Annotated in this window: 75 protein-coding genes (1 of these 75 cut by a window edge); 37 read left to right on the forward strand and 38 right to left on the reverse strand. The window is 49.2% G+C overall.

Going from position 1 to position 89136, the window contains the following annotated elements; translation table 11 throughout:
- Both Q320_RS0106750 and Q320_RS0106755 read right to left on the reverse strand, forming a co-directional pair.
- Positions 1–444, reverse strand: partial view of a 2OG-Fe(II) oxygenase gene (locus tag Q320_RS0106750; RefSeq protein WP_027468374.1) — the 5' portion only. The gene continues 153 nt to the left of window position 1, outside the view; 444 of the gene's 597 nt are visible here — the first part of the coding sequence; it begins with the start codon at positions 442–444; its stop codon lies off the left edge, out of view.
- Positions 441–2438 (reverse strand): site-specific recombinase, encoded by a 1998-nt coding sequence (locus Q320_RS0106755; RefSeq protein ID WP_027468375.1) that lies wholly within the window; start codon positions 2436–2438, stop codon positions 441–443. Before Q320_RS0106755 ends, Q320_RS0106750 begins: the two co-directional genes overlap by 4 nt.
- A 307-nt stretch (positions 2439–2745) precedes the next feature.
- Here Q320_RS0106755 and Q320_RS0106760 point away from each other — a divergent pair, with 307 nt between their 5' ends.
- From Q320_RS0106760 to Q320_RS0106770, 3 genes are all read left to right on the forward strand, one after another.
- Complete coding sequence (locus Q320_RS0106760; protein ID WP_027468376.1) at positions 2746–3441, forward strand: glutathione S-transferase C-terminal domain-containing protein; 696 nt, start codon at positions 2746–2748, stop codon at positions 3439–3441.
- Between the two features lie 234 nt (positions 3442–3675).
- Positions 3676–6489: a M16 family metallopeptidase gene (locus Q320_RS0106765; RefSeq protein WP_027468377.1), complete on the forward strand. Its 2814-nt coding sequence runs from the start codon at positions 3676–3678 to the stop codon at positions 6487–6489.
- 188 nt (positions 6490–6677) lie between these two features.
- Positions 6678–7121: a hypothetical protein gene (locus Q320_RS0106770; RefSeq protein ID WP_156939007.1), complete on the forward strand. Its 444-nt coding sequence runs from the start codon at positions 6678–6680 to the stop codon at positions 7119–7121.
- A gap of 185 nt (positions 7122–7306) precedes the next feature.
- Here the strand turns inward: Q320_RS0106770 and Q320_RS18835 are convergent, their stop codons facing one another.
- A complete protein-coding gene (locus tag Q320_RS18835; protein ID WP_035852874.1) occupies positions 7307–7576 on the reverse strand; it encodes a YkgJ family cysteine cluster protein in 270 nt (89 codons plus the stop codon).
- Between the two features lie 191 nt (positions 7577–7767).
- On the opposite strand from Q320_RS18835, the gene Q320_RS20685 reads away from it, so the two are divergent.
- The gene (locus tag Q320_RS20685) at positions 7768–8805 is read left to right on the forward strand and encodes a sensor domain-containing diguanylate cyclase (protein ID WP_051534542.1); all 1038 of its coding nucleotides are present in this window, start codon (positions 7768–7770) and stop codon (positions 8803–8805) included.
- Positions 8806–8941: 136 nt separating this feature from the next.
- Here Q320_RS20685 and Q320_RS0106790 read toward each other — a convergent pair whose 3' ends face one another.
- Positions 8942–12784, reverse strand: coding sequence for a phospholipid carrier-dependent glycosyltransferase (locus Q320_RS0106790; protein WP_027468381.1), 3843 nt, complete (start codon positions 12782–12784; stop codon positions 8942–8944).
- Positions 12785–13363: 579 nt separating this feature from the next.
- On the opposite strand from Q320_RS0106790, the gene Q320_RS0106795 reads away from it, so the two are divergent.
- The 5 genes from Q320_RS0106795 to Q320_RS0106815 all read left to right on the forward strand — a co-directional run bounded on the left by Q320_RS0106795 (position 13364) and on the right by Q320_RS0106815 (position 18247).
- On the forward strand, positions 13364–14308 hold the full coding sequence (locus tag Q320_RS0106795; RefSeq protein ID WP_027468382.1) for a glycosyltransferase family 2 protein: 945 nt from the start codon (positions 13364–13366) through the stop codon (positions 14306–14308).
- A 269-nt stretch (positions 14309–14577) separates the two neighbouring features.
- Positions 14578–15009, forward strand: coding sequence for a GtrA family protein (locus Q320_RS0106800; RefSeq protein ID WP_027468383.1), 432 nt, complete (start codon positions 14578–14580; stop codon positions 15007–15009).
- Between the two features lie 22 nt (positions 15010–15031).
- A complete protein-coding gene (locus Q320_RS0106805) occupies positions 15032–15505 on the forward strand; it encodes a GtrA family protein (protein WP_027468384.1) in 474 nt (157 codons plus the stop codon).
- Positions 15495–16478, forward strand: coding sequence for a glycosyltransferase family 2 protein (locus Q320_RS18845; RefSeq protein ID WP_211251190.1), 984 nt, complete (start codon positions 15495–15497; stop codon positions 16476–16478). Before Q320_RS0106805 ends, Q320_RS18845 begins: the two co-directional genes overlap by 11 nt.
- A gap of 5 nt (positions 16479–16483) precedes the next feature.
- Positions 16484–18247, forward strand: a complete 1764-nt coding sequence (locus Q320_RS0106815) for an ArnT family glycosyltransferase (protein ID WP_027468385.1) — start codon at positions 16484–16486, stop codon at positions 18245–18247.
- A 167-nt stretch (positions 18248–18414) separates the two neighbouring features.
- Here Q320_RS0106815 and Q320_RS0106820 read toward each other — a convergent pair whose 3' ends face one another.
- From Q320_RS0106820 to Q320_RS18855, 3 genes are all read right to left on the reverse strand, one after another.
- Positions 18415–18813, reverse strand: coding sequence for a YidB family protein (locus tag Q320_RS0106820; RefSeq protein ID WP_027468386.1), 399 nt, complete (start codon positions 18811–18813; stop codon positions 18415–18417).
- A 159-nt stretch (positions 18814–18972) separates the two neighbouring features.
- Positions 18973–21006, reverse strand: coding sequence for a putative bifunctional diguanylate cyclase/phosphodiesterase (locus Q320_RS18850; protein WP_051534543.1), 2034 nt, complete (start codon positions 21004–21006; stop codon positions 18973–18975).
- A 1-nt stretch (position 21007) separates the two neighbouring features.
- The gene (locus Q320_RS18855; protein ID WP_051534544.1) at positions 21008–21943 is read right to left on the reverse strand and encodes an HDOD domain-containing protein; all 936 of its coding nucleotides are present in this window, start codon (positions 21941–21943) and stop codon (positions 21008–21010) included.
- Between the two features lie 379 nt (positions 21944–22322).
- Here Q320_RS18855 and Q320_RS18860 point away from each other — a divergent pair, with 379 nt between their 5' ends.
- Positions 22323–23066, forward strand: coding sequence for an LOG family protein (locus Q320_RS18860; RefSeq protein ID WP_035852876.1), 744 nt, complete (start codon positions 22323–22325; stop codon positions 23064–23066).
- A 107-nt stretch (positions 23067–23173) separates the two neighbouring features.
- Here the strand turns inward: Q320_RS18860 and Q320_RS21230 are convergent, their stop codons facing one another.
- The 3 genes from Q320_RS21230 to Q320_RS0106850 all read right to left on the reverse strand — a co-directional run bounded on the left by Q320_RS21230 (position 23174) and on the right by Q320_RS0106850 (position 25259).
- Positions 23174–23332: a DUF3309 family protein gene (locus Q320_RS21230; RefSeq protein WP_084282433.1), complete on the reverse strand. Its 159-nt coding sequence runs from the start codon at positions 23330–23332 to the stop codon at positions 23174–23176.
- Positions 23333–23377: 45 nt separating this feature from the next.
- Complete coding sequence (locus Q320_RS0106845) at positions 23378–24223, reverse strand: alpha/beta fold hydrolase (protein WP_027468387.1); 846 nt, start codon at positions 24221–24223, stop codon at positions 23378–23380.
- Between the two features lie 130 nt (positions 24224–24353).
- Positions 24354–25259 (reverse strand): hypothetical protein, encoded by a 906-nt coding sequence (locus Q320_RS0106850; RefSeq protein ID WP_027468388.1) that lies wholly within the window; start codon positions 25257–25259, stop codon positions 24354–24356.
- A gap of 251 nt (positions 25260–25510) precedes the next feature.
- Between Q320_RS0106850 and Q320_RS0106860 the strand changes: the two genes are divergently transcribed.
- The 7 genes from Q320_RS0106860 (at position 25511) to Q320_RS0106890 (ending at position 32641) form a co-directional block, all read left to right on the forward strand.
- Positions 25511–27634 (forward strand): PAS domain-containing hybrid sensor histidine kinase/response regulator, encoded by a 2124-nt coding sequence (locus Q320_RS0106860; RefSeq protein ID WP_051534545.1) that lies wholly within the window; start codon positions 25511–25513, stop codon positions 27632–27634.
- Positions 27631–28494 carry a response regulator gene (locus tag Q320_RS0106865; protein ID WP_027468390.1) on the forward strand — a complete coding sequence of 288 codons (864 nt, stop codon included), beginning with the start codon at positions 27631–27633 and terminating at the stop codon, positions 28492–28494. Before Q320_RS0106860 ends, Q320_RS0106865 begins: the two co-directional genes overlap by 4 nt.
- Positions 28478–29191 (forward strand): Crp/Fnr family transcriptional regulator, encoded by a 714-nt coding sequence (locus Q320_RS0106870; protein WP_035852881.1) that lies wholly within the window; start codon positions 28478–28480, stop codon positions 29189–29191. The genes Q320_RS0106865 and Q320_RS0106870 overlap by 17 nt, the downstream gene beginning before the upstream one ends.
- A 490-nt stretch (positions 29192–29681) precedes the next feature.
- Positions 29682–30062, forward strand: a complete 381-nt coding sequence (locus tag Q320_RS0106875) for a DUF4398 domain-containing protein (protein ID WP_035852882.1) — start codon at positions 29682–29684, stop codon at positions 30060–30062.
- Positions 30063–30142: 80 nt separating this feature from the next.
- A complete protein-coding gene (locus tag Q320_RS0106880; RefSeq protein ID WP_027468393.1) occupies positions 30143–31006 on the forward strand; it encodes an OmpA family protein in 864 nt (287 codons plus the stop codon).
- A gap of 82 nt (positions 31007–31088) precedes the next feature.
- Positions 31089–31391 (forward strand): ElaB/YgaM/YqjD family protein, encoded by a 303-nt coding sequence (locus tag Q320_RS0106885; RefSeq protein ID WP_027468394.1) that lies wholly within the window; start codon positions 31089–31091, stop codon positions 31389–31391.
- 281 nt (positions 31392–31672) lie between these two features.
- Positions 31673–32641 (forward strand): extracellular catalytic domain type 1 short-chain-length polyhydroxyalkanoate depolymerase, encoded by a 969-nt coding sequence (locus tag Q320_RS0106890; RefSeq protein ID WP_211251191.1) that lies wholly within the window; start codon positions 31673–31675, stop codon positions 32639–32641.
- An 87-nt stretch (positions 32642–32728) separates the two neighbouring features.
- Here the strand turns inward: Q320_RS0106890 and Q320_RS0106895 are convergent, their stop codons facing one another.
- On the reverse strand, positions 32729–33241 hold the full coding sequence (locus tag Q320_RS0106895; protein WP_027468396.1) for a hypothetical protein: 513 nt from the start codon (positions 33239–33241) through the stop codon (positions 32729–32731).
- Between the two features lie 37 nt (positions 33242–33278).
- On the opposite strand from Q320_RS0106895, the gene Q320_RS21510 reads away from it, so the two are divergent.
- A complete protein-coding gene (locus Q320_RS21510; protein ID WP_156939008.1) occupies positions 33279–33446 on the forward strand; it encodes a hypothetical protein in 168 nt (55 codons plus the stop codon).
- Between the two features lie 3 nt (positions 33447–33449).
- Entirely contained in the window at positions 33450–33578 is a 129-nt protein-coding gene (locus Q320_RS22120; protein ID WP_281174229.1) for a hypothetical protein, read from the forward strand.
- A 129-nt stretch (positions 33579–33707) separates the two neighbouring features.
- Here the strand turns inward: Q320_RS22120 and Q320_RS0106910 are convergent, their stop codons facing one another.
- A complete protein-coding gene (locus tag Q320_RS0106910; protein WP_051534546.1) occupies positions 33708–34262 on the reverse strand; it encodes a DUF1003 domain-containing protein in 555 nt (184 codons plus the stop codon).
- Positions 34263–34410: 148 nt separating this feature from the next.
- A complete protein-coding gene (locus Q320_RS0106915) occupies positions 34411–35253 on the reverse strand; it encodes a BON domain-containing protein (RefSeq protein ID WP_027468398.1) in 843 nt (280 codons plus the stop codon).
- A gap of 329 nt (positions 35254–35582) precedes the next feature.
- On the opposite strand from Q320_RS0106915, the gene Q320_RS0106920 reads away from it, so the two are divergent.
- Both Q320_RS0106920 and Q320_RS0106925 read left to right on the forward strand, forming a co-directional pair.
- On the forward strand, positions 35583–35792 hold the full coding sequence (locus Q320_RS0106920; protein ID WP_027468399.1) for a CsbD family protein: 210 nt from the start codon (positions 35583–35585) through the stop codon (positions 35790–35792).
- Positions 35793–35865: 73 nt separating this feature from the next.
- On the forward strand, positions 35866–36180 hold the full coding sequence (locus Q320_RS0106925) for a BON domain-containing protein (protein ID WP_027468400.1): 315 nt from the start codon (positions 35866–35868) through the stop codon (positions 36178–36180).
- A gap of 97 nt (positions 36181–36277) precedes the next feature.
- Here the strand turns inward: Q320_RS0106925 and Q320_RS0106930 are convergent, their stop codons facing one another.
- Both Q320_RS0106930 and Q320_RS0106935 read right to left on the reverse strand, forming a co-directional pair.
- Complete coding sequence (locus tag Q320_RS0106930; protein WP_027468401.1) at positions 36278–37582, reverse strand: DUF3999 domain-containing protein; 1305 nt, start codon at positions 37580–37582, stop codon at positions 36278–36280.
- Between the two features lie 2 nt (positions 37583–37584).
- Complete coding sequence (locus tag Q320_RS0106935; protein ID WP_027468402.1) at positions 37585–40359, reverse strand: DUF2339 domain-containing protein; 2775 nt, start codon at positions 40357–40359, stop codon at positions 37585–37587.
- A 232-nt stretch (positions 40360–40591) separates the two neighbouring features.
- On the opposite strand from Q320_RS0106935, the gene Q320_RS21515 reads away from it, so the two are divergent.
- Positions 40592–40921: a hypothetical protein gene (locus Q320_RS21515; RefSeq protein WP_156939009.1), complete on the forward strand. Its 330-nt coding sequence runs from the start codon at positions 40592–40594 to the stop codon at positions 40919–40921.
- Here Q320_RS21515 and Q320_RS0106940 read toward each other — a convergent pair.
- The 3 genes from Q320_RS0106940 to gpmI all read right to left on the reverse strand — a co-directional run bounded on the left by Q320_RS0106940 (position 40879) and on the right by gpmI (position 45486).
- Positions 40879–42327, reverse strand: a complete 1449-nt coding sequence (locus Q320_RS0106940) for a S41 family peptidase (RefSeq protein WP_027468403.1) — start codon at positions 42325–42327, stop codon at positions 40879–40881. The two genes, Q320_RS21515 and Q320_RS0106940, sit on opposite strands and share 43 nt — an antisense overlap.
- Positions 42328–42442: 115 nt before the next feature.
- Positions 42443–43831 (reverse strand): murein hydrolase activator EnvC family protein, encoded by a 1389-nt coding sequence (locus Q320_RS0106945; protein ID WP_156939010.1) that lies wholly within the window; start codon positions 43829–43831, stop codon positions 42443–42445.
- A gap of 122 nt (positions 43832–43953) precedes the next feature.
- Positions 43954–45486: a 2,3-bisphosphoglycerate-independent phosphoglycerate mutase gene (gene gpmI / locus Q320_RS0106950; protein ID WP_027468405.1), complete on the reverse strand. Its 1533-nt coding sequence runs from the start codon at positions 45484–45486 to the stop codon at positions 43954–43956.
- A gap of 195 nt (positions 45487–45681) precedes the next feature.
- Between gpmI and Q320_RS0106955 the strand changes: the two genes are divergently transcribed.
- Positions 45682–45987 (forward strand): ArsR/SmtB family transcription factor, encoded by a 306-nt coding sequence (locus tag Q320_RS0106955; RefSeq protein WP_245590977.1) that lies wholly within the window; start codon positions 45682–45684, stop codon positions 45985–45987.
- A 46-nt stretch (positions 45988–46033) separates the two neighbouring features.
- On the opposite strand, the gene Q320_RS18865 is transcribed toward Q320_RS0106955, so the two are convergent.
- Genes Q320_RS18865 through cutA form a run of 3 tightly spaced genes read right to left on the reverse strand, consistent with a single transcriptional unit; the run spans position 46034 to position 48393 of the window.
- Complete coding sequence (locus tag Q320_RS18865) at positions 46034–46504, reverse strand: TlpA family protein disulfide reductase (protein ID WP_035852890.1); 471 nt, start codon at positions 46502–46504, stop codon at positions 46034–46036.
- Positions 46501–48057 carry a protein-disulfide reductase DsbD gene (gene dsbD, locus Q320_RS18870; protein ID WP_051534548.1) on the reverse strand — a complete coding sequence of 519 codons (1557 nt, stop codon included), beginning with the start codon at positions 48055–48057 and terminating at the stop codon, positions 46501–46503. The genes Q320_RS18865 and dsbD overlap by 4 nt, the downstream gene beginning before the upstream one ends.
- Positions 48058–48393: a divalent-cation tolerance protein CutA gene (gene cutA / locus Q320_RS0106970; RefSeq protein ID WP_027468407.1), complete on the reverse strand. Its 336-nt coding sequence runs from the start codon at positions 48391–48393 to the stop codon at positions 48058–48060.
- On the opposite strand from cutA, the gene Q320_RS0106975 reads away from it, so the two are divergent.
- On the forward strand, positions 48392–48805 hold the full coding sequence (locus Q320_RS0106975) for an FxsA family protein (protein WP_027468408.1): 414 nt from the start codon (positions 48392–48394) through the stop codon (positions 48803–48805). The two genes, cutA and Q320_RS0106975, sit on opposite strands and share 2 nt — an antisense overlap.
- An 18-nt stretch (positions 48806–48823) precedes the next feature.
- Here the strand turns inward: Q320_RS0106975 and Q320_RS0106980 are convergent, their stop codons facing one another.
- The 4 genes from Q320_RS0106980 to Q320_RS0106995 are packed head-to-tail and all read right to left on the reverse strand — an operon-like array spanning position 48824 to position 51242.
- Positions 48824–49117: a DUF167 domain-containing protein gene (locus Q320_RS0106980; RefSeq protein ID WP_027468409.1), complete on the reverse strand. Its 294-nt coding sequence runs from the start codon at positions 49115–49117 to the stop codon at positions 48824–48826.
- Positions 49117–49704: a YggT family protein gene (locus Q320_RS0106985; protein WP_027468410.1), complete on the reverse strand. Its 588-nt coding sequence runs from the start codon at positions 49702–49704 to the stop codon at positions 49117–49119. Before Q320_RS0106985 ends, Q320_RS0106980 begins: the two co-directional genes overlap by 1 nt.
- Positions 49705–49719: 15 nt before the next feature.
- The gene (gene proC, locus Q320_RS0106990; RefSeq protein WP_027468411.1) at positions 49720–50535 is read right to left on the reverse strand and encodes a pyrroline-5-carboxylate reductase; all 816 of its coding nucleotides are present in this window, start codon (positions 50533–50535) and stop codon (positions 49720–49722) included.
- A 2-nt stretch (positions 50536–50537) separates the two neighbouring features.
- Complete coding sequence (locus Q320_RS0106995; protein WP_027468412.1) at positions 50538–51242, reverse strand: YggS family pyridoxal phosphate-dependent enzyme; 705 nt, start codon at positions 51240–51242, stop codon at positions 50538–50540.
- Between the two features lie 196 nt (positions 51243–51438).
- Here Q320_RS0106995 and Q320_RS0107000 point away from each other — a divergent pair, with 196 nt between their 5' ends.
- The 3 genes from Q320_RS0107000 to Q320_RS0107010 all read left to right on the forward strand — a co-directional run bounded on the left by Q320_RS0107000 (position 51439) and on the right by Q320_RS0107010 (position 55934).
- The gene (locus Q320_RS0107000) at positions 51439–52482 is read left to right on the forward strand and encodes a type IV pilus twitching motility protein PilT (protein ID WP_027468413.1); all 1044 of its coding nucleotides are present in this window, start codon (positions 51439–51441) and stop codon (positions 52480–52482) included.
- Between the two features lie 131 nt (positions 52483–52613).
- Positions 52614–53750 carry a PilT/PilU family type 4a pilus ATPase gene (locus Q320_RS0107005; protein WP_027468414.1) on the forward strand — a complete coding sequence of 379 codons (1137 nt, stop codon included), beginning with the start codon at positions 52614–52616 and terminating at the stop codon, positions 53748–53750.
- A gap of 60 nt (positions 53751–53810) precedes the next feature.
- Entirely contained in the window at positions 53811–55934 is a 2124-nt protein-coding gene (locus Q320_RS0107010) for a type IV pilus assembly protein FimV (RefSeq protein ID WP_156939011.1), read from the forward strand.
- Between the two features lie 394 nt (positions 55935–56328).
- On the opposite strand, the gene Q320_RS0107015 is transcribed toward Q320_RS0107010, so the two are convergent.
- Together Q320_RS0107015 and Q320_RS0107025 are read right to left on the reverse strand one after the other, a co-directional pair.
- Positions 56329–58212 (reverse strand): methyl-accepting chemotaxis protein, encoded by a 1884-nt coding sequence (locus tag Q320_RS0107015; protein WP_051534549.1) that lies wholly within the window; start codon positions 58210–58212, stop codon positions 56329–56331.
- 110 nt (positions 58213–58322) lie between these two features.
- Positions 58323–60524 (reverse strand): RelA/SpoT family protein, encoded by a 2202-nt coding sequence (locus Q320_RS0107025; protein WP_027468417.1) that lies wholly within the window; start codon positions 60522–60524, stop codon positions 58323–58325.
- A 92-nt stretch (positions 60525–60616) separates the two neighbouring features.
- On the opposite strand from Q320_RS0107025, the gene Q320_RS0107030 reads away from it, so the two are divergent.
- The gene (locus Q320_RS0107030) at positions 60617–61168 is read left to right on the forward strand and encodes a DUF2062 domain-containing protein (protein ID WP_027468418.1); all 552 of its coding nucleotides are present in this window, start codon (positions 60617–60619) and stop codon (positions 61166–61168) included.
- 338 nt (positions 61169–61506) lie between these two features.
- Here Q320_RS0107030 and Q320_RS0107035 read toward each other — a convergent pair whose 3' ends face one another.
- The 6 genes from Q320_RS0107035 to Q320_RS0107060 all read right to left on the reverse strand — a co-directional run bounded on the left by Q320_RS0107035 (position 61507) and on the right by Q320_RS0107060 (position 75656).
- On the reverse strand, positions 61507–62406 hold the full coding sequence (locus tag Q320_RS0107035; RefSeq protein ID WP_027468419.1) for a diguanylate cyclase: 900 nt from the start codon (positions 62404–62406) through the stop codon (positions 61507–61509).
- On the reverse strand, positions 62403–69626 hold the full coding sequence (locus Q320_RS0107040; RefSeq protein WP_027468420.1) for a response regulator: 7224 nt from the start codon (positions 69624–69626) through the stop codon (positions 62403–62405). Before Q320_RS0107040 ends, Q320_RS0107035 begins: the two co-directional genes overlap by 4 nt.
- Before the next feature lie 34 nt (positions 69627–69660).
- Complete coding sequence (locus Q320_RS0107045; RefSeq protein ID WP_211251192.1) at positions 69661–72864, reverse strand: NAD(P)-binding protein; 3204 nt, start codon at positions 72862–72864, stop codon at positions 69661–69663.
- A gap of 183 nt (positions 72865–73047) precedes the next feature.
- Positions 73048–73932 (reverse strand): ribosome small subunit-dependent GTPase A, encoded by an 885-nt coding sequence (gene rsgA / locus Q320_RS0107050; protein ID WP_027468422.1) that lies wholly within the window; start codon positions 73930–73932, stop codon positions 73048–73050.
- Between the two features lie 78 nt (positions 73933–74010).
- Positions 74011–74328, reverse strand: a complete 318-nt coding sequence (locus tag Q320_RS18875) for a 4a-hydroxytetrahydrobiopterin dehydratase (RefSeq protein ID WP_035852903.1) — start codon at positions 74326–74328, stop codon at positions 74011–74013.
- A 62-nt stretch (positions 74329–74390) separates the two neighbouring features.
- On the reverse strand, positions 74391–75656 hold the full coding sequence (locus Q320_RS0107060; protein ID WP_027468423.1) for a M48 family metallopeptidase: 1266 nt from the start codon (positions 75654–75656) through the stop codon (positions 74391–74393).
- A 37-nt stretch (positions 75657–75693) separates the two neighbouring features.
- Between Q320_RS0107060 and orn the strand changes: the two genes are divergently transcribed.
- The 5 genes from orn to Q320_RS0107090 all read left to right on the forward strand — a co-directional run bounded on the left by orn (position 75694) and on the right by Q320_RS0107090 (position 80112).
- A complete protein-coding gene (gene orn, locus Q320_RS0107065; protein WP_027468424.1) occupies positions 75694–76260 on the forward strand; it encodes an oligoribonuclease in 567 nt (188 codons plus the stop codon).
- A gap of 390 nt (positions 76261–76650) precedes the next feature.
- Positions 76651–77145 (forward strand): CinA family protein, encoded by a 495-nt coding sequence (locus Q320_RS0107075; protein ID WP_027468426.1) that lies wholly within the window; start codon positions 76651–76653, stop codon positions 77143–77145.
- 138 nt (positions 77146–77283) lie between these two features.
- Positions 77284–77889 (forward strand): MFS transporter, encoded by a 606-nt coding sequence (locus Q320_RS0107080; RefSeq protein ID WP_027468427.1) that lies wholly within the window; start codon positions 77284–77286, stop codon positions 77887–77889.
- The gene (gene hslO / locus Q320_RS0107085; RefSeq protein WP_027468428.1) at positions 77886–78773 is read left to right on the forward strand and encodes an Hsp33 family molecular chaperone HslO; all 888 of its coding nucleotides are present in this window, start codon (positions 77886–77888) and stop codon (positions 78771–78773) included. Before Q320_RS0107080 ends, hslO begins: the two co-directional genes overlap by 4 nt.
- Positions 78774–79059: 286 nt before the next feature.
- Positions 79060–80112, forward strand: a complete 1053-nt coding sequence (locus Q320_RS0107090) for a TIGR03790 family protein (RefSeq protein WP_035852905.1) — start codon at positions 79060–79062, stop codon at positions 80110–80112.
- A 60-nt stretch (positions 80113–80172) separates the two neighbouring features.
- On the opposite strand, the gene Q320_RS0107095 is transcribed toward Q320_RS0107090, so the two are convergent.
- Positions 80173–80661, reverse strand: coding sequence for a DUF6882 domain-containing protein (locus Q320_RS0107095; protein WP_211251193.1), 489 nt, complete (start codon positions 80659–80661; stop codon positions 80173–80175).
- Positions 80662–81018: 357 nt separating this feature from the next.
- On the opposite strand from Q320_RS0107095, the gene Q320_RS21710 reads away from it, so the two are divergent.
- Positions 81019–81249 carry a hypothetical protein gene (locus Q320_RS21710; protein WP_169734439.1) on the forward strand — a complete coding sequence of 77 codons (231 nt, stop codon included), beginning with the start codon at positions 81019–81021 and terminating at the stop codon, positions 81247–81249.
- Between the two features lie 314 nt (positions 81250–81563).
- The gene (locus Q320_RS0107100) at positions 81564–82040 is read left to right on the forward strand and encodes a hypothetical protein (protein ID WP_156939012.1); all 477 of its coding nucleotides are present in this window, start codon (positions 81564–81566) and stop codon (positions 82038–82040) included.
- A gap of 53 nt (positions 82041–82093) precedes the next feature.
- On the opposite strand, the gene Q320_RS0107105 is transcribed toward Q320_RS0107100, so the two are convergent.
- On the reverse strand, positions 82094–82498 hold the full coding sequence (locus Q320_RS0107105) for a hypothetical protein (RefSeq protein ID WP_027468432.1): 405 nt from the start codon (positions 82496–82498) through the stop codon (positions 82094–82096).
- Between the two features lie 42 nt (positions 82499–82540).
- Entirely contained in the window at positions 82541–85171 is a 2631-nt protein-coding gene (gene pepN / locus Q320_RS0107110; RefSeq protein WP_027468433.1) for an aminopeptidase N, read from the reverse strand.
- A 246-nt stretch (positions 85172–85417) separates the two neighbouring features.
- Between pepN and Q320_RS0107115 the strand changes: the two genes are divergently transcribed.
- Together Q320_RS0107115 and Q320_RS0107120 are read left to right on the forward strand one after the other, a co-directional pair.
- On the forward strand, positions 85418–87100 hold the full coding sequence (locus Q320_RS0107115) for a nitrite/sulfite reductase (RefSeq protein WP_027468434.1): 1683 nt from the start codon (positions 85418–85420) through the stop codon (positions 87098–87100).
- Entirely contained in the window at positions 87093–87596 is a 504-nt protein-coding gene (locus tag Q320_RS0107120) for a DUF934 domain-containing protein (protein ID WP_027468435.1), read from the forward strand. The genes Q320_RS0107115 and Q320_RS0107120 overlap by 8 nt, the downstream gene beginning before the upstream one ends.
- Positions 87597–87684: 88 nt before the next feature.
- On the opposite strand, the gene Q320_RS21715 is transcribed toward Q320_RS0107120, so the two are convergent.
- Both Q320_RS21715 and Q320_RS21720 read right to left on the reverse strand, forming a co-directional pair.
- Positions 87685–88182, reverse strand: coding sequence for a GNAT family N-acetyltransferase (locus Q320_RS21715; RefSeq protein WP_035852910.1), 498 nt, complete (start codon positions 88180–88182; stop codon positions 87685–87687).
- Positions 88183–88255: 73 nt separating this feature from the next.
- Positions 88256–88693 (reverse strand): hypothetical protein, encoded by a 438-nt coding sequence (locus tag Q320_RS21720; RefSeq protein ID WP_027468437.1) that lies wholly within the window; start codon positions 88691–88693, stop codon positions 88256–88258.
- Positions 88694–89136 lie beyond the last annotated feature (443 nt).

Below are 89136 nucleotides of genomic sequence, written 5' to 3' on the forward strand. Positions count from 1 at the left end.
CAACTGCCCGCCGTCGGCCTCGCCCCAATTGTGATTTAGATATTGCACGATGGTGACGACGCGCGTGTCTTGATCGCGGTGTTGATCTAAATGGCGGCGGTAAAAGCTGCCAATTGGATAGCGCGCAAAATGCCATTCCAGCTCAGCCAAGCCCAGATACAGCTCTCGGTTAAGCAGCTGCTGCAAGTCGCTCATACGCTGATTGGCCGCAGCCATCTCTGCATCATCGTTTTCAACCCACAGCACCGCATCGCCGCGAATCTCTTGGCGCACTTGATGCGCTGCTTCACGCCCTACGCCAGCTGCGACAAATTGCGCTTGCCGCACGCTGGCTAAGTTTTGCAACTCAGCCAGCGCCTCAGCGGGCAGAAAATTAGGCAACACAATCCAGCCAGGGCCCGCTAGCGCATCGGCGATGATTTCGTTGAGTGCGGCAGAACTCATGCGCTTTTGTCCTCGATAGCAACCGTTTTGGGGGCGATAAACAAATCAAGCGGTCTGCTCAGTGCACGGCGCCAGAATTTGCCCCACAGCGGTTGTAACTCGCGCAGATGGCGTTTACGCGAGCGCATCGCGACCCATAGCGCCAAAGTGAAACTAACAAATAAATTGGTCGCTCCTATCATCGCAACGCAAGCTGCGCCCCATGCCACAATCGGCCACGCCAGCGTGAAATCGAAGGCAACGACGGCATAAGCTAGGTTGGCCGCAGAGAAAGTAATGTGGCGTATATCGAGCGGTAGCCCGAGTAGAAAGCCGATGGTGCCGATACTCCCTAGCATAATCCCGAAATAGAAATTACCCGCCAGCGCGCCCAGATTGTGCTCGATATATTGGCCAAGGCGGCGGCTACGGTTTTCACCGAAAATTTTATTCAGTAGCGGCAGTGCGGCAATGCGTTGCGGGATTTGGTTATACAGCGATTTATTATCGTAATAGCCTGAAATCAAACCGGCTAAAAACAGGCAGCAACCCGCAATCGCCGCGTAAAACAGCGCATGGCCAGTAATCGGCTGTAATTCGCTCAGCATTTTGGTGGCCTTGGTGGTGTCGACCACGTGATAGCCCAATTCATACCACCAGAACCATGCAATCCCCAGCGCGACCGGAATCGCCAGCAATACATTACCGATAATGGCGATAAATTGAGTGCGGATGACTTTGACCATCAGGTCGACCAGTTCGCCATAAGTGTCGACTTTTTTGTTTTCAAGCGAAGGGAGTACGGCGGCAATCCGTGCTGCGGTCATCGCCGGCTGCTTGGTGGCCACGGTGAAGTGCAGAATATGAATCAGCATAAAGCCCAGTGCGTAATTCATGCTGAATGCAAAGGCTTCGAGCAGTGGCGGTAAATGCGCTTTGGCCGATAAAATTTTGATCAAAGCCATAAAGCCGACAATCACACCGGCACCTGCGGCCGAGCGGAACATTTGCAGCCATTCGCGGCGCGTTTCCGAAATATAGTGCTCGCCGGTATGGCTGGCGTGCTCGGTGATTTGTAGCGCCAGCAGTTCGGTGTTTTCGGCAAGTACATCGCGAATGCTGTACTTGCGATTTTCGGCTTTAACCAGTTCAAGGAATAAGCCTAATAAAGCGGGAGAATGCTTGGCTTCGGGTGTGGAATCGACCAACTGAAATAGTGTTTTTAGTCGATCAATATGCTGCTTTAAGCGTAATAAATGATAAGTCAGGCTCACTGATGCGCCATTCTTGGCGGCACGTTTCCAGACTTTGGCAATGATGGTTTCGCACTGCTCAAGCAAGACCAGAATATGCAAATGATCTTCATCGGGTGGACGGCGGGCGGTGAGGTCTTCGCGATAGCGCTCGATATAGCTCAATACTTCGGCATTTAAGCGCACAAACGGCGATTCAAATCGTTCAACATCAGGATGATTTAAAACGATTTCTGGCTCAAGGCCAATCGCCGACAATCGGCAAGACAGCACTTGAATCGCTTCCAGCTGTTGCAAGCGAATATGTGTGGGGATTTCAATGGGGTTGAGTTCTTCAATATGTGCTGCTGCACCAACTTCAAACCAAACCTCTTGGGGTATGGCGTTCAACCATATGTAATCATAATGGTTGGGGAATAATACCCCGAATAAATCTTTGAGATATTCAGGCTTAACGGGCGGTGGTAAGAGTTTGGAGCCAATCCGGCGAATGATTGCAGTCGAAATACTCTCATTGGATAAAATGCCGGTATCGGTATAGAGCTGAACTTGGCGAGTAGTGCCCAATAAAGCAAATAATTGTGTGCGCAGCGCAGCGCGATATTCGGGGTGTTGTTCTAGCAAATAGCATAGCGCGCGGGTGTTATTAATAGCGGTAACGGTATCGCTGATTTTACCGGGACGCAGTGCGTCGACTAGTTCTTTGAGGCTAGTGAGTGGATCGCTTTTGGCGTCCATCATGCGGCGTAGAGTGTGTTCCATCTTGGTTTTAATCCATCGTAATCGTCGGAATGAAGGCGCAGCAGCTTGGATCTGACAGGCTGCACGATGAAGCGTTCGATCTACTTTATTACAGTAGCCGTCCGAGTTTGATAGCGCCGATTGTACCTTGCTTTAATTCAAGGCATGAATTCAAGTCAGCGTATTAAGCACAATTTGGCCGAGTTGCACCGTGCGTATTGGCCGCTTTGCACTTCAATCGGCAGCCTTGCAATGGGCTGGGCGCGTACGTGGACGTTGCCAATGTCATCCCCTACAATGGTGCTTTCTGTAAAAGAAAGGTACTGCAATGTTAACGTTACATGGCTTTAGCCCTGCTTTTGGTTTACCCGATGTCAGCCCATTTGTGATTAAAGCGCAGCTTTTACTGAAACTTTCAGGCTTGCCGTTTGAGATGCGCTACAGCGGCCTAAAAGGCGCACCGAATGGCAAATTGCCGTGGCTAGAAGACGGCGCTGCTGTTATTGCTGATTCAACCCGAATTCGTTGGCATCTAGAGCAACAGCATGGTGTTGATTTCTCGGGTGGCTACGACGCTAACGCACTCGCTGTAGCGTGGGCTGTTGAGAAAATGCTCGAAGATCATTGCTATTGGCTTGGCGTGTATGCGCGCTGGGCGGACGATAGCAATTTTTCTAGCAGCACGGTGAAGCTGTTCAGAAAAGTCCCGCTGCCTCTGCGCGGTGTGGTGAGTTGGATGGTGCGGCGGCGATTTAACGCCGCTTTGCACGCGCAAGGTACATCGCGTCTGAGCGATGTTGATCGTGCGCGGCTGGCGCAAGAACTGATGCGTTCAGTGGCCGTCATTTTGGGCGACAAACCTTACTTACTCGGCGACACGCCCTGCGGTGCAGATGCCACCGTCTTCGCCTTCATCGCCACCGCCCTCAGCCCCAATTTCACCTCATCTCTTCGAGACGCTGCCCAAGCGCAGCCGAATCTGGTCGCTTATGTTGCGCGATTGCGGGAGATGTATTTTGCGTGAATGGGTTAGAGCTTAGAAATACTAATGGGTATGTTCACGTATTCTTTAATATTAAAGGCTTATGTGTATATACCTATGTTTTATTTTTTCTTGTTGTTGAGTTGTTATTTTTCGTAAGTCATCGCATTTGAAATGCGTCTTGTAATGCAATCTTCTACTTAAAGTTGAGTAATCCTCAACTTTTATCTTTTTTATATCTGGCATAATGCAGCGTCAAAATGTCTTGAGCCTGTCATGAAAAAAACAATGCTTCTATCTCTTACCTTGCTAATGGCATATCCAGTTTTTGCTGCACCAGAAAAACTGCCCCCGATTCCTCATCTGCATTCCAGTGTGATCCAAGGCCAATTGCCTAATGGTTTGCGCTATTTGATCAAACCGATTGCACCGCAAGCGGGTCAATCTAGCGAAGTGGAGCTGCGCTTGCTGGTCAATAGCGGCTCGCTCAGCGAAGACAAAGATGAGCGTGGTATCGCGCATTTGATCGAACATATGGCATTTCGGCAGACCCAAAATTTCGGTAAAGATGAAATCAAAGCGCTGTATTCCAGCAACGGTATGCGCATGGGCAATGACAGTAATGCCTTTACTGGACATGAAAATACGACGTATTTCTTCAAATTTAAGCGTGAATCTTTAGACCGTGGCCTGCTGCTGATGGCCGATTGGGCCAATGGCAAGATTGTGTTTGACCCCGAAGAGCTGAAAACCGAGCGGCAAGTGGTGATCGATGAGATGAATCTACGTAAAGTCGATACAGTCAATTGGCGTAGTTTTTATTCGGTGTTGATTCCTGATGCGCCGCATCTAGAAAATATGCCGATTGGCTTTGAGGAAAATGTACGTGATTTGTCGCCCGAGCGGATCGAGGCGCTGTATCGCAAGCTGTATCAGCCGCAAAAAATGACTTTGGTGATTGCTGGCGATGTGCCAAAAAACATCGAGCAAACCATCAAAACGCTGTTTGTCAAAGCGCCGATGGGTGATCAAGCTAGCCAATACCCTGCTTTACCTTTAACGCCTAAAGTGCGTAGCTATCGCGGCAATCCATGGCCGCAAGATGAGTTGGCGGTGTCTTGGGGATTCTTGCAACCGCCAATCAGTGATGCACGACAGGTTCAATTACAAAAACTGGCTATGCTGGCTTTGTCGCAACGGCTAAGCAAAATGTCTACCTTGGAAAATGAACCGTTTGCCAATGCGTCGATGGCCGACTGGAGTGGCAGTATCGGCCGCGAGTCATACTTGACCTTATATGCTGCAGTCAGGGAGCAAAATCCAGGTGCCACGCTCACTCAGATGTATCGAGAAATTCGCCGTGCGCGCGAATTTGGCTTAACTGCGGCTGAAGTGACCGAGGCCATCGATATGTACATGTTGGCGATAAAGAATATTCCAGCATCGAATGAAACTTGGGCCAATAGCTTAACGAGTTCGGCCAAAATGGGCGTGCCTGAATTGTATGTCGCTGAGCAGAAATCGATTTTCGATCCGGCAATGATCACGCCGCAAGCGGTGAATGCCGCGCTACAGCAAATCTTAACTACGCCCGATCAGGTCGCCATTTTAATTGGTAAGACCACGACGAAGGCCGCAAATGAGGATTATTACAGCTGGCATGACGATAAATTGAACGCGATGATCGCCGCAGTGGAGACAGAGACTTTGCAAGCGCCGGTCGCCCATGTTGCAAAACCGCTGCTGGCCAAAGAGCCACCGCGTGGCAAGGTCGTACAGACAAAAACAGAAAATGGCGTCACCGTTTGGACGTTGAGCAACGGCGCGCAAGTTTTAGTTCGCCAGCAACGTCAGCCAGACGAGCGCATTGGCATTAATGGACGCTTTGCGGGAGGCGCATTGGCCTTGCCCAAAGAGTGGCGCTTTGTCTCGCAAATCTTGCCCAAGTATATGGCGGCAGCGGGAGCTGGGAATTTGACGGCTGCCGAGATTGGCCAAGCGATTCGTAATGAAGAGCTGCAATTGCAACCGATGTTTGAAACTGCCCAGCATGGTTTTGGCGGTGTCGCTGCAGAGCGCTCTTTGAAACCCTTGATGCAGTTGATTTACCTTGGTCTTGCTGAGCCGCGCAGTGATGACGCAGCCCGAAAAAATACGCCAGATCAAGCGTATGCCGCTTATTGGCCTAACGGCCCCGGCTTTTTGCAAAATCTCTACGGTGCTGCGTGGCCTTATCGGGTTTGGGGCAGTCTGACCGACTTTGAGATTACAACTGAAAAACTCAATGAGCTACGTGACCAGTTGTATGGCAATCCAGCGCAGTTGCGGATCGTTTTAACTGGCGTTGCGGACATGTCGCAGATGAAAGACTTGGTGGAGCGCTATATCGCCAGTATTCCGCCAGCGAGGCCAACGGCAGTGTCCTTGTTACCGACCAAAATTGAACCGAAAGTCCAATCTTTATCGAACACAGTGTTAAGTGAACGTCTGAAAGAGTCGCTAAAGACATTTACGTTTCGTGATGATAAGTATACGGTCTGGAGCGTTGCATTAGATGGTTCAGGGTCGAATACCCAGAATGCCTTCCTGCAAGAAGGCTTAAACGATGTGATTAAACAGCGCTTGTTTACGACATTGCGCGAGCAAGCGGGGGATTCTTATGCCGTGAATAGCGCTGGCGAAATGTCGCCCTACTATGGTCCTACGCTCGATATTAGTTACAGCGTATCGCGTGAAAAATGCGGAGAGGCTTTAGTGCTCACCGCGCAGGAATTAAGAAAACTGAGCCAAAATTCGGTCACCGATGCCGAGTTGAAGTCTATGCATGAGTTGATGCAAAAAGGCTTGGATAATGGCCCGAAATATCCGTTTGGATATGCTTATTCACAAATGTTCCATTGGGTGAATAATAGCGATTTAAGCTGGGTGAATCCAAAGCCAGAGTTGATTTTGACTCGGGCCAATGTTGATGCGGCTGCTAAAAGCTGGTTTGTGCCAGAAAAATGGATCGTCGCAGCGGATGCGTGCAAAACCTTGCCTGATCTGACCGTGCTAGATCGCAAAGTAACGGCGGTAAGTGCCAGCAAATAGTCCGCACTTCTCTAATAAGCCACGGCACTTTAGCATTGCAGTGGCTTATGATTGCTTACAAAGTTCCCGCAAGAATGCGTAAAAATCGTCTTCAATGTTGGTATTATTTGCGCGATGATTTGTCAGAAAAATCACAGAGCATAAAACATTCTACTTTTATGATGTTGGCTTACCGACTGGAGATTGCCATGAAATCCCTACTTAATCTTGTTTTAGGCCTTGCGCTGAGCGCCCCCGCATTGGTGCATGCTGATCCACAAATCCCCGAGCAAATGATGCGTGGCCGTAGCTCGCAATATCAGGATGGATTTCGCGATGGTTTTCGTGAGGCAGTGCAGATGATGAATAACGGCGGCGGTAATATGGGCGGCGGTGGCAACCACTGGGAGCGGGGTATTCGGATTATCTCAGCAGTTTATGGTACGGATCGCGGCGGCTCTTGTGATTTAACTCGTAAATTGGCGCATCAGGCGAATGGCAAAAAAACATTTAACTTTGCGTCAAACGATAGCTGGTGCGGCGATCCTGCCGTGGGTCATGTGAAATACGCCAATATTGTTTTTAGTTGCAATGGCCGTGAGCACTCCGAGTCGATTCGTCAGGAGCGCAGCTCGACTTTGCGTTGTTATTAAGCGCATTGCGTAGTGGCTACTTACTTATTTGGCTTTGAGTTGATATCGAATTCTTAGGCAATATTCAAATTTTAGCTTGATGTATTTGTCTATGCCCTTTTATTTTAAAGGCTTGTGTGGCAATACATCAGTGCTATATCAATACCGATGCTTGGATTGTGCTCGTTTACGCCGATGCAGTTCAATCAAAAAACTTGAGGTGCTGTCATGATCTCAAGCTGCGTCAAATAAAGCATCGCTTCTGTCTTGGAATTACCGCACATCTCAAACGAAGGCTTTAATCCCGCACAAACGGCAGGGCGCTCGGGCTGGCCGAAGATTTTACAGCTGAGTTTTTCATCGAGCTGAATACAGGCGACGCCAGCGGGCTTGCCATTTGGCATGCCAGGTATCGGACTAGAGATGGACGGCGCGGTGCAGCAGGCGGCGCAAAGAGGGCGGCATTGGAAAGTCATGGCGCCGATTTCACCGTATCGTGTGCTTTTGGGCAAGGCATTTCGGCTGGGCGAACGGCTTAATCCGAGGTTTTGCTGTAATCGATTGCGCGCGGCGTGTGCAATTGCTTTATCTTTTCTTTAAAACGACATTCATTGTAAGAAAAACATGCGACAATCGGAAAAGACCCTATCGCTAGTATTGGTAAACTATGCCTACCGACGCCTTGATTTCATTTGAGATACTTGCTGCATTATTCGATATTTCTCCGTCGGGCATTGCCATTGCGGATGAAAAAGGGCGTTATTTGCGGGTGAACGATGCATATTGCCGAATTTTCGGTTTTTGCCGTGAAGAGCTGATTGGCCGCACTTTTGGCATTACTTTGCTGGCGGAAGACAAGGCTTTAGAACCTGAGATTTTGAGGATGGCTTTGGAGCAGGATGAGTCTGCTCCGACGGAATGGCGGGTTCAGCATCAAGATGGTCGAGTGCTGTTTGTGCATTCAGCATTTAAGACGTTTTTTGCGCCTGATGGCAGTGCGCGAATTTTAACGATTTTGAGCGATGTGTCGACGCTGGTTTCCAATTTGCGAGCGATGCAAGAGCATGAAGCTCAGTTGCATAAAGCCAATGAAAGCTTGGAGGCGATAGTCAGCAGCCGCACGGTGCTGCTTGAACAGGCAAATCGTGAATTGGCGCGGCTGGCAACCGAAGATCCATTGGCGGGAATTTATAATCGCCGCGCTTTTGAAGCCGAAGCGGCTAAAGCGATTGCAAGTGCTGATCGTTCAGGTCGCCCGCTCTCGCTGCTGTTTTTGGATATCGATCACTTTAAATCGATTAATGATCGGTTTGGCCATGCGGCGGGTGATGATGTAATCCAGAAAGTAGCCGCATTGAGCAAAGATTTATTACGCAGTAGTGATTTGCTAGCGCGCTGGGGCGGCGAGGAATTTGTGCTGCTCTTGCCGGATACCGCTTTAGCGCAAGCTATTGTGGTGGGCGAAAAAATCCTAGCGGCAGTGCGAAACTGCGCTTTTGAGTCTCCACAGTGTTCAATCACCATTAGCGGCGGTGTGGCTGAGCGCTCATTTGCGCAACCACTCGAATCGCTACTCATTGAGGCCGATCAATTGCTTTATAGGGCCAAGCATGCGGGGCGTAATCGCCTGGTATGGAGCCTCAATACGCAAGATGCGGTCGTGTCCAATGCATCGGTTTCGCGGTTTGTGCAATCGCTGGTTTAGCGAGATTAGCTAATTTTAGTAATGGGTATATTGATGTAGGCTTTTATTTGTAATGCTTAGATGGCAATACCTGTTGTAGTTAGTTGGTTAATAAAAAAACGACCCGAAGGTCGTTTTTTTATTGGGTGAACTACGCTTAGAAATACAAAATCACTGGCCCTTTATTCATAAATTCCAACCAGCCGCGCGGTACGGGTAGGCCGCTGATGGCGGGGAAGTAGGCGATAAACAGCACGAGGGCGACGCTAAATAAGCCCCACGGCAAGTATTGCGCCCATTTGCGATCTGGATTGTAAATTTGCAGACGTTGCAGCCACCACACCAGCGCCAGAATAATAAACGGCACCGATGCAAAGAAATGGTAGATAAACACTAATTTGCGGGGGATCACCGCCCATGGCAGAAATTGCGCCAAGCCTGCGATTAAAATAAAGCCCAGTGCGAGTTTTTGGCTGTCGCTCACATTAAAGCGTTCAACTGTTGCTTTTGATCCGGCCAATACGGCGCGCCAAGCCAGCGCAAAGATAAATGCCAGCGTACCCAAATACCAAGTGATTGGATTACCAAAGGCGCTAATCGTCGAGGCTTTGAGCGGGCCAGCCCATTCGCTGCCGCCGTAATACCACATCGGTTTCACCATCGTCGGCCATTCATACCAGAACGAGCTAAACGGATGCGTGGCTTTCAATTGGCTGTGATAGGCCAACATGCTTGATTGATTGGCAAACATGCCCGATAAACCTTGGCCCGTCGCTTGCATTAACGGGATGTAGGCGGCGGTATAGATCAGCGCCGGAATCACGATAAACGCGACAATCGACACCAATACAGTTTGCGTTACCCACTGCGCATAGCCGCGTTGATCGGGCATGAGCGGGCCTTGTGCTTTGGCGACTTGCGCTTGTCGCCATAGATTCCAGCAATACAGCGCCGCTAAGCCCACTCCGTGGTACAGCACAATCCATTTACTCGCCGCGCCCAGACCAAACATCATGCCGCACAGCAGCAGCGATTTCACATCAGTTTTCCAGCCATTTTGCACTGGCTCGCTTTGCATAAAGCGCAGCATCCAGTACGAGCTGACCAAAATAAAGAACACGCCATAGGTATCAATCGTGGCAATCCGCGTTTGCGTGAAATGCATGAAATCGACGGCCAAGAAAGCGGTGGCCAATAGCGCGAAATTGTCCGAGCGGAACAGGCGGCGTGATAGGCAGAAGAATACCGGCAACATCAAAATACCAAAGGTCACACCCATAAAGCGGAAACCAAACGGGTTCATACCAAATAGCGCAATACCGATACCGATAATGATTTTGCCCAGGGGTGGATGCGTATTTTCGGTCGCGTCGATGCCTTGGTACATTTCCCAAGCACTGTGCGCGTGATACACCTCGTCAAAATACATGCCGTTAAAGGCGGTGGAGGGTGATTCAAATTTGTCTTGCTCATCAAACAGCGCGGCCGCTTCATCGGGGCCGCTGATTTGTTTGACTGGCAACACTTGGCCTTGCGCATCGAGCAGTGCCAGTTCATTCATTTGCAATGAACCGGTGCTTAAGCCCACTTTGAAATAGCGCGCAGCGACATTGGCATCCACTTTGCGCCAGCGGAATTCGGCAAAGCGGTTGTCGACAATAATGCCTTTGCCATCAACCCAAGTCTGCCCATCGTTTGACCAAGCCAGTGCATATTCACCTGTGCCTAAACCATGGTGGTATTGGACTGTAGACACCGTCTGCGTTGAACCCAGGTCATATACTGCCCAGTCTCCAGCGGCGGGTGGATTCCAGAATTTTTGTGGTGACGCAAAATTACCCAGATAAGTAAACGCAGCAATCGAGTACAGCACGCAAATTGTCGCCAGCGCGATCCACGCGTTTTTGCTGACTTTCGCCAGCGGCGTATCGCTAGGGATGAGGTTGGCCGGTTTTGCTGATAATTGTTCTGCGGATAGTGGCGTTGCTGCTGCCGAATCAGGCAAAAGCTGGATATTGCCGCGCAAGAAAATATCGTAGCCCACGCGGAAGGTTTGAATCAGCAAAATGACGTTCGCCAGCGAGCCTATCCACAAAAACACATTGCTGTTTTCAACCAAGGAGCTTTGCAAGCGCGTCATCATATCCAGCGTGATGAGCGTGTTGATAAACGTCGTTAAGCTTGCGCCAATCGCCAGCCACAGCACGCGTTTATCGCGAATCAGCAAGAAGGCGGTAAAGCCAATAAACGCCGCTGGGAATAAATAGCGCTCGTGCATTTTTGGCCCGAGCACGAAAAACAGCAGGTAAATCGCAAACGCACCAAACAGATAGCTCCCGACTTTATGCCCGCCTTGATTGCTTTTGATGATGCCGTAAATCACCGCGCCCAGCGCCGATAAAGTCAGCACCCAAGCCCAAGTGCTTACTTGCAAGCCGATAAATAGTGTTTCATTCGGCAACCAGTTTTGGCCGAGCAGCGCGTACAGGTTAAACGCATTCAAAGTTAGGTAGTTGTAGCTGGCCAGCGTGCCGGCATACAGGCTGAAAATCCAAGTTGGTTCGCGCGAAATGGTAAACGGCAGCGATAGCAAAATGAACGTGCCAATCGCAGCGCCAACAGCTTTCAGTTGCAGCGGAATATCGCGCAATGAGAATAAGGCCACCAAGGCAATCGGCCCGACGAGCAGGGCTTGTGGCTTAAATAACACCGCTACGGCATATAAACTTGCCGCCAAAATCACACGGCGTCGTTCGAGCATCAAGAAGGAGGCCGCCAACACGAGCGTGAAAATGCTATCTACTTGTCCCCAGAAGGCCGAAGTGACAATCGCCAAAGGATTGAGTAACCACAGCAAGGCGGCGAGCAAGGCTAAGGCACGCTCAGTCAGATTATTGCGCGCCAGGCTCAAGAGGAAGATTGCGCCCGCAATATCGGCTAGCATCGCTGGCATTTTCAGCAGCACTAAAAAGCCCGGCGTGCCGTACTGAATGCCAAACCAATTAGAGATCCCGCCAACCAGCCATAACACGGTGATATAGCCCGGTGGATAATCGGCAAAATAGCCGGGCATATAAAAACCGGCAAAGCCACGGCTATACATATCGATGGCCCACGCGCTAAACGTGCCAACGTCTTGCGTGTAACCTGTGACTGAGCCTGCGCCCCAAGCTTTGAGCAAGACCACGAGGGCAATTAAAGCCAGCGCTGGCCAAGTTTGCGCTAGCGGCGTGATGCCATCGGCTATCGCGCCAAAACGTTGATTGAGTGTATTGCGTTGCTTGATGGCAAATGCGGCGAGCAGCAAAAAGCTCAATGTCACGCCAACGGCAAGCGTAGAAACTAGCGCGGAAGAGGCTTTTCCGCTGGGTGTTTCAGCGGCAGGTGCTGGTGGCGGCGAAATAAAGCTAATCACTTTCGCGCCAGCAGCAGGCTCGCTTGGAACCAGCGCAATATCGTCAAACCAAGCGCTGCCCGTGGCTAAACTGCCGTAAAAACCAAGCCGAACTGCAATTTTGATTTCAGTTTGCTCTGGACCAGTTTTTCCCCAAGCGACGATTTCTTGCCAATCACTATCGCCTTTAATGTCGCCAGCAAATTCCATTGCATCAACCACGCTGATGTTTGCGCCGACTTTAGTGTCTGCGGGTATGCCTTGGGTCTTCACCCAGCTGGATACGCGATACCAAGTATCGGGTTTAACTTTGATCGCTTGCGTGAGCTTGCCATCGTCGCCTTGTTGTAGATTGATTTTGAGTGAGGACTTTCCGCTGCGTGCCACGGTTTCATCGCGTGTCGCGGTGCTGGGCGGGTCGCCTTGAGTCCAATGATCGAAAGTCCAGCCGGCTGCGCCGCCTGATGGGCTGGCGTCTTCGGCGCTGGCATTACGCACCAAGGCGGTGTCTGTGGTGGCATGGACACGGCCAGTGATTGCCAGCATCAGCAATAAGATGGCAATACAACACTGCGCCCAGACCGTTCGTACAGATAAATTCGACATGATTGAGTACTCAAGCAACACCTTGGGGAAGTGCGCACTATAGCGGCTCTCAATCCTTACGCCTAGTTCCGTCCAGAGAAACGCCGATCTACATCACAATTCGGGATTGACTGTATGTCGGCGATGTTTCTTACAAACTCAATCTGGCTGCGGCCTAGGCGCAATAGTGCATTGCAGCAACGCTATTGCTATATCAGCAATCGCTAAAGCGTTTATTTGCTTGGATTTGTCGTGTAATTGCATCACTCGTTTTGCAGGGCAACAAGTAAAGCCAATTGCTTTGTGAAATAGCCCATTGGGCGGGGTTTCCAAGCTGAGCTTGATGCTGTAAGGTTGATCCTCATCGGTTTTGTAACCAGACCGACGTGACTACAAAAAAAATTAAAACAACCCCAGCGGTTGGCGGTTGCAGTAGGGCATTGAAAAACGTAGCGAGAAGCTCGAAGGCAAGGCAAAAAATGGCGAAAAACCGCAGTTTACAGTTGTAAATGAGGATTTTGAGCCATTTTTTAACGCAGATTTCGAGGTTCGAAGTAGTTTTTCAGTGTTCTGCTATGAGCGCATGGATGGAGAGAGGAAATGCAACAACGTTTATCAGTGGTAATCCCGTGTTACAACGAAGAAGAAGTGATAGGCGAAACGCTGAAACGCTTGCGTGATTTCCGTGCGATGGTCACCGACATGGATTGCGAATTCATTTTTGTTGATGACGGCAGTAAAGATCGCACGCGTGAATTACTGATGGCGGCGCAAGCAGCGGATCCAGAAATCCGCATCGTCGGCTTTGCGCGCAATTTCGGCCACCAAACTGCTGTGACAGCAGGGATCGACGCGGCGAGCGGCGATGCGGTGGTGTTGATTGACGCCGATTTGCAAGATCCGCCTGAAGTGGTCACTGAAATGATTGCCTTATGGCGTGCGGGTTATCACGTGGTGTACGGTACTCGCGTTGATCGTCCGGGTGAATCGGCATTCAAACTGGTTACGGCGCGTGCTTTCTACCGTGTCCTGAATAAACTCTCTGATGTACCGATTCCGCTCGATACCGGCGATTTCCGTTTGATGGATCGCAAGGTCGTTGATGTGCTCAAAGCGATGCCAGAACGTGATCGATTTATTCGCGGCATGGTGAGCTGGGTGGGTTTCAAACAAGTCGCGCTACCGTACCGCCGCGCCGAGCGCTTTGCCGGTGAGAGCAAATATCCGCTGCGCAAAATGATTCGTTTTGCCACCGACGGCATTATGTCGTTCTCTACCAAACCCCTGCAATTGTCGATTAGCATTGGCTTGTTGTCGTCTTTTATTGCTCTGATGGGGATTATCAATACTTTGTATGTGCGCTTAACGACGCCGGATTGGGTGGCGGGTTGGGCGGAAATCATGGTGGCGATTTTGTTCCTAGGCGGCGTACAGCTGATGTGTATCGGGATTTTGGGCGAATATATTGGCCGGATTTACAACGAAATCAAACGCCGTCCGCTCTACGTGGTGCAAGATAAAATCGGCTTTCCGACGGAAGAATAATTCGATCACGACGGATTATGAAGGGCACGAAAGAAAGGCGAAAAAATCGCTTCAGCTCGATCATTAAACTAGCCTTCTCAGTTAAACCCTCATACCGGCGAAGGCCGGTATCCAGAGCTTGGCTCTAATTGGGCATTGTCGCTGGATTTCGGCCTTCGCTGAAATGACGAAATAAGGTTTATTTGAAGTAACTAGAGCGTTTAAATTTTTTCGTGTTTTTTGTATTTCTTTCGTGCCTTTCGTGATCCCCCGTTTTTAATGGATTTGCCATGCCTCCGATTATCAAAAAATTCCTGACCTTTGCCGCCGTAGGCGTATGCGGCACGGGCATTCAATATTTGGTGTTGTGGTTGGGCGTTGAGCATTTGGCAATGAAAGCGGCCGTAGCATCGGGAATTGGTTACGCATTAGGCTCTGTCGCTAATTATTTGCTGAATTTCTTTGTGACTTTTAAAAGCCATGAGACGCAGCAATCGCACCGTGCCGCAGTCGCCAAGTTTTACACTATCACCGGAATCGGCTGGTGTATCAATACCGGCCTGATGGCGCTCTTTGTTGGTCATTGGCATTGGGGCTATTGGCTCGCGCAATTACTCACGACAGCGATTGGTTTGCTGTGGAATTTTAGCGGTAGCCATTGGTGGGCTTTTCGTCATCCAAAGTCGGCAAGTGCTCTGACGCAATCATCGGCACTGAAGTAATTTATTTAAAGTGAGTCGAATAATGCAGTGGCTGCTTGATTCTTTATATTTCATTAAAGACTCCCATCATGGCGGGGCTAAATTTATTCGTTATGGATTAATTGGTGGTAGTGCTGCAGTACTCGATTTTTCTGTGTTTTTTGTGTGTTTCAAATTGCTGTTGGCTATTTCTTATTCTTCTACAATGATTCCTTTTCATGCAATATCGATTGCCAATACCCTTGGTATTCTTTCGGGGTTTGTGTGGGGTTTTTTTATGCAAAAGAAATGGGCATTTCAAGCTGATGGCCGCACGCAGTCTCAATTTGTATATACAACATTGTTATTGATTTTTAATATCTTGGTTTCCAGTTGGGCGATTTATCCCCTATCAGAAATGTTAAACGGTAATGCTTCGATTGCAAAGTTAGTGATGCAAGTCCTTGTCGTTTTTTGGAATTATTTCATTTACAGTTATTTCATTTTTAAAGCTGCTGGAGTTGTTAATGAAAAATAATAATAATATTTTATCCGCGGTCATTCCTGTTTTTAATGAAGGGCTTATGATTAAACAGAGTGTGCAGCGTGTTGATCGAGTGCTAACAGACTCCGGCATCCCTCATGAAATTATTTTGATTGATGATGGCTCTACAGATCATTCATGGGCAGAAATTCAATCCTGTGTGAACACGATGGCAGGTGTAAAAGCCATTAAGTTGAGCCGGAATTTTGGTAAAGAAAGTGCATTGTGTGCGGGCTTGAACCTAGTTAAAGGCGACTGCTGTGTGTGCCTTGATTCTGATATGCAGCATCCACCCGAAATCATACCGCAAATGTATCAGCTTTGGCTGAATGAAGGTTATGAGGTCGTTGAGGGTGTTAAAAGCAATCGTGGAAAAGAAAGTTTAAGTTACAAATTAAGTGCAGGTCTATTTTATAAGGTATTACAAACGACATCAGGTATTGATTTAAATAATGCTTCTGATTTTCGTTTGTTAGATCGTAATGCTTTAATGGCTTGGCAAGCGATGCCTGAAAAGCAAACATTTTTTCGTGGTATGTCATCTTGGATTGGTTTTCAGCGTACTCAAGTTGAGTTTGAGGTGGCTGAACGAGAAATGGGCACATCAAAATGGTCATTTACTAATTTAGTCAAATTAGCGGTTCAAGGGGTTACTTCATATACTGCTGCGCCACTTTATGCTTCGGCGTTTATGGGCGCTGCACTCTTATTGGCATTTTTTGTTTTACTTTGCCAAACATTTATTATGAAAGCGTTGGGCTACGCTGCGGATGGTTTTACAACAGTGATTGCATTGCAGTTAGTGATTGGCGGAGCACTGATGCTGTCGGTCGGAATTATTGGTATTTATATTGAGAAAATTTACGAAGAAGTTAAAGGTCGGCCACGCTATATCGTGCAGCAGCAATTAGAAAATCCCGTTTTTTATGCGAACACATCGTCAGCTCAAGTTAGTAATAAGGAATAAACAGAATGGCATACTGGAATGATTTTCTATTGGGCTTTTTTTGGTCGATCGTGTTGTTGGTATTAATTTTACAGTTTGCGTATCGTCCCTTGCACGCACGCATTGATTGTAAATTGGTAGAAAAATTTAATGGCTCTTTTGAAGAGAATCAAATTGATGCGCAGCGCTTATTGTTTTATTTAATTTTCTTGTTGGCGGTTGCCGTTCGTATATGGGATTTTGGTGCAATTCCTGCTGGCTTTAATCAAGATGGTGCAATGGCTGCGGTGGATGCAAAAGCATTGGCAGATTATGGTACTGACCGATTCGGGATGAAATTGCCCGCGCATTTTACCGCCTGGGGCTATGGGCAAATGAGTGTGCTGCTGTCATATCTGATGGTGCCATTTATTAAAATTTTTGGTTTGAGTATAATTTCTGCACGAATTCCGGTGCTGATTCTTAGTCTGTGTGGGATGTTGGCCGCGTATGGTTTTGTTAAAAATGGGTTTGGACGGACGACTGCATTAATTGCATTTTTCTTATTGGCGATTAATCCTTGGCATATTATGCAAAGCCGCTGGGCTCTTGATTGTAATATATTTCCACATTTTTTCATTATCGGCTGCTATTTCTTAACTTTACTGCATGTAAAAAGATATTTTTTGTATTTGTCGATGTTGTCTTTTGCTTTGTGTATGTATAGCTATGGTATTGCTTTCCTTACCGTCCCTATTTTCTTGCTAGGCATTGCTATTTATATGTCGCTAAAGAAAATTGTTAGTGTTAAAGAGATGCTATTAAGTGTGCTTACTTATACTTTAGTTGCATTGCCGGTTTTCTTGGTGATGATTATTAATTTTCTTAAATTTCCAACGATTAATACGCCATTTTTTACTATTCCATTTTTTCCAGATAGCGTTCGCTCTGCGGAAATTTTATTTTTTTCACCTCAGTTTGCTACTCAATTAAGTACTAATTTTAATGCTCTGCTCAATACAACTCTATTGCAACGTCCAGACTTGCCGTGGAATGCGATTGATAATTTTGCGACTTTATATTTGTTTTCGATGCCTTTGGTCGCTTTGGGTGTGATTTCGGTTCTTGTCGGTCAGTGCACTATTAAAGATGAAGTGATTGTGGATGCCCCTGCTATTCGATTTGCACGGTTTATTTTGTTAATGGGGGGCTTTATTGCTTTATGGGCTGGGCTCGTGGTTGGCTCGGTCAATGTAAATCGAATTAATATTGCCTATTATTTCTTGATTATATTTTCTGGTATTGGCCTGGCTCAAGTCTATAAATGCTTTAAGCCTGCTTTTGTGGTCACTAGCTTAATTTATTGTGTGTCGTTTATATTATTTTGTAGCCAATATTTTGGTTTATGGTCGCGGGATATTAGTGTGTATTTTTTCGATGGGATGGGCAAGGCACTGCAACAGGCGGCCAAAATTGATACCCCGAAATATTACATCACGATCAATAGTCAGTTTGAAGGGGCAAAGGCAACGAGTGAGATTTTGACGATGTTCCATCATCAGATTGATGCGAAATATTTTCAAGGTGACGCGCTTCATTCGCCCTCTGCAGCAACGGTTTCGGCCAATAAATACCAGAAGTCTTATGCTGAGCGCTATGTGTATATCGATCCAAAACAAGTGACGATTAATCCACAAGAGGCGGCGGTTTATATTGTGGCAGAGAGCGAGCTGAAATATTTTGATCCGCAGTTTTTCAATATTACGCCGTATCAAGGGTTTTCATTGGTGGTACAAAAAAGTTTGAATTGATTTTGAGTGATTTTTTTGTCGTGCACTATGCACCGAATATAAAAAGCCTCATTCTCTAGCTAAAGAGAATGAGGCTTTTTATTGCTGCTTCAATTGATCTAGCTTAGAAGTTTTAAGCTAGGTATTGCCGTCTAGCCTTTTAAATTTAAGGGCTAGATCGAAATACATCATGAAAATAGTTTGCCTTTCAATAGACCCATTGCTGCGCCCATTAAATCTGGACTGCCACCTTCGACTTCACCGTTGGGCGTAAGTCCGTCGATGAGTTGTGGCAATAAAGTTGAAATTTGTCCTGCTGCGGCTTGTGGATCAACGCCAAATTTTTCTGCTATCGATGCGACCATATCGCTGCCAAGTACCGATTGAATTTGTTCGGCAGAAATCGGTAGGTTTTGTCCAGTTGAAACCCAAGATTGCGCCACTTCGCCGAGGCCGCCTTGCTGGAATTTTTCGAGCAAACCTGAAACACCGCCTTGCTGTTCCAAAAGACCCGCGAGGGCGCCCATACCACCTTCAGTATTGCCACCGCCAAGGAGCTGGCCTGCTAGAGAATCGAGTAAACCCATGATGTTTTCCTATTGATGGATGAGTGTTAGCTTGCAAAAAAGGCGATTAACCTCCGCAGGTATTCTTAATGAGCGCGTCAAGAATGGCAAGTTAAATTTCGGCTTGCGCTAGGAGCTGTTGACGTTTGGTTTACGATGCAAACCAAACATCCACAGACCCTAAGGGGAGGGGCGGGCGCTTAGTAATTGCGCGAATTCGGTGGCGGGAAGTGGGTGGCCTAGTAGATATCCCTGAATTTGATCGCATTCAATTTGCTGTAAAAAAGCCAGTTGGGTTGCGGTTTCTACACCTTCGGCGATCAGGCGCAAATTCAGGCTGCGTGCAATGCCGCAAATTGCATTCACAATCCCAGCGCTGCTTTTATCATCGGGTAAGCCACGAATAAAGCTTTGGTCGATTTTGAGGTAGTCGAGTGTGAAGCGTTGCAAGTAGGATAAATTGGAATAACCGGTGCCAAAGTCATCCAGCGCCAGCGAAAAACCGGCCGTTTTAAGTTCTCGTAAAAGGTTGAGCGTGATTTCGTCGCTTTGCATCAGTATGGATTCGGTGAGTTCTAATTCGATTCGATTGGGCTGGAGCTGCAGGCTGTCGAGTCGGTGGATGAGTTGTTCGGGTAGATTGGCTTTGAATTGCCGTGCCGAAAGATTAATTGCCAAACGCGGCAGAAATTGATGATTGGCATCCCATTGAGCCAATTGCCGCGTGGCCTCAAAGATGACCCATTCGCCAATGGGGATGATTAAGCCAGTTTCTTCGGCAAAGGGAATAAATTCAGCCGGCGAAATAAAACCTCGGCTTGGGTGTTGCCAGCGAATTAGGGCTTCTGCACCAACAAGCTCAGCGCTTTGAGCATCGTATTGGCCTTGGTAAAAAAGCTGTAGTTCATGGCGCTCTAAAGCATGATGCAATTCACTGGTGAGCTTGAGTCGCGCCATTGAGCGTTGATTCATTTCGGGCGAATAAAACAGCATTTCTTGCTGTGCTTGTTTACCGCGGTGCAGCGCCACTGCGGCTTGATTGATGAGCTTTTCGGCATCGCGCCCATCGTCAGGATAAACACTGATCCCAATACTGGCATTGAGTAGTAATTCTTCGTGGCCCAGCATGAGTGGCAGGCTGATGGCATGCAGAATACGTTGTGCCACCAAACTAGCATCATCGCGGTGGCTAATATCAAATAGGCCAATATAAAACTCGTCGGCACCAAAGCGCGACACAACATCTTCATCACGCAAACTGGCACGAATCCGTAGCGCGACTTCAATCAGTACCTGATCGGCAGCGCGATGGCCGAACGAATCATTTAGTGCTTTAAAGCGAGCAATATTAAAACAGAGTAGTGCGCCATGCTGGTTATTGCGCCGTGCCTCGGTGAGCGCTTGTTCTAGCAGTGCGAACAGCATAATTCGATTGGGCAAATTCGTGAGTTGATCAAAATAAGCTAAGCGATGAATTTGTGCTTCGGCTTGTTTTTGCTCGCTCAAATCGGAAAATACCGCGAAGTAATGCGTGAGTTCACCGCGTTTATTTTTCACGCCGCTGATGGTGAGATGAATCGGGTAGCGCTGGCCGGATGCGCGCTGATCCCACAGCTCGCCTTTCCAGTGGCCGAGTAGATTGAGTTGCTCATACAGTGGGATGCCGGGCTCGTGTTGCAGCGCTTGCAAAAAGCTGGGTAATTGACCGAGTGTTTGTTCAATATTTTTTTCGGTCATCTGCTGGTAGGCTGCATTACAGCCGACGCAGTGAAAGTCGAGATTGGTAATCACAATCGCGTCGGTGGCTTGCTCGAATATATGATTATAAAGCCGATTTTTTTCTTCAAATGCCAGTTGCTCGGTGATGTCGGTGACATAACCAATCATACGCACGGCTTGATTTTCGCTGTTACGTACGAGGGTGAGATGGATATTGGCCCAGAAGGTATCGCCATTTTTTTTACGCCGCAAAACTTCCATTTGCGCGTGGCCTTGCACCAGAACCGTATTGAAATCGGCGCTGTCATCAGCGCTTTCTTCTGCATATAACATCAAAATGTGCTGGCCGATAACATCGTCGGCACTGTAGCCAAAGAGCTGTGCAGCGCCTTTGTTCCAGCCGGTGATATAGCCTTGTAAATCCAGCGTGATGAGTGATGCCGCCAGCTCATTGATAAGCTGGCTACTGCTGCCTAGTTCGTTAGATTTTGGCACTTTAGTGCGACTCGCAAATCAAGCGGTGCGCCCAAGCAATGGCTTTGAGCTCACAATTGACCCAAGCCGCCTGCTTGGCCAGTAGGGGGGCGATCAGCGGATTGTGGCGCTCACCCGCTTCCAGCGCAGTGAGTTGCTTTAGAGCCAATCCTAATACGCCTTCGCCGGATAAAAGGGCGCTGCGTAAATGCAGATCAAGTGGTAGCAAGGCCATTAGCTCGGTGAGTGGCTCGGCAAATAGCCGATCTAATAGCGACAACATACCGCACAAGAACGCTTCATCTTGATTGGTATTTCCTAGCCAGCCGTGCTCGGCCCAGAGCGCGAGCCGTTTTCCCCGCAATGCGGCGGCAATCAGAATGGCAGGCGTCGCCTCACCATATTGCTCGGCATAAAGTAATAGCTGCAGCCAGCGCTGCAATTGTCGCCGTCCTAGTAAAGTAATTGCTTGGCGAATACTGCGTGCGGGTGCAGCACTGCCCATGCTGACTGAATTGACCAATTTGAGTAAATTGAACATCAATTGTGGCGCTTTAGCGAGCGTCATTTCCAGCGCCGACGTTTCGGCATCACTGACAATTAAGCTGAGTAGTTCGAGCAAGACCGGTTTGCTGGGATTGGCCGCGTTGGCTGTGGGACTGGCCTCGGTATACCATGGGCCACACGCGACATCGAGAGGATTTAGCGCTGTAAAATCACTGCTATGTTGCAGTTGAAAATGCAGGCGAGCGCTATTCGGCAGCACAATCCCATGTTCGTCTTGTTGGACATTCACTAAGCCTTCCGTGCTGTGCTGTCCCAGTGCATAGCAGGCAACACCCCGCAGCGGCTGATTGAGTAAAGCTGCGCCTAGAATATCGCCAAATTGATCGGCGTTATGGGCAAATAGCCCGATCCAACGCTGTTGTTGATCCCAAACCAGTTCAAGCAAAATCATAAATTGAGTCTCAATGACGTAGCTATTCGTGCAAAAGTTTTATGGCAAGGCATCGAAGCCGCAGACAGTATGTGTAGTACGGCAAGGCGAGATAACAATGCAAGACTGGGTGGCCTTAGGCCAAGGCTTTTGCTTTACTACTTAGTTATTAAAGCTAGGCACTGGATGGGGCTAGGGCAAGAAATTGTCTGTGATTTAACTATGGACTACTTTTTTACTTATTTCGCAGACGCAGCTAGAGAAACGCATTTTTGCGGCAGCCTTGTCGCTTAATTATCAAAGATTTATTCAAGTAATTACGCTGAGTGCTTACAGCGTGGGCTTTTCAAACTAAGATAAAGCGTCGACGCCGTGTGGCGCGCAACTTAAGTGAAAGATAATGATTAATTCATACAATAAACCCATCGGCGTAATCGATGATGAAGAGGCGCTGGATATTGTCGGTTCAGCCGTTTTAAAACTGTGGGATGCGGTGGATGATTTGTCGCGTTTGCGCCCCGCACACACGCCTGATTACCATGTGACGATTTTTGGTTCTGCACGGATTGAAGACAATACGCCTGCGTATGAAGCGGTTAAACAACTCGCTTCGCAGCTGGCCGCGATGGGCTGCCGGATTGTCACTGGCGGCGGGCCGGGCTTGATGCAGGCTGCGAACGAAGGCGCCAGCCAAGGCGCACCGAATAAACCCGAATCCTCGGTTGGGATTCGAATTGATTTGGATTTTGAGCAAAATGTGAATGATTTTGTTGGCCGCGTGTTTGAACACAAAACGTTTTTCTCACGTCTGCATCATTTCATCATGCGCTCAAATGCGTTTATTGTGACGCCAGGTGGGATTGGTACTTTGCTTGAATTGTCGATGGTGTGGCAATTGATTCAAGTGCGCAAACTGTACGATACGCCGATTATTTTGGTCGGTGATATGTGGGGCGAGTTGGTTGATTGGGCACAGCGCCATATGGTTGACAATAATGCAGGATTAGCTAGCCCGGTGGATATGCAAATCCCGATTGTTGTCGATACGATAGAAGATGCGATCCATTTGATTCGTGAGCATCACGAACGCTGGCAAAAAATTGATGGTGAACTGAGGCCAACACGCACTTCGCCACCGCGTTAAGCGGCGTAGCGGTTTTTCAATTGCAGCCCAAATATGGATATTCGTCCATATTTGGGCTTACTTTTTTGCGTGAGATTGATCGCTTGGCATCTCGCGCAGGCGAATCCTTAGATTCTGCCGGTGAGTAGCAAAATCAACAGAATAATCACGATCAAACCGACGCCACCACTCGGGCCATAGCCCCAGCTTTTACTGTGCGACCAGCTTGGGATGACGCCGATGAGCATCAAAATCAAAACAATTAATAATATAGTGGCTAAGCTCATGGTGGTTTTCCTAGTGTGAAATGAATGGCGTTGCCGCCAGATTGTTTAAGGCTGCGTATGCGCTGCCGAATTTGAATCTTGTAAAAAATTGAGTAAATCTCGGCTAAGTCGATCTTTCGCTGTGGCAAAGAGGCCATGTGGGGCGTCTTCGTATTCGATGAGCGTTGATCCGGCGATCGCTTGCGCAGTCGCTCGGCTCATACTGACGGGTACCGTTTTATCGTTCGTGCCGTGAATAATCAGCGTCTGCACTTTGAACGCGGCCAAATCGGGGCGAAAGTCGGTCGTTGAAAACGAATGCGCACAAGCTAAAGTCGCTTTCAAACTGGCCTGCATCGCCATTCCCCGCGCCCATTCGATAAGCGCTTCGCTCACCGGCTGGGCGATCAGGCCAATGCCGAAAAAGGATTTGAAAAAGCCCGCAAAAAACTGCGCACGGTCTTCATTAATATCCTGCGTCATATTGAAAAAATGTGCTTCGTCGATACCGTCAGGATTGTCAGTTGTTTTCAACATATACGGGACAACGGACGAGATCAGTACCGCTTTACTGACTGATTTACCGCCATGCCGCGACATATAGCGGGCAATTTCACCGCCGCCCATTGAGAAGCCAACTAGCGTAACGCCTTCAACGCCCGTTTGCTGAATGACCGCCGCCAAATCATCAGCCAGCGTGTCGTAATCGTATCCGCTCCACGGCTGCGAAGAGCGGCCAAAACCGCGCCTATCGTAGCTAATGACGCGATAGCCCGCTTCGGCCAATGCCATCGCTTGATCGTCCCAACTATCGGATGACAGCGGCCAGCCACTGATTAAAATCACCGGGCGACCCGTGCCCCAGTCTTTAACAAATAATTGTGTTTGATCTGCAGTCGTAATGGTGTACATAGCAAAACTCCGGTGATTGGATAGCAATAAACGATCCTTAATTAACAAATAGCGCGATCAAAATAATGATCGGAATAGGGATACCTAAGAAGTACAGTAAAAGTGAACGCATGATGGGCTCCGTTAAATGTTAAATATCGCGCTGTCGACCGCCATAAATCGCCGTCACACTCGCCGTGAATGCACCGATCAATAAAGAAATAAACAGCCATAGCGCGGCATACGCCGAGGCTTTTCGATTGAGCTCTGCGGCGGCATTGGCGCGCAGCATTTCGGTATTAATTGCCGTTTGTAGGTTGTGAAAACTTAAGGCGCTGCGTTGCTCGGCGGCAAGACGCGAAATACCGGTGTAATCGGTGACTCGCTCAGTGACATAGCGCAAATCATCGGCGGGTAATAAGCCCAAACGCAGGCCATTGCTAAAAATCGCTGCAATTTCATCCGATGTTTTGCGGCTGAGTGGCGGTGTTTTTGCATTGGCTAAGGCGGGGAAATCTTGGCGGAACAGGCCATCAATCAAATACGTTCGTACATCCTCGCTCAATTTCGGTGGCGCTAAAGCATCGACTCGGGCGGCAATCGCGGTATCAACTCGGCCTACAATCGGCTCACGATGCAAAATGGATGTAATCGCTGCACTCAATAACATGGCCGTGAGCAGAGTCGCCATCGCCCAAGACAGCAAACCATGCGCGCTGTCTCGAAAAAATACTTCATTGGTATCGACCTCTAGCCATTTCACTCTAAGGCGTCCAGTTAAATACCCACCCATGCCCGCTGCGACGAGCTGAGTTAAGGCCAGCCATAAAATGGTCGAAATCCCTAAAGTGACAGCGCTCATGCCATTTTGCATCCATGGCGACATCGCCGATAAACCGAGACCAACGCCCAAGAGCAAGAGAATGAGCGACAAAGCGGCCGTAACGGCTGCGCCAGCCAAAATCGCCGCCCAAGACACCGCGCTGGCGTTAAAGAGTGAATGATCGATGGCACGCTGTGCTGTGCTCGCTGCTGTGGAAATGGGGAGTGTATTCATCGTGGCCTTTGTTCAGTGAAGCGGCCGCGATAGGCAGGCTGCTCTGGAAGATGAGCCACTGTGCGCCAATGCAGATTGTGCGTCTGTGCGTTAGCGAACCGATGCAAATGAACATGGGTTCAATCCTAGTGAGCGTTCAATCTAGCGCTATGTTAGCTAGCAAACAGACGCTCATTGGCGAAGTGTGTGATGATCTGCGCGAGGTGCATACGCACTGGCCTTGACCGGCTCATCATCCACAAAGGCTAGAAATGCAAAATAAGTACAATATTTCATCGGCTGGCCTGATTAACACGGGCGCTGAAGACAGCGTGGAAGTGCAGCGCGAAGAGGCCTTGCTCAAAACCGGCGCCTTGCAGCGTGCGATTTTTAATAGCGCCAATTTCTCCAGCATCGCTACTGACGCCAAAGGCGTGATTCAGATTTTCAACGTCGGCGCTGAGCGGATGCTGGGTTTTGCCGCCGCTGATGTGGTCAATAAAATCACGCCTGCTGATATTTCCGACCCGCAAGAAGTCATCGCTCGCGCCGCAGCGCTGAGTTTGGAATTGGGCGTGACGATTAGCCCCGGCTTTGAAGCCTTGGTGTTTAAAGCTTCGCGCGGCATCGAAGATATTTATGAACTGACTTATATTCGTGAAGACGGCAGTCGTTTTCCGGCCGTCGTCTCAGTAACGGCATTGCGCGATGAGCAAGAGACCATCATCGGTTATTTGCTGATTGGCACTGACAATACCGCACGCAAACAAGTGGAAGCTGAGCAGCAAAAGCTCGATCAACGCCTACGTGATCAACAGTTTTATACGCGTTCGCTGATTGAAGCGAATATCGATGCGATTATGACCACCGATCCGGCGGGGATTATTTCTGATGTGAATAAGCAAATGGAAGCGCTGACTGGTTGCACGCGCGATGAATTAATCGGTGCGCCTTTTAAAAGCTTTTTCACCGATCCAGCCCGCGCCGAAGCGGGCATTAAACGCGTATTAAGCGAAAATAAAATCACCGATTACGAACTGACCGCCCGCGCTTGGGATGGCAAAGAAACAGTCGTGTCGTATAACGCGACGACGTTTTATGATCGAGATCGCAATTTGCAAGGCGTGTTCGCTGCCGCGCGCGACGTCACGGAGCGCAAACGGCTCGATCAAATTCTTGCTGAAAATAATATCGAGTTAGAACACGCCAAATCAGCAGCCGAGAAGGCCAATTTGGCCAAATCTGATTTCCTCTCCAGCATGAGCCACGAGTTGCGCACGCCTTTAAGCGCGATTTTGGGCTTTGCGCAACTGATCGAATCAGGCAACCCATTACCAACGCCCAATCAAAAACGCAGCCTCGATCAAATCCTACAAGCGGGCTGGTATTTATTGGAGTTGATCAATGAAATCTTGGATTTGGCGCTCATCGAATCGGGTAAATTATCCTTATCGATGGAGCCGGTTTTACTCGCGGAAGTGATGCAAGAATGCGAAGCGATGATCGAGCCGCAGGCGCTTAAACGTGGTATTGGCGTCAGCTTTCCAAAGTTTGAAGCGCTGCACTGCGTTCAAGGCGACCGTATTCGCATTAAGCAAGTGCTGGTGAATTTGCTCTCGAACGCGATTAAATACAATAAAGTCGACGGCACGGTTACGGTGACCTGCGTGCAAGCCACGCCAGAGCGAATTCGGATTTGCGTTGCCGATACGGGTGAAGGTTTGTCGCCCGAGCAAATCGCCCAACTCTTTCAACCGTTTAATCGGCTCGGTCAAGAATCCAATACCGAAGAAGGCACTGGTATTGGCTTGGTCGTCACCAAGCGTTTGATTGAGTTGATGGACGGCAGCATCGGCTTTGAAAGCACGCTGGGCAGCGGCAGCGTATTTTGGGTGGAAATGAATTTAACGCAGGCGCTTCAGGCTGTTGAGATCGAAAGCGTGCATATCGAAACGACGCAAGTACGTACTTATTCTAAAACCGCGCTGTATCGACTGCTGTATGTTGAAGATAATCCAGCCAATTTAATGCTGATTGAAGACCTGATTAGCCGGCGACCCGATATTAGCTTGCTGACGACGCGTGATGCCTTGAGCGGTATCACGATGGCGCAAACCTCGCAGCCCGATTTGATTTTAATGGACATTAATTTGCCTGGCATTAGTGGGATTGAAGCCTTGAAAATTCTGGGTGAAGACCCGTTAACGCAGCATATTCCGGTGATTGCGCTCAGCGCTAACGCCATTCCTAGAGATATTGAGAAAGGCTTGCAGGCGGGGTTTTTCCGCTATTTGACCAAACCCATCAAAGTGAATGAATTTATGGAAACGCTCGATACTGCGCTCGAGTTTGTCCAGAAAAAAAACCTCTGCGCTAATGAAGAAGATCCAGCATGAAACTCACGCCAAACGATTTTTTTAATGCCTTTATTTTGATTGTTGATGATCAAAAAGCCAATGTCATGCTGCTAGAACAGCTACTGAGCGAGGCGGGTTACACCAATGTGCATGCGACGATGAATCCGCAAGACGTTTGTGTTTTGCATCGACAATACAATTTTGATTTGATTTTGCTCGATCTACAAATGCCAGAAATGGACGGTTTTCAAGTGATGGAATGCTTGAAAACCAATACGGGTGATGATTATTTGCCCGTGATTGTCTTGACTGCACAGCCCGGGCATAAATTGCGTGCGCTACAAGCGGGTGCCAAAGACTTTATTAGTAAGCCGTTTGATTTGGTCGAAGTCAAAACGCGAATTCACAATATGCTCGAAGTGCGCTTGCTGTACAAAAAGCTCGAATCGTATAACCAACTGTTGGAAGCGACAGTCTTAGAGCGCACCGCACAATTATGCGAAAGCGAAGCGCGCTTTCGCAGCCTCACTGAGCTGGCCTCCGATTGGTATTGGGAGCAAGACGAGCACGAAAATTTCACCAAAGTATCGGGTCCGGTACTGGAAATGCTCGGCATTCGCGTCACCCCCTTGATGGGCGACGAAACCACGAGCGAGCCAGTTGATGATTCCGGCTGGAATCCGGCCGAGCGCGAATGGCTGCAAGCCACCATCGCCGCGCGCCAACCGTTTCTGGATTTTGCCTTTAGCCGCACGCTCAGCGACGGCAGCAAGCGGCATTACCGCGTCAGCGGCGAACCGATGTTCGATCAAGCCTGCCGTTTTACCGGCTATCGCGGCATTGGCATTGAATGCCAAGCCTTGCCCAGTTTAAAGGTCAACCATGATCCTCTTACCTAATCCTCAGCAAAATCAACTGCTCGCCGCGCTAAGCAGCGACGAAAGCGCGCGACTTAGCCCGCATTTAGAATTGGTGAGCATGCGGTTGGGCGATATGCTGTATCAGCCCAATGAGCAATTGCGCCACGCCTACTTTCCGACGACGGCGATTGTGTCTTTGCATTACGTCACCGAATCGGGCGCATCGGCCGAAGTCTCGGGCGTGGGCCACGAAGGCGTGGTCGGCATTCCGCTGTTTATGGGCGGCAACACCACCAGTAGCTCGGCCGTGGTGCAAACCGCTGGCCATGCTTATCGTCTGGATCGCGCCCTATTTAAAGAGGAGTTTAGCCGTGGCGGGGCTATGCAGCGGCGCTTGCTGAGCTATACCCAAGCGCTCATCACGCAAATGTTCCAAACCGCCGCCTGCAATCGCCACCACAGCATCGAGCAGCAACTGTGCCGCTGGCTCTTGCTGACGCTAGATCGGATTCCAGCCGGTGAGTTTTTAATGACGCAAGAACTGGTCGCCAATACCTTGGGCGTGCGCCGTGAAAGCGTCACCGAAGCAGCCGGCCAATTGCAACGCGACGGCTACATCAGTTACCGTCGCGGCCACATCTCGGTACTAAGCCGCACGGGCTTAGAGCAACTTAGCTGCGAATGTTATGCCGTGGTTAAAAAAGAATTGATTCGCTTGGAAACGGCGACACACTAAATCGAGATCAACTTGTGGCCGTGCCAGCGCTGCGCGTCAAAGCAACAAGATCGGCCATGTTCAGATTACGTGCTGATGGTTTAAAGTGCCTGCGGCACGGTGTTTTGGTGTCGCAATCCGCGACAGGGACTTCTTTCTTTGCGTCGCCAAAGAAAGAAGCAAAGAAAGGCGACCCGGGCGCTTAGACGGGGATTTTAAGCCCCAGCTCAACGAGCGCGGCACAGCATAAAATCTGAACATTGCCACAAGTCAACAGTATTGCCTTGCAGGTCATATCAATAAATGGCTACAAGGCAATACCAACAGCACACTATCCAGCCTTGCCGCCGTGCAGGGCTTTTTTTTGCGCGGCGTTTGCTGATATTCATTTCGCATTAATCCAAATGATTACCGCCTATGTGCGACGGCGAACCGACTGTCTGCGTCAAACGCCGTAAAAAGGAGTCATTCAGGGTGATTTAGCCCTTTTCAAAGTAAAGCGAGCACAACGATGTTTATCTATTACAAGCAATGTTTCACCGTTTTGGGCCTGAGCGCCATTCTGTTGGTATCGGCATGCAGCAGCATGAAAGGGCCTGCGACAACTGAAGTGGCGGTGTCGGCTGCGGCGGTTGATAGTGCGGCGGCGGCAGGTGCGACTGAATTTGCGCCAGTTGAAATGAATTTGGCACGCGAAAAAATGACTTTGGCACGCGCTGCCTTGGCCAAAAAAGACTATGCCAAAGCCACTGATCTGGCCAACCAAGCCGAAGCCGATGCGAAATTAGCCCAAACCAAAGCGGCATCCAGCAAAGCACAAGCGGCAGCCCAAGGCTTGCAAGACGACATTCAAGTGCTGCGCGATGAACTGATCCGCGCCAACAATAAATAATCTCGCCCTTAAATAATCTCACTAGCACTTTACGATGCGGGCGCGATTGCGCCGCATTTTCAGCGACCTCGGAGTTCATTATGAATAAATTCACCCCAGCCCTTTTAGCCATGACCACTTTGCTTTGGGCATGTAGCACCACGCCGACGCAAACGTCTTTGCTGGATCAAACACGCAGCGAATATAGCCTAGCGAAAAATAACCCAAGCATCGCCAAATACGCGCCGCTGGAATTAAAGCAAGCGGGCGAAGCGCTCGACCAAGCCAATGCCGCAGCGAGCAAAAAAGAATCGATCGAAGTCGTTGATGGTTTGGCGTATGTGGCCAAACAAAAAATTGCGTTAATGCAAAGTACGGCGACGCAAAAATCGGCCGAAGCCGATATGGCCAACAGTAGCAAGCAACGCGATCAAGTACGTTTAGAGCAAAGAACCAACGAAGCTAATCAAGCAACGGCCAGCGCAGTGCAAGCCAAAGCCGATTTGCAAGACGCACAGCGCGAAACCCAAGTGGCCAAAGCTGATGCATCGAGTTTGTTGCAGCAATTGAGCGATTTGAAAGCCAAAAATACCGAACGCGGGATTGTGATTACTTTGGGTGATGTGCTGTTTGCCAGCAACCAATCGCAGTTGACGGCGGCGGGTGTGGCGACGGCGCAAAAGCTAGCTGATGTCTTGCAAAAAAATCCGCAGCGCAAAGTATTGATCGAAGGTTTTACCGATAACACCGGCACAGTGGCGCATAACCAAATGCTCTCCACGCGCCGTGCTACAGCGGTAAGCGCTGCGTTGCAACAATTGGGCATCGCCAGCGAACGCATTGCGGTGCAAGGTTATGGCGAGAGTTTCCCAGTGGCCTCGAATGCGACCAGCCAAAATCGCCAATTAAATCGCCGCGTTGAAATTGTATTGTCGGACGACAACGGCAAAATCAACCCACGCTAATCAGCGCGATTAAACCGATTTTTTGAGTGCAGTGCGGCGAACTTTGCCAATCTGCACCCCTTTTATTTTTAGGAGTTTTACGATGTTTGAATCTAATAGCCATAAAATCGATCAAGACCTGAATGTTTTAGTGAAAGACGTTCAAGCGCTATTTCAAGAAGCCGCGAGTTTAAGTGGCGATAAAGCCGACGCGCTGCGCCAGCAAGCGATGCAGTTGCTCGATAGCGCAGTCGATACGCAAAAAACGGCTTCTGAGCGCCTGTATTGTTCAGGGAAGAAAATCGCTGGCACGGCCTATGATTGCGCAAAAACGCACCCATGGAGCACCGTCGCCGCAGTTGCTGGTTTTGGTCTATTGCTCGGCGTGATTTTGGGTCGTAAATAAACTGATTTAACGGCTGGCGCAGGCGATGCATCGAGTATCCAGCACCAGCGTTTACGAAGCCCAACTATTGCGGTCAATGTTGGGCTTTATCGTATCCATCTCAAGCTTTAAATCATCTGTGCTTTGACGTCATCTAAGCGGCTTAAAATCAAAACTCAGAACTGAATGCTCTATCGTGCTGCGCAGTGTTGTGGCCTCACTCCATGCTCAAAGGATATCCAATGGTAAGGCGTACCAGTAAAAAGCGATGGAGTGGTTCATTTGGGCGCGCCTTGAATGCAATGACACGAATTTCGCTGCGCGCCACGTCAAAAGCAATCAAAGATTCCTTGAGTGTTGCACCCGCCGCCAAAAAAACGCGCAGTAAAAAAACCACTGCTGTTTCGGCTAACTGGACGACAGGCATCGCGATGGGTACGGCAGGCCCAAGGCGCTATCGACTCTATAAACCACCGGGTGTTCAGCACCATGAGCAGCTGCCGCTGTTGGTGATGTTGCACGGCTGCGGTCAGGATGCACAAGCGATGGCGAGCAGTAGCCGCATGAATCAGATTGCCGCCCGTGAGCGATTTTTTGTGCTGTACCCTGAGCAAGATCGCTTGTCGAATCTGCAAGGCTGCTGGAACTGGTTTGACACCCGAACAGGTAGAGCGCAGGCAGAAGAAAATTCAATTATTGCGGCCATCGAAACGGTTTGCCTGACGCAGCCCGTGGATCGCAACAAAGTCGCCCTCGCGGGCCTTTCTGCGGGTGCCAGTATGGCGGTATTGCTCGCAACGCAGCACCCAAAGCGGTTTGCTGCGATTGCCATGCATTCAGGCATCGCGCCGGGGGTTGCTCACTCATCGGTCGGTGCGATCAAAGCGATGTTTGGCCAAAGTGTGAATCCGGCACCATTGCCACCCATCCCGCGCAGTACACAACTACCCTCGCTGCTGGTGATTCACGGTTCTGCTGATCACATCGTGGCACTGAGTAATGGGGAAGAAGCAGCCATGCGCTGGGGTGAACGAGTGGGTGCAAAAGCAGGTAAATCGCGCACTGTACAGCGCGGCGCGCGTTATGCCGCAACCATCACCGATTACAAAAAAGCGGGTCATCTGATCGCAACGCTCTGCGTTGTCGACGGCCTTGGCCATGCATGGAGTGGTGGCGCCGCCAGCCAGCCTTTTAGCGACCCCAAAGGCCCCGATGCATCACGCATGATCTGGGCTTTTGTCGCCAAGCAATTTGAGCGAACGGTCGATTAGCTGGATTCAATATTTTGACGATACCCATCAGTGCCACTGGAATAACAGCTATCTACATAGCTGGCAGCTCTCGACCCAAAGCGGTCATTATTTAGTTCCGTTAGTTTTCCTCGGCAGAAGCCCAAAAAATGCCTCTAAGTTATCTTTGGGGACAAGGAATCGAGCTGTGACGCTAAGTGCTTGGTATTTCTCTTCGGACTCCTCCTTGGCGATGTAGCAAACATCCTTTCCGCGGCTTGTATTTGCCCGTATTCCTATATCTAGCACCTCGTTCCGAAATGCCCCAGATATGGATACATTAAGCACATCGTAGATTTCAAACTCTCCGTCACCGGGGTGGCCTAATGGTCCATTTGTATAACTTCCTAGCCTATTTCCATCCATATTAATTTGATAATCTTTCTTCATATCAAATGTTGTCCCCGAAAACATTCGGGCTGAAAAAGGGTGGATGGTAAGTGTCTTCCCACGAAACATGCCATTGACGTAGTTGCGCAGCATTATTTCATACTCATTGACATATATTTCCAAAGTTCCATCCGTGATTGACACTCCATTTTCAGAAATATCTCCGATAAATTCGAAACGGGTTGTTGGCATATGACTTACCTGACATTTGAGTCGATGCGATTGAATCGTGAAGCATAATAATCGTTGGAGCGAAACTGAAGCTACAGAGCTGAACTTCCGCTATTGGCCGATAGCCGTAGCTCAAACGCAGTTTAACGCAGCTATCGAAAACGAGCATTATACGCAGATTGAGGTGGGCGAAATAACTCAAGGCGATGGGGGATTAATGGATTGAGCCATGATTTTTAGCCAAGCCGATCAACGTCTATCGCTTCGCCCAAGCTGTGCGCCCATCAACGTTAATCACTCGTTAGTGAATCATCTTGGCAAACCCTATTTCGTCATTCCGGCGAAAGCCGGAATCTAGCTGCAATGCTTATTTGACCATCGCTCTGGATACCGGCTTTCGCCGGTATGACGATCTACTGAGTTGTTTAGCTAATCAGGAATTGATTTCAGCACCACATCACTACGCAGACGCGATTGAAAAAAACAATTATTGATTCGTTCTGGCCGTCGATTGCTTGAGTAACTGAGTCAACTGCGCAATTTGCTGCTGTTGCAGCGTGATCAATTCTGCCCATTGCGTTTCGCGCAAGACGTCGACTTTTTGGTGTAGTGCCATCACTTCCAGCTCGGCTTTCAGATTGACTTCGTAATCGTGCTGCGCGGCGGCGCGATCTTTGGCGGCGCTGCGGTTTTGCGACATCAAGATAATCGGCGCTTGTAAGGCGGCGAGCATCGACAAAATCAGGTTCAAAAATACAAAGGGATAGGGATCAACACCACGCGTCAAAATCAACGTATTAAGGGCAATCCACAGCACCAGCAAACCGATAAATAGCAGGATAAACGTCCACGATCCACCAAAAATCGCAATGCGATCCGCGAGTTTTTGCCCGATTGTTGATGCCTCATCCATCTCGGTATTGGTATTGCGGCTGATATGGCTTCTTTGCCGCAGTCGCAGCAGCACTTGCTGCTCGCTGTCGTTTAGATTGCGATGGTTTTTTATAAATTCATTGGCAAAATCATCGATCAGATTATTCATGTTCGTCCTTGTATTCAGATTTCCTCGGTGCTTGCCATAACTAAAAAAACCGCCTTTTTTCATCGGCGGGGAAGATAAAGAAATTTGCATACAGGCTCGATCATGCAGTGATTGGCGCACCGCCCTAGAGCGGTGCGCCATACTGAGTTTAGAAAGTCAGAGATTGCGCTTTTACGCTTTTTACGCCCAATACGTTTTTAGCCAATTCAATCGCTAAAGAACGCTCTGCGCCGCTGGTGACTTTGCCGCTTAAAGTCACCACGCCACCTTGTGTTTTCACGTTGATGTCAGAGCCCGCCACATTGCTGGAATACAAGTAAGTCGATTTCACTTTCGCGGTGATCCAGCTATCGCTAATGCTGCGCTCTGCATCAAGTGCAGCGCTTTTGGCGGTATCAGCGGCATTGAGCTTGGTGCCGCCGACGATCAATTGATTGTCGACCGCGACTACGCCACGCGTTGTCATTGCCAAGCGGCCTGCAACAGCTTTGGATTCGGCGGTTTTGGCACTACCGCGCAGCAGCACTTTGCCGGCGTTGGTGTCGACCGTGGCGCTTAAACCATCGGTTTGCTTGCTCCACATGATTTTGGATTTAATCGCTGCGGTGATGTAGGCATCGTCAGTCACCTCACCATAGCTGCGCGTGGTCGTTGCGGGCGGCGCGACATAATCGGCTTGCACCACAATTTGGTTATCGACTTCTTTAATTCCGCTCACACCCAAAGCGATTTGTTTGGCGAGATCTTTATTGACGCTGTCTTCAACGCGGCCGGTGATGGTGGCTTTACCGCTTTTGACGCTGACTTTCAAATCATTGGCGCGCAAATACGGGCTGAGCGCATAGGTGGTCCAGATTTGGCTTTCTTGTTTGGCTTCAACAATTTCTTGGGAAACGGTTTCTGCGAAGGCCGGGGCGCTGATCGTCACCATGGCAATCATGGCTGCGACCATGCTGGAAGCAAGTAGACGTTGAGGGTATTGGATTTTCATAAAATAACTCCGTAAAGAAGAAAGTCACTCAGTGCGATTCAAGATGAATTAAAGCAACCGTAGCGGTCTGTGCAGCACTGGACTTGTCGCTAGCTTAATACTGACTAGATCACAGGTCTGTGCGTTAACTCGCACAAGTCGCTTAAGACGCAGAGTCAACTCAATGAAAGTTAACATCAGCTTTGTGCGCCAACGAACAGACTTTGATTGCTCGGATTGATTAATCTGGCTGCAGTGGAACAACCGCCGCCCTAAACATTGGCGGTGATACGGATGCTGCGTTGGCAATATCGTCAATGGCATGCCGAAATAGAAAAGGAGTAGGCGCGATGAACTGGGATATCGTTGAAGGAAATTGGCTGCAATTGAAAGGCAAAATCCAGCAAGAATGGGGCAATCTAACGGATGACCATTTAGATGTGATTGCAGGCCAGCGCGAAAAATTGCTGGGGCAATTGCAAGAAGCCTACGGCATTTCTAAAGACGTGGCCGAAGAAAAAATCAAAGACTTTGAAGCGCGTAATACACCGCCAAAATAGGTTTTCAACACGATCTATTTGCCGCACGAATGCGGTGAATGGCTAAAAATACTGACCCATTTGGAGTATGACTATGAAACCCATTAGCAAATTTTTATCTGCCGCCTTCGTTGCTGTCGCTTTATTGTCGGCGGTCGGTTGCTCATCGACTGCCAAGCAAGAAGGCACGGGCGAATATATTGACGACAGCGTGATTACCACTAAAGTAAAAGCCGCCATCTTGGATGAGCCAACGCTTAAAGTCGCTGAAATCAACGTTGAAACCTTTAAAGGTACTGTGCAATTGAGCGGCTTTGTTAGCTCGCCAACGGCAGCGGCTAAAGCGGTGCAAGTGACTCGCACTGTGAAAGGCGTGAAATCAGTTAAAAACGATATGCAAATTAAGTAAGTGCTTTGTCGCTTACCGATTGCTATAAGTCGGTGTGGTGCGATTAAAGAACTTCAATTTGCGTAGCTTTAAAAAAACCGCCTTTCGGCGGTTTTTTTTATGGCGCTGGCGGTTTGAGTTGGCGTATTAGGCTGCGTGCCATCAAGGCCAATACACCAACAGCCAAAATCAACGCGCCCCAGAGTAGCCATTTTTTCTGCTGCGCAGGATCGCTTTCGCTCGGCGGTGTCGCGTTGGCCATCGCGCTGGCGGCACTGGCGGCACTGGCGGCGCCAATCGGTGTGGCGGGATCAATCAGCAAATCAGCTTCGCTTTGTGCGGCGCTACTGATGGCTTTATTGCCGTAGGCCAGCGTAAACGGCGGATTGCCGCGCGCAACAAATAACAAGGTACTCGGAATCCAGCCCATTTCAATTTTGGCCTGGCCTGATCCTAGGCCACCACCTTGGGTATCGAGCTGTAGCTTCCATTGAGTATGGCTGTTCGGGCTAAACATGGCGGGGGTATTATTAAGCTCGGCTTTATTGCGCACCAGTCGATACAGCACACCTTGCCAGCGCGATTGCCATGCCGCGTCAGAGCGCGGGCGAGAATAGAGTTGTGCCCGCACCACGGTATTCACTTCGGGCAGGGTGATGCGCATTTGATCAACAGGCGTGGCGGTGAGCGTGTTGAAAAGCAGTGCGTCTTGTTTGGACTTGCTGATGCCCACGCTTTGCCATTCATGCTGCGCTGCAACTTGGCCATTGAGTAAACCTACTTGGACGGAGTGTAGTTGCGGTGCGCCATCTGGCCAGCTTAGGCGCAAATATTTGGCCTTACTTTTCGGCAAGGTCAGCGTTTGCTGTGCTAGCTGTTGGTCTTGATATTGCAAGCTCAGCACATTACCGCGTTGCAATTCGTGCCATCGCTGTAAATCATCGCTGGCTTCAATGACCACCGTGCCGCTGTATTCGGGATTTTGCCAAGCAAAGGTGATGCTGCTGAGTGGCGCTTTGATTTTGCTGGCATCAACGAGGAAACTGACGATGTTTTTTTGCAGCGCTTGCTGTGTGATTTGCACCAAGCTACCGTCAGAATTGCGCTGAATTTGCGTGCTGCTGCCGGCGGTATTTTGTAGCTCAGTTTGTGGAAAAAATGGCAGTGAGACTGAGTGTTGTGTCGGTGCCAGCGCGGGCGGTGTGCGTAATGCGTAGGGCACCAATTCGCCAGCAGCATTAAATACACGCAAATCACCGATGTCGCTGCGCTGGCTGTGTTGATAGACGTTCAGCGGCAGGCTCAGCTGATATTGCGCGCTGCCGCTGGGCGTGATTAAAGCTTGGCTGTAATTGAAATCAGCAGGCTTAGGATTGCCCCAAGCCGCAGAACTGAGCAGCCCCACTAGAAGCCAAAGACGCATGATTATTCCTCGGAAGGCGCAACATCGCGTGGTGGGAGTGGCGAAAAATAGCCGATCAGCAGCAGTAAGACACCGACGCCAATAAACGCAATAATCCGCTCAATGCCGCTAATTCGCGATAAATCAAAGATAAATAGTTTAACGACAACAACGCCAAGCAGTGCCGCCCCGACCAGCCACAAGGCGCGCTCAATCCTGCGTGTTGCGGCGAGCATCAGTGCTAAGGCGATCAGCGTCCAGAAAATCGTTAAACTCATTTGCACTAACATCGAGTCGGCCAGCGCATCGATTTGGTAAGCAATGTGCTGAGTGTGATGCAGCGTGCGCAGCAAGACGGCGTTCAGCCACACAAAGATAGTTCCCCCTGTCGCAGCAAAAATCAAGGTATTAGGCCAAGCAAAATCAGGCCATTCATCTTTGATACGCACTAACCATAGTGCCAAAATCCCCAGCGTGAGCCATTGCATAATGTCGATGGGATTCAGTAGTGGCAAATAAGGCAGCGGTGCCATATTGCCATCGGCTTGTGCGCTGTAAATTCCCCACAAGTACAAAAAGGCACACACCGGCAATGGGCCGATTCCCCAATAAACACGGCGGTAATCGGCAACAGGCCATAAATCACCCAATTTGAGCAGCAAGAAAATCGCCGCGCTAAGCGCCAATGGCCATGCAGTGAGTGACCAAACCCCTTCGGGTATATGCTTCAAAACTAATAGATTAAAGTCATGGGCGAATATACCCATTATTAGCCATAAGCTAATAAGGTGTAGCGTTTCACTTAATATGCTTTGTTCTTCATCATCGTGGCGATGGAGCAGCCAGTAATTTACGGCGATGGCGATGGGCCAAATCAGATTGTTCAAGAAGAAACTGGATGGATCGAGAGCCAGTAGCGCTAAAACAATCGGCAATGCTTGCGTTGGCCAACGTGCGGCTAGCCACCAGCCTCGCTGCCAAATCACACTAAACACACCGCTGGTGATGACGGCTAGAACGACAAAGGCGAGATTACGCTGCGGCCAATCGATAAAATATTGGATTTCATTGGCGTTGCCGCCGACCCACCATAGCAAACCCCAAGTGGCGAGAATCCAGCCTGCGCTGTGCAATGTGTCTTGATAGCGTAGCCAAAAATCATTGCGAACTTTGTGCAGTTGCCAGCCACAAAACAGACCCGCCAGTGCCAACATCAGGCTGCCGATATAGTTGCCATTTAAAATGGGCGTAATGGCGTCGTGATGATTGTTCGCTAAAAAGCCGAGCCCAGCTAAAAATTGTAAAACGAGACCAAAGCTCAGCGCCAAACGGCGCTGCTGGCGCAAGCTGACCCAAACTACGCCAGCGCCTTCGAGCGCCCAAATTGCAGCGCTGACCTTGCCATCGAACGCCAGTGGAATTGCCAACGTGGCAAAGATAATTCCCAGCGCGAGCAAGGATTCGAGTATGAGTTTCAAGCGTGGATTGTGTTGGCGGATTAAAAATAATCCCAGTCCTAAGTAAAACAGCGCCATAAGGACGGCGGAATACGCGAGGCCATATTCAATGCCTTGCATCAATTTGGCTTGCAGCGCAAAGCAAACCATCGGTGTGCCAAAAACTAAAGTGCCATCGACGGGCGATTTGATTTCACAGCTTTGGCGTAGCGCATAGAGCACGCTGATGCCAACATAAAATAAGAAAAATAAAATGAGGAAAGGCAGGGTGCTAGCGAGTAGATCGGGATGATAAGACAGCGCCCCCCAGAATGTCGCAATCGAAAAAGTGAAAACAAAGCCTAATAAATTGAGTGGTCGCCACGCTTTAAACCATGCCATACCAAAAATGCCAGAGTTTAAAATCGCGTAATAGCTAAACAGCATCACATGGTTGCCGCCGCCAGTCGACGTGAGGATAGGCGCTAAAAAGCCGCCAATAATGCCCATCACCGCTAAAGAGCGTGCGTTTTGTAGAATTGCTAATGTGGCTGAGAAAATGCCAATGGCGACCAATAAACCCAGTGCTAAACCCGCGGGCAGCAATTGATACAGTTTGAGCGCGCCGAATATCGTCATATACAGCACACCGATGCCGCCGCCCTGCAATATCAGTGCGTAATCTGATTTTTTGCTGCGCAGTCGCCAGCCGATCACCAATAAAGCCATCGCGCCCAGCGCAAGGCCAGTCAGGCGGTATTCAATCGGCAACATGCTGTTATCAGCGGCGTATTTCAGTAAAAAGCCTACGCCGAAAAATAAAATCAAGATCCCAACGCGCACGACGGTATTGCCACCCAATAGCCATGCTTTGGCTTTGCAAAACAGCTCTTCCAAAACGTCGGGTTGGCTAGGTGTGGTGATGGTTGTTGGGCGAGGCTGAGGACGAGGTGTTGCAGGTGTTGCAGGTGTTGCAGGTGTTGTGATGGTTGGGGTTGTAGTGGTTTCTGTAACTGATGTTGTGATGGGCGTGCTGCTAATGAGCGAGGGCGATACGACAGCAGGGCGGATGGTTTCGCTGGCAGATACTTCACTTGGCGCATCGCTGCTCGCTTGCCCTGTGCGCAGCGCTTGAACTTCTTGTTCTAAGCGTTGCACGCGGTTTTGTAGTTGTATCAATTGTTGATGTAAAGAGAGCGGGGCGCCGGCTGTGTTACTGGCGGCTGGCGGTTTACTGCGATTTTGGCTATCGATTAAATGCCCAATGATGCCACCAATCGCACCTAAAATTAGGGCAGAAGGCCATTCATAAATACTCCAGCCGAAAGCAAAACCGATTAAAAATAAGAAAAACCGCAGCATAGCGCACGCCTAAAAGTAACTGTGCTGTCATCATAATGTATTTTTAATAATCAGTTATGCGAGGATCGGTTTTTTCGATGTGTTGACTATATGGCATATTTTTGTAAAATTATCCGTGTAAAGACTTTTTGTTTTTTAGTGGTAAAAGTACAACGAATTGTTTTAAAAGTGCACGTATTATCACTTCTATGGAACGCGCCTTGAACACGCTACCAGACGAGAGAACCACCGAATGCCCCATCCTGAACAATGGGGCATTTTTACGTCGGTGCTATCGCTGAGTAATGGCTATTTCAGTTTATCTCGTGGCTTATATGAAAAAATACACGCTGAATTGGGTATAAATGCAAAGTTAGAAAACACGTTAAACGTTATTATTATTTCTGTTGGAACGCGATTGAACACGCAGCAAGACACTATGCCCCGTACTGAACGACGGGGCATTTTTACGTTTGGAATTAAGAAAGACATAAAAAATGCCGCCCTTAAAGAGAGCGGCATTTTTGGTGCTACAGATGTTTATTTGATGCTTGGCTTGTCTTTGTTGAGCATCAGTTGCTGAACTTTGAGCACGCTAATCGCTTGTTGCAATTGGTAGTCTGACTTAGATACCAATTCACGCGGATTTTCATCGGCCTCAGCAGCGCTGGCATTAGTTTTGGCTGGTTTTTTAGTTTCAACTTTAACTGGCGCTGGCGTTGCCGCTACTTTGCCGGCGTCTTTATCCGTTGGATTATCCAAATGCTTGCCCAAATCGGCTTCACGCAGGCGGAATCCATTGTCTTCTTTACCGCTGAGCGTTGCGTCTTCAACGATAATATCAGGGGTAATGCCCTTGGCTTGAATAGACCTGCCGGCTGGCGTGAAATACCTAGCAGTCGTTAATTTCAAGGCGCTCTTCGCGTCAATTGGCAGAATCGTTTGTACCGAGCCTTTACCGAAGGTTTGCGTACCGACGACCAAAGCGCGTTTGTGATCTTGCAGCGCACCAGCGACAATTTCAGATGCAGAGGCTGAGCCACTATTGACCAAGACAACCAGCGGAACGGTCTTCACTTCCGGTGGCAGGTTTTTAAAGAAGTCTTTTTTGCTATCGCGTTGGTAATATTGCGGATTCGCTGTGAGCTTGATTTTCGAATCGGCAACACGGCCTTCGGTGTACACGACTAGCGCATCTTTAGGTAAGAATGCGGCAGAGACGCCGACTGCACCATCGAGCAAACCACCCGGATCATTACGCAAATCAAGCACGATGCCTTTGAGTGGCGCTTTGTTTTCTTTGTACAGCGCTTCAATGGCTTCGCCGAGTTTTTCAGAGGTGTGCTCTTGGAACTGCGTCACGCGGATATAGCCGTAACCGGGTTCGGCCAGTTTGAATTTCACCGATTGCACTTTGATGATTGCGCGTTTGAGCGTAATCACAATTGGTTTGCCTTCGCCTTTACGCAGTAAAGTCAACGTTACTGGCTCACCCACTTTACCGCGCATTTTCGACACGGCTTCATTGAGCGTTAAGCCTTGAACTTGAACATCACCAATTTTGACAATAAAGTCACCGGCTTTCACACCAGCACGATAGGCAGGAGAATCTTCAATCGGCGAAACGACGCGAACAAGGCCGTCTTCCATATTAACTTCTATTCCGAGTCCACCGAACTCGCCTTGGGTATTCACTTTGAGTTCTTTGAACGCTTCTTCATCAAGGTAAGACGAGTGCGGATCAAGACCCGCTACCATGCCTTTGATGGCTTCGTTGATGAGTTTTTTGTCATCCACAGGCTCGACATAGCTTTGCTTGATGACGCCAAATACGGTTGAAAATGCACGCAATTCATCAATCGGTAGCGGATTGCTGACCGTTTCTTTATCGGCTGTCGCATTAAATGACAGACTAATGGCGACACCGAGTCCAGCGCCGGCAGCAATGAGGCTGACTTTTTTCCAGCGACTGTAGGCTTTATTCGACATCCGTTTATATCCTGTATGTAATCGTTAAGGCTTTAGTGGCCTAATTCATTGACTGCATGCAAAAGTTTTATGGCAATCAGATCAATTGCGGCAAGAAAACTTTTGCGTAATTAATTTATTTAACCCATGCCGCCGGATCAAGCGGGCGGCTGTTTTGGCGTATTTCAAAGTATACGCCGGAATCTGCCATTCCGCCGCTATTGCCCGCGTTGGCAATATTGTCACCGGCTTTAACTGTATCGCCTACCCGTTTCAACAGGCTTTCATTTGCGCCGTAAAGGCTCATATAGCCGCCACCATGATCGACAATCATCAAATTACCAAAGCCGCGTAACCAATCGGCAAAGACAATTCGCCCTGAGGCCACGGCATGCACCGATTCGCCGGTATTGGTGCGGATAAATAGGCCTTTCCAAGTGCCACCTTCACCGCGTGCAGCGCCAAAGCGGCCAATGATTTCGCCTTTGGCGGGTAAGCGCATCTTTCCTTTGAGCGATACAAAGCTCGCGCCAGCTTGGCTGGCGTCCGGCACGGTATTATTTACGCCACTTGGTGTTGGGGCTGATTCTTCTTTTGGTTCTGGTGGTGCGCTTGGTGCAGGTTTTCCCGCTGACTTGGCGGCTTGTTCTAATTTGGCTTGGCGTGCTGCGCGTTCTAATTTGGCTTTGGCTTGCGCTGCTGCACGTTTTTCTGCGGCTTGTTTCTCCGCTTGTTTTTGTTTCGCGGCTTCTCGAGCACGTGCGATTTCTTGCTGTTTGATGATCGCATTAAGGCGGTCAATCAGCTGCGTTACGCGTTTTTCATCGGCAGCGAGCTTTTGGATTTGATTGCGCTGCGTGCTAATCGTTTGTGATAGCTCGCTCAGCAGCTCTTTTTTCTCTTGCTGTTGCGATACGAGCTCTTGGCGCTGGCGTTGCTTGTTATTGGCGATTTCTTGTAAGCGGTCATTTTTTTCTTGAATCGCATCCGCCAGAAGATTGAGCTCGCTAAGCTGGCCCTCTAGTTTTTTAGCAATATCTTGCTGCGATTTTGCAATGTAGCGGTAATAGCTCAGATCGCGACCCGCTTGGCCTGGATCTTTTTGATTCAGCAGCAAGCGCCATGCTTCGGTATTACCCGTTTTATAACGGCTTTTGAGTAATTCGCTGAGGCGTTTTTGGCTGGCCTGAATATGTTGGCGAGTATTGCTAATGTCTTGCTGCAAACTAGCGAGTTCAGCGGCTGTGAGTTGCCTCTCGTTTGCGAGTTCATTCAGGACGCGATTAGCTTCTGAAATTGAGCTTTCCGAAGTTTTGAGCGCATCGGCGGCTTCCGAACGATTCGATTCGTTGGCGGATAGGTCTTTCTGGAGTTGCTTAATTTGCCCGCGTAGCTCTTGCAGTTCGGCTTGTTTAGCCTCAGGAACACTCGCTGTGTTGGCCGTTTTGGCTTGGGGCGCAGCTAAGGCGGTATTAAAAATACCAGTGGTGATCATCAGGAGGAGGGGGAGTAGTCGTCGCAGCACTAAAATCGACTCGAATCAATAATCATTAGAAACGCTACTGTACGCGAATCGTTGCGACGACTAAACCCTTAGTATGGTTCGCGGTGCGATTCAGTGAGAATCACATCGCTTTTGGTACTTTTTTACAAAAACTTAATCAACGATGTACCTGTCATTTCTGCAGGCTGCGCCACGCCCATCATTGCCAGTAACGATGGTGCAATGTCTTGCAGTGCGCCGGCCGGTGCTAAACGTGCTTCACGGCCCACGTAGCAAAATGGCACGAGATCAGTGGTGTGCTGCGTATGCGCTTGGCCTGAGTCTTTGTCGAACATCATTTCGCAATTGCCATGATCGGCGGTAATGATGACTTCGCCGCCAATCGCCAATTGCGCTGCAACGACTTTGCCTACGCATTCGTCGAGTGTTTCAACGGCTTTGACCGCAGCATCAAAAATCCCGCTATGGCCGACCATATCGCCGTTGGCGTAGTTACAGATAATCGCGGCGTATTGACGGCTTTCGATGGCAGCGATGAGTTTATCGGTCACTTCGTGTGCTGACATTTCAGGTTTCAAATCGTAAGTGGCTACTTTTGGCGATGGCACCAAAATACGATCTTCACCGGCGTATTCGCTTTCTTCACCGCCCGACAGGAAGTAGGTGACGTGAGGATATTTTTCAGTTTCGGCAATCCGTAATTGCTTCAAGCCCAAACTCGCGACGTATTCACCAAAGCCGTTTTGTACTTTCGGCTTGGTGTAGGCGACGGGGTGATTGTAGGCTGAGCCGTAATCGGTGGCGGTGCAGAAGTAGCCAAACGCCGGTTGGCGTTGTGGATGTTCAAAGCTGCTGAAACCTGTCGTAGTGAGGGCGCTGGTGAGTTGACGTGCACGGTCGGCGCGGAAATTCATAAAGATCACCGCATCGCCATCACTCATTTGCGTAGGCTCGCCAATCACGGTGGCAGAAACGAATTCGTCGTTTTCATCACGTTTATACGCGTCTTCCAAGCCTTCGATCGCGGTTGGGGCGCTGTACAGTCCGATGCCATCAACGATGAGTTTGTAGGCTGGCTCTACGCGCTCCCAACGGTTGTCGCGGTCCATCGCCCAGTAGCGACCGACGATGCCGACGATTTTCGCGCCATTGGCGTCGCAAACGGCTTGCAGCTTGTCGATATAGCGTTCTGCGCTGCGTGGTGGCGTGTCGCGGCCGTCCAAGAAGGCATGCACGCGAATATCGCTCACGCCCGCCTCATGTGCGGCTTTAATCAGCGCAAACACATGCGCTTCGTGACAGTGCACACCACCATCGGACATCAAGCCCATAATATGCAAAGCTTTGCCGCTGTTTTTGGCGGAATCAATCGCTGCTTTAAGCACTGGATTGTCTTTCAGTGTATTGTCGGCTACATCACAATCAATTCGGCTGATGTCTTGTTGCACGATGCGACCTGCGCCAATATTCAGGTGGCCGACTTCAGAATTACCAAATTGACCCGCTGGCAAGCCAACGAATTGCTCAGAAGCATTGATGGTCGTAAATGGGTATTGGCTGAAAAGGCGGTCGAAATGATGCTTGCGGGCGTGTAAAATGGCATTGTCATTGCCGCCAGTGCGGTAACCAAAACCATCCAAAATTAAAAGTAAAACAGGCGTGATTGCTTGCGTCATATCTCGGTCCTTGAGGCTGAAGTAGAAAGGGTGAAATCGCGTGGCGCGTAATTTAATCTGTGAGTTCGGTTGGAATCAATTTCAATTATATGTAGTATTCTAACCTAAGCCGGTATCATGCCGTGGTCGTTTAGTCTTTTTGCTGATTGAAAGCAGAAAAAATAAAATTAGATTTAAAGAAAAAAGATAAGAGACATGATGGATTCTATTGCACTAATGGACGACGAGCACATTGATCAAGCCTCCCGCGCGATGAAGGCCATGTCGCACCCGCTGCGTTTGAAAATTTTATGTGTGCTAGCCGATCAAGAAGTCAGCGTGCAAGATATCGTGGAACGCGTAGGAACGACGCAATCGAATATCTCTCAGCATTTGGCGCTGATGCGCGAGAAAGGCGTGCTGCGTACACGTAAAGATGCGAACCGCGTGTTTTACCGTGTTGGCGATCAGCGCACTTTAGAAGTCGTCGCGATGATGCGCGACGTGTTCTGCGGATTTTAGGGTATTGGCTTGTAGCCATTGATCAGCAATGGCTACGTTGATATACCTACTTGGTTAGCGCTTTAAGCTGACCGTCTAGTTTTTCCTTGCTCAGCCTTCCCAATTCCTTTGCAATTAGATTTCCCTTGGCGTCGAAAATGACGGTAAAGGGCAGGCCGCCTTGCACATTGCCTTGCGCGCGCATCATCTCCATTGCGCTATTGCCGCCAATCAGAGTGGGAAAGTTCACTTTGTATTGCTTTACAAAAGTGCTGACGGGTGCGACATCATCAATTGCAATACCGATGAACTGTACTTTGCCCTGATACTTCTTCTGTAATTCGACTAATTCTGGCATTTCTTGTCGGCACGGCCCACACCACGTTGCCCAGTAATTCACCACTAGCGGTTTACCCTGCCATTGCTTGATGGCCTGCGGCTTGCCGGCTAAATCGTTAAAGCTGGCGGCCATAAAATCGGCAGCCTGTGCCAAATTTGCGAGCGCCATCAGGCTGGCGGCGAGGATTAGTTTTTTCATGGTTGCGCCTGTTCAATTAGTTTTAGCGTTTTGAGAAATTCGCTCGGATTTTGAAAACCAATGACGCGGGGTTTTAATTCTTGGCCGTTTGGCGAATAAAAAATCAGCGCGGGCGGGCCATACAGCGCAAATCGAGCGAGTAGGGCGGCGTCTGCTGCTGTGTTCTGCGTCACATCTGCGCGGATCAAGACGATGTCTTTCAGCGCTGTTTGAACTTGTTTATCGCTCAAAGTTTCGCGTTCAAATTCAACGCAGGCGACGCACCAATCGGCGTAAAAATCGAGCATCACGGTTTTGCCGCGTGCCGCGAGTAGTGCTTGGTCGAGTTGGGCCGATGAGTTGATATTCTGAAAGCTCAGTTCATGCTGTGCTGGCGCGAAGTAGGGCGCCCACAGCGGGCGAGACACCCACACTGCCATCGCCAGCAGCACGATACCAAAAAATAGTTTTATGCCTTGCATCACTCGACCAGAGAGTCGCGGCAAAATCGTTGAACCAAATGCGCCGATCAACAGCAAGGGCACGCCAAGGCCGAGCGCCATCACGTAGAGTGCGCTGCCGCCCAAAATCAGATCGCCTGTTTTGCCCAAATAAGCCAAGGCCGCAGCCAGTGGTGGCGCGATGCATGGGCCCACCAGCAGCGCGGATAAAATACCCATCACAAACACTGAAATCCAGCGCCCACCTGGCAGGCGATTGGCTAGATTATTGATGAAATTATGCGGGCCTTGCGGCAGCTGCAAATGAAATACGCCGAGCATCGCCAGCGCCATGACGACAAAAAACAGCGCAAATGTGGCGATCACCCAGGGTTGCTGCAACACGACGACCAATAAAGTACCCGTTGCGGCGGCGGCAATGCCCAGCGCCGTGTAGGCCAGCGCCATGCCTTGCACGTAAACGAACGTGAGGCCAAAGGCTTGCCAGCGGCGTGGTTTGACTTGCTTGGCGTTATGCCCGATGACAATGCCGGACACAATGGGAATCAGCGGATACATGCAAGCTGTCAGCGCAAGGCCAATACCGGCCAAAAAAAACACGCCTAGCGTGCCGAGAAAGCCACCAGAAAAATAATCGGGTTCGATGGAGGAAGGCTCGGGAGCTGCGCTATTCGCGCCAAAAATATCTTTGATGCTATTGTTTTGTGAATTTTTACCCGCTTGCAATGTTTGCGTTTGCGGCGGGTAGCAAATTCCAGCTTCGGCACAACCTTGGTATTTGAAGTTGATTTTCTGCGTGCTAGGGACTGGCTCTTTGAATTTCAGCAGAATTTGCGTGTCATGTTTGTAGACTTCGACTTTACCAAAGCTGGGATCGTCTTTGATTTCACCTTTGGGGAACACCGCTTCTAGCTTTTTGCCATCAGCACTAAAGCTCATTCGGTCGCGATACAGATAGTATTGGGGCGCAACGGTGAAGCTGGCTGCAAAGGTTTGATCGTCGATTTGCTTGAGGCTGGGTACGAAAGCTTTTTCAGGCGACAAGAATTGCGTTTCGGCTTGCGCGCCGAACGCAATAAACAGAAACAGTAGGTAGCTTAAAAATCGTTGCATTCAAATCTTCTCTATCGAGTCGTGCACCCAGGCGATATAGGCAGGCAAGCCTTGTGTCACAGGAAGTGCGATAATCTCTGGGATTGTATAGGGATGGTGAGTTTGTAACCATCCCTCTAATTTGGGATACGCCGCCGCTGTTGTTTTAATCATCAACGGAACTTCGGTGGCGGTTTCTAGCCTATCTTCCCAATGGTAGATAGATTGCACTGCGGGCAAAACGTTCACGCAGGCGGCGAGTTTTTCTTTGACTAAGCCTGAGGCCAGCGCGGTCGCGCTGTTTGCATCAGGACAGTTGCACCACACAATGAATATTTCAGTTGGAGTTGTTGTCATGCCTTACCTTTTATTTGGATTATTGTTGGCTTACCCGTTTTTTGAGGTGATGTCTTTGATTTGGCTGGCCGATACGATTGGCGGTGCTTGGACGATGCTCTGGGTGATCGTCTCATTTGCTTTGGGCGTATTGATGTTACGCCATCATCGTTTGGCGGTGGGGCTCAAAGTGATGGGCGATATGCGGCGAGGCCAAGTGGGGCTTAATAGTTTGCTTGGGATTGCGCGCTACTTTATTGCGGCGATTTTATTGATTATTCCGGGATTAATCAGTGACGTAATTGCCTTGATTTTACTGTTGCCATGGCAAAGTAAATCCACAATTGGCCAGCCAAAGGCTGACGATGGGATTATTGATGCGGAGTATCGTCGGGTTGATCCGATTGACGATACGCCGCGTATTGACCGCTAATGGGTATTGCTCGCTAGGCTAAGCTGGATTTAGCTTTTCGGGCGATACCTTGCTGCCTGTGATGGTGAAGACTTTGTTCTGTGTGTTTTCACCACTCACTAATCCCACTTGCTGTGGCCGCACGCCAAATTGATCGGCGAGCCACGTCACCAAACATAAATTCATTTTGCTGCTGACGGGCGGTGTCGCGACACGGATTTTGAGCGCATCGCCATAGTAGCCAAGACACTCGGTTTTTTTGCCGCTTGCTTGGACATGAATCCGCAAAGTGAATGCGTTGCCAGATTGAGAAAACCAACGATTGTGAGCCATTACGCAGTTACCACGACTTGTTGCAAGATGATGGGTTCCATTTGGGCGACAAAGACATTCAGCAAGAGCTGAATGAGTAAAATCAAAATAAATGGGGTGATGTCGACGCCGCCAATCGGATGAATGACTTTCTGAATGGGGCGCAAAAAAGGCGCGGTTAATCCATTCACAATTGGCATGAGTGGATTGTAGGGCGAGAGCCAGCTCATCAATGCTTGACCAATGACGGCGGCAAATAAGAGATACAGCGACATTTTGAATAATTCCAGCGTCGCAATCAAAATCAGCGCCAGAATCGATTCGCCTGACATGAAATTAAACGGCCACGGGCTAATCGCCAACAGCATCGCGTGCATGGTCAGCGCGCATAGCCAAGCCAGCGCCAGACTGCTGCTGTCATAGCCTTTCAGTGGCGGTATTAGGCGTCTGATGGGCAGCACTGCCCAATTGGTCATTGCTAAAACAAATTGGCCTATTGGATGATGGAACGATACTTTGGCGGCTTGCAAATAAAAGCGCGCCAAGAGTAAAAGGATAAAAAAATCCAAGACATTGCGCAGTAAAAAATCCAACACGCTACTTAGCATATTCACTCCTTGCGATTACTCGCTATCACGTCCGAGTTCATCACCTAATTCACGCGAACGCGCGGCGGCTGCCGACGCTGCGGCAATGATCGTGGTGCGGACTTGGCTAGTTTCGAGCGCTTTAATCGCGCGCTCAGTGGTACCGCCTTTGGACGTTACTTTCACTTGCAAAGTTCCGGCATCGTCTTCGCTATGAATCGCTAACTTCACTGCACCAGCAAAAGTTTGATATGCCAGTTTTTGTGCAATTTCCGCATTGAAACCTTGTGCTTTTGCAGCGGCTTGTAGCGCTTCCATAAAGTAAAATACATACGCTGGACCACTACCTGAAATGGCGGTAATGCCATCGATTTGGCTTTCTTCATCAACCCAAACTTGTTCACCGATTGAGGCAAGAATCCGCTCAGTTAATGCTTTGTCGTCAGCAGTCACATCTGCTGCGGCATAGACGCCAGAAATACCAGCTTGTACCAGCGCTGGCGTATTGGGCATTACACGGATAATTCGGCCATAGCCATTTAGCCATTTAGAAATTGTTTCGGCACGAATGCCTGCGGCAATTGAGATCACCAACGCGTCGTTCAGTTGCGGCAAAACTTGAGCCGCCACACTGCGAAACTGTTGTGGCTTGATCGCAAACACAATCGCTAGACTTGCTGGTAGCGCTTCATCCGGTGCGCTGGTGCTGATACCGTATTGCGTGCTGAGTTCCTGACGTTTATTGGCATCGGGCTCAACGACGTGAATCTCATTGCCGGTAAATCCTTGCGATAACATACCGCCTATCATGGCTGCAGCCATATTGCCGCCGCCGATATAAGTTATTTTCATGGTTATATGCTTCCTAATGGATAGGTTCTGGCGCCAAAAATGGCGCTACCAACACGAACTAAAGTCGATCCAGAGGCGATCGCTAATTCTAAATCATTCGACATACCCATCGAGAGGGTGTCCAGCGTAAAGCCTTGTGCGGTGAGTTGCTCTTTTAATTGCACTAGGGTGGCAAACTGTTCCGCCAATAAAGCTTGATTCTCAGTTGCTTCGGGGATGCACATCAAGCCACGGATTTGCAGCCGAGGCAAGTGACCAACTTGTTGCGCCAATTCAAGCAAGTGCGAGGGAGCGACGCCAGATTTGCTGCTTTCGCCAGAAACATTGACTTGCAGGCAAATATTGAGTGGCGCTAAATGGCTTGGACGCTGCTCGGAAAGTCGTTCAGCAATTTTAAAGCGATCTATGGTATGCACCCATGCCGCACTTTCAGCAATCAGCCGCGTTTTATTACTTTGTATTGGGCCAATAAAGTGCCATTCTAAATCTGTGCAATCCTTAAGGTCTTGATATTTAGACGCTAATTCTTGCGCGTAATTTTCTCCAAATGCACGCTGACCATATTCATAAAGCTCGCGTATATCGCAGCTTGGAAAAGTTTTACTGACAGCCAGCAGGGAAACGTCGCCGCTATTTCGCGCTGCGGCTGTGCATGCAGCGTGAATCCTCGCGTGTACGTCTTGCAATGCAGTAAATATCGTTGCCATAATGGACAGAATCACTCAAGGGCCACTTGCCCTTTACTTTCAGGGTTTGTTGTTAGGCCTGTAGATGGATAAGTAGGCAAGCAAAAGTTTTCTTAGGATTGTTCGTAGCACCAAGTCGTACTGGCTGTACTAACTTGTGGCTTTACGCTTCGTTATAAAACTTTTGCGCAATTACTTATAAGAGGAATAATTATAAATGGAAATCTCAGAACTCTTAGCCTTTTCGGTAAAGAATAAAGCATCCGACTTGCATCTTTCTGCGGGTTTGCCACCGATGATTCGGGTTCATGGCGATGTGCGGCGGATTAATTTGCCTGCGATGGAGCATAAAGACGTACATGATATGGTGTACGACATCATGAATGATGGCCAGCGTAAAATTTACGAAGATACCTTAGAGTGCGATTTTTCTTTTGAAATTCCGAATTTAGCGCGTTTTCGGGTCAATGCTTTTGTGCAAAATCGCGGGGCTGGCGCTGTATTTCGGACGATTCCATCAAAAGTGCTGTCACTTGAAGAATTAGGCTGCCCGAAAGTCTTCCAAGATATTGCCCAAAATCCGCGTGGGTTGGTGTTGGTCACTGGGCCAACGGGCTCGGGTAAATCAACGACGCTAGCAGCAATGGTCAATTTCATTAATGATAATGAATATGGTCATATATTGACCGTTGAAGATCCGATTGAGTTTGTGCATCAATCCAAAAAATGCTTAATTAATCAGCGCGAAGTCGGCCCGCATACCATGTCGTTTTCAAATGCACTACGTAGTGCTTTGCGTGAAGATCCTGATGTGATTTTAGTGGGTGAAATGCGCGATTTGGAAACAATTCGTTTGGCGTTAACAGCGGCAGAAACTGGGCATTTGGTGTTTGGTACTTTGCATACGACGTCTGCCGCCAAAACAATTGACCGCGTGGTTGACGTTTTCCCCGCAGCAGAAAAAGAAATGGTTCGATCTATGCTTTCGGAATCATTACGCGCCGTGATTTCACAAACCCTATTAAAAACCAAAGATGGGCAAGGCCGTGTCGCCGCGCATGAAATCATGATAGGGATTCCGGCGATTCGAAATTTGATCCGCGAGAATAAAATCGCCCAAATGTATTCGTCGATTCAAACGGGTTCGCAGTATGGTATGCAAACTTTGGATCAATGCCTGCAGAACTTGGTACAACGCAACATTGTTTCGATTGCTGATGCGCGTAGTAAAGCCGCGATTCCGGATAATTTTAAAGGCTAAGCCAGCACCATGGAAACAGAATAAGCCGCATTGTTCATCCATGATTTGCTGCGCGATATGCGCGATGGGTGTGTTGAATTTAGGCCATAGCGGCTATTACAAATAGAAATAGTTTAAAAGGTAGCTAAGTGATGGAAAAAGAACAAGCCGCCAAGTTTATGCATGATTTGCTGCGCCATATGCGCGGCAAAAATGCGTCGGATCTGTTTATTACGGTCGATTTCCCGCCTGCCATGAAAATTGATGGCCGTGTTACGCCGGTGTCTAATCAACAGCTCACCGCGCAGCACACCAAAGAATTAGCACGAGCGATTATGAATGATCGCCAAGCTGAAGATTTCGAAGCGCATAAAGAATGTAATTTCGCAATTAGCCCTGGCACGATGGGGCGCTTTCGCGTGAATGCGTTTATGCAGCAAGGCCGAGTAGGGATGGTGCTGCGGACGATTAATTCAGAAATTCCGAAACTTGAGGATTTAAATCTGCCACCCGTGCTACGCGATATTGCGATGACTAAACGCGGCTTGGTGGTGTTTGTTGGCGGTACAGGCTCAGGGAAGTCGACTTCTTTGGCTGCCATGATTGGCCATCGCAACCAAAATGCTTATGACCACATCATCACGATTGAAGATCCAATCGAATATGTACATGAACACCGCAATTCAATTATCACGCAGCGTGAAGTAGGAGTGGATACCGACTCTTGGATGGCGGCGCTGAAAAATACTTTGCGCCAAGCACCTGACGTAATTTTGATTGGTGAGATTCGTGATCGCGAAACGATGGATTACGCGATTGCTTTTGCTGAAACGGGTCATCTTTGCATGGCAACTTTGCATGCTAACTCATCGAATCAAGCCCTTGATCGGATTATTAACTTCTTCCCAGAAGAGCGTAGGTCACAGCTTTTGATGGACTTATCGTTGAATTTGAAAGCTTTTGTATCGCAACGTTTAGTGCCGCATTTATCCGGGAAAGGGCGCGTCGCTGCTGTTGAGGTGATGCTTAATTCTCCGTTGATTTCTGAATTGATTTTCAAAGGCGAAGTACACGAAATCAAAGAAATCATGAAAAAGTCCCGGGAGCTGGGCATGCAAACTTTTGATCAGTCTTTGTTTGATTTGTTTGAAGCGAATCGAATTAGTTACGAAGATGCCTTGCGTAACGCTGACTCTGTCAATGATTTGCGCTTGCAAATTAAATTGAATGGCACGGAATCTAAAAATCGAGACGTTTTATCGGGATTGGAGCATCTTGATATTGTTTAATGACAAAGCATGTTTTAACGCAGCTATGAAGAAATAATGATAAGAAAACGGCCTCACTCAATGCTTAAATCCCGTATGTTTCTGGCTGTTATGGCGACTTTGCTAGCCGCAGAGTCGTCTTCAGCCATGCTTGGCGATATTCGCGTGAATTCTGCTTTGGGCGAAAAATTTGATGCCAGCATTTCTGTCGCAGCGACCGACGAAGAGGAAATAAGCAGCAATTGTTTTCGTTTGGTCAGCCCACATGAGGATGATGAGCAAAATGTGTTACGCCGTGCCAAGCTGATTTTTCAGCAAAATGGTGATGGTGGCCGTTTGCTGGTACATGGGCTTGATGCATTACAAGAGCCGGTGGTGAATGTATCGGTTAGAGTGAAATGCCCAGGCCAAGAAGATCGTGTTTTTCAGCGTGATTACAGCGTTTTACTCGACCCTCGTGAATACAAATCAGGGCAAAACCGTAAGCCCATTGAAACTCAGGCAAGCAATAAACAAAGCAAACGCAGTCTGCCACGATTAGGTACGGCATGGCTGACAGAAGAGGGCGATACTGTCGCCAATATTGCGAAACGTTACTACCCAACAGATGAAACGCGGCGAGCAAAATTCATTGAAGGTATCTTTGATCTCAACCCCGATTTGCCGCAAGGCACATCGGCTCGCTTGGGCGGTGATTGGCGTCTGCAGTTGCCTTCGCCGATTGCTGCTACGTCAACCTTAGAGAATGCACCAACTCGTGTTGCACCGATGAGCCAACGCGAAGCTCTGCCTCGTTTGACTTTAGATCCGGCTCCCCCAGTTGTTGCGATAGCGCCCACTGCGACTGATGAGTCAAGTGGTGATTTTCGGCTCCGCTTATCTCAGCCGAGTATAGATTTAACCCAAAAAAATAATCTGTCCCCAGAGGAAACATTACGCTTACGTGAGCGTTTATTGTCTTTAGAATCTGATGAGCAAGCAGCACAGATGCTGCAGCTCAAGTATCAAATTACTCAATTAGAAAAACAGCTTGGCAGTCTACGGGGTGGCGCGGCCAGTGCAGCGACTTCGTCATTAAGTGTTGAGGGTAAGCAGGATAGTGGCAGCAGTGGTTTTTCTTGGAAATGGCTCTACCTCGTGGCGCTGTTGGCGATTGCGAGTTTGCTGCTATTTTGGCGGCAGCGCATGATTCGTCGCCGATCTCAAGAAGAGCCTTATTCTATGCTGGGGATTTCGACCTTGCATGTTGGAAACCCGTATGGCGCAGCTGCAAGCCATAGGCCAACGACGAGCTTTAATAGCCAGTTTGCTTCACGCACCGGTGGTTTTGATCATGATGAAGTGGGCATCCCTATTCGCAATATGGATGAGGATGAGTGGCAAAATGAAGATATGGACGTGGTATCGCCAAATTCAGTTGCAGAAGAAGCACAACTTCTCATCGATCATGGTCTAACCAAACAAGCCATTAATTTACTGATGCACGAAGTTGCAGAACGACCGACTTCACTGGCTTTGTGGATGAAGCTGTTTGATGTGTTCCAGCAAAATAATATGGTTGATTTGTTTCAGGAGCGAGCCGTTGCATTTCGTTTGCAATTTTCTAGCGAAGCCCTGTGGCAGCAGGTTCAGGCGCTGGGTTTACAAATAGACCCAACAAACCCTTTGTATCAATCTGTTGATGCAATGTCTGATTTCAGTTTATTTGCTGAGCCAGAGCAGACTAAGGAAATCATCACCGACCGTAATTTGGCGCAGGCTTTGTACGATGATGTGGGGTTGACTGCTCCCTCTGTTGACGCGTCACTTGAGCTAGTAGAAAGTGATGAGCTGGGTTTTGACATTGATTTTTCGCCACTGAATGATGAACCTATGGCTGAGGAGCAGGCGGATGAGGCTATTTTTGCCTCAATCCCTGAAGCATTTTCGCTTGACGAGGGGGAGCATTTCGCTGAGCCAGCATCGGCATCAACACTAGCCATTACACCAATAGCGACATCAGAAATATCAGCGCTACCGATTGATGTGGCAGATTTTGCTTCTGATGATGAAACGCTGCAGCAAATTGCTAAGCTGATCACCGAGGGGCAACGACGCGAAGCTTTCGATTATTTAGAAATCTTGCTTTACAAAGGGACGATGCCACAGCGATTAACAGCATCAAAGTGGCTAGATAAATTGCTCAGTAAATATGGTAAGCCTTAAATTCTTGTATTTGTTCATGAAAACAGTCCACTTTATTTTAAAGTGGACTTTTTTTTATGGTTTGAGATGAGTGCTGCGTGATTTTGTTTCACATCCCAATGTTATGCACTGTTTTTGTGATGGTATCTAGTTAGCTCAAGTTTATTTGAGGGTAAGTCAATATAACTCCCTGATTAGCGTGCCATTTCAGCTACGCACCGCAGGAGCGGACTTGCCCGCGAAAGCAAGGGTGATACGAAAGTGAATATCAAATAGTGTCTTCGTGGGTAAGTCCACTCCTGCAAATGCAAAATGTCGATTTGCTGAGATAGCAGGCTAATTAATGTAAAAAAAGCTGCCAGTAACTGGCAGCTTGGGGTTTTCTGGAGTACAGCTTCGGCTTGTGTTCGGCAAATTAGAGCTTGAAATTGCCGAAGAGCTGGCGCAAGAAGACGGCCAGATCAGTGAGCTGATGCACTGCGCCAGTGGCTCGGTGCAGCGCGGCATCGGATTGCTGCATTTGATTGGTGATGTTTTCTGCGCTTTGTGCCATTGCGGTAGTGGCATCTTGTTGTTCTTTGGTTGAGTGGGCAATCTCACCAATTTTGACCATCACCGTGTGCATGTTCTCACGAATATGGGCGATTTTCTCGGCGGCAGATTCAGACAGCGCAACGCCACTTTGCACAGTCGTGATGGTCGATTGCATATTGGCGACGGCGGCATCTGTTTCATGGCGAATGCCGTCAATCATCCCAGTAATTTCTACTGTGGCTTGACCTGTACGCTCTGCCAATTTGCGAACTTCATCCGCAACGACAGCAAAGCCGCGCCCTTGCTCGCCCGCTCGTGCGGCTTCAATTGCGGCATTGAGCGCCAAAAGATTGGTTTGATCGGCAATCTCTTTGATCACGCGAATAATGCCGCTGATATCTTGTGATCGCTGATTTAGGCTATTGAGTAAGCTGGCTAATCCTTCTACTTCAGTCGCTGATTTGCTAACTTCTTTTGCTACTTCGCGTACCGTTGATGCAGATTCTCCTGATAGTGCCCCAGTGCTAGTAACGAGTTGATTGGCGTCATTGGAATTGTCGGCAATGTGGCTGATGCTGACGGTGATTTCCTCTATCGTTGCTGCGTTGGCCGCCGCTAGATCAGAAAGTAGCGCTGAATCGTTGGCAAGTTGCTGCAATACGCTATTAATGTCGGTCACGCCGTGGGTGAGGTTTTCTGTCTCTTTGCGAATATCAATAAACATGGTGCGAAGCTGGCCGGTAAATTGATTAAACGCGACGGCCATTTGGGCAATTTCATCGTTGCCACGAATATCCAGAGTTCGCGTCAAATCTCCGCCGCCATTAGCAATTTGCTGCATACGGTCACGCATCACTCGCAGATTCGCGAGCATTTTGCTAACTAACATACTCGACAATGGAATCAGAACGACAAGCAAACCAATCAATGCGACAAAAGCAATAATGAGCAATTGATTAAGCGGTGCAAGTGCAATATTTTTATCAATCACAAACATCAAATACATATCCGAGCCTTCAATCGACTGGATATACACAAGCCGCGATTTATCATCGAGTTGTACGGTATTCAGAGTTCTTTCGCCAGCGTATTTCTCGAGTAATTCGACGGATAAATCGGGAGTCACTTCGTTGATGGATTTCTGGATGTAAGCCTGATTGCTATGGACTAGCACTTTGCCATCTTTCCCCAGCAGCACGGCATAGCCTTCGCCGGTTAACTTGATATTGAGGACGTCTTTGACAATATCATCAAGCATGATGTCGGTACCGACCACGCCAGCAAGCACGCCGTTGCTTTCTACTGGCGAGGCAAATGACATAGTGAGGCGCTTACTCCCTGCATCAACATACGGTGCAGTTAGAATGGTGCGCTTTTCTGCGACGGCTTGTTGATACCAAGGACGGCTCGTTGGATCGTAACCTGCGGGCAGCCCCAGCTCTCGGCTGGTAATCATTTGTTTATCAGCAGTACCAAAATAGGCTGAATCAAATTTGGCACTTTTTGCGCCCTGTACCAAGGCCGGCATTGGATCGGTGGCACTACCCAGCGCAGTGGCCATTGAGGTGACGATCATTTTATGACCGTCAACCCAGTTGCGTAAGGTGACGTTATAGCCAGAAGCGGTACCGGAAATCTCATTTTGCAATGAATCCAGCATCACGCCGCGCATTTTGAAATAACCACCTAAGGAAATTAAGCCGATTGTGATTAACAATAAGAGCGCAATAAAAGCGATCAATTTATTGCGGAGCGAGTTAAACATGGCGTGCCTCGATAATGTCAGTTGAGCTTTGGATAAGAATAGATATTATCGGCAAGAAAACCCAAATCTTTTCCAATGACACTCGTATAAACGTCATATTTCTCGTTTTCTTATAACCTCGATACGCGAATCACACCCTGAACATCTTTAAGGCGAACAAATACTTTTTGTAATTGCTCACTGTCTTTAATTTCAATCGTAAAACGCATTTGTGATCGCGCATCTTTGTTTTGTGTATTCACAGCCGTCACATTGATTTTATCTCGCACCATCACGTCCGACACATCGCGCAGCATGCTTGGGCGTTCTAGCGTTTCGACTAAAATATCGACTGAAAATACATGCCCGATAGATTGGCCCCAATCGGCTTTAATCAGGCGTTCTGGGGCGGTTGCTGCTAGATGTTTGAGTGCAGTGCAATCGGAGCGGTGAATTGAAATTCCCCGACCTTTGGTAACAAAGCCCATGACTTGATCGGGCGGCACGGGTTTGCAGCATTTGGCGAGCATCGTCATTAATTTATCGATGCCTTCGATCAAAATACCTTCGCCATTTTGTTTGGCGCGGGCGGTTTTGACGAAGTCTTCGGGCTCATCCGGTACTTCAACGGGAGCAAGCGATTCATTAAAGGCAATCGATAGCGCGCGCAGTGAGCATTCACCTTGACCCAGTGCAGCAAAAACGTCTTCGATATTTTTGTAGCCGAGTTTTTGCGCAATCAGCTCGTGGCTGATGTTGTTCGCGCCGGCGCGCGATGATTCTTTGTCAAACAGCGTACGCCCCGCTTCGATGGCAACATCAAGATGCTGCTGACGTACCCAATGGCGAATTTTTTGCTGTGCACGGTGGCTTTTGACATAACCTTGGTGCAGCCAATCAAGGCTAGGTCCACCTTCTTTGGCGGCTAAAATCTCAACGCGTTGACCATTTTCGAGTGGCGTTCCCAGTGGCACAATCGCGCCATTCACTTTCGCGCCTCGGCAACGATGCCCCAGATCGGTATGTAAATTATAAGCAAAGTCGACTGCCGTACTGCCTTTGGGCAGTGAAATCACTCGGCCTGCGGGTGTCAGCACATAAATCGTGTCGTCAAACAGTTCGGCTTTAAATGCATCGGAGAAATCAGTTTCATTGGCAATATCCTCGCGCCAATCGAGTAGCTGGCGCAGCCAAGCAATTTTTTCTTCGTAGCGCGAGTCGCCTTTGCCGCCTTCCTTGTAGCGCCAATGCGCTGCGACGCCAAATTCGGCGTGTTCGTGCATATCGAAAGTACGGATTTGCACTTCAACCGCTTTATCATTCGGGCCTATCACAGCAGTATGCAGCGAGCGATAAAAATTGCCTTTTGGCTGCGCGATATAATCGTCAAATTCGCCAGGAATCGGTTGCCATAAGTTATGCACGATGCCGAGCACCGTATAGCAATCCTTCACATCGTCGACCAAGACCCGCACCGCGCGAATGTCGTACAGCTCAGAAAAATCGAGCTTCTTTTTCTGCATCTTTTTCCAGATGCTATAGATGTGTTTGGGCCGCCCCATCAAATCGACGTGGGTGACGCCAGCCAGCGCGAGTTCGCTACGTAGTTTGGCAATAACATCACCAATGAACTGCTCGCGATCAACGCGGCGCTCATCAAGTAATTTAGCGATTTTTTTATAAGTTTCGGTATGCAAATAACGGAAACCTAAGTCTTCTAGTTCCCATTTAATCTGCCAAACACCCAAGCGATTGGCTAAAGGCGCAAATAAATCCAAGGTTTCGCGCGCAATAATGCGGCGTTGTTCTTCGGGGATATTGGCAAGGCTGTGCATGGTTTGCGTGCGCCACGCGAGTTTAATCAGTACCGCGCGAATATCCTCGACCATCGCCAATAGCATTTTGCGCTGCGCTTCCACTTGCTGCGCGTAATCATCGATCTTGCCGCGTTGTGGTTGTGCGAGTTGTCGCAACTGCCGCACTTTTAAAATCCCATCAACGAGAGCGGTGACGGTACTGCCAAAACGTTTATTGATTTGTTCTGCGGCGTTGTTGAGTTTATCCGGCGCACAAAATAGCAGTGCAGCAATGACCGCGTTGGCGTCCATGCGCAAATCGGCAACAATCGACGCGCTGGCGACTGCGTGCAGAAAGAGTGAAGTTTGCGTATCTGGATTCAGTGCATTGCCGTACAACTCGGCCGCCCAGTCGAGCGCCTCGCGCAGGCGCGTAATATCCTGCGGCGGATAGCGCTCAGAAAGGGCGAGTAGCCAACGATCTGGATCGGCTGCTTCGGCGATGGACTGGGCGAGCGGGCGGGTAACGGCAACCATGATTTTCTATTTATCTATTTGCTGAAGCGAATAATTGAATTTTGCGTTAATAATTCGGTCTGTCATAGCTAAATCAACGAGAAACCCGCCGAATGCCCCGCAAATATTTACGTCGCTGCTTACCAGATCATCAAAGCATGCTGAAAAACCGCTTTCTACGTCGGTTTGCACATTGGTTTGAGCATCCAAATTTATTTCATTTAAATCGAAAATCAGTTGCGGGCGGCTTGGCTGTGGGGATGATTGGTGGATTGATACCTGGCCCATTGCAGGTGATTACCTCGGCCATTTTATGCCTGATTTTTCGTGTCAATTTACCCGTTGCGATTTTGGGTACGTTTTATACGAATCCATTAACGATTGCACCGATCTATTGGCTGGCGTATCAGCTTGGGGTGTGGGTAACGGGAACGAATGGGGTGGTGAGCACTGCGATCCCCTCGTTTTCCGATGCTTCGCTGATGCAGTGGATGGGGGCGATGTGGCGGTGGGCGGAATCCCTTGGTGCGCCATTACTCATTGGCTTGCCTTTGTTGGCTGGTTTGCTCGCGGTAATCGCGTATTTTTCAGTGCATCTTGGCTGGCGCCTGTGGGTGTATTGGTCGCTGTGGCAGCGCAGGAAACGCTACGGTAACGATACCTAATTAAAGGGGGCGATGTTCAGATTAGGTGTTGATGCTATGCCAGCGCTCGTTGAGCTGGGGCTTAAAAATCCCGTCTAAGCGCACCGAGTGAGGGCGAGAGACAAACAGTTTTATCGTTTGGCTCACGACTGATCGAGGGCATCGGGGATCGATGCGCGCCCGGGTCGCCTTTCTTTGCTTCTTTCTTTGGCGAAGCAAAGAAAGAAGTCCCCGCCGCGGATTGCGACTGTAAAACACCGTGCCGCAGGCACTTAAAACCATCAACACGTAATAAGGGGCGATTAAAAAGACACAACTCAGCCAAGTAATGCTCAGCATATCGAGCGTTGATGCAGTGATTACTCGGCCAAGACCCGATTTCTCCCTGCTGCCTTGGCTTGGTACAGTCGTGAGTCTGCTACCTGTAATAAGCTATCGGCAGTAGGCTGTACGGCGGCGCGGCTACTGGCAATACCAATACTCACCGTGACGCAAGCATAGTCCGTTGATTTTTCATGCGGGATGTGGAGCTCTGCAATGGCACGGCATAAGGCCTCGGCTAGCTCAAGCGCGCCATCAAGCGGGGTGTCTGGCATGATGAGGACGAATTCTTCCCCACCATAGCGAGCTGCGACATCGCAAGGCCGCTTCAAGTTACCACTGAGTACGCGGGCAATGCTTTGTAGTACGCGATCACCCATGGCATGACCATAAAAGTCGTTATAGGGCTTGAAAAAATCGACATCGAGCAGCGCCACCGACAATGGATTGCCGGTGCGCCCAGCGCGTGAGCATTCAGCGGCTAATACTGCATCGAGTTGACGTCGGTTGGGTAGCTCGGTCAGCGCATCAATATTGGCGAGGGTTTCCAGCATACGGCGTTGTCGTGCAACTTGCATATGCACTGCGACGCGCGCTTTGACCACGGCCGGATGAAATGGCTTGGTAATATAGTCGGACGCCCCCAGTAGTAGGCCACGCTCTTCGTCGGCGGGGGTGTCCAGCCCGGTAATGAAGATCACGCCAATGGAGGCGGTGTGCAGATCGGCTTTGAGCTGACTCAACACTTCATACCCATCCATCTCCGGCATGACGACATCTAGCAAAATCAGATCAGGTAACTGTTGACGCGTACGCAGCAAGGCTTGTTCGCCATTTTTGGCCAAGAGTACGGTGTAGTCCGCTTGTAGCAGTTCGCCTAATAGTTGTCGATTACTGGCTGAATCATCCACCACTAGAATTTTTTGTCGCTCGGTCATGTCGTCGTGTCCTGTTGGGTGCGTAATGCCTGTTGCAGCTCAAGGAGCGCTGCGACGGCGGCATCCGTCTCCATATAGTCAAATAGGCGGCCAATTTCGCTAACTTGCTCCTGCCAGCGGGCATCCATTAATTTGCTTAAGTGATCGAGCCGCTGGTTGGCGGCAAAATTCCCAGCTTGAATCAGTGGAGCGAGCGCTTCAAGTTGCGCCAAAACTGTGGCGGTATCTGCTTCTGCACTGGGTGATGGCTTGTCGTGCATAGCGATAGTGTCTGCAATCGCATCAAGGGTCATCGCAAGGTGCTGCTGAAAATAGGCCACGCGCTCGGGGATTTCGCTGCTTTTTTCAAGTCGTGCTGCAGTTTCCAGCGCGGCGGCGCTGCTCGATAGCGTGCTAGCCCCTAAGTAGGCGGCGGCTGATTTGACGGCATGGGCTCGATCAGCAATTCGGATGTATTCCCCTTGTGCCAAAGCCTCGCTGATGGTTAAGCCGGCCGAACCATAATCACGGACAAAGATAACTAATGAGCGTTGGAGTAAGTTTTGATTGCCGCCAAGTAATTTGAGTGCCACGACTAAATCGAGGCCGATGGTGGGGACTTGGGTCAGCGGCGCTGCCATAATGGATGCGCTTTGTTGCTCAAGTTGCTCGGGAATGGCGCGCCCGAGTAGCTGACTGGGTTTAATCCAATTGAGTAAAGCTTGGATGAGTTGTGCCGCTTCAATTGGTTTTGTAATGTGATCGTTCATTCCCGATGCCAAGCTGGCTTCTCTATCCCCCACCATGGCGTGCGCCGTCATCGCAATAATCGGCAGTGAGGCACAATCCGTTAATTGGCGAATGGCGCGGGTGGCGCTTAGGCCATCCATCACAGGCATTTGAATATCCATGAGTACCAAGTCATATTGGCCGAGCTTCACTTTATCCAGTGCGATCTGACCATTTTCGGCAATGTCCACATTGATGCGTGCTTCGCCGAGAATACCCAGAATGATTTCCCGATTAAATTCGGTATCGTCGACCAATAAGATGCGAGCGCCATTCAGTTGCGCCAGTGGATCGCCATCATTAAGGCTTTGTGGCTTGCTGGCATCGCTGTTGGGGTAAAAAATGGCCATAAGCTGCTCTTGCAGCAACTGCCGATTGACGGGTTTGGCGAGGAAACCATCCAATTTAACTGCCTCAGCGAGCGGCATGACTTCGCTTTCGGCAGAGACGGTTACCATGAGTATTGCAGCAGGGGCTTTTATAAGTATGCCCTCTGAGCGTATACGTCGAATTGTTTCTATTCCATCCCAGTCGGGCATATGCCAATCCATCAACACAAGATCGATAGGCTGGCCTGATTCGGCGGCGATGATTAAAGTTTCTAGCGCGGCTTTTCCTGAGTCAGCCATGAGGACTTCCGGGCCGAATGAACTCAGCATTTCTGCCAGTGCTTCACGGGCAATGGCATGGTCATCGACAATCAGTACTCGGTGCGCAGTCAGTAGGGGGAGGTCTGGTTTAATATACGCTGAATGAGCGGTGTCGATGCCCAATTCAATAGTGAAACGAAACGAGCTACCTTGGCCGAGCGTGCTGCCCACCGTCAGCGTGCCGCCCATCATTTCGACGAGTTGCTTGCTAATACTGAGGCCTAAACCTGTTCCGCCATATTTTCGAGTGATCGAATTATCCGCTTGAGTAAAGGATTGAAATAGCGTCGCCAGTTGCGGGGGCGTCATGCCGATGCCTGTATCACTGAGGCTAAAGCGTAACGCCACTCGGTCGGCATATCGCGCTTCAACTTTAATATCCAGCACGATTTCGCCGTGTTCGGTGAATTTACTCGCGTTGCTGGCCAGGTTATTGAGTACTTGACTGAGACGCAGTCGATCGCCGATCAGTTGCTGTGGCACATCACGTGCGATGCGAAATACCACTTCGACGGCTTTGGACTCGGTACGCAGCATAATCAGATCTGAGAGCGGATTGAGTAGGCTGTCTAATTGAAAAGGAATCGCTTCGAGTTCGAGTTTTCCGGCTTCTATTTTTGAAAAATCGAGAATGTCATTAATAATGCCGAGTAAATTTTCGGCTGAAATAACGATTTTTTGCAGGTAATTGCGCTGTTTTTCGTCGCTGGCCGTTTTCAATGCGAGTCGACTCATTCCCATCACCGCATTCATTGGTGTACGAATTTCGTGGCTCATATTGGCGAGAAACAGCGACTTGGCTTGCGTTGCGGCTTCAGCACGCTCTTTGGCTTCCGCCAGCGTCTGCTCGGCCTGTTTGCGTTCAGAAATATCCTGAATCGTGGTGATAATGCCTTGCTCTGGATGCTGGCTATCGAGTAAACGGGCATGAACTTCGCAGCAGATGGGCTGGCCATTTTTATGCATCAAAGGCAGATCTGCGTGGTAGCCACCATTTTTTGCAATCTGCGAATAAGCGATTTGGGAGTAGTGCTCCGATTCCTCATCGCTGGCATAAAGCACGCGGGTTGATTGACCGATTAATGCCTCACGCTCATAGCCAAATAGTTGTGCCAGCCCAGCGTTGCAGCGCTGCACGATACGGTCTTTGATAAAGGCGATACCAATGACCGTATTGTCGAAAATGGCCTGCTGTTCGAGCAAGGCTTGATTGAGGTTGGCGGTGCGCTCAAAGACTTGACGTTCAAGATTATCGTAAAGCCTGGCGTTATCGATCGAGATGAGCGCTTGTACCGCCACGACTCGGAGAAACTCAACTCGGTCTTGCGTAAAAACACCTGCAGTTAGATTATTTTCCAAATAAAGAACGCCAGTCACTTGTGAGAAACGTTTAATGGGTAGGCACATCACTGATTTTGGATGTTTCGCTAATACATAGGGATCAATCGCATAATTGTCTGAGCTGCTGATGTTTTCTTCAATCACCTCATTGCCGCTGCGTACCACATAGCGCAGTAGACTCAGTGGCAGTAGCGGACTGCTGAGCGCATTCAATGGGATGGCTAGGGATTGGAGTACCTCGACCTTATTAGAGGACGCTTCACCTTCTAAGAACCAATGCTCGCCGTTATGCGCAGTGTGCGTCAGTAATAAACGCACCGTTTGCGCGCCAGAGTTTTCTTTGACGATCTCGAGTAGCGTAGCGAGTACATGACTCAACGCTACTTCGCTTGATAGTGCGTGATTGGCTTTCAGAATGGAAGCCAGATCAAGAAAGTGGATGCTATCTGAGGTACTGGCGGTATTCACCAAGGTGACTGTTGACGCTGATTTTTGTACTACAGCGCGGCTTACAGGTCGTAGTTCAGGATGTTTGTTCTGCAGTTGAGCTACTTTCCCTTCCGCGCCCCAAGCACGGTAAAGGTGCAGTGCATCGCGCAAAAAGACCTCGGCAATGCGTTCTTGTCGCTGAGCAAGCCAGAAATCGCCATACAACTCATTGGAGAGCGCTTCCACATTGATATAGTTGCTGCTTTTTGCCATTGAGATGGCTTGTGGATAGAGCGCAATCGCGCTGGCGATATCGCCGTTTGATTGCGCCAATTGTGCCTGTAGCAGCAGCGATTTGGCGGCAAAATTAGCTGGACATTGCAGCGCCCAAACTGAGAATTTTTCGCTGAGTTGCGCCAATAGGGCTTGAATGGCGTTGTGATCATTACGAGCTGGATGGCGTTGCAGTGCGCGTAGCCAAATCAGCGCAGTATAAAAAGTCGCTTCGGGGATTTTGCATTGGCCCGGCACAAATTGTTCGACGAGGGCTAATTTCTCGGCCAGTGCTTCGGCGTTTTCGGCATCAAACAAAAACGCGTTGCGGATTTTTCCGTGGTAGAAATAGGCCAGGTGCAGTGGTTTGGCGGCATAGTCGATGAGGAATTTTGCTTCGCTAAACTGCGCATCGTCATAAGTCGCCGCATGTGTCGTTTGCCCCAGCAGATTTTTGATCGACTGCACCGTGCCGACTCGGGTGCAGTCCACCATATCTTGTTGCCCAGTGCTTTCGAGTAAAAGAATATCGCGCTCGCAACTGGCCAGTAGATCTGGCAGATTGATCCCTTGAATGACGCGATCACTCGCGCGAACCGCGATAATGTAGCCCACCGTGGCAAAGTCGCCGCTTTCTAAACTCCAGCTGTAGGCGTCGTCGTAATAGGTGTTCGATGTCGCCAGTGGCTGATTCCAGTAATTGGTAAAGGTGGCAAACAGAAAGTGGGTGCTGCCACGAATACCCAGATTGGTTTGTGTATTGGCTAGCTCAACCGCCATCGTACCAAATTGATAACCGACCTCGTATTGCTTGAGGATAAACGCCACGATAAATGCGTAATTGACATAAGCAAACGGTGAAATATCACAATGACCGGCTTGCAATGACAAACGCGTCATCGTGGTGGTGGTCAGCGCATTAAGATTAGACAAACCCGCCAGATAGCTGGCGTACCACATGCCAAATAGCAGTTGCATCGCCGCCAGCTGCTCGGGATCCGCCATGGTTTTCGCTTGCATCAGCTCGGTCATCATGCGATTGGCGGTCATGTTGGCAATATCAGTAAAACCTTGTCTCACTTCTTGTAATAGCGCGGCATCGTCTTCGGGAATGACGAATCCAAGTAAATGTAAGCCGATGCGCTGGATGTTAATGGCTTCTAAGAAACGACCTTCTAGCTGGTATTGACTTGCCTGCACCGTGTAGCAACGGATCTGGTCCAATACCCCCTTGCAATGGCTTAGGGCGAGTGGGTAAAGACTTTCTGCCGTAGCAAAATCGCCCGATAGGTAGGCACTTTCTGCTGCGCCAATGTGTAGATCAAGGCTGAGCATTGGGCAACACTGCCCAGCATCATTTGGCAGCAGGCTGAGTCCAATTTGCATGTGGTGAAATGCGGCTTGATAGGCCGCTGAGGTACGCGCTTTAAGGCCGGCTTGCAGATTCAGGTGCGCAATGGCAATGCGCTCAGCGGGATCGCGAATCAAATCGCGCCCAGCATTAAATTGCTCAACAATGGCGAATAATTGATTTTCGACCTGCTTGCTTGAGGTATTGCTCAGTAATAAACGGCCAATGCTAAGGTGATGTTGCTGTTTTTGTTCGTCACCGGCCAGTGCATACGCGGCTTGCTGCACGCGGTCATGCAGAAAACGGTAGCTAATTTCAGGGCTGGTTTCATCTTCCAGCAAATATTTGTAATGCTGATCCAGTGGCAAAATCAGATCACTTTGCAAGGCAGGCCAGAGGCATTGTTGAGTTTGGTAGGGCGTCAGTTTGCAGACGGTGGCCAGCGTGACCAGCTCGAAGCGATTACCAATGCTGGCTGCCAGTTGCAATAACTGTTGGGTCTGTTCGGGTTGGCGGCGAATTTTACTGACCATTAATTCAACGACATTGGCAGTGAAATCGGCATTTTCGATTTGCGCCATATCCCAAACCCAATGATTGAGGTCAAAGTCATAATTGAGATAGCCCAGTTCATGAATGGTGCTTAAAAACTGATTCAGGAAAAACGGATTACCTCGGGTTTTATCAAAGCAGAGTTGGGCCAGCACTTGGCAACTGGCAATGGGCGCGCGCAAGGTGTCGGCAATCAATTTGGTAACATGGTGTTCTTGTAATGGCGCTAAGGTGAGCGTGTGTAGCGCAACGTGGCGTTTGAGTAAATCGTCTCTGAGCGCAATTAAAGGATGAGCCGCATCGACTTCATTGTCGCGATAAGCGCCAATAAACATCAGATAGCGCTCGTCTGGATTGCGCATAAACCATTCGATGAGTTTCAACGTCGGCTGGTCGGCCCATTGCAGATCATCCAGAAAAATCACTAAGGGGTGTGCTTCGCTGGCAAAAACTTGGATAAAGCGCTCAAACAGTCGGTTGAGTCGATGTTGTGATTCCAGTGGTGGCAGTTCGGCGACGGGTTCGCTTGCGCCAATAATCAGCGTGAGATCGGGAATAAGCTGGGTTAGCACCCCCGCATTTGCGCCCAGTGCGGCTTGAATCAGGGCGGTCCATTGTTCCAGTTGGGCGCGTGGCTCGCTGAGTAATTGGCGGATTAAATCTTGAAATGCTTGGACCAACGATGAATACGGAATATTGCGCGTGTATTGGTCAAATTTACCCGCGACAAAATAGCCGCGCCGCGCCACGATGGCGCGGTGAATTTCGTTGACGATGGCCGATTTGCCAATGCCAGAGAAACCCGCCACCAGCAGCATTTCGCTTTGCCCCATGCTAACGCGATCAAATGCCGCCATTAAGACTTCCGCATCTTGCTCGCGGCCATAGAGTTTTTGCGGGATATGAAAGACACCGCTATGGTCGCTTAAACCGATGCCGCCATCGACCGCTGCTGCTTGCGGTTGGGACTGAGATTGACAGTGCTTCAAATCTTTAATTAAACCACTCAGGCTTTGATAGCGTGCCTCGGCATTTTTTTCCAGTAGGCGCTGGAGTACGGTAATCAGTTGTGGTGGCAGGGCTTGGAATGCGGCTGAGGACCAATCTGGTGTGCGTGCCAAATGGCAGTGAATGATTTCCATTGCATCATGACTGACAAATGGCGGTTTACCGCTCAGCAATTCATAAAATGTAATGCCCATCGAATAAAAATCAGAGCGGTAATCAACAACACGGTTCATTCGCCCCGTCTGTTCGGGCGACATATACGCTAGCGTGCCTTCCATCGCATGTGGACTTTGAATCAGCGGTGTTTCTTGGCCTAATTCGCTAGCGACACCAAAGTCGATGACTTGCAGTTGGCAAGATTGCTGATTCCAGCACAAATTGGCCGGATTGATGTCTTTGTGAATGATTTTGTGTTGATGAATCAGCGTTAGCGCCGCGCAGAGTTGCAAAGCGATGTCATAAAATGTAGCCAAATCAATCGGCTGGTCTTGCTTAAGTGCGGGATGTTGGTTGAGCGAGGTGCAAGCTTGATCTTTGATGATCATCACCCAGCGCGATTGATGCTGAGTCAGTGCCAAGGGGCGGGCAATGGCAGGGTGAGTCAGCCGCTGCGCAATCGTGTATTCGCGTTTGAAGCGGGAGATATCGTGCTGCGACGGATTTGCTTTGCAAAAAAACTTCAGGATGACACGGGTCTGATCCCGCTCATCGATGGCGCGATACACAATGGATTGTTCACTATTGTGTAATTGATCGAGCAAGCGATACGGCGGGATCGTAATCAAGTTGTAGCCTTTTGTATTTAAAAAATTCTCGTCGATCAATAGCAGATTGGTGATGCCATGCACGCCCGAGCCTGCGGGCGTGCTGATTTGCTAATTATTAAAATGTTTCATGCTGAATGGCTATAGGATAGCCAGTTAAAGCCCTTGCCGCTTGTAAGCCTGAGATGACTGTGGATTCTACGCAACCCAAATTGAGCGCTGCATTGTCGACCCAGTCGCCAGCCAGATATAAATTGGCAAAGCTGGACTGATCGGCTTTCAAGCGGTATTGATTGGTATTGGCGGCGTTGCAAACATAGCGCTCGGTTGGGTCGATATTGGCGCGGAAATACTGCCCATCAAGCCGAGCTTCACCGAGGCGATTTTCTAGGTCGACCAACTTGGCAAAATCCAGACTCCGACCATTCGCTTGCGTTGCGTACGGCCATAAATGACCGGTGTAATGAGCCAGCCATTCCTTGGCACTTTGCTTGACGCGTGCTTCTTGCTCGGCAGGGAAGGCGTGATCGGTAAATGGGGGTATAGGCTGGGCGTCCTTGAGATTATTGCAGAAGTAGGCAATACCATGGGGGAGTTCATTCTGTGGCCAGTTTTCTTTATCCAGCGTTTGATCCATCGCCGCCCAAGTATTAAACGGCTCGCCATAGGCATCCAGAATCGGGCTCGCCAGCGGCCAACCCATTTCTTCCAGATTGATATTGAGCCACAACTGCATGGCTTGGGTTTGCGTGGTTGCAGCATGCTTGAGCATCGCTTGCCAGGCTGGATTGGCTTGAGCCAGTTCTGAGGTGATATACGGCAGCGCAGCGACCGAAATCCCCATGACCACCAAATCAAAATCCTGCCCTAGTTTCAACGTTTTTTTCGCGACCGCAGGCCAAGGGGTCCACGCCGATTCCAGATTAATGTCTTGCGCTTTGAGCGCCTGCCCTTGTTCGAGTTGCTCGTACAGCGGCGCAGATGGCCAGCAAGCTAGATCTTTCACGTCGTACAGCGGATTGTAGGCGGCGATATTCGGTTTGAGTGTCGCCTGCACGTCGATGTCAATTTCGGCGATTTGCTGTTGATCTGCGCTTAAGTGTACGTCGGTCACTTTATTGAAAAATTCGAATTTCACGCCGCGTTGCTTCAGCACTTGATAGATAGGCGTCATGACCACATCGCCCATGCCAGCCTGCATTTTCCACATCACCGCGCCTTTGTAGCATAGGGTGACCAGAATATAGCTGTGCAGCAATTCACCCGCCGACACATTGCCGCCAATGGCGACACCATCGCCGACGATCTTGTTTTCGCCATTCGGAAAGCCCAAATACAGATCATAAAATGCCCGCACCAGCGCCGAATTAGCCGCGTCAACACTCGCGCCGTTGCGGATCAGCCATTCGGTAAAATCGTATTGATTGATTGCGGTATAGCCTTTAAGCAAGACGCCATCGAGCAGAATACCCTTGGCAATCGCCAACGCTAAATCGACCACGGTCAAAATACGGCGAATCGAATCGAGCACTTCGGCAAACGGGGCGATGATTTGATCGATTAGACCTCTGATCTCGGCAATCACGTCCAGCCAGTGGCTCGGGTCTTGAGCGTGAACTGTATGTAATGAGGCCGCATCGCCGCGCTGTGGGAAAGATTCGTACAGTTTTTGAAGCGCAGTAAAGACGCGCTCCACTTCATGTTCAACGACAAATTCAACGGGCTTGGCAACCACATCGAGCACTTTGCCAAGCAAGCTTTCCCCCGTATGCGACACGCTGCGCGCAAAGTGGCGAGCAACGGCATGGCGAGTGGTTTCTGATTGGTTAATGTGCCGTTTCAGCTCTTGGTGCAGCTCAGCGAGTGATTCGCGTAAATGGGCAAAAAAGCCCATTGGGTGATCGCTTTTACTTGCGCCTTGCCCTGGAATTTCACCGTCGGGCTTGAACGACAGCGCCCATGTGCGCCATTCTTCTCTGACATATTCTTCGACGACAATCGTGTTATGCGGCTTAAAGGCTTGATCCCACGTCGCCAGTGGCGAATTGCTGGAACGCGCTAGCTCTGCATAGCAATTTTGAATCAGCGCAAAGGCATTGTCGTAATAGCCAAACCAAATATGCAGACCATGCTCTTCGATGCGGTCGGCGATCTCGCGATTTCTGCCGCTTGCGCCTTTGCCACCCAAACGCCAGCCCATTTGGTACAGCGTAATTTCGTATTTTGACTGCCAGTCTGGGTCTTGCGTGATGCCATAAGCCGTCGTTAACGAGCCGATGCCACCGCCTAAAATCGCGATTTTCTGTTTCGGCGGCGCAATAGAAAGCATGTTTTTGCCCGTTTCTAAAGCAAAATCGACATTGACCCAGAAACCCTTGGTTTCAACCGTATCCATATCGGCGGTACTCGACGTTGGCGTCAGACCCAGCTGCGCCACAATCGGGTGGCTGGCTAGGCGCGCAAATTGTAAGTCGAATTTTTTCAGGCCAAGACCTTTCAGCCAAGGAAATCCGCCGTGGAAAGCTTGTAGCTGAAACGGCGCGCTGGTGATGCTGCGGACTTGCGCGTTTTGTGCGCCTTCAATGGCGGGGAATTGTTTGATAAATAGCGCGGGGCAGTCGGCCAGAACGTCGGCGTTAATCTCACCTAGCACTTCGCCCGTTTCGGCGCACGTCCATTGGGAGCCAAACAAATGCTCAATCATTCCGGCGGCGGCGTCGCTGGTGCTGGCCCACGCCTGAGCGATTGGCGTCTCGTGTTCGTTATTAACAAGAGAAATAAAATCATACTGTTGTGCGATGCTGTCGGCGCTTAAGTTTTTAAAGCCGCAGGTGCTGGCGGTGAACTCTGGATGCCAGACGTTCAGCTCGCCGTGCGGATATTGAAATGCCGCGAGTTGTTTGCGAAAACCAAACATTTCGCGGCCAGTCGTAATCGCCGAGAAACTATCAGGAAACAGAAAGGGTAAAAACAGCGCTGGTTTAAATTCACCGCGCGCTAAAGCTTTGCGATCGTAACAAGGAATCCAGAATGACAGCTCCGAATAACGCTCCTTGCCGTAGGCCACACCGTCAGGATTGCTCGCATCCACCGTCATCTGCGCCATAATCATGATGCTCAAGGCCTGACCCTTAACGGCTAGAGAGCGGTATTGGTACTGGCCTTGCGATGGTTGATTAATATAGGTATCGAGTAACTGATTTAAGGCCCCGGCCTGACTGTCGAGCATAAATGTCGCCATCTTGGCGTCGCTAAAATGGTAGGGCTGACCCAGAATCGGTAAGCCAACTTGGTCGACAATATACGGAAAGGACGGGTTCATAAACACCTAGAGATAGTTTGAAGTCAGTCAGCTGACGGAATCACTATTCTAGTATGCTTTTATGAAAAATGTTCTATTGAACGAGGGGAGTTGATGTAGGACGATGAGGCTTGAAATATACGTAGGTATTACCATGTAGACATTGTTTTTAAATGCCTACAAGGTAATACCTATTGATGTTGCTTAGTATTTACTGGCGGCGTTGGCGGTAAGTTCGTCTTGCAGCCTATGCAAAAAGGCGAGGCGTTCTGCGGCAATCGTGCCGTCGCTAATCGCGCCATGAATCGCGCAACCTGGCTCCTGGCGGTGGCGGCAATTATGGAAACGGCATTGGCCTAAATGGCGCGCCATATCCGGCATTAAGCGCGGCAATTCTTCAACGCCAATGTGCGCCAAACCAAACGATTGCAGGCCGGGCGAATCGATGAGTTCAGACGTTGCATTTAATTTATACAATTGTGCATGCGTCGTCGTGTGTTTGCCCGAATCGAGCGCGGTCGAGATTTCTTTGACGCGCGCTTTGGCATCAGGAATCAGCGCATTGGTAATCGTCGATTTACCCATTCCCGATTGGCCGACCAGTACCGAAACTTGCCCTTCCAGCCAAGGCTCCAGCGGCGCTAAATCTTGCATCGCCGAAATCTCAACCACCGGATAACCCAGCCCGCTGTAATACGCCAAGCGCGAGCGTGCAGTGTCGGCCACGGGTAGATCACATTTATTCAGGCAAATAATGGGGCGAATGCCTTCAGCTTCGGCGGCAATCAGCGCGCGGCTAATCAATTCATCCGAAAAACTCGGTTCGGTCGCAACGACAATCACAATCTGCGTCACATTCGCCGCGATCATTTTGCTGCGCCACGCATCTGAGCGATAGAGCAGCGTTTTGCGTTTGAGGGCCTTATTAATAACGGCTTGCTCGGCATTGAGCACGTCGATGTCGACTTGATCGCCACAGGCATAATCGGTTTTTTTGCCTCGGGTTGAGGCGGAAAGGCGGCGGCCATCGGCCAATTCTACGATGTAGACCTTGCCATAACTGGTAACGATGCGGGCGGTTTCGCTCATGAGGCCTTTAAAGTGGGGTTAATGCAAAAGTTTCTAGTCATGTTGTCTCGCCTTGCTATAAAACTTTTGCACGTTAAATTAAGTAAGAATTAAGCCATCCACGCGGGCGGCGCAGATAAAGTCGTTGCGCGATAAGCCGCCCACTGAATGCGTATTCCAAATCAGCTTGCAACGGCTAAAGCTCAGGTTAATGTCGGGGTGATGATCTTGCTGATGGGCGATGTACGCCACGGCATTGGCAAAAGCCATCGTTTCGTGAAAACTTTTAAAGCGAAAAGTTTTTTCTAGCGTGTCGTTGACGAGCAACCAATCGTTCAGTTCGGTCGACAACATTTCAGCAGCCATATGATCGAGTTTTTCAACGCTATTGCTGCAACGTTCAGTATTTAAAGACATGGCGTGGCTCCTTTGTAAATGCCTCTGTTGTAGCCCACACCACTTCAATCCGCCAAAGCTAATTAGTTGGCAAGCCGTTGTAAGGCGGCAATTCGCAAACTGGCTGGTGGATGGCTGTCGTAAAACACGCTATGCCATGGATCAGGTGTCAGCGTCGCGGCATTGTCGCGGTAGAGTTTTACCAGCGCATTGACTAAATCGCTACTGGATGATTGGCTAGCGGCAAACGCATCGGCTTCATATTCATGCTTGCGCGACATCATTGAGCTGATTGGCGCGAACAGGAAAGTAAATACCGGCAACACCATAAAGAACAGCATCAGCGCCGTTGCCGTCGATGGTGTCGTTACGCCTAAGCCTTGATAAAACCACATTTGTGCTTTGAGCTGGCCAAGCAGCCACAACAGACCGAGCATCATCGCAAAGGTCCACACCAAGCGTTTCACAATATGGCGATGCTTAAAGTGGCCGAGCTCATGGGCCAATACCGCTTCAACTTCCGGTGGCGATAGATGCTTGAGCAAGGTATCAAAAAACACGATGCGTTTAGATTTACCCAATCCCGTGAAATAAGCATTGCCGTGGCTGGAACGTTTACTGCCGTCCATCACAAACAAGCCGTTCGATTGAAAGCCACAGCGATTGAGCAGGCCGACGATGCGGTCTTTCATTTCGCCGTCTTCCATTGGTACGAATTTATTAAATAGCGGCGCGATAAACGTCGGGAACACCCACATCAACGTTAACGAGAACGCGAGCCACGTCGCCCACACATACAGCCACCAGTTGTCGCCCATGGCACCCATTAACCACAACACGGCAGCAATCAGCGGCAAGCCAATTGCCGCTCCAATCGCAGTGGATTTGATCAAATCGGTAATAAACAGCTTGGCGCTCATTTGATTAAAACCAAAGCGCGCTTCGATCACAAAAGTGGAAATCAGCGAAAATGGCAGCGATAACAGACTGCTGACCACGCCCAGCGCCGCAATCAGCGCCACGCCATGCGCGGTGGAATTGGGGGTAAACCACTGTGCGGTGAGTTGCGATAACCATTCAATGCCGCCGCCCAGCGTAAACGCCGCCAACACCATCGCATCAAATAGCGTCGTCATCATGCCAAAGCGGGTTTTTACCACGGTATACGCCGCGGCGCGTTGGTGCGATTCGAGTGTGATTTGTTCGGCAAACTCGCTCGGTACGTCACGGCAATGGCGTTTTACATGATTGATATGACGCAGCGCCAACCAAAGTTGTAATAAAACGCTAGAAACCAGCGCAAATAGAAAAAGAAGTGAAAATTGATGTGCGCTAAACAGGTCGGTCATGAAGTAAAATGATGTTTTTTATAGGGATTGCGCCAGTATGCCACAAGACCAGAACCGACTCATCTGGGTCGACATGGAAATGACAGGTTTAGAGCCTGAAACAGACCGTGTGATCGAAATTGCCATCGTCATTACCGACAATGATTTGAATATCGTCGCTGAAGGCCCCGTCGTCGTCATTCATCAGCCCGATGAATTAATGAATAGCATGGACGAGTGGTGTGTGAAAACCCACGGTAATTCTGGCCTGACCGCCAAAGTGAAAGCGTCAACGACGACCGAGGCGGAAGCTGAAGCCTTGTTAATTGCATTTATCGCCGAATACGTGCCAAAAGGTGTATCGCCACTCTGCGGCAACTCGGTGCATCAAGACCGTCGTTTCTTGGTGAAGTATTTGCCGACGTTGGAAACCTGGTTCCATTACCGCAATTTGGATGTGTCGACTTTGAAAGAGTTGTGCAAACGCTGGCAGCCAGCAATTGCTAAAGGCTTCAAAAAACGCGGCGCACACACGGCCTTGGCCGATATTGTTGAATCAATCGACGAACTCAAATATTACCGCGACAACTTTATCCAAGCGCCAGCGGTGGAAGAAGCATCTTAATCGGATAAAACCTTGGATCACGAAAGGCACGAACAAGGCCGAACAAGGCCGAACAAGGCCGAACAAAAGCCGAACAAAAGCAAGTCGCTTTTTATGGTTTAAGGGTCTGGTTAAAAATAACTTACCGAAATCGCGCTATCAACAAAGGCGTCATCCCCGAGTGCTTTTATCGGGGATCCAGCAGTAGCGCTGGATTCCAGCCAAAGACACGCTGGAATGACAGTTTTTTGAAAATGGGCAGTTAATCTGAACCAAGTCTTAAACGGCTTTTTGTTTGCGGTTTTATGAGTTGACAGAAGCGTTTCGAGAAAACTCATATTTAATAGATTTTCGATTTTTTTTGCCTTGTTTTCGTGTTTTTCGTGATCCGATTTTGTTCTTGGGGTTTGAATGTTTAGTGTTGAAATTAATGCGCTGGCTGCTGAGCTGGGGCAATTGCTATTGGCGCGTGGCGAGACGGTGACGACGGCTGAGTCGTGTACTGGCGGCTTGATCGCTGGTGCGATTACCGAGATCGCTGGATCAAGCGCGTGGTTTGATCGTGGCTATATTACTTACGCTAATCAAGCCAAAGCGGCGATGCTCGATGTGCCGATGGCGTTTATCGATGGCCTCGGTGCGGTCAGCGAACCCGTGGTCGCCGCGATGGCGCAAGGCGCTGCCGATGGTGCGTGTGCACGTTGGGCTGTGGCAGTATCCGGCATCGCCGGGCCAACGGGTGGCACGCCAGAAAAACCAGTCGGCACCGTCTGGCTAGCTTGGGCAACGCCGTATGGCATTACGACGGAAAAGCAGGTATTTGCTGGTGGTCGTTCAGAAGTAAGGGCTGCAACGGTATACCGTGCATTGTCTCGCTTAGTTGAGTTAATGAAGGAACAAGCATGAGCCTGCGTCATTCCCGCGTGATTTTGGCGGGAATCTAGCCGCGCCGCTGGATCCCCGATACCAGCACTCGGGGATGACGATTTAATCTGGTGCGTCCTTTGAAATGCAATTGCGCGATACATTTAAGAAAGGAAAATTATGACAACGATTGTTGCCGTAAAAAAAGACGGCGTGATTAGCATTGCTGCTGATAGCCAATCGACGTTTGGTGATACTCGCCTTGCCGCGCTGGATGATGCGCGTTGGAATAAAATTTTTAAACACGGCGATAGCTATTTTGCGATTTGCGGCAGCGCGGCGCACGATTTGGTTTTGCAATCGGCGCTGAAAAAAATCAAAAAGCTTGATTTTTCCAATCGTGCCGCCATTTTTGAATCATTCCGGAAACTCCACGGCAAACTGAAAGACGACTTTTTCCTTAAAACGGAAGAGGAAGAAGATGACGCCTACGAATCGAGCCAAATGACAGTGTTGATCGCGAATGCCCACGGTATTTTTGGCGTGTACAGCTTGCGCGAAGTGTATGAATTTGAGCGTTTCTGGGCGATAGGCAGTGGCCGTGATTATGCGATTGGTGCGATGCACGCGGTTTATGATCAGTTGAGCTCCAGCGAAATCGCCAAAGTTGGCGTAGAAACCGGCTGTATGTTTGACGTGGCGTCCAGTTTGCCGATGACGAGTTATAGCGCGGCTTATGTTGGCGCTGCGCCAGCGGCGGTTACAATTACAAAGAGTAAAAAATGAAAGATATTTTAGAGCGTTTCCTGTTTGATAAAGCCCCAGTGCGTGGCGAGTTGGTGCAGTTGGATGCGACGTATAAAGAAGTCCTCGCGCGGCATCAATATCCGCTGGTGCTGCAACGAATTATTGGCGAATTGATGGCGGCGAGCGCCTTGCTGTCGGCGATGCTGAAATTTGACGGCACGCTGATTATGCAAATGCATGGCACGGGTGCGGTGCAATTGATCGTTATTGAATTTACGTCGGATCGCACGATGCGCGCAACGGCGCGTTGGGATGCCGACAAAATCCAAACCTTTGGTCCAGGCTCGTCACTGGCTGAATTGCTTGGCCGTGGCCGCTTTATGATTACGCTCGATCCTACCGTTGGCGAAGCATATCAAGGCGTCGTTGGCATGGAGCGCGGGCAATCGGTGGCGCAAATTATCGAACACTATATGGCCACCTCCGAGCAACTGGAAACGCGGATTTGGTTGGCGTGCAGCGAGGCGAGTAGCGACAACAAAATGGCCGCTGGCATGATGTTGCAAAAAATGCCCGCTGAGGCCGACGAAACGCAAACCTACGCGCATTTGGTGACCTTGGCCGAAACCGTGAAGCCAGAAGAATTACTCGATTTACCGGCGCGTGAAGTGCTGTACCGCTTATTCCACGAAGACAGCGTTCGTGTGTTCGACCCGACCACGCCGCGCTTTGCATGCTCATGCTCGCGCCACCGCGTTGCTGGCATGATTAAATTGATGGAACGCGATGAAGTCGATGAAGTCCTTGCCGAGCGTGGCAATGTGCATATCGTGTGCGATTTCTGTGGCAAAGAATACGAATTCGACGCGGTTGATATTGGTGCCTTGTATGCGGGTAGCCCAGAAACAGGATCGGTGCAGTAGGGTATTGCTGTCTGGCCTTTGCTAAATAATGGCTAGTTTCATATACCTATTGATTGAATGAAAGGCTATTTTACGGAGTAATGCCGTTCACTTAAGGTGATATTTGTACTGTAGGGTCGGCTTTAGCCGACCTGTTTGTCGTATCAGTCGGCTAAAGCCGACCCTACAAGTTAATCGGGCGAATTAAATTCAAAGTCACTCTGCGGAGTGGCTTTTTTTATGCGCTGATAGTTATCACAGCGTCATTTGCCGCTATCATTGGCTTTTGCTGTTTTTGGTGCGAGCGATGCGAATTTTACTGGCTTTAGGTTTGGTGTTATTCAATGCTGCTGCGCTCGCAGCGACTTCTGCGGTGCAGGCTAAGCCTGCCGCGCCAGCCTACCAATTGGGTGCAGGGCAGCTTGGTTTGGTCGTGAATAAAAATGATTCGCTCTCCGTGGAAATCGCCGCTTATTACGTCAGCCAGCATCATTTAAAACCAGAGCAAATCCTCGAAATTAGCCTGCCGACGGATAGAGTCTGGATTACCGAAGGTGAGTTAGAGCAAGTCAAAGCGCAAATCGACTCGCATTTTTCACCGCAGATTCAAGCGCTGGCTTTGGCGTGGAGCAAGCCATATCGCGTGAATTGCCTCGGAATCACCTATGGCATTACGCTGGGCTACGTGGAAGGCGTGTGCAGTAATCTGGGCAAACCTACGCCGGAATCTCCGTATTTTAATCACACGACAACGCAGCCTTTTACCGATTTGGGCATCCGCCCGAGCATGATGTTGGCGGCGAAAGATTTGCCTAGCGCCAAAAAATTAATTGATCGGGGCGTAGCCGCTTGGGGTAATCAGCCCAAAGGCACTGCTTATTTTTTGACGACGAGCGATAAAAATCGCAGCTCGCGCGCTGTGCTGTTTCCTCCGAGCCAAGTCGTCAAAAAACCAGCGATTAAAATCGAAAATATCGTAGCCAATACGCTGAAGGATAAAAGCGATATTTTGGTTTATCAAACGGGATTGGCGAGTGTGGCCGACTTAGAAACGCTGCGCTTTGTGCCCGGTGCGCTGGCCGATCATTTAACCTCGTTCGGCGGTATGCTCACCGATAGCAGCCAAATGAGCAGTATGAAATGGCTGGAAAGTGGCGCAACGGCGAGCTACGGCACGGTGAGTGAGCCTTACAGCCACCCGCAAAAATTCCCGCACCCGCAAGTTTTGCTCGGGCATTATTTGTTCGGTGCAACAGCGGTTGAAGCATACTGGAAAAGCGTAGCCTGGCCCGCGCAAGGCGTATTTATCGGCGATCCACTCGCTGCGCCATATCGAAATTTGAGCCCGTTTAAGCAGTAACGCGATACGAGTTGTATCGCGCTAAATCCTCGCGGCGCAGCCACTTAAAAATAAGCTGGATTAGCTGCGTTGGTCGATCGCCATAATCGCTAAAAATGTCACTGGCCCATTTTCCGTGGACGCTGGCGCTTTGTAGCAGCCCAATGCACCGAGGAAATGCACTGCGATGGCGGTCAGTTCCCATGCCATCGCTTCATCGCCAATTTCAAACACATGATCCAAGCCAAATAGTGCAATGCCCGTCAGTGCTTCAAGCTCTTTGAGTTTGGCAGCGCGCTCGCGCAGTGCGGGCAAGACGGTTTCATTGCTCCACGCCCATTTCCACGTGTTTGCTTTTGGTGAGTAGCTACCGATGTCGATCACGTCGGCTTCGGCTTCTAAGTTGTCGGCGGCGTCGAAAAATTGCAGTTTCCCTGTGGTTTGCTCAAACCACCAACGGCCCGCGCCATTGCCCAGACCATAGCTTTCGCTTAATGCAACTTGCTTTTGCTCCAGCTCGGCAAAGGTGCTATCCATAAAGGCGTAAAATTCATCATCGGTCATGCTCATACAAATATCCTTGCTCTCAAACTTTAATCAAAATTTTCAATTGATTGCCCGATCTGCTTTTTATCGACGAATCGATTTTAAGTCAACTGCCAATTGGCTTTGTTGATGTATTGCTATCTAAGCATTGGTCAATAATGGCTACAGGTAGATACATCGATATGTAGGGTGTCAAAAGCTATGCGAATTGCACCGATTTGGCAGTTATGGCTTGATATCGAGTATCAAAAGCTATGCGAATGGTACCGTTTCGACTCGTGATTTATGGTTTGTGTCGGTCAGATGAGCCAAAGGCGTTATCCGACTTGGCATTTTTTTATTCTGTTACAGCAATGATCTTTTAAATCGGGATCGGCGCTAATGCCGCGCGGCACCTACTTTTCTTTGCTTCGCCAAAGAAAAGTAGGCAAAAGAAAGGCGACCCTGCATCTGCGTCCGACTTCGTCGGATTCCCTCGCTGCGGACAATCGAGGCGGTTGCGCTCAAAACTCGTTCGGCCTCAACAACAAAAGCATCGGCCTCGCTCAAACATTGATCGCAAAAACCCCGCCCCGCTTTTCCTTCGCTCGGCTTGATACAAGGGATTTTTAAGCCCCAGCTCAATGATCAAGAAATTATTTCGATGTATTGCCAGCTAAGCTTTGATAAATAATGGCTGCAGGTAGATACATTGGTGTTGTAGGGTGTGAAAGTCCCGCAGGGATTTGCGCACCGAAAGCGATCCGTTTATGGGATTGCGGTTTACGAGTTACAGGCTGAAAATGAAGGATTGCGAGACAGGCTTAGCTACAAAGAGGCTCACATCGACGACTTGCGAGCTACAGTTCGTTTGTTGGAGTTTAAACTGTCTGAGCGGTGTATGTGGTGGGCATTTTGGACGTGATATTTTCTACAAGGGGGTTGTTTTGAAAGCTCTGATTATTGCTATAGCAGCATTATCTTCTGTGCCTGTATTTTCTGAGGAACCAGAAGCTTTTTCTATTAAAAATTACACTGTTGGGACAGCAATGGAATCATGTCCTCCTGAAACAGTGAGGCAGATTAAACGAGGGGTAAAACTTAGCTGTTTTTTGCCTGCGACCACTTATGCAGGAGCAGAAGTAAAGGATATGCTTCTGACGTTGTATGATAATGAAGTTATTTCTGTAATGGCATTTTTCGCAAGAAAAGGACGGAATGAAAATATTGATGTAAAAAATGCGTTGACGCTTAAATTTGGGAAAGCCTATCAAGAAAAACCGCATATAAATCAGTATTATTGGCAAAAAGGGGATTTATCACTTTTGTTTGATGGCTGGGGCGGTGTTCTAATGTTAACCGACAGTAAAAAAAGCGAAGCTGCTAAACTAAAAGATGCGGAAGCCAAGCAAAGTGACATGTAATAATAAATAATAAATCACTCCAACATCGTATGATGTTGGAATGATTTTCTAAATTATTGCCCGTTCAAACCAATTTTAATTTTGATCCATTCAACCATAAGTTCTTGTGATACTTGCAGCGCAGTACCCAACGTTACTGGAGCTAAGTCCTTAATTTTAGACCATAGAATAGGTTTGGTTGACGCTTCAAAATATTGCTCAGCTTGATCTGTTGTTCGATATTCTATTGGCGTAAAGTTTATTTCTCTATCATGATCGACGTCGCAAATATTTTTACTGCTTGATGACGTGATAATCCATCTTGAGTCAACCATCCTTTGAAGATGAAATTTTAATTGTTCCGCAGTGAATTTTTTTAGAGATTCATCGCTAGCAATTTCATTAATTCCTATTTCAGATTGTTCTGAGTTTATAAAAATTGTTAAAATTGATTTTAAACACTCATGATCTATGCGCATATTAAATCCTATCTTATTAATTTATTTGGTGAATCCGCCACTTTACCCCAACGCCTTCGTCACAATCTCAAACGTATCGCTAGACAATCCTTCTGTCCCGCGAATCCGTTCCAGCTCTTGTTTCATCAACTCACGCCGTCCTGCGTCGACTTTCGTCCAGCGGTTAAAGCTGCTGGCGAGGCGCGCTGCGATTTGGGGGTTGATGGCGTCGAGCGCAATGATGTGGTCGGCGGCGAAGGCGTAGCCGTAGCCATCCGCAGCGTGGAAATGCGGTGGGTTGGCGAGGCAGAATGCGGTAATGAGTGAGCGCACTTTGTTCGGGTTTTTGATCGAAAATGCGGGATGCTCTAGTAATTGTTGCACACGGCTTAGTGCGCCAGGGCGGCGGCTGGTGGCTTGCAGTGTGAACCATTTGTCCATCACTAGCGCGTCAGATTGCCATTGCGCGGCAAAGTCGGCGAGTTGGGCTTCGCCACCATCGCGGTTGACCAGCGCTTTGAGCGCCGCCAAGCGGTCGGTCATATTGTCAGCGCGCTGATATTGTTTCGCGATCAGCGAGCTAATCATCGACTCATCCAGTTCCGCCAGATAATCCAGACAAATATTTTTTAAGCTGCGGCGCGCGACTTGTTCGCCGTCATACGCATACGGCGCGCCGTCGTTCAGGCGTTGATAGACGGCGAGGAGTTCTTGGCGTAATTCGCGGGCGATTTGTTGTTTGAGCGCGCGGCAGACTTCGTATAAACGAACTGGATCAACGTCGCTGAGCTGCTCCAGCAAGTAATTTTCGCGCGGTAATTCCAGCATTAGCGCGACCAGCGCGGGGTCGAGTTTGTCGCTCGTGAGTAGTTTTTGGTAGGCGGCGATAAACGCAGCTGGCGCGGCCAAGGTTTCGCCACGACCTGCGGCGGCGTATTGATTTTTTAATAGTTGCAGCGCAAAGGTATTGGCTGCTTCCCAGCGCGCAAACGCGTCGCTGTCATTGGCCATCAAAAACACCAGCTCATCGTCGCTATACGCAAAATCCAGCACGACGGGCGCGGAGAAATCGCGCAGCAAGGACGGCACAGGCGGGCAGGGCACGTTGATAAACGTGAAGGTTTGCGTGGTGTTGGTAATTTCTAATACGCGAGTAGAACCTTTTGCCGCGATTTCACCCGCGAGTTGCAAGGGTAAATCTTGCCCACGTCTATCAATCAGGCCGATGGCAAACGGCAGATGGAACGGTAGTTTTTCAGCTTGGCCAGGCGTTGCCGCGCAGCTTTGCGTAACAGACAGGGTGTATGTCTGTGCAGCCTCGTTGTACTCTGCCTTAGCGCTCAATACCGGCGTACCTGCTTGGCTGTACCAACGCTCGAATTGATCAAGGTTTGTTCCGTTCGCATCCGCCATCGCGGCGCGGAAATCGTCGCAGGTGACGGCTTGGCCGTCGTGGCGCTTAAAGTACAAATCCATGCCTGCGCGGAAACCGTCCGTACCGAGCAAAGTAGCGTACATGCGTACAACTTCGCTGCCTTTTTCGTAAATCGTCCACGTATAGAAATTATTAATTTCCAAATATTCATCAGGGCGAATCGGATGCGCTTGCGGGCCAGCGTCTTCGGCAAATTGCGTTTCGCGTAGCGCGCGCACATTGGAAATGCGTTGCACAGCGCGCGAGCCGATGTCGCTAGAGAATTCCTGATCGCGATAGACGGTCAGGCCTTCTTTGAGTGAGAGCTGAAACCAGTCGCGACAGGTCACGCGATTGCCCGTCCAGTTGTGGAAATATTCATGCGCGACGACCGAATCAATGCCGTCAAAATCCACATCTGTGGCGGTGTCGGGCTTGGCGAGCACGAACTTGGTATTGAAAATATTCAGGCCCTTGTTTTCCATCGCGCCCATATTAAAGTCGCTGACCGCGACGATCATATAAGTATCTAAATCGTATTCCAGCCCAAAACGTTCCTCGTCCCAGGCCATCGCTTTTTGCGCGGCGGCGAGTGCGTGATGGCATTTATCCAGATTGCCCGGCTCGACATAAATCTCGATATTGATGCAGCGCTTGGAAGGCGTGGTGTGCGTTCCGGCCAACACGACCAATTTACCGGCGACCAAGGCGAATAAATACGCTGGTTTCTTAAACGGATCGACCCATTTCACCCAATGGCGATTTTTGTCCAACTGGCCCGAGCCGACGCGATTGCCGTTAGAGAGCAACACCGGAAACTTGGTTTTATCCGCAATAATCGTCGTCGTGAATTTGGCCATCACATCGGGGCGATCGAGGTAATAGGTGATTTTGCGAAAGCCTTCGGCCTCGCATTGGGTAAAGAAATTGCCGTTGGACTGATACAAACCCATCAAACTGGTATTTTCTGCGGGCAATAGACGGGTGGTGATTTCCAAAATGCCATCATCGGGCATAGACGCAATCGTTAGCGTCGAATCATCAATGACGTAGTGCGCGCTGGTGAGCGGCGTGCCATCGAGTTTGATGCTTTCTAGTGTGAGTTCTTCGCCATGCAAGACCAGCGGCGTATCGCTACTCACCCCAATATTACGTTTAATAATCAAGCGAGAGATGACTTTGGCATGGGTATCGCTCAGCTCGAAAGTTAAATCAACGCGGTCAATCAAATAGCTAGGGGGGGTATAATCGAGACGACGAATCGCTTGGCGGCTGCTCATAGTGGGCGGCTCTTTTTGATGGCAGAAAGCTTGCAAGCTTAAACCCGCAGCGATGTCATTACAATGACGTAAAGCCTAAGGGTTTTCATCCGTTGCGGTGGAAGTACAAAAATGCTTGTTTGTTAGAGGCTGAGCTGCGTTTATTCCCAAAAAGTTCGATCTTAGACAAAAACAATCATTCAGAATATAAGGGCAGGCTGGTATCATTACGGCCATATTTTGCCGTCATTACGGAATCACTGAACGATGTATATTTACGACGAGTACGACCAGCAGATTGTGGACCAGCGCGTAGCGCAGTATCGCGATCAAACTAAACGCTATTTAGCCGGTGAACTCACGGATGAAGAGTTCCGTCCACTGCGTTTGCAAAATGGCTTATATATTCAGCGTCATGCGCCTATGCTGCGCGTGGCGATTCCGTATGGCCATTTGACTAGCCGTCAAATGCGTAAACTCGGCGAAATCGCGCGTAAATACGACAAAGACTATGCTCACTTTACGACGCGTCAAAATATTCAATATAACTGGCCGTTATTAGAAAACGTGCCGGATATTTTGGCTGAACTTGCTAGTGTGCAAATGCACGCGATTCAAACTTCGGGCAATTGCATCCGTAATACGACATCGGATCAGTTTGCTGGCGTAGCGCATGATGAATTGATCGATCCGCGTCCGTGGTGCGAAATTATCCGTCAATGGTCGACTTTCCATCCTGAATTTGCGCATTTACCGCGTAAATTTAAAATCGCCGTGAATGGCTCGGAGCAAGATCGCGCGGCGATTCTGGTGCACGATATTGGTATCAACGTCGTCAAAAACGAAGCTGGTGTGGTGGGTTTTGAAGTGTATGTCGGTGGTGGTTTGGGCCGTACACCGATTGTTGGTAGCTTGATTAAGCCTTTCCTTGAGCAAGAACATTTGCTGTCGTACTTGGATGCCGTGTTGCGTGTGTATAACCGCTACGGTCGCCGCGATAATAAATATAAAGCGCGGATTAAAATCCTCGTTAAAGCAATGACGCCAGAAGCATTTGGCGCGAAAGTCGATCAAGAGTGGGCGTTTACTAAAAATGGCCCAATGACGTTGACGCAAGACGAAATCCTGCGCAATCACAAATTCTTCACCGTGCCAGCCTACGAAAGCTTTGCGGGCGATGATGCTGAGTTCACGCGTCTGAAAGCAGAAAATCCAGCGTTCGCACGTTGGGTGTCGCGCAATGTCTTCGGTCACAAACAGCCAGGTTATGCGGCGGTGACGTTTAGCTTGAAGCCAACTGGCGTTGCGCCAGGCGATGCCAGCTCGGCGCAGTTGGATGCGGTAGCCGATTTGGCCGATCAATACAGTTTTGGCGAACTCCGCGTGTCGCACGAACAAAATCTGATTTTGGCCGATGTGAAACAAAGCGAGCTGTTTACACTATGGGAAGCGGCGAAAGCGATTGGTTTTGCGACGCCGAATATCGGGTTGTTGACCGACGTGATTTGCTGCCCAGGCGGTGATTTCTGCTCATTAGCGAATGCCAAATCGATCCCAATCGCACTGGCAATTCAAGAGCGCTTTGATAATCTCGACTATCTGTTTGATTTGGGCGAGATTGATCTGAATATGTCGGGCTGTATGAATGCCTGTGGTCACCATCACGTCGGCAATATCGGCATTTTGGGCGTCGATAAAAACGGCTCGGAATGGTATCAAGTGTCGCTGGGTGGTCGCCAAGGCCGCCAAGCCAGCTTGGCTAAAGTGATCGGCCCGTCGTTCGCACAAGATCAAATGCCCGAAGTGATGGAAAAAATCATTAATGTGTTCGTCGCCAATCGTTTGGCAGATGAGAAATTCATCGATGTATTTGATCGCGTCGGTATCGAGCCATTTAAAGTGGGCGTGTACGGCGAAAAACCAGCGAAGAAGGAGCCAGCAAATGTCTAAAGTCATCATCAATCGTGAAGTCGTTGATAATCGCTGGATTCGCGTTGTGGCGAATGAAGAGGGCGTGGTATCTGTCCCTAGCGAAGGCGCAGTGCTGGTTCCATATCAATACTGGTTGAGTAATCAGGCCGAGTTGGCTGGTCGTGAAGTGGCTGTGTGCTTTGCGCCAGATGACGAGCCAGAAAGCTTGCCAGTCGACGCGAATACGTTCGCGATGATTGCTTGTGATTTCCCTGCGTTCACCGATGGTCGTGGCTTCTCGATTGGCCGTTTGCTGCGCGAGCGTCATGGCTTCACGGGTGAATTACGCGCCGTCGGCGATGTATTTAAAGATACGATTAATTATCTAGCGCGTTGCGGCTTTACCGCGTTTGACGTGCGTAGCGATAAAGACATTGTTGAAGCCGCGAAAGGCCTGGATGACTTTACCGAGCAATATCAATCTAGCGTCGCTCAGCCTTTGCCGCTGTTCCGCCGCCGTGGTGTGACTGCTTAAGTCCGCAGCTTGTTTGGAATGCAAAATACCCCGATTTTTCGGGGTATTTTTATGTGTGCTTCATTAAATAAAGCTTGTAGGGTAATACCTACTGTATCGCTAATTCGGCACTTGTAGTAAGCGGTTTAGCCATTGCCATCGAGCGAATATCAAATCCCAGTTCTTGATAGAGCTGTATGGCGGCCTGATTAAAGCTAAAAACATTCAGCCTAACTTCGCTGGCGTTCTCAGCTTGCGCCCAGCGCTCAATGTTGAGCATCAACTGTTTACCAATGCCTAGCCCGCGATATGCCGTTGCCACGCAGATCGTGCCAATTCGGCAAAAGTTAAAATTTACCAGCATCGGTGATTCATCCCGACAGATTTGCCCGGTCACAAAGCCAATCACGCCATCTTCATTACTCGCCACAAAGCAGCCCGCATTCCCTATCGCATAGCGCCAGTGCGCCGCATCGCGTTCCAGCTCGCTGACTTCAGCAAACAAATTCGGCCACACTTGCTGATGCAGACGATTCACCTCGTTACCCAAATAGCAGATCGCGTGCAAATCGGTCATGGTGGCAGGGCGGTAGTGGATGTTGGGCATGTGTATATATACATTCAATAAAAGCCGCCCATTTTGGCATGGCGCGGCGGATGGGCTGGTGAAAATTAGCGGATTAGTATTTTTCGATGATTTGCTTGAGGACTTCTTCTTGATAAGGGTGCAATTCGCTGGCGTCTTCCAATTCGGCCAGTAGCGCAGGTTTATTAAACTTGGTGCGCGCTTCCTCGTAATACGGGATTTGTACGCGGCGATAGAGGTCAACGTATTCATCAAAATCGAGCACATGACAATAATTGCGGTAGCGGCCACGCGCTTTGATTTTGCCCAAACTAATAAACGACAATAGATAAGTGCTGCCTTTACTGCCGAGAAATTCAGTGAGCGGCACTGAAGAAGGAAAGGACGGTGGCTCGCAAACGAACTTGTGAATGATCTTGAAATCAAAATCACGTTGATCAATATCGTGCCGCCAGATGACGTAACCGTCTTCGGCAGAGTGAATTGTCTTGCCGCAGGTGTCGCAAATCCATTCTTGCAGGGGTTTGAGCATGATGCGCTCCAAAATTAGGCCGTTTTTCAGTTTAGATAAAACTGACAGAATGGCTAGTTGGGATTGAGGTTCGATTTTAGAATTGATTTAAATCAATAACTTATCAAGCTATTTCAGTTATATTTGCATTCAGGTGTTGACGCACCTCGGGCTGTGCCGTATATTTCGGCCTCTCTGCTGCTGACACAGCAAACGAAACAAGCAGTTTTCCAGCAAGTTTCGGTGTCTAAGCCACTGATCTTTAACAAAATACAGCCGATGAGTGTGAGTGCTTGGTTTGCCAGTCAAACAAGTGCTTACACTCTCAAAATGATCTGTTGAATGTAAATTCTTCAGGTTTGAAGTGATGTAGGAATGGCGTTAAAACCATTTCAAAAGTAAGCCAAGTTGTACAAATTAGCACAGAGATTAAACGAAAGAGTTTGATCCTGGCTCAGATTGAA

Source organism: Deefgea rivuli DSM 18356 (genome assembly GCF_000620145.1).
Lineage (GTDB): Bacteria > Pseudomonadota > Gammaproteobacteria > Burkholderiales > Chitinibacteraceae > Deefgea > Deefgea rivuli.

Coding starts and splice junctions, on each gene's coding strand:
- Q320_RS21715 (WP_035852910.1), bottom strand. CDS start 88,182: ATGCCCAACATCCACTACCGCCCTGCCACCATGACCGATTTGCACGCG.
- Q320_RS0106870 (WP_035852881.1), top strand. CDS start 28,478: ATGATCCTCTTACCTAATCCTCAGCAAAATCAACTGCTCGCCGCGCTA.
- Q320_RS0106935 (WP_027468402.1), bottom strand. CDS start 40,359: ATGCTGCGGTTTTTCTTATTTTTAATCGGTTTTGCTTTCGGCTGGAGT.
- Q320_RS0106820 (WP_027468386.1), bottom strand. CDS start 18,813: ATGGGTTTACTCGATTCTCTAGCAGGCCAGCTCCTTGGCGGTGGCAAT.
- Q320_RS0107120 (WP_027468435.1), top strand. CDS start 87,093: ATGTCTAAAGTCATCATCAATCGTGAAGTCGTTGATAATCGCTGGATT.
- Q320_RS0107105 (WP_027468432.1), bottom strand. CDS start 82,498: ATGCGCATAGATCATGAGTGTTTAAAATCAATTTTAACAATTTTTATA.
- Q320_RS18860 (WP_035852876.1), top strand. CDS start 22,323: ATGATTAATTCATACAATAAACCCATCGGCGTAATCGATGATGAAGAG.
- Q320_RS0107030 (WP_027468418.1), top strand. CDS start 60,617: ATGCCCCGCAAATATTTACGTCGCTGCTTACCAGATCATCAAAGCATG.
- Q320_RS0106790 (WP_027468381.1), bottom strand. CDS start 12,784: ATGTCGAATTTATCTGTACGAACGGTCTGGGCGCAGTGTTGTATTGCC.
- Q320_RS0106895 (WP_027468396.1), bottom strand. CDS start 33,241: ATGCCAACAACCCGTTTCGAATTTATCGGAGATATTTCTGAAAATGGA.
- Q320_RS0106920 (WP_027468399.1), top strand. CDS start 35,583: ATGAACTGGGATATCGTTGAAGGAAATTGGCTGCAATTGAAAGGCAAA.
- Q320_RS0107080 (WP_027468427.1), top strand. CDS start 77,284: ATGACAACGATTGTTGCCGTAAAAAAAGACGGCGTGATTAGCATTGCT.
- Q320_RS0106975 (WP_027468408.1), top strand. CDS start 48,392: ATGCCTTACCTTTTATTTGGATTATTGTTGGCTTACCCGTTTTTTGAG.
- Q320_RS0106875 (WP_035852882.1), top strand. CDS start 29,682: ATGTTTATCTATTACAAGCAATGTTTCACCGTTTTGGGCCTGAGCGCC.
- Q320_RS0106940 (WP_027468403.1), bottom strand. CDS start 42,327: ATGTCGAATAAAGCCTACAGTCGCTGGAAAAAAGTCAGCCTCATTGCT.
- Q320_RS0106800 (WP_027468383.1), top strand. CDS start 14,578: ATGCCTCCGATTATCAAAAAATTCCTGACCTTTGCCGCCGTAGGCGTA.
- Q320_RS21515 (WP_156939009.1), top strand. CDS start 40,592: ATGCCCCATCCTGAACAATGGGGCATTTTTACGTCGGTGCTATCGCTG.
- Q320_RS0106770 (WP_156939007.1), top strand. CDS start 6,678: ATGAAATCCCTACTTAATCTTGTTTTAGGCCTTGCGCTGAGCGCCCCC.
- Q320_RS0106865 (WP_027468390.1), top strand. CDS start 27,631: ATGAAACTCACGCCAAACGATTTTTTTAATGCCTTTATTTTGATTGTT.
- Q320_RS0106845 (WP_027468387.1), bottom strand. CDS start 24,223: ATGTACACCATTACGACTGCAGATCAAACACAATTATTTGTTAAAGAC.
- Q320_RS0107000 (WP_027468413.1), top strand. CDS start 51,439: ATGGAAATCTCAGAACTCTTAGCCTTTTCGGTAAAGAATAAAGCATCC.
- Q320_RS0106885 (WP_027468394.1), top strand. CDS start 31,089: ATGTTTGAATCTAATAGCCATAAAATCGATCAAGACCTGAATGTTTTA.
- Q320_RS0107115 (WP_027468434.1), top strand. CDS start 85,418: ATGTATATTTACGACGAGTACGACCAGCAGATTGTGGACCAGCGCGTA.
- Q320_RS0107035 (WP_027468419.1), bottom strand. CDS start 62,406: ATGACCGAGCGACAAAAAATTCTAGTGGTGGATGATTCAGCCAGTAAT.
- Q320_RS21710 (WP_169734439.1), top strand. CDS start 81,019: ATGCCGCGCGGCACCTACTTTTCTTTGCTTCGCCAAAGAAAAGTAGGC.
- Q320_RS0106915 (WP_027468398.1), bottom strand. CDS start 35,253: ATGAAAATCCAATACCCTCAACGTCTACTTGCTTCCAGCATGGTCGCA.
- Q320_RS0106795 (WP_027468382.1), top strand. CDS start 13,364: ATGCAACAACGTTTATCAGTGGTAATCCCGTGTTACAACGAAGAAGAA.
- Q320_RS18855 (WP_051534544.1), bottom strand. CDS start 21,943: ATGATTTTGCTTGAACTGGTTTGGGATCAACAACAGCGTTGGATCGGG.
- Q320_RS0106860 (WP_051534545.1), top strand. CDS start 25,511: ATGCAAAATAAGTACAATATTTCATCGGCTGGCCTGATTAACACGGGC.
- Q320_RS18835 (WP_035852874.1), bottom strand. CDS start 7,576: ATGACTTTCCAATGCCGCCCTCTTTGCGCCGCCTGCTGCACCGCGCCG.
- Q320_RS0106880 (WP_027468393.1), top strand. CDS start 30,143: ATGAATAAATTCACCCCAGCCCTTTTAGCCATGACCACTTTGCTTTGG.
- Q320_RS0107005 (WP_027468414.1), top strand. CDS start 52,614: ATGGAAAAAGAACAAGCCGCCAAGTTTATGCATGATTTGCTGCGCCAT.
- Q320_RS0106755 (WP_027468375.1), bottom strand. CDS start 2,438: ATGGAACACACTCTACGCCGCATGATGGACGCCAAAAGCGATCCACTC.
- Q320_RS0107045 (WP_211251192.1), bottom strand. CDS start 72,864: ATGAACCCGTCCTTTCCGTATATTGTCGACCAAGTTGGCTTACCGATT.
- Q320_RS0107095 (WP_211251193.1), bottom strand. CDS start 80,661: ATGAGCATGACCGATGATGAATTTTACGCCTTTATGGATAGCACCTTT.
- Q320_RS0106765 (WP_027468377.1), top strand. CDS start 3,676: ATGAAAAAAACAATGCTTCTATCTCTTACCTTGCTAATGGCATATCCA.
- Q320_RS0106805 (WP_027468384.1), top strand. CDS start 15,032: ATGCAGTGGCTGCTTGATTCTTTATATTTCATTAAAGACTCCCATCAT.
- Q320_RS0107010 (WP_156939011.1), top strand. CDS start 53,811: ATGCTTAAATCCCGTATGTTTCTGGCTGTTATGGCGACTTTGCTAGCC.
- hslO (WP_027468428.1), top strand. CDS start 77,886: ATGAAAGATATTTTAGAGCGTTTCCTGTTTGATAAAGCCCCAGTGCGT.
- Q320_RS18875 (WP_035852903.1), bottom strand. CDS start 74,328: ATGTCTTTAAATACTGAACGTTGCAGCAATAGCGTTGAAAAACTCGAT.
- Q320_RS22120 (WP_281174229.1), top strand. CDS start 33,450: ATGATTTTTAGCCAAGCCGATCAACGTCTATCGCTTCGCCCAAGCTGT.
- Q320_RS21720 (WP_027468437.1), bottom strand. CDS start 88,693: ATGCTCAAACCCCTGCAAGAATGGATTTGCGACACCTGCGGCAAGACA.
- Q320_RS0106815 (WP_027468385.1), top strand. CDS start 16,484: ATGGCATACTGGAATGATTTTCTATTGGGCTTTTTTTGGTCGATCGTG.
- Q320_RS0106995 (WP_027468412.1), bottom strand. CDS start 51,242: ATGGCAACGATATTTACTGCATTGCAAGACGTACACGCGAGGATTCAC.
- Q320_RS21230 (WP_084282433.1), bottom strand. CDS start 23,332: ATGAGCTTAGCCACTATATTATTAATTGTTTTGATTTTGATGCTCATC.
- Q320_RS0106910 (WP_051534546.1), bottom strand. CDS start 34,262: ATGAATAATCTGATCGATGATTTTGCCAATGAATTTATAAAAAACCAT.
- Q320_RS18845 (WP_211251190.1), top strand. CDS start 15,495: ATGAAAAATAATAATAATATTTTATCCGCGGTCATTCCTGTTTTTAAT.
- Q320_RS0106850 (WP_027468388.1), bottom strand. CDS start 25,259: ATGAATACACTCCCCATTTCCACAGCAGCGAGCACAGCACAGCGTGCC.
- gpmI (WP_027468405.1), bottom strand. CDS start 45,486: ATGACGCAAGCAATCACGCCTGTTTTACTTTTAATTTTGGATGGTTTT.
- Q320_RS0107060 (WP_027468423.1), bottom strand. CDS start 75,656: ATGACCGACCTGTTTAGCGCACATCAATTTTCACTTCTTTTTCTATTT.
- Q320_RS0106890 (WP_211251191.1), top strand. CDS start 31,673: ATGACACGAATTTCGCTGCGCGCCACGTCAAAAGCAATCAAAGATTCC.
- Q320_RS0107075 (WP_027468426.1), top strand. CDS start 76,651: ATGTTTAGTGTTGAAATTAATGCGCTGGCTGCTGAGCTGGGGCAATTG.
- Q320_RS0107090 (WP_035852905.1), top strand. CDS start 79,060: ATGCGAATTTTACTGGCTTTAGGTTTGGTGTTATTCAATGCTGCTGCG.
- Q320_RS20685 (WP_051534542.1), top strand. CDS start 7,768: ATGCCTACCGACGCCTTGATTTCATTTGAGATACTTGCTGCATTATTC.
- Q320_RS0106955 (WP_245590977.1), top strand. CDS start 45,682: ATGATGGATTCTATTGCACTAATGGACGACGAGCACATTGATCAAGCC.
- Q320_RS0106760 (WP_027468376.1), top strand. CDS start 2,746: ATGTTAACGTTACATGGCTTTAGCCCTGCTTTTGGTTTACCCGATGTC.
- Q320_RS0106985 (WP_027468410.1), bottom strand. CDS start 49,704: ATGCTAAGTAGCGTGTTGGATTTTTTACTGCGCAATGTCTTGGATTTT.
- Q320_RS0107015 (WP_051534549.1), bottom strand. CDS start 58,212: ATGTTTAACTCGCTCCGCAATAAATTGATCGCTTTTATTGCGCTCTTA.
- pepN (WP_027468433.1), bottom strand. CDS start 85,171: ATGAGCAGCCGCCAAGCGATTCGTCGTCTCGATTATACCCCCCCTAGC.
- orn (WP_027468424.1), top strand. CDS start 75,694: ATGCCACAAGACCAGAACCGACTCATCTGGGTCGACATGGAAATGACA.
- rsgA (WP_027468422.1), bottom strand. CDS start 73,932: ATGAGCGAAACCGCCCGCATCGTTACCAGTTATGGCAAGGTCTACATC.
- dsbD (WP_051534548.1), bottom strand. CDS start 48,057: ATGCAACGATTTTTAAGCTACCTACTGTTTCTGTTTATTGCGTTCGGC.
- Q320_RS0107025 (WP_027468417.1), bottom strand. CDS start 60,524: ATGGTTGCCGTTACCCGCCCGCTCGCCCAGTCCATCGCCGAAGCAGCC.
- proC (WP_027468411.1), bottom strand. CDS start 50,535: ATGAAAATAACTTATATCGGCGGCGGCAATATGGCTGCAGCCATGATA.
- Q320_RS0106930 (WP_027468401.1), bottom strand. CDS start 37,582: ATGCGTCTTTGGCTTCTAGTGGGGCTGCTCAGTTCTGCGGCTTGGGGC.
- Q320_RS0106980 (WP_027468409.1), bottom strand. CDS start 49,117: ATGGCTCACAATCGTTGGTTTTCTCAATCTGGCAACGCATTCACTTTG.
- Q320_RS18865 (WP_035852890.1), bottom strand. CDS start 46,504: ATGAAAAAACTAATCCTCGCCGCCAGCCTGATGGCGCTCGCAAATTTG.
- Q320_RS0106925 (WP_027468400.1), top strand. CDS start 35,866: ATGAAACCCATTAGCAAATTTTTATCTGCCGCCTTCGTTGCTGTCGCT.
- cutA (WP_027468407.1), bottom strand. CDS start 48,393: ATGACAACAACTCCAACTGAAATATTCATTGTGTGGTGCAACTGTCCT.